We start from the raw sequence: 115,343 nt of genomic DNA, 5'->3' as shown, positions 1-115,343 counted from the left end.
GGGATGATCACAGATAGGTTTCCATGTAATACTCAGCGTTCTGGCGGATCTTCACCATCACGGGGTCAGCATGCCACTGCGTATCGCATTGCTGGCGGGTCTCGCGCTCGCGACCGTCGTGCAGGCTCTGCACCTCATCCTGCCGGAGACCGCCGGATACGCGCTCTCCGATGTGATCATCACGGTCCTCAGTGGCTATGCGGCGGTCAACTACCGGGCCCGGGCCCGGGACACCGTCAACCCGCCGCGGATCCAGCTGGCCTTCGGGTTCGGGGCGGCGGCCTGCGCGTCGTGGTCGGCGTCGAACTTCCTGTTCCTGGTGGATGTGCTCGGCGTCGAATGGGCCGCTGCTCCGGCCGTCGTGCTGTCGACGCTCGCGGCGGTCCTCGTACCCATCGCCATGGTTCTCGCAGGCCCGCGCCTGCGCGGCATCGCCGCGGCCCGGCAGATCATCGACGTGGCCGCGGTGTCCGGAGCGTTCCTCGCGCTGGTCCGCGAATTCCTGCCGCCGATGGAGGAGCAGCAGGTCGCGGGCGCCGAGACCGCCTTCTCCGGGTACGCCATGACGATCGTGGTGGTGCTCGGTTTCGGGGCGGCGGTCGCGCTGGTGACCCTGGCGGCCTCGGAGCGCGGCCGGCAGGCGAGCGCGCAGCAGCTCCTCGCGTTCGCGGCCCTGGTGCAGGCGATCACCCTGCTCGTCTCGATCCGCAACGGGGTGGCCGGCGAGCCGTGGTGGGCCAACGGGGTCGGCGCCGGGTACGTCCTCGGCGCGTGGGTGATGGCCGTGTCCAGCAGGCTCGCCGTCTCCCGGCCCGGCACCGACGGCGTGGAGCAGCTGGTGTTCAGCCCGTGGGCGCTGCTCCCGTACATCCCGGTCGCCACCGCGGTCGGGGTCGCGGCGGGCCGGCAGCTCACCGACGGCGAGCTCGGCGAGGTGCTGATCTGGCTGCTGCTCAGCAGCTTCTCCCTGGTGCTGCTGCGGCAGTTCCTCACCCTCGTCACGGTCGGCCGGCTCACCGTCACCCTGGAGCAGCAGCGGCAGGCCCTCGCCTATCAGGCCCACCACGATCCGCTGACCGGCCTGCTGAACCGGTCCGCGTTCGACAGCCGGGCGGCCGCGCGGCTCACCGCCGGATACCTCGAGGCCTGCGCCATCGTCATCGACCTGGACGGCTTCAAACCGGTGAACGACACGCTCGGGCACGCGGCCGGCGACGACGTGCTGGTCACCATCGCCCACCGGCTCCGGGGCGAGCTGCGCGGCACCGACCTGATCTGCCGGTGCGGCGGCGACGAGTTCGCGATCCTGCTGATCGACGCCGGTCCGCGGGCCGCCGTGCTCGCCGACCGGCTGCTGCGCCGGCTCGCCCAGCCGATGATCGTCCAGGGCCACCAGGTGAAGGTGGGCGGCAGCATCGGGGTGGCCACCACCCGGCGCGGCGAGCGGGTCGGGATCAGCGCGCTGCTGCGGCAGGCGGACACCGCCATGTACGCCGCGAAGGCCGCCGGCAAGGGCACGATCCACCGGCATTCGGCGACCCCGGCCTAACATCGAACCCATGGTGCACTGGTACGAGTCGTCGATCGACCGGCAGCTGCGCGAGGCCACCGAGCGGGGCGAGTTCGACAACCTGGCCGGGACCGGCAAGCCGCTCGCGGGTCACGGCGAGGACTACGACGAGGACTGGTGGGTGAAGGACTGGGTGCGCCGCGAGGGCGGTACCGCCGGGGTGATCCCGCCGAGCCTGGCCGTGCGGCGGGCCGCCGAGGATCTTCCGGAGACGGTCGCCAGGCTGGGCGCGGAGGCTTTCGTGCGGCAGCACGTGGCCGAGCTGAACGAGCGGATCGACAAGTGCCGCCGCGGGCTGATCGACGGGCCGCCCGTGGTGCTGCCGCTCTTCGACGCCGACGAGGTGGTCGCCGCGTGGAAGGCCGCTAGACCTCGTTGATGCTGATCGGCTTCGCGGTGAGCACGTCGCACTGGACGTAGGCGAGGTCGATCGTCACGTCGGTGAACCAGAGGACCGGCAGGGTCAGCGGCGGCGGCTGCTCCGGGGTGAAGGTCACCGGGATCAGCCCGAAGAGCTTGCCCTGGAACCGGGGGGAGTAGAACTCGACGTTCCCGTCGGTGGTCAGCTCGCCGCTCTCGATCAGCGTGGTCCTGCCGTTCGGCTCGGCGATCGCGAGGCTGAACGGCTTGTTCACGGCCTTGTCCATGCTGAAGAAAAGGCTCTTGACCGGCCCGTTCGCGGTCGGGACGTCGACCACGCCCTCGTACGTCGAGTCGTACATGGTTAGCGACTTCGTCTTCAGGACGCCGGGCTTCACGCCGGCGCGCGGGATGTCGCCGGGGTCGGCGACCAGGCCCTCCTGGCGGGCGCCGAGGCAGGGGATCTCCTCCGGCTTCGCCGACGGCGCTGGTTCCTTCGATGGCGCCGGTTTCTCCGATGGCGCCGGTTTCTCCGACGGCGCCGGTTTCTCCGACGGCGCTGGTTTCGCCGACGGCGCCACCGAGGAGGACGGTGACGGTGACGGCGGATCGTCCGGATCGAAGAGGTCGTTCAGGCCGTCGTTGATGCCCTCGATGACGTCGTTGATGCCGTCGAGGATCGGAGTGTCGCTCTTCTCCTCGGTCTCGGCGCTGGGGCTCGCTGCCGGCGACGACGAAGCGGACGGCGACGATGAAGCGGACGGCGGCGACGAAGCGGACGGGGAGGCGGACGCCTTCTTCTTCGCAGGAGCGGCGGTGGCGGCCTTCTTCTTGGAGGCGGCTGTCGACGGCGAGGGTGTGGCGGTCCGCGAGGGCAGGCCCTCCGGGCAGTCCGGCGCCGCGTCGGCGGGCATGTCCCCGCCGCCCACCACGGCCGCGGCGAGCAGCAGAGGCGCGATCAGGATCAGCGCCCTGCGCCGCATCGACCGATGCCGCGGCCCGTGATCCCCGCCCGCGGGCCCGGGGACGTCGTCGAGGCCGGGGACGATCGCCGGGTCGCTGACGACCGGCGGGAACTCGGTGGTCGGCTCGCCGCTGTCGTGCACCGGCGCCCCGGGATCGCCCTCCGGGGAGCCCGGCGTGACCGGCGGTGGCGTCCAGGCGATCACCAGCGCGCCGCCGACGATCCCGAGGATCATCCCGGCGATCCAGCCGCCGAGGTTGAGCCCGATGAACGAGTAGAGCGCCGTCAGCGTCCCGATCACCCCGTAGAACAGCCGCTGCGCCGGGCTGAACCAGGCCAGCGCCCCGCTGATCAGCAGCAGCGTCGGGATCAGATACGACAGGAAGCCCTGCGGCCCGATGTGGATCTCGATGTTGTCCAGGGCCATGTTGGCGCTGAGGAACATCTCCAGGCCGGACAGGATCAGGAACAACCCGCCCCAGAAGGGCCGTTCACGCCGCCACTTCCGGAAACTCGCCGCCGACACGCATCCTCCACTGATGGCAGGGGGAAGCCCGCGGGGCAGTGCCCCGCAGGCCCGGAGAACTCACTCGTAGTAGCACTCGTGCTTGCCGCCGACGTGGAGCTTGAGGCTCATGCCGTTCAACGTGAAGGTCGAGGCCGAGGTGTAGTACGCCTGCTGGCGCAGGTTGTTGATGGTGACCGTCTTCGCCTGCTGGCCGAACGCGCCGGACTCACCCTTGGCCTCGTCCTGCGCCCGGTCGAGGGTGCCGGCGTCCAGCCCGATCTGGATCTCCTCGAACGTGGCGTCGCCACCGAGCGAGGACATGCCGATCAGCAGGTTCTCGGCCTTGACCGGGTGCGCGGGGTCGTCGCCCGCCTCGATCCGCAGGGTGACCGGGCCGACCGCCACCGACTGGCAGAGGTCGTTCAGCGTGGCCCTCTCGATGCCGGACATCGCGGCCTGTACCGTGCCGTCCTTGGTCTCGAGCTCGCCGCTGTACTGGGTGAAGCCGTTGCCCACCAGCTTGCTGGCGGACAGCTTGAACTGCTCGCCGGCGATGGTGAAGTTCGCGGCGAGCGCGCCGTTGGCCAGCGCGAGGACCAGGCCACCGGCGACGACCGCCGGCACGCCCACCGCCACGGCGAACCGGCGCCAGTTGGTACGCCCGTACGCCGGAGCGCTTTGCGCATCCTTCACGGAACCTCCTCGAAAGGCTTCCGGCCAGTCAGCGACGTCGATGCTGCGGCCGTAATGTGCCGGAAATGTTGCCGCTGACGACCGGCCACGACAAGAGGTCCGGCTACCAGTCAGTAACCCAGATCACTTTGATCAACATGACGGAGGGTGATCTGCGCCACCCATCTGTCCGATATTTCCGACAAAACCTTTCGGGCGGCCGAGTTACCCGTTACCCCGGGTACGCAAGAGGTCGATTGTCACGACTTGATAACGAAGCTGAATACTTGCTGAGTGGCATTTGATCTGCCGCACCTACTTAGGAGACGGCACCTTCCTGCCGATCGGGGTTACATGAACGCTCGCGAGGAGCGCCGGCCATGAGCGTGCAGCGACGTCTCAATCTGGGCTTCGCTGCCCTGGTACTGCTCTTCGTGGCGTTCCTCGTGGTGCAGTTCGCGGTCGGCGGCCGGATCCACACCGACAACGAGCACCGGGTCGCCCGGATCACCGGCGCCTGGTTCGCGAACGAGCGCGTCCTGCAGCAGATGACCGACGCCGAGACCGGTATCCGGGGCTTCCAGCTCACCGGCGACCGGTCGTTCCTCGAGCCCTACGTGACCGGCCGCAACGCCGCGCTCGCCGCCCTCGACGAGGTGGCGGCCGGCACCCGCGACGACGCGGTGCGCACGATGCTGGAGCGGGAGCGCACCGTCGTCTACGGCTGGCTCAACGACTACGCCACGCCGATAGCGACGGCCGGCGACACCGGGGTCACCGACGAGACCGCGGCCCGCGGCAAGCAGATGTTCGACGAGCTCCGCCTGGTCAACGAGGCGGTCGGCGAGACGATCAACGCGGAGTTGCGGGCCGACAAGAAGGCCGGCGCCGGCGCCACCCGTACCGTGACCACCGTCTCGGTCCTGCTCCTTCTCGCCATCGTGGCCGTCGCCTACGCCGTGGTCCGGACCGCCCGCCGCCACGTGCTCGTCCCGCTCGCCCGGCTCGGCCGCACGATCCGGCATCTGGCCGAGGGCGACCGCTCGGCGCGCGCCGAGCCGGCCGGCGCCGAGGAGCTGCGGACCGTCGCCGAGGCCCTCAACGACCTGGCCGCCCAGACCGAGGAGCTGCTCGCCGCCGAGCAGGCCCGGTCGGCGCGGGCCGGCCTGCGCCAGGCGGTCGCGGCGGAGCTGCAGGATCTGCGCGAGCCGACCGTCTCGGTCCAGCGCATCGCCGAGCTGATCGGCGTGGCCGTCGGCTCCGGCACGGTGCACTGCGTGCTCGCCATCCCGGGGACCGGCCCGGTCCAGGTGCACTGGCCGGCCGGCGTGCCCGAGCTCCCCGAGGCGATGGTGTCCGACCTGCTCACCGGCGGCCCGGGACGGGTGAAGGACTTCGGCGACGGCGCGCTCGGCGTCACCATCGGCGGTGACGCCGACTGCGAGGCCGGATATCTGCGGGTCAGCCGGCCCGGCACGACCGAGTGGTCGGACGGCGAGCGCCGCCTGCTCACCGGCGTGGGCGGTGCGATCGAGCGGGTGCTGCGCCAGCTCACCCTGCAGTACCGCCAGGCCCGCCTGATCACCGAGCTGCGGATGCTCGACCACCGCAAGGACGTCTTCATCCAGACCGTCACGCACGAGCTGCGCACCCCGCTCACCAGCATCCTCGGCTACACCGAGATGCTCACCGAGGACGCCGACGACCTGAGCCCGATGCGGAAGCGCTCGCTCAGCGCGATCATGCGCAACGCCCACCGCCTGCACGACACGATCGCCGACCTGGTCCTGCTGGACCGGCCGGAGGCGGGCAGCGAGGTCTCCACCGAACCGCTCGACCTGGCCGAGATCGCCGGCACCGTGCACACCGAGCTGGAGAACGCGGCGCGGGCCAAGGAGCTGACGGTCAGCTTCGAGGCGGAGGAGTGCTGGGTCATGGGCGACCGCATCCAGCTCCAGCGGGCGCTGCGCAAGCTCATGGAGAACGCCATCAAGTTCACCCCGTCCGGCGGCAGTGTCCGCTGCTCCCTGAGCGCCGGCGAGCACAGCGTCTCGGTGGCCGTCACCGACACCGGCATCGGCATCCCGGCCGAGGACGTGCCGGGCCTTTTCACCCCGTTCCACCGGGCCGGCAACGCGGTCGACCAGGCGGTCCAGGGGCCGGGGCTGGGCCTCGCCATCGTCCGGGACATCGTGACCGACCACAACGGGACGATCGCCGTCCAGTCCGTGGTGGGCCGGGGCAGCACCTTCACCCTGACCCTGCCGGCCGTGACCGCCCCGGTGCCGGACGCCCTGCCGGACGCCCTGACCGTCGGCTGACCGCGTCCGCTCATCACGCCCTCATCGCGTGTTGAGTTCGGGTGCGGATCGCGCCGGAACTCAACACGCGAGGGCGGGTCGACTGTTGCGTGTTGGGTTGGGGTGCGGATTGTGCCGGAACTCAACACGCGATGGGGGGTCGAGTGTTGCGTGTTGGGTTGGGGTGCGGATTGCGCCGGAAGTCAACACGCTGGGAGGTGGTCAGGGGGCGGTGAGGGTGACCACCGCGTGGCCGGCCAGGTCGCCGGTGCGGTGGGTGATCAGCAGGACGGTACGGTCGCCTGCCGCCGCGAGCAGGTCCCGGGTCAGGGCGCCCGCCGTCTCGTCGTCGAGGTGCTCGGTGGGTTCGTCGAAGACGAGCACCTTCGCGTCGCTGAGCAGCATCCGGGCCAGGGCGAGCCGCCGCCGCTGACCGCCGGAGAGCGCCATCCCGTGCTCCCCGACGAGGGTGCCGAGGCCGTCCGGGAGGGTCTCCACCCAGTCGAGCAGCCGGGCGGCCCGCAGCGCGGCCCGGATCGCGTCGCCGGTGGCGTCCGGGCGGGCCACCCGGAGGTTGCCGCCGATCGTGGTGTCGAAGAGGTGGGCGTCCTCGGGCAGGTACCCGACCACCTCCCGGACCCGGTCGGCGGGGATGTCCCGCAGGTCGACGCCGTCCATCGTGACCCGGCCGGCGCGCGGGTCGAGGAACCGGACGAGCAGGGCCGCCACGGTGCTCTTGCCGGAGCCGCTCGGCCCGGTCAGGGCGACCCGGCCGCCGGCCGGCAGCACGAGGTCGACGTCCCGGACCGCGGTCCGCCCGGCCACCCACCCGGCGGTGACCCCTTCGAGGCGGATCTCGGGAACGGCCCGGAAGAGCGCGCTCCCGGGAACGCATCGGGCCGTGGACGTCAGCGGATCCGGCGCGGCACACACCTCGTTCAGCCGGCGCAGCGAGGCCCGCGCCGCCGCGTACGTCCGGGCCGCCACCGGCAGCGGCGCTGCCACCTCGAACACGGCGAGCGGTGTCAGCACGACGAGCGCCAGCAGTTCCCCGGGCATCGCGCCGGACCGCACCGCCACGGCGCCGGCCACCAGCCCGGCGATCACGCACAGGCCGCTGGTCAGCACCGTGACGGCGGACGACAGCCCGGCCGCGAAGGCGGATCGGCGGCCGGCGGCGGTGAGCCGGGCGTCGACCCCGGCGAGGCCGGCGAGGCGGGCGCGCGTGGCCCCGTACGCGGAAAGGTCCGCAAGCCCGTGCAGCAGATCGACCACCGCGGTGGTGAGCTCGCCGCGCAGCGGCGCGAGCCGCCCGTCGGCACGCCGCGCCGCCGCACGCTGCAGCAGCGGCACCCCGATCGCGACGACGGTCAGCCCGAGGGCGAGCGCCGCCCCTGCGGCCGGCACGAGAGCGCCCACCACCAGCACCGACGCGAGGCCGGTCACCGCCGCGACGGCGTAGGGGAGGACCACCCGGGTGACCAGGTCGAGGACCGCGTCGACGTCGGCGGCGAGCCGCTGTGCCAGGTCGGCGCGGCGGAAGTCGGCGAGTCCGGCCGGGGCGAGCCGTTCGAGCCGGGTGTAGAGCCGCACCCGCACGTCGCCGAGGATCCGGAACGCGGCGTCGTGCCCGATCAGCCGTTCCAGGTAGCGGAAGACGCCCCGGCTCAGCCCGCACGCCCGCACCGCCACGATCGCGACCATGAGGTGCAGCACCGGCGGATGCAGCGCGGCCCGCGAGATCAGCCAGGCCGAGCAGGCGGTCAGGGCGATCGCGGCGCCGGCGGCGCCGACTCCGGCGAGCAGGGCGAGACCCAGGCGGCCCGCCGCGGGCTTCATGATCGTGTACGGGGTGAAAGCACTGCCGCTCATGCCACACCTGCCGGGATCCGCGGGTGGGAGAGGTCGATCGCACGGTCGGCCAGGGCGATCAGTTCCGGACGGTGGGCGGCGATCAGCACGGTGCGGCCGGCGGCCAGGCGGCGGATCGCGTCCATGACGGAGGCGGCCGTGTCGGCGTCGAGGTTCGCGGTCGGCTCGTCGAGCAGCACGATCGGGGCGTCCCGCAGGAAGGCCCGGGCGAGCGCGATCCGCTGGCGCTGACCCGCGGAGAGGCCGGTCCCGGCGTCGCCGAGCACGGTGCCGAACCCGTCCGGCAGTTCCCGGATGAAGGCCGCGGCCCCGGCGCGCTCGGCGGCCGCCTCGACCAGGACGGGGTCCGATCCGGCGGTGAGGTCGATGTTCTCGTACACGGACGCAGCGAAAAGGTGCGGGCGCTGCGGGACCCACGCGATCCCGCGGCGCCAAGCCGCTGGATCGAAATCGGACAGCGGGATGCCATCGACGGTGACGCGACCCGTCGTCGGAGTGACGAAGCCGAGCAGGACGTTCAGCGCCGTCGACTTGCCGCAGCCGGACGTGCCGGTGAGCGCCACCACCTCGCCCGGAGCGATCGTCGCGGTGAGGCGCAGGGCCGGCTCGGCGCGGTCCGGGAAGCGCACCTCGACGTCCTCGAACGCGATCACGCCGGTCGCCGGAGCGCAGGAGCCCGTCGCGGGCAGGGGCGTCTCCAGGACCGCGAAGACCTCCTCGGCGGCGGCCAGGCCCTCGGCGCTCGCGTGGTAGTGCGCGCCGACCTCGCGCAGCGGGCGGTACGCCTCGGGGGCGAGGATCAGCACGAGCAGCGCGGTCGCGAGATCGAGGTCGCCGGTGACCAGGCGGAGGCCGATGCCGACCGCGACGAGCGCCACCGAGAGGGTGGCGAGCAGCTCCAGGACCAGCGAGGACAGGAAGGCCGTCCGGAGCGTGCGCATGGTCTGCCGGCGCTGGTCCTCGCTGATCCGCGCGATGATCGCGGCCTGCGCGCGGGCCCGGCCGAAGAGCTTGAGCGTGGGCAGGCCGGCCACCACGTCGAGGAAGTGGTGGGAGAGGCGGGCGAGCAGCCGGAACCGGCGGCGGTTCTGCGCCTCGGTGTGCATCCCGACCAGGGCCATGAAGAGCGGGATGAGCGGCAGCGTCACCGCGATCGTGACGGTCGCGACCAGATCGGCGGGGAGCAGGCGGAGCAGCAGCAGGCCCGGGACCAGCACGGCGAGCACCAGCTGCGGCAGGTAGCGGGCGAAGTAGTCGTCGAGCGCGTCCAGGCCGTGACCGGCGAGGGCGGCCATCTCGCCGGCTGGCCTGCGGTGGCCGGGGCCCAGCGCCGCGAGGTGAGTGAGCAGGCGGCGGCGCAGCTCGCTCTTGACGGCGGCCGCCGAGCGGGCCGACGCGACCTCCTGCAGCCAGGCGACCAGCGCGCGGGCCGCCACGACGGCGATCAAGGGCATGATCCGCACCTCGCCGGAGGACAGGAACACCGCCGTGATCGCGCCGGCGAGGAGGACGGCCTGCGCGATCAGCAGCGCGGCCTGGCAGGCGCCGAGGACGACGGTGGCCGCCAGGTACGCCCGGGTGGCCCGGGCGTACCGGAGCAGGCGGGGGTCGAGGGGCTTCACGCCGGGATGTCCTTCAGGGTGAGGCGCTTGCGGAACACCCAGTACGTCCAGCCCTGGTAGAGCAGCACGATCGGGGTGAAGCAGACGGCCACCCACGTCATGACCTTCAATGTGTACGGGGTGGAGGCCGCGTTCGTCACGGTGAGGCTGTTGGCGGCGTCGAGGGTGGACGGCATCACGTCCGGGAACAGCGTCACGAACAGCGCCGCCACGGCCAGCAGGATCGTCGCGCCGGTGGCCGTGAAGGCCCAGCCCTCCCGGCGTGCCCGGGTCGCCACCACGGCCCCTGCCAGGGCGAGCGCCGCCAGGACGGAGAGCGCGACACCCCCGCCGTCCCCGTGGGTGAGACCGGTCCAGATCAGGAACGCGGCGGCGATCGGCACTGCTGCGAGGGCGAGGCGGGCGGCGAGACGGCCGGCCTGGTCGCGCATCGGGCCGTCGGTCTTCAACGCCAGGAAGACCGCGCCGTGCAGGGTGAAGAGCGACAGCGTGGTCAGGCCGCCGAGCAAGGCGTACGGGTTGAGCAGGTTGACGAACCCGCCCGCGTACTCGTGGTTCGCGTCGATCGGAACGCCGCGCAGGATGTTGCCGAACGCGACGCCCCAGAGGAACGCCGGGATCAGGCTGCCCCAGAAGATCGCCAGGTCCCAGCGCCGCTTCCAGGAGGCCTCCGGGCGCTTGCCCCGGTATTCGAAGGCGAGACCGCGGACGATCAGCGCGACCAGGATGATCAGCAGGGGCAGGAAGAAGCCGGAGAAGAGGGTGGCGTACCACTCGGGGAAGGCCGCGAAGGTGGCGCCGCCGGCGACCAGGACCCAGACCTCGTTGGCGTCCCAGACCGGGCCGATCGTGTTGATGGCGAGGCGGCGGGAGCGGTCGTCCCGGCCGACCACCGGGAGCAGGATGCCGACGCCGAAGTCGAAGCCCTCGAGGAGGAAGTAGCCGGCCCAGAGGACGCCGATGAGGAGAAACCAGACGGTGGTGAGTTCCATTTCCAGCCCCGAGGTCAGTAGGCGAAGGCGAGCGGTTTGTCCTCTTCATGAGGCTCGGGCTCTATCGGCGGTGCGCCCGCTTTGGCGTACTTGACGAAGAGGCCGAACTCGATCACCGCGAGGATCCCGTAGAGGACCGTCAGCACGATCAGTCCGGTGGCGGCCTCCCCGGTCGAGACCGACGGCGACCCCGACTCGGCCGTCTTGAAGATCCCGAAGACGGTCCAGGGCTGCCGGCCCATCTCCGTGAAGATCCAGCCGAACGAGTTCGCGAGCAGCGGCATCGCGACCGTGCTGACCGCCGCGATCCACAACCACCGGCCGCGGGGCCGCCGGTCGCCCCGGTTGAGCCAGAGCGCGGCGGCCGCGATCAGCATCGCCAGCCCGCCGAACCCGATCATCAAGCGGAACGACCAGTAGGTGACGGGCACGATCGGCCGGTAGTCGCCCGGCCCGTACTTCTCCTCGTACGCTGCCTGAAGGTTGTCGATGCCCTCGACCTCGCCGTCCGGAGAGCCGGTCGCCATGAAGGAGAGCAGCGACGGGACGCGGACGCTGTAGAGCTCCTCGCCGCCGTCGAGGGAGCCGACCGTGAAGAGCGAGAACGAGGCGCTTCCGGTGGTCCCGTAGAGCGCCTCGGCCGCGGCCATCTTCATCGGCTGCTGCTCGGTCATGACCCGCGCCTGGATGTCACCGGTGATCATCACGCCGACGCCGGCGATCAGCACGACCCAGGCGCCGAGCCGCATCGTGGGCCGGAAGACCTCGGTCTGATCGCCCTTCCTGAGGTGCCAGGCGCTCACCGCGAGCAGCATCGCCCCGGCCGTCAGGAAGCAGGCGGTGATCGTGTGCGGGAACGTCACGAGCGTGGTCGGGTTCGTCAGCACCGCGCCGATGCTGGTGAGCTCGGCCCGGCCGTCGCCCATGGTCCAGCCGACCGGGTGCTGCATCCAGGAGTTGGCGGCCAGGATGAAGTAGGCCGACAGCAGGGTGCCGAGCGACGCGAGCCAGATGGTCGCGAGGTGCAGTTTCTTCGGGAGCCTGTCCCAGCCGAAGATCCAGAGGCCGAGGAACGTCGACTCCAGGAAGAACGCGAGCAGGCCCTCGATGGCGAGCGGGGCGCCGAAGATGTCGCCGACGAACCGCGAGTACGCCGACCAGTTCATCCCGAACTGGAACTCCTGCACGATGCCGGTGACCACCCCGATCGCGAAGTTGATCAGGAAGAGCTTGCCCCAGAACCTGGTGGCCCGCAGATAGTGCTCCTTGCCGGTGCGGACCCACGCCGTCTGCAGGCCGGCGACCAGGGCGGACAGCCCGATCGTGAGGGGTACGAAGAGATAGTGGTACACGGTGGTGATGCCGAACTGCCACCGCGAGAGATCGAGCGCGTCCACGGGCGTCCTTTCCGAAGTCCCCCTCACCCTCCTGCGGCGGCTTCCCGATGATCAGGGGCGAACGGCGCCCGCGGCCCGGGCCGAAAGTCCCGGGACTGTGTCCGGCAGGTAACCGGGGCGGGCTCGCGGATCGTCAAGATTCGAAACACGTGGCGCGTAGCGTACGAACGTGGATCTGAACACCGTCACCGAAGTGATCAGCCCGGCCGCTCCCGGCTGCTGGCGGCCCGGCGACGCCTGGCTGGGCGGCGGGACCGCGCTGTTCGGCGAGCCACGCCCGGACGTACGGCGTCTGCTCGACCTCACCGCCGCGGGCTGGCCACCGCTCACCGTCCACGACGACGGCTCGGTGGAGATCGCCGCCACCTGCACGGTCGCCGCCCTGTACGAGCGGCTCGGCCGGCACGCCATCGTGCGGCAGTGCTGCCACGCCTTCCTCGCCTCGTTCAAGATCTGGAACGTCGCCACGGTCGGCGGGAATCTCTGCGCCGCGCTGCCGGCCGGCCCGATGATCTCGCTGGCCGTCGCGCTCGACGCGTCGTTGCTGCTGATCGGCCCGGACGGGGCCGGCCGCCGGGTGCCGGCCGCGTCGTTCGTGACCGGCGAGGGGACGACGGTGCTGCGTGAGGGGGAGTTGTTGCGGTCGCTGCACATCCCGGCGTCGTCGTTCGCGGCGCGCTACGCCTGTCGCCGGGGCTCGCTGCATCGGCACGGGCGGTCGGCGGCACTGCTGATCGGGCGGGGTTCCTCTGCGGGGGTCATCTTGACCGTGACCGCGGCGACCCGGCGTCCCCATGTCCTGCGTCTTCCGGCGGACGACCTCGCGGCGATCCCGGCCGGCGACTACGTGGACGACGTGCACGGACGCCCGATCTGGCGGCAGCACCTCACCCGTCACTACGCGGCGCAGATCCTCGCGGAGCTCTCATGATCGAGATCAACGGGACGGCCCACGACCGCGCGCCGCGACCCGGCCAGTGCCTGCGCACCTACCTGCGCGAGGAGGGCCTGTTCGGCGTGAAGAAGGGCTGCGACGCGGGCGATTGCGGCGCCTGCACGGTCCACGTCGACGGCGAGCCGGTGCACTCCTGCGTCTATCCGGCATTCCGCGCCGACGGCCACCGCGTCACGACCATCGAGGGGCTCGGCACACCCGACGATCTCCATCCGGTCCAGCAGAGCTTCCTCGACGCGCAGGGATTCCAGTGCGGCTTCTGCACCGCCGGCATGATCATGACATCGGCCGCGCTCTCCGCCGATCAACGCGCCGACCTGCCGAGGGCCCTCAAGGGCAACCTCTGCAGATGTACGGGATACCGCGCCGTGGCGGACGCGATCGCAGGAGCGTGCGGGGTGCCCTCCTACGCCTCCTCGTTCTCGTCTTCCTGCGGCGCCGGGTCTTCGTCTGTGTCTTCGTGCGGCGGCGGGTCCAGTGTCGGCTCGAGTCTCGGTGCGCCGGCCGGGCCGCAGGTCGTCACGGGCGTGGCCCGCTACACGTTCGATCTCGACGTACCCGGGCTGTTGCATTTGAAGGTCCTGCGGTCTCCTCATGCGCACGCCCGGATCATCGGGGTGGACGCGGCGGCGGCGCTGGCGGTGCCCGGTGTCGAGGCGGTGATGACGCACAGAGACGCTCCGGATCGGCTCTTCTCGACGGCGCAGCACGAGAACGAGGCCGAGGACCCCTACGACACCCGCGTCCTGGACGAAATACTGCGATTTGTCGGGCAGCGGGTGGCCGCTGTCGTAGCGACTTCCGAGGCGGCCGCCGAGGAGGGTTGCCGCCGGCTGGTCGTGGAGTACGAGGTGCTGCCCCACGTCGTCGACCCGGTAGCGGCCCTCGCGGCGGGCGCGCCGGTCATCCACGCCGGCAAGGGAGTGCCCGAGGGGATCTCCCGCGCCGCCGACAACGTCGTGGGCGAGTTGCACGCCTCGCTCGGCGATGTCGCCGCCGGTTTCGCGGAGGCCGACTTCGTGTCGTCGGGCACGTTCCGGACGGCCCGCGTCCAGCACGCGAGCCTCGAGACGCACGGCGCGGTCGGCTGGCTCGACGACGACGGCCGGCTGGTGCTGCGCTCGAGCACGCAGACGCCGTTCCTGACCCGGCGGGCGGTGGCGCGCCTCTACGACCTGCCGCAGGACCGGGTCCGGGTGATCGCCGGCCGGGTGGGCGGCGGTTTCGGCGGCAAGCAGGAGATGCTCGTCGAGGACCTGGTGGCCCTGGCCGTGCTGCGAACCGGCCGCCCGGTGAAGTGGGAGTACACCCGCGCCGAACAGTTCACCGGCGCCACCACCCGGCACCCCTTCGTCGTCACCGTCAAGGCCGGCGCCCGCGCCACCGGCGAACTGACCGCCCTCCAACTCAACGTCCTCGTCGACACCGGCGCCTACGGCAACCACGGCACCTCGGTGATGCACCACGGCTGCCACGAGACGGTAGCCGTCTACAAATGCGCCAACATCCGCACCGACGCCGTGACGGTCTACACCAACACCGTGCCGGCCGGCGCCTTCCGAGGCTACGGCCTGGGCCAGGTCACCTTCGCCGTCGAGCAGGTCCTCGACGACCTGTCCCGCCAGACCGGCCTCGACCCGGTCACCTTCCGAGAGCTGAACGTCGTCCGCCAAGGCGACGACCTGACAGCCCCCGGCGACCACGTCGACGACCTGGGAATAGCGTCCTATGGCCTGGACCAGTGCCTGGCCCACATCAGAGCAGCCTCCCCGACCTATTCCGCCACCACTTCACCTCCCTCCTCACCCACCGTCCCGCCCACCGCGTCGCCACTGTCCGCACCCGCCGCTCCGCCCGCCGCGTCGCCGTTGCCCGCAACCACGGTCCCGGCCCCGCCCGCCGCGTCGCCGCTGCCCGCAACCGAACCCACGGCCGCCGCGTCGCCCCCGGCTTCGGCGTCGTCCCCGGCTTTGACCGGCGCTCCTGCCGGCACGTCGCTCTCGGCCTCAACCGGCGCTCCCGCCGGCGCTTCGCCCCCGGCCTCGATCGGCGCTCCTGCCGGCGCGTCGCCCTCGGCCTCGATCGGCGCTCCCGCCGGCGCTTCGCCCCCGGCCTCGATCGGCGGCCCGGTGCCGGCGATGCAGGACGGTGGCGAGGAGGCACCGGACGGCTGGCTCGTGGGCGAGGGCATGGCGATCGCCATGATCGCGTCCGGCCCGCCCGGCGGACACTTCGCCGACGCGACCGTCAAAGCGCTCGGCGGCGGCCGTTACGAGCTCGCGGTGGGCACCGCCGAGTTCGGCAACGGCAGCACCACGGTCTTCGCCCAGATCGTCGCCGACGAGCTCGCCACCACCCCGGACAAGGTGGTGATCCGCCAGTCCGACACCGACCTGGTAAGCCACGACACCGGCGCGTTCGCCTCCACCGGCGTGGTCGTGGCCGGCCGCGCCGTCCTGCGCGCCGCCCGCTCCCTGCGCACCGGCGGCGACGGTCACGGCTTCTTCGACGGCACGCCGCGTTCCGTGGCCTTCAACGCCCAGTGGTTCCGCGTAGCGATCGACCCCGACACCGGCGAACTGCGCATCCTCCGCAGCGTCCACAGCGCCGACGCCGGCACCGTCATGAACCCGGCCCAGCTCCGAGGCCAGATCGAAGGCGGCGTAGCCCAGGCGATCGGAGCCACCCTCTCCGAACACGTCGACATCTCCGACACCGGCGAAGTGACCACGACGGCCTTCCGCCAGTACCACCTCCCCACCTTCGCCGACATCCCCCGAACCGAAGTCCACTTCGCCGACACCACCGACGCGATCGGCCCGCTCGGCGCCAAGTCGATGAGCGAGAGCCCGTTCAATCCGGTGGCCCCGGCCCTCGCCAACGCGATCCGGGACGCCACGGGAATAAGAATGACCGATCTCCCCTACACGGCCGACCGCATATGGCTGGCCCTGCAGGAGAAGAAAGGCGCCATTTGACGGAGGACCGCGTTCGTGGTGGCGGTATCCCCGATCGTCGGAGCGCGCCTTTCCTGAGCAATTCCTCTCGGCCGGTGCCCGTCGACGACCGGTCATGGAATCGCCATTTCGAGGTCCGCCCGGTCTCTGCCGCAAAGGCGCCGGGCCAGCGCTTGGAGGCGCCGGGCCGTCGCTCGGAGGGGCCGGGCGGTCGCCGGGAGGTGCGGCTGTGCGCGCCCGCCGTGTCAGGTGGCTCCGCGGCCTCGGCTGCAGAGTCACCGGGCCGTCGCTGGGACCCGCCGGGCCAGTGCTTGAAGACGCCGGGCCATCGCTGGGACCCGCCGGGCCAGCGCTTGGAGGCACCGGGCCGTTGCTTGGAGGCGCCGGGCCGTCGCTCGGAGGGGCAAGGCCGTCGCTGGGGAGTGCGGAGGTGCGCGCTGGCCGCGTCGGGCGGCCGCCCGGTCTCGGCTGGGAAGTTGCCGACCCCCGGCCGGAAACCGATGGCGGCGCCGGACCGTCGTTGGGAGATGCGGGGCTCAGAGCTTGAGCTGTGCGGCGCTCGCTCAATTGGTGCAGGCGTCGCGCGTGACGCTGGGCCAGGCCCCATTCGCGGTGGCGGGTGTGTTCGCTCCTGAATCGGTCGGCTGCCGGTGAATGGTTGCGGCGCAGCGTCCTATCCCGGAGGTGTCTTGTAGGAAACAAGGAAAGCTGCGCCATGCGTCATTCTTGCTCGCCCCCGAGATCCTCGGCCAAGGCCACCACCGGTAATTCAGAATGCGGAAACCCGGGAGCCGGCGTAAACGGACCGGCGGATTCGGGGCGTCAGGGCAGTTCCAGGACCGGGCGTACCGGGGTCTCCTCGGTGAGGCCACCGTCGTAGACGGCTTCGGCCATGTTGTGGTCGCGGAAGGCGGTCGCCAGCGAGAGCCAGCTCAGGAACTCGCCGGAGCCGCCGCAGAGGGCCGCGCCTCCGTCGCCGCCGCAGAAGACGGCGGGGTCCGTGGTGAACTCGGACTGGTACGGGTCGTGCCCGATCACCAGTCCGAACCGGTTCGGTTCCTTGATCAGGGGCTGGCCCTCGGGATGGTCGTCGCCCCAGCGGAACAGCGTGGTGGCGCCGGCGCCGCACGCGTATTCCCACTCGTCCGGCGTCGGCGGTCGCAGGCCGCGCCGCCGCAGACCGGCCATCACCCAGTCATGGCCGTCGTCGCCGTCGTCCTCTTCGTCGTCGAGGATCAGCCACCCGCTCTCCTGGGCGTGCACCGCGACGAGCAGCGCGGGCAGCGTCACCTGCCGGGCCGGCGAGGTGGTCCCCGCGATGAACCGCTCGATCGGACCGGTCAGGCCGAACTCCGCCGCCGCCTCCGCGAAGCCGGCGACCTGTCGCTCGGACGGCGTGAAACGGGCCGGATCGAAGCCTAGACGCACCGTCCCGCCCGGCACCAACGCGTATCGGACACCTTCACGCTCGAAGAAGCCGGCCCGGCCGTCCGGCAGCGCCCGCACCTCATGCCGCGCACCGACGGCCTCGGCGATGCGGGCGGCGGTGCGCTCGGCCTCCGCGTCGGAGAGGGCGAGCCAGGCGTCGAGCGTCAGATCCCCGTACGTCATCGGTGGATCATGGCAGACGCGGCCGCGACCTGCGCACGGGTCCGTCCGCGGCTGAAGAGCCGCAGGCGAATTCAGCCTAGCCTCCTAGGACGCTCAGCGAAACCCAAACCGGAGATGAATCAACCTAGCTTCCTAGGATGCCGAACAGACCGAGCCGTGGGCCTCAGCGAAAACCGGGGACGAATTCTGTCGTACCCCTGCTTTAGCGTTCCGGGCGTCCATACGCGACGGTGAGGAGAGAGCGTGCTTGCAGACGAGGACGCCTGGGTCCTGCCCGAGGCGTGGCGCGCCGGCCTGCATCCTCGACGAGGTGGGGCCGGGGTCGCGGCTCCGGAGATTCCGGCCGAGGCCGTGGCCATGCTGTGCGCGATTCAGGAGGACGCGCGCACGGTCACGTCGCGGCAGCGGATCGCCGAGCGGGACGTGATCTTCGATCCGGGGCTGCTGAGTGAGGGGGAGCAGTGGCTGGCCGACCCTCAGGTGGGTGGCAGTGCCCGGGCCGCGGCGGTCGCGGCGCTGATCGGCGGGCGCGGTGAGGAGACCGCACATTTCTACGCGCGCGTGTGGGCCTCGGCCGGGGTCGTGTTCGCGGCGGCGGTGATCGGTGAGATGGCGGTTCTGATCGCCGGGCGGTCGCTGTGGACGGTCGATCCGGAGGCTGAGAAGACCTACCAGCGCTGGTGGCGCGGGGATGATCTGACGGCCTTCTACGCCATGGCCAGAGCGGTGCGGCCGCATCTTGCGGCGGCGGCTGATGATGCGTACGAGGGGGCCGGCCGCGTTCTCGCCGGATATCGGACGTCCCCGATCGGGAGGATCGTCGCGTCCTACCTGATGCCGACCAGGGCCGACTGGGTGGACGCGGACTGCGCGGCCGCCGCCGGCTGGCGGGACGACGACGGCGGCGGTCCCGATCTCGAATGGGGCGATCACCGGAGACTGTGCGGGATCCTGCTGCTCGCCGCGAGCTCGACCCGTCACCTGGACCGGCTGCGTGACGTGGCGAGTCCGGCGCTGTTCTCCCATCCACGGCTCGGCGAGGTCGCCACGGTCCTCGACGGAGTGGGGCCGGCCGCCGTACCCATGATCTTCGAGCCCTTCTATCGGGAGGCGCTCGGGCTGCACGACCATGGCGCCCGCCACGGCCTCGAGGGGCGGATCGGGCCGCTGGCGCTGAGCGTGCTGCCGGTGATCCCGACCGACGACGCGATGCTCGTGCTGTGCCAGGGGCTGATCACGGACGAGCGCTCGCGGCCCGGGGCGCTGTTCGCGTCCAAAGTGCTGAGCCGCTATCCGGTGCGGTCGCTGCGGGTTCTCGCCGAGCTGGCGGCGTGCGGGGAGTCGGACCTGTGGCAGGACCTTCTCGGGGGAGTGCTGCTCGGCGAGCCCCGGCTGCTGCCCGCCGTCGCCGACCGGCTGCCGCCCGCGGTCCGCGCCCGCTGTGCGGAGATCGTGGCGAGCGGCGGGGCCGGGATCGGCCGGGCGTGGGCCGCGATGCTGGACGCGCCCGCGAAGCGGAGGATCTTCGACAGCGCCGCCGACGAGAGACGGGCGGTGGCGGCGCTCGCCGCGATCCCGACCGAGGAGGCGCTGGGCCTGCTGGCCGACCGGATCGATCGTCGATATGTCCGGCCGGAACTGCTGAGGGCCGGCAAGCGTGACCCGGCGCTGCTGCTGAGGGTGCTGCTGGCCCGGGCCGGCGACGGCGAGACCGTGGATGCGCTGCTGCGGGAGCACGCACGGGCGTACCCCGAAGTGGTCTTCACGCTCGATCCCGGGACTCTCGGCGAGGCGCAGCGGGCGGCGCTCGTGGTGGTGAGGTCGCGGGCCGGCGGCCGTTCGGTGGAATCGGGGGAGGGCGTGACGCCGCCGTTCCTGGCCGGTGGGCAGCCGAGGGAACTGCCGGAGTGGCTGGTGGTGCCCGCCCTGCCGGCGATCCGGTTGCGGGATGCGGCGTCTTCGGATGAGCGACTTTCAGATGTGGCGCCGGGGAGGGAGCGGCTCTCGGATGCGGCGGTGTGGCGGCTCTGTGAGCTGCTGGCGGCGTCGGCCATCGGGGAGGCGCGGGCCGGGATCGCCGAGGTGCGGGAGATCGCGGAGGAGGGGGCGGCGGCCCGGTTCGCGTGGGCGATCTTCGAGCAGTGGAAGGCGGCCGGGTACCCGGCGCGCAGCAGCCTCGGGATGGTCGCGCTCGCGCTGCTCGGGGACGACGATGTCGTGGGCCGGCTGACCGCGCTGTTCCCGGAGTGGGCGACCAGCAGCATGCGGGTGCGCACCGGCATGGACGTGCTGGCCGCCATCGGCACCGGCGGGGCTCTCGCGAGTCTGGAGCGGCTGTCGCGTACGGCGCGGACCAAGGGTTTCCGGCGGCTCGCGGCGGAGCGGCTGGCCGGGGCGGCCGAGGCACGCGGCCTGCGTCCCGAGCAGCTGGCCGACCGGCTCGTGCCCACGCTCGGGCTTGACGAGTACGGGCGGCTCGAGCTCGGCGACGGCCCGCACCGATACTCCGTGACCGTCGACGACCAGCTCCGGCCGGTGATCACCGACGCGGCGGGCAAGCGGTTGTCACGCCTGCCCGGGACCGCCTCGTCGCGGTTCGCGGCGTTCCGGAAGGAGCTGAAGGCCGTCGCGGCCGAGCGCATCCGAGCCCTGGAGGAGGCGATGGCCACCGGCCGGCGGTGGCCGGCGGAGGAGTTCACGCCGTTGCTGGTGCGGCATCCGGTCACGGGGTCGCTGACCCGGCGTCTGCTGTGGGTCGCCTTCGGCGAGGACGGGAGCTCGGCGGTCTTCCGGGTCGCCCGGGATGGGAATCTCGCCGACCGGGACGGCAAGGAGTGGAGGCTGGACCCGGCGGCGACCGTGGGCGTGGCTCATCCGTGGCACTTCGCGGCCGACCGGGAGGCGTGGGCCGCGGTGCTGGCCGAGCACGCGGTGATCCAGCCGTTCGCCCAGGTGGGCCGGGAGCTGTTCACCGAGGGCGATCCACTGCCGCCGGCCGGGGCGGAGGTTCCGGGGAGCAGGCTGTTCGTGCTGGGTGCCCGGGGGTGGCGGGTCGGCGCCGGGCACGGCGAGCTGGTCCGGGACTGGCCGGGCGGCCGCCGCGTGACGATCGGGTTCGAGCCCGGCTACGACTGGCACGACCCCGATGCTCCCCGGCGGCTGGGGGAGGTCCGGATCGCGCCGGACGGGTCACTGGCCGCCCTGAGTCCGGTGGGGCTCTCGGAGGTGATCCGGGACGTGCGGTTCCTGGCCTCGTGACCTGCTTGATCGGTACGGCTCGGTGTTGCGCTTCACCCGGAGAGGACTAGATTGCCGCTTAGGAGATCGATAACTCTGGATGGTTCTCATGTTCGAACAGTTCAGGATCGTGACCGACCCGGTGGCCGACTCGGTCGCGCTCTCGGCGATATTCGCGTCGCTCTCGTTGCTCACGCTCTTCCTGCTGCTCGGCGTGCTCCGGATGCGGGCCTGGCTGGCCGGGCTGATCTCGCTGGCCGTGGCGCTGATCGTGGCGGTCGCGGTGTACTCGATGCCGGTCGGGCAGGCGCTCCTGTCGGCCACCGAGGGTGCGGCGTTCGGGTTCTTCCCGATCCTGTGGATCGTCATCAACGCCATCTGGGTCTACAACCTGACCGTGGTGAGCGGGCACTTCGACGTGCTGCGGCGCTCGATGGAACGGGTCAGCCCGGACATGCGGATCCAGGCGATCATCGTGGCGTTCTGCTTCGGGGCGCTGCTGGAGGCGCTCGCCGGGTTCGGCACGCCGGTCGCCGTCACCGTGGTCATGCTGATGGCGCTCGGGTTCCGCCCGATGCGCGCGGCGGCCGTGGCGCTGATCGCCAACACGGCGCCGGTCGCGTACGGCGCGCTCGCCACGCCGATCGTCACCCTCGGCACCGTCACGTCCGGGGCGGTCGCGGACCCGCGGCTCACCACGGACACGCTGGGCGCCATGGTGGGCCGGCAGACCCCGATCCTCGCGGTGATCGTCCCGCTCGTGCTGGTGGCGGTGGTCGACGGCCGGCGCGGGGTGCGGCAGACCTGGCCGGCCGCGGTGGTCGCGGGCCTGGTGTTCGGGCTGGGGCAGTTCGTGGCGTCCAACTACGTCTCGGTGCCGTTGACCGACATCATCGCCTCGCTGGCCTCGGCCGCCGCGGTGGTTCTGCTGCTGCGGATGTGGCGGCCCGCCGAGTCACCGGATCTGCACGCGTCCGTGGGCGAAGCGGAGGGTGGTGCCGCCGGTTCGCCCGATAGTTCCGTCTCGTCCGCCGGTGGGGCTCCGCCTGGTGGCGCGGCTCCGTCCGTTGGCGGCGCTTCGCCGGTCGGCGGTGCTTCGCCCGGTGGCGCGGCTTCGGACGGCCGGCAGGGGGTGCCCGCCCGCAGCGCCACGGCGGTTCAGCATGATCCGCCGGGGGAGGTGATCCGGGCCTACGCGCCCTATCTGATCATCATCGCCATCTTCTCGATCGCGAACCTCGGGCCGATCAAGGAGGCGCTCGCCGAGGAGCCGTGGACCGTGGTCTTCGCGTGGCCGGGGCTCGACGTGCTCGGGGCGAACGGGCAGCCGCTCGCGTCGACGAAGTTCACGTTCGGGTGGCTGCCGGCGGCCGGCACCCTGATGATCCTCGCCGGGATCCTGACGGCCGTGGTGCTGCGGATCGGGCCGCGGGCGGCGTTCCGGGCCTACGTGCGCACGTATGTCGAGCTGCGGCACGCGATCGTCACGGTCATGGCGGTGCTGGCGCTGGCGTACGTGCTGAACCAGTCCGGGCAGACCAACACGCTGGGTGAGCTGTTCGCGGCGGCGGGCGGGGTGTTCCTGTTCCTGTCGTCGATCCTCGGGTGGATCGGTGTGGCGGTGACCGGTTCGGATACGTCGTCCAACGCGCTGTTCGGGGCCCTCCAGGTGCAGACCGCGGTCAAGGCCGGGCTCGACCCGGTGCTGCTGGCCGCCGCGAACTCGTCGGGCGGCGTACTCGGCAAGATGATCAGCCCGCAGAACCTGGCGATCGCGGCGGCGGCCGTGGGCATGGCCGGCAAGGAGGGCGATCTCTTCCGGCGGGTGGTCGGCTGGAGCCTGGTGCTGCTGCTGTTCATGTGCGTGCTGGTCACGTTGCAGGGCACGCCGGTGCTCGACTGGATGGTGCCGTGATGGATGGTGCCGTGCCGGATCCGGTGGGCGGCTGCTCCGGCTAGGCGGGAGCCGCCACGAAGGCCGACGGGGGAGTCGCCGCGAAGGCGGGCGGGGGAGTCGCCGCGAAGGGTCGGTGGACGGTTTTGCGCGGGTGCCGGCGGTGACGGTGCTCGTCAGGGGCGGTGGAAGCGGCTCGGCGGGATGCCCAGGATCCGCTTGAAGTGGCGGGTCAGGTGGGGCTGGTCGTAGAAGCCGGCGTCGGTCGCCACGACCTGCAAGGGCTGGCCGGAAAGGATCAGGCGGCGGGCCAGGTCCACGCGGCGGGAGATCACGTACTGGTGCGGGGTCATGCCGAACTCGCGGCGGAACGAGCGGACCAGGTGGGCCGGGGCGAAGTGCAGCTCGGCGGCGGCGGTGCTCAGCGGCAGGCCGTCGACGATGTTCTGTTCGAGCAGGTCACGGAGGTCGCGCGCGGCGTCGCGGCCGGGCGGGCCGGGTGCGGCGGGATCGCCCAGGTGGGTGCGCAGGCTTTCCACGGCGAGGGCCAGGAGATCTTCGGCGGCGGCTTCGTCATGGGTACGAAGGAAGCGGTGCACCTCCGAAATCAGCCCGTGGAGGTGACGGTCGGTGATGGCCGGGGTGTCCACCGAGGCGCCGATCAGGCGTTCCGGCAGCAGGGCGGGCTCGAGGTAGAGGACGCGTTTGCGGAATCCGTGCGGGCCGGCCGCGACGCCGTTGTGCGGAACCTTCGGCGGGAGGATCGTGACCAGGTCGCCGTAGGCGCCGCGCTCGTGCCGGTCCAGGTCGTAGCGGACCGCGCCGTCGTCGACGAGCAGGACGGTCCAGGCGTCGTGGGCGTGCATCGGATAGCCGTGATCGCCGAAGCGGGCGTGCAGCACCTCGACGACGCCGGCGAGCGGCGGGCGCCAGGCCTCGATCCGATGGCCGGCCGGGAGGGGGTCGCCGGGCCGGGGCACGTCAAAATCGTACAAGACCTGGTGGCCGGGGGTGCCCGACGATCGGGGGCATGAATACTCCGCTGCGCTTCGCCACGAAGATCGCTGTTCTGCTCCGCGACGACCTGCCGGTGTGGCAGCGCCTCAACGTCACCGCCTTCCTGGTCAGCGGGCTCGGGACGGCCGAGCCCGAGGTGATCGGGGAGCCGTACGTGGACGGCGGTGACGTGACGTATCTGCCGATGTTCCGGCAGCCGGTGCTGGTGTTCGAGGGCGGCAAGGAGACGCTGACCGCGGCGCACGAGCGGGCGCTGGCCCGGGACGTCCGTCTCTCGATCTTCACGGCCGACCTGTTCGCGACCGGCAACGACGCCGACAACCGGGCCGCCGTCCGGGCCGTCGCCACGGCGCAACTCGACCTGGTGGGACTGGCCGTGCACGGCCCCCGCGTCGCGGTCGACAAGATCGTCAAGGGCGCCGCCCTGCATCGCTGACCGGAAAGCGCTGACTCGAAAGCGCTGACCGGGAAAGCGCTGCCAGGAGGGGTGCTGCCAGGAGGGGTGCTGCCAGGAGGGGCGCTGGCCGGAGGGACGCTGACCGGGTGGCGCGGGGGTGAGGCGCCGGCCCGGGACGGGGCACGGTTGCGGGGGCGGTGCGGCCACGGTGCTGACGGCGTACAGGGGAAGGGGAAGGACCCGGCAGGAAGCCGGCGGCAAGCCGGGGGGTTTTGGGCATAACCGAAATACTCGGATTTGCCGGATAGCTGCCGAATAGCATGCTGTGACGGTTGTCTCGGCATCGCGGATGTCCCGGCCCCAGGGTGGGCCGGGACATCGCTGTGAGCTGGGAAAACTGCTGGTGACGCGAGCCGGGTCAGAGGCGGGCGAGCCAGCGGGACGGGTCGTTGATGATGTCGCGGACCACGGAGCGTGCGGCTCCCAGCGCGGGGGCCTCGGCGCCGTAGGTGGAGGCGCGGACCTCGGGGCGTGCCCAGCGTGCGCCGACGAACTGGGCCCGGACCTCGCGCTGCACCTCGGGGCCGATCCACGGGGCGAGGTCGCGGTAGATGCCGCCGAGCACGATCGTGCCGACGTCGAGCAGGTTGAGGCAGCCGGCGAGGGCGAAACCAAGGGTTTGTCCCGCTTTGGCGAGTGCGGCGAGGGTGCAGGAGTCGCCGGATCGGGCGCGCTCGGCGATGAGGTCCGCGGTCGGGCTGACGCCCAGCGTGGTGCCGGCGCCGGACATGATGTTGGCGGCGCGCAGGATCGCCTCGTGCCCGGCGTAGCGCTCGAGGCAGCCCCGGCGGCCGCAGGGGCACTCCGGGCCGTCGCGGTCGATCGTGAGGTGGCCGATCTCGCCGCTCCAGCCGTGCGCGCCGCGGTAGAGCCTGCCGTCGAGCACGATGCCGGCGCCGACGCCGATCTGGCCGCTGACGTAGAGGTAGCTCGCGCCGGCGCGGATCAGCTCCTCCTCGGAGAGCGCCGCGAAGTTCGCCTCGTTGTCGAGGATGGCCCGCTCGCCGTGCACGTCGGCGGGCAGCACCTCGGCGACGTCGAGGTCGTGCCAGCCGAGGTTCGGCGCGAGGGTGACGCTGGCGCTGCGCCGGTCGACGATGCCGGGCACCGCGACCGCGCTGCCGCAGAGGACCAGGCCGTCGGCCTCCGCCGCGTTCTGCGCGCCGCGGGCCAGCCGGGCGATCCGGTCGAGCACCTCGCGGGTGCCCTGGCCGCGCTGGTCCTCGGCGACCACGTGCTTGTAGCGGACCGCGCCGGTCAGGTCGACCACGCAGACCGCGGTGTAGTCGACGTTCACGTCGATGCCGAGCCCGGCCGGGCCGTCGTCGCGCAGGCCGAGCGCCGTGCCGGGGCGGCCGGCCCGCTGGCTCCGTGTCGTCGCGCCGACCTCGCGGACCAGGCCGCCGGCCAGCAGCTCGTCGATCAGCGAGGAGGCGGTCGAGCGGTTCAGGCCGGTCGCCGCGGAGATGCCGGCGCGGGAGATCGCCCCGGCCTGCTCGGCGACGCACCGCATGGCCAGGCCGAGGTGCGCGGCTCGTGGATTGACGGCCTTCATCACCGCTCCTTGTGCGCTGTGTGCCGCCACGATAGCGGTCCGTACCCGACCACCCCTCGCCGCATTAGTCGGCATCGGCAACAAATACTATGGCCCGCACCCCGTGACGGGCCGTGCTGTCAAGGTGCTGAAGCCCTCATAAGTTGGTCCCCGTTTGCGCAGGTATTGAGCGTGATCGCGGATCTACATTTGGAGGCGTCGCTCACAGCGAGTGTTACGGAGCCGTTACGGTCACCCGCGCGCAACATGATCATTTGAGCGTATGTTGTTCGCACAAACAAAACAGACTCCGGCGGTCATCGGCCTGCCGGTATCACAGTCGGCCCGCATCGCTGCGGGCCCGATACGAAAGGAGACGTCGAGGTGTCCAAGAACTTCCGGGTCCTCGCGGCGGTCACCATGGCCGCGACTCTGGCCGCGGCGTCGGGTTGCAGCAGCACTCGCGACGAGGACAGCTCCAGCTCGGGCGGCGGCTCGAGCAACCTGATCGGCATCGCGATGCCGACCAAGAGCCTCGAGCGCTGGAACAACGACGGCACGTACCTTGACGGGCTGCTCAAGAAGGCCGGCTACGAGACCTCGCTGCAGTACGCGGACAATAAGGTCGACCAGCAGATCACGCAGATCCAGAACATGATCAACCAGAACCCGAAGGTTCTGGTGATCGCGTCGATCGACGGCACCGCGCTCGGCCCGGTCCTGGACAAGGCCGCGCAGCAGAACATCAAGGTCATCGCGTACGACCGCCTGATCAACTCGACGCAGAACGTCGACTACTACGCGACCTTCGACAACTACCAGGTCGGCAAGCTCCAGGGTGAGTTCATCGTGGACAAGCTGGGCCTCAAGGACGGCAAGGGCCCGTTCAACCTCGAGCCCTTCTCCGGCTCGTCGGACGACAACAACGCCAAGTTCTTCTTCTCCGGCGCGTGGGACGTCCTCAAGCCGTACGTCGACAGCAAGAAGCTGGTCATCCCGTCCGGCAAGAAGCTGGCGTCGAACGACGACTGGAAGAACGTGTCGATCGACGGCTGGACCTCGCAGAAGGCCCAGGCCGAGATGGACAACCGCCTGAACTCGTACTACACGGGCGGCAAGAAGGTCGACGTCGTTCTCTCCCCGAACGACTCGCTGGCGCTGGGCATCGAGCAGTCGCTCGAGTCGCAGGGCTACAAGCCGGGCACCGACTGGCCGATCATCACCGGTCAGGACGCCGACCTGGCGAACGTCAAGAACATCCTGGCCGACAAGCAGTCGATGACGGTCTGGAAGGACACCCGCACCCTGGGTGAGCAGGTCTCGAAGATGGTCGACCAGATCGTCAAGGGCGAGACCGTCGAGACGAACGACACCACCACCTACAACAACGGTGTCAAGGTCGTTCCCTCGTACCTCCTCCCGCCGGTCGTCGTCACCAAGGACGACGTGAAGACGAAGCTCGTCGAGTCCGGCTTCTACACCGCCGACAAGCTCGGCCTGTAAGCACGCCCCTCAGCTCTTGCTGGGACCGGCCGGGTCTGCCCCGCGAGGGGCAGGCCTGGCCAAGGCCCCGGTCCGACCCCCCTACAGCAAGCGAGTTGTGATGGCCAACGACGACAAGACCCCGATCCTGGAGATGAGGGGCATCACGAAGACCTTCCCGGGCGTCAAGGCGCTCTCGGATGTCACGCTGAGCGTGGCGCGCGGGGAGGTTCACGCCATTTGCGGCGAGAACGGCGCGGGCAAGTCGACGCTGATGAAGGTGCTCAGCGGCGTCTACCCCTTCGGCACCTACGAGGGCGACATCGTCTTCGAGGGCGAGGTCGGCCGTTTCAAGACGGTGCGCGACTCCGAGGACCTCGGCATCGTCATCATCCACCAGGAACTGGCGCTGAGCCCCTACCTTTCGATCGCCGAGAACATCTTCCTCGGCAACGAGCGGGCCAAGGGCGGCGTCATCAACTGGGCGCAGACCAACAAGCAGGCGGCCGAGCTGCTCGCCCGCGTCGGCCTGAACGAGGCGCCCGACACCAAGATCCTGGACATCGGCGTCGGCAAGCAGCAGCTCGTCGAGATCGCCAAGGCGCTCTCCAAGAAGGTGAAGCTGCTCATCCTCGACGAGCCCACCGCGGCGCTCAACGACGAGGACAGCGCGCACCTGCTCGACCTGCTCCGGCACCTGCGGGACCAGGGCATCACGTCGATCATCATCTCGCACAAGCTGAACGAGATCGCGGCGATCGCCGACAGCACGACGATCATCCGCGACGGTCAGAGCATCGAGACCCTCGACATGCACGGGGCGGAGCCGGTCACCGAGGACCGCATCATCCGCGGGATGGTCGGCCGCGACCTGGCCCACCGCTACCCCGAGCACACGCCGACGATCGGCGACGAGGTCCTGCGGGTCGAGAACTGGACCGTGCACCACCCGAACGACCCGTCCCGGGTCGTGGTGGACGCCGCCAACCTCGACGTCCGCGCCGGCGAGATCGTCGGCATCGCCGGCCTGATGGGCGCCGGCCGCACCGAGCTCGCGATGAGCATCTTCGGGCGCAGCTACGGCACGAACATCTCCGGCAAGGTCTTCCTGCACGGTAAGGAGATCTCGGTCAAGACGGTCGACGCCGCGATCGAGCACGGCCTCGCGTACGCGACCGAGGACCGCAAGCACTTCGGCCTCAACCTCATCGAGGACATCAAGCGCAACACCACCTCGGCCAACCTCAAGCGGATCTCCAAGCTGGGCGTCGTCGACGGCGCGCAGGAGATCACCTGGGCCGAGCGGTTCCGCAAGGACATGAAGACCAAGGCGAACAGCGTCGACGCCGTGGTCGGCAAGCTGTCCGGCGGCAACCAGCAGAAGGTCGTCCTCAGCAAGTGGCTCTTCACCGAGCCCGAGGTGCTGATTCTCGACGAGCCCACCCGGGGCATCGACGTCGGCGCCAAGTTCGAGATCTACGAGATCATCAACAAGCTTGCCGACTCCGGCAAGGCCGTCATCGTGATCTCCTCCGAGCTGCCCGAGCTGCTCGGCATCTGTGACCGGATCTACGCGATGAGCCAGGGTCGAGTCACCGGACAGATCCCCCGCGCAGAGGCCACCCAGGAGAGCCTCATGCGTTACATGACCCAGGAGAAGAGCGGAGCAACGCGGTGAGCGCTTCCACCACGCTGGCGCAGCCGACGGCACAGCCGGAGCCCAGCAAGAAGAACGACAGCGGATCGCTGAAGGCCTACCTCGGCCAGAACATCGGTCAGTACGGCATCCTGATCGCGCTCGTCGTGATCGTCGCGCTGTTCCAGATCCTGACCGACGGCAAGCTGCTGTACCCGAACAACGTCGCCGCGCTGATCCAGCAGAACGCGTACGTCTTCATCCTGACCATCGGCATGGTCATGATCATTGTGGCCGGCCACATCGACCTCTCGGTCGGTTCGGTGGTGGCCTTCATCGGCGGCATCAGCGCCCTGCTGATCACCGATCACAACGTGCCGTGGCTGCTCGCCGTGGTCCTCTCGGTCCTGGTCGGCGGCGTCGTCGGCATGTGGCAGGGCTTCTGGGTCGCCTACGTCGGCATCCCCGCGTTCATCGTGACGCTCGGCGGTCAGCTGATCTTCCGCGGTCTGGCGATCGTCCTGGTCGGCACCACGGTCTCCGGCCTGCCCAGCGGCTTCAACGACATCAGCAACGGCTCGCTGCCGAACGCGCTCGGCTTCCTCGCCGACCTCGACGGCCTCACCGTGCTGATCGGCATCGTCGCGATCGTCGGCCTGGCGGTCAGCCAGATCCGCACCCGCCACGAGCTTGTCAAGAACGATCTGCGTACGGAGCCTTTCGCCGCGTTCATCGGCAAGATCGTCCTCTCCGTCGCGGCGATCGGGTACATCACCTACCTGCTCGCCAAGAGCGCCGGCGGCACCCCGATCGTGCTGATCATCGTGGGCGCGCTGGTCCTGATCTACACGTTCGTCATGAACAACACGATCTTCGGCCGGCACATCTACGCGATGGGCGGCAACCTGCCCGCCGCGATGCTCAGCGGTGTGAAGACCAAGCGGGTCAACTTCATGCTCTTCGTGAACATGGGCCTGCTCGCCGGTATCGCCGCCGTGGTCACCACCTCCCGGGCCGGCGCCGCGGTCGCCGCCGCCGGCAGCAACTTCGAGCTCGACGCGATCGCGGCCGCCTTCATCGGTGGCACCGCCGTCAACGGCGGCGTCGGCAAGATCACGGGCGCCATCCTCGGCGCGCTCATCATGGGCGTGCTCAACATGGGCCTGTCGATCATGAACGTCGACCCGGCGTGGCAGCAGACGATCAAGGGTCTGGTGCTGATCGCCGCCGTCGCGTTCGACTTCCTGAACAAGCGGCGGACGAAGTAGGTCTGTTCTTCCCACGCGGCTTTCTCAGGCAGCGTTTCCAGCAGCTTCTTCAGCAGCGCCGATCGGCTTCTCGCCGGTCGGCGCTGCTGCTATCTGAACGTCCAGCGCTGGTTGTTGAGGCCGGTGCACCGCGCGACGACGACCCGATTGCCGGGCCGGCCGCCGAAGAACGGGTCGGTGAGGCACTGGCCGTTCGCCGCGTTGGTGACCTGGCCGTTCTCCCGGTTGATCGACCACTGCGCGGGGTTGCGGGTGTCGCAGCGGATCAGCTCGACGGTGCTGTCGCCGACCATGTAGGCGCACATGTCCAGAACCTCGAGGGTCCGGTCGCCGTTGAGCTGCCAGCGCTGCGGGCTCGTGCCGTTGCAGTCGTCGACGTGCACCTCCCGCCCGTCGCCGGCGTCGCCGCCCTGCAGGTCGAGGCAGAGCCCGTTGCCGCTGACCAGGGCGCCTTCGAGGCTCACCAGCGGCGAGGGCGGGACCAGGCCGGCCGGTGCCGTCGCGGTCTTCGTGGCCGGAACGGTCGTCGCCGTACCGGCCGCCGGCGGGGTGGCCGGCGTGGTCGTGGCCGCGGCGCGCTCCTCCCGGCCGGGGCTGCTCCCGGCGGACCCACTCGCGCCGGCGCTCGGCCCGTCGCCGGCGCCGTTCGTGTCCTGCGCGTCGCCGCCGTTCGCCGCCCCGCCGTTCGCTGCCCCGCCGTTCGCGTCGCCACCGCTGGCTGCGCCGCCGTTCGCCGTCCCGCCGGCTTGGTCGCCGGGGTCCGGGGTGCTCGACGGCAGGCCCGGGCCGGTGACCACCGGCAGCGACTGGTCGGGCAGCGAGGTCGACACCGCGGGCCGCAGCGCCGGGCGCACGATGGTGTAGCCCGCCACGGCCAGCACCGCGGCGACCCCCGCCCCGATCAGCAGCGCCGGGCGGTGCGGCCGGCGGCTCCGGCCCCGGGTCCGCGGTTGCGGCGGGGCGCTCGGAACGGCCGGCAGCACCTGTGTCGGCGCCTCGTGTTTCGGGCCCTCCGGCCAGGTGGCCGCGGACGGGGCATCCTCACGCGGTTCGTCGTCCTGCAGCACGAACGGACGAACCAGCAGCGGATCCCGCTCGTCGCCGCCGTTCCCGCCTACCGAACTCACTGACTACGCCACCCCCCGGTCAGGCACATCGGTGAACCAACTTACCCGCCCGGGCCGCGATGTGCGGGGGAGCATCCGTCCATTCCCGCCGATGCCTGGTGGGGCCGGGGCCGGCCGGAGCTGCTCTGGTCTCCGGCCCGGTCTCCTCGTCAGCGCTTCCAGAAAGGCTTGGCCTTCCGCGGCACCTCCTTCCGGTTGCCCTTCTCGCGGTTGTCCTCCTCGCCGCCGCCGCCGGCCTCGCCGCCGCCCGCCTCGGCGCGGCCTGGCTCGCCGCTGCCCGGCTTGGTGCCGCTCGGCTCGCTGTGGCCTGCCTCGCCGCTGCCCGGATTGGCGGCGCTCGCTCTTGCGGCAGCCGGCTTTGCTGCGAACTCGGTGAGCGCCCGCAACGCCGCCTCCCACTTCTCGTCGAGGGAGGCGCTGCCGCCGAGCAACTCCACCAGCTTGCGGAGACCGTCCACTTCGGGGGCGTGCACCGACGCGATCAGCACTTCCAGGCGGCTGGCCAGGTCGTCGAGCATGTCGCGGCGGTCGGCTACGGGCAGGGCGGCCGCCTGGCGCAGGCGGTCGGCCTCGACCATGGCCAGGTCGCGGAGCTCGGCCAGGGTCGTCCGGTTGTCTTCGAAGGACTGTGCTCCACCGGCTCGTGCGCCACCGGCCCGCCGGGAACGCGCGGCCATCGGCGACACGAAGCCGCGCGGTCCGCCGCCCGCAGCGGTGCCCATGACGCCGCCGGTGTTCGGGCCGCCGGCCCGCGGGCTGCTGGTGTTCGGGCCGCCGGCCCCCGGGCTGCCAGTGCTCGGGCCGCCAATGCTCGAGCCGCCAGCCCTCGGGCCGCCAGCCCTCGGGCCGCTGGCGTTCGGGTCGCCGGTTTTGGCGCGGACCGGGTTGAAGGCCGGGCCACCCGGCGGCGGGGCGGAGGGCAGCGGGCCGGGAGGCGCGGGCGGCATCGGGGGAGCGGATGCGGGCATCGCCATGGCGTCCGGCGCCGCGAACGGCGAGCCGGGCCCCGCACCGGCCAGGAACGCGGGTGACGCCGGGGCGGGGGCCGGCATCTCCCAGCCCGACGGCAGCTCCACCGGCTGGGTCACACGCTTCGTGGCGCCGGACTCGTTGACCACGCGCTGGTCGACCGCCACGAACGCGGTGAACCGGCACAGCACCCCGAACCGCAGCGACGTGCTGACGATCTCCTGCTCGACGTCGTGGTCGCCGGCCGCGTAGGCGTCCTCGAGATCACGCAGCCGGGCCCGTGCCCAGAGCGACGTGACGGCCGGCTCGGAGCGCTGGTGCACTGCGACGGCAGTGGTGAAGTCTTGGTCGTCGCGGGTGCGGCCGGTCACCGTGAGGGTGCCGCCCGGCGTGCCGGTGAAGCGGCCGGTGACGACGAGCGGGACGCCCGGGTAGAGGCCCGGCAGCCGGGCCGGGCTGCGGCTGCCCTCGGTGAGGGCGATGCCGTCGCCGGTGATCGTGAGCCCGGTGACGACCGGGGCGCCGATCCGCCGGTGGATGTGCTCCATCGCCTCGTCGAGCCGGTCCTCGCTCTCCACCAGCTCGGAGCGGCCGGCGCCGAGCGCGGCGAGCCGGCCGAGGAAGCCGGCGTTCACGGCGCGGTCGATGCCGACCGTGTGCACGCGTGTCGCCCCGATGAGCGGGCGGACCTCGCGCACGATCTGGTCCTCGTTGCCGACCTGGCCGTCGGTGACCAGCACCAGGACCCGGTCGCGCCCGGTGCTGTCGGAGAGCAGCGCCAGGCCGGTGGTCAGCGGCGAGAGCAGCTCGGTGCCGCCGCGGGCGTCGGCGCGGGTCAGGTGCTCGACCGCGCGGTACCGGTTGCGGTCGGACGCCTCGGACAGGCCGTCGGGGAGGCCCGCGGGGCGCTCGACGTGGTGGTCGAAGGTGAGCACGGCGAAGCGGTCGGCGCTGGTGAGCGTGTCGATGACGCGGGCCGCGGCGCGGCGGGCGGCCACCATCTTCCAGCCACCCATGCTGCCGGAGCGGTCGAGCAGCAGCACCACGTCCTTCGGCTTCGGCGGGGCCGCGGTCTCCGGCGGGAGGACCACGAGCTGGTACGTACCCTCGTCCCCCTCCTCGTCCGGGACCGCCACGGCCGACTCGGCCCCGGGCGCGTAGGCGAGCCGCAGCACGAAGTCGCGGTCGGCGCGCTCGCCCGGCTCGATCCGCAGCGTCCCGTCGTCGTGGGTGACGGTGTGCAGGCTGGAGCGCACCTCGCCGAGCTCGAGGCCGGCCGGGTCGACGCCGACGCCGATCGACAGCTTCAGCGGGTTGGGGAAGCCGGGCAGCAGCACCGGCGGGGAGATGCGCGACGCGTCCGGCACGGCGTCGGTGTCGGGGTGCTGGCCGTCGCCGGCGGCGGGGCCGGGGACCGGCGCGCCCGGGATGTAGCGCGGCGCCACCACGAGCGGGAACCGGAAGGTGGCCGCGCCGTCCTCGTAGGGCAGCGGGCCGGTCAGCCGCAGCCGGACCGTCACCCGCTCGCCCGGCATGATGTTGCCGACCCGCATGGTGAAGACGTCGGGCCGCTCCTCCTCGGCGATGGACGCGCGCTGCCCGGCGGCGATCGCCGTGTCGTATCGCTCGCGGGCCTCGCCGCGCTCCTGCAGCTCGGCCGTGACGGTGCGGTCGGCGGCGGTCATGGTCATGCCGGTGACGGCCGCGCGGTCGGGGAGCGGGAAGACGTAGGTCGCCTCGAGCGCGGTGTCGTGCGCGTTGACGAACTCGGTGGTCAGCTCGGTCCGCACGAGCAGGCCGCTGATCGAGGCGCGGACGTCGACGACGTCGAGCGGCAGGTTGCCGCGATCGGTGCGGAGCGTGCCGAGGCCGGCGCCGGGCTGCTCCCGGAGCCGCTCCCGCTCCGCCGTGCCCATCGGGTCGACTGAGATGATCATTCACTTCTCCCATCGGTCAGCCCACGGGACGCGAGCAGTTCGAGCAGGGGCCGGGCGGCCGCCGCGATCTCGTCGCGGCCGAGGCCGGCGGGTGGATCGGGCACCAGCAGGATCACGCCGTCACCGAGCGGGAAGCCGGTGAGCAGCGGCGGGGCGTGCGGGGCCGGGCCGGGGTCGTAGGTGGCGAGACCCGGCGGCGCCCGTCGCACCTCGACGGCCGGCGCCTGTTTCCAGAAGGGCTCCCGGGGTGTGGTGTCCGGGGTCTCCCCGTCGGCGGTCAGCAGGTCGGCGGGGACCCGGGACGCGGCCGCGAGGATCTCGTCGGAGGCGCCGGTCAGCTCCGCCTGGATCTCGGCGAGCGTCTTCCCGGCCGCCTGCCGCCGCTTGATCGCGACGAGTTGCAGCAGATGACGTGGCCCGTAGAGGGCGGTGCGCCCGCGGGTGCCGATCGGCCGGTCGACCAGGCCGATCGTCGCATACCACCGGATCGACCGGCGGTCGGGCAGGTCACGGACGCGTCCGTTGGGCGCGCCGGGGTATTCCGCGGCCAGCGCCGCGTGAGCCCGCTCGACCAGCTGATCCATCGTCCACATGCCGCAAGCTTGACACTGTCACGCTGACACTGTCAAGCTCGAAAGCCGAACGCCCGCCGCGGGCGACCCGCGACGGGCGATGGAGGAGAAGTGAAGAAGGAGAGGCGATGGAGGAGAAGAGAGAGGTGTCAGGAGTGGGTCCGGCCGTTCACCACCAGCTCGTAGGGCGCGTACTGCTCGACCGTCCCGGTCGGCTCGTCGTAGGCGACGATCGCCGCCACCTTCGGATAATTCCGGAGCCGGTCGAAATCCGACAGCGGCACGACCTTGGCCCGGGCCCGCCCGAGCCCGACCAGCGTGACGTGCCAGGCGTGCACCGGCGTCGGGCGAATCTGGGTCGGCGAGCGCCACCCCTCGAGTGATGCGGTGCCGATCTCCCGGTCGCCCACCGCGATGTCCGAGATGCGCCAGCCGCCCAGGTTGACGGCGTTGTCGCTGACGTAACGGAAGCCCAGGACGACCTGCTTGCCGGCATAGGCCGACAGGTCGAACCGCAGCGTCGCGCCGGACGCCTCGCCGGTGAGCGCGGCGCCGAGCGGCCCGGTCACCGTCGTGTCGCCGGCGAGCGGGCGATAGGTGCGGCCGCCGTCCGCCGACACTGTCACATAGCCGAAGTCGAAGTCCTTCTCCATCGTGTAGGAGGTGGTGAACCGCAGTTCCGGGTCCTTCGCCGGGACGTCGACCACCCGCGCCGCCACGGCGTCGGTGTCCGATTCGTTGCCCGAGAAGAGCCGGCCGGTCTCGGCGGTCCATTCCAGCGGGAGTGGCGGAAGCGTCGTCGCGCCCGTGAAGGCCACCGAGCGGAGCTCGGACGGTAGGCGTACGAAATCCGCTCCATTGGGCGGCGCGCCCGCCGCGCCCGCCGCACCCGGACTGCCGAGATTGATCGTCGAACGCAGGCTCGGCGCACTGACCTGCCCGCGGGTGGCGCCCTTCAGGACGCTGTCCGGCTGGTCGGTCGCCTTGTCCACCAGCGAAGACGTCTGGAAGTCGTGCAGCACGGCGTAAAGATCGGTGCCCTCGGGCAGCGCCGTGGCGACGGCGTCGAGGCCACGGTGCTTCGCGTCCCGGTGCAGAGCGGACAGGATCTTCGTGCCGAAGCGATCCCGGAGGTAGAGCATGAACTGGTAGGTGATGCCGTAGTCGGCGAGGACCGCGTCGGGGGTGCCTTCGTCCCAGAGGTTCAGCGAGTTCGAGGGGCCGTCACACGCCCGCGGATTCGGGTTGTATGCCGTCTTGACACTGCCGAACCCCTGGTAGCAGGCGAGGTGGAGATCGAAGCCGCGGTGGTGGACGCCGAGGTGCGAGTCGACGTACCCGGTCAGGGTCTGCGCGTAGTCGCTGAGCCCCTCGTCGACCCAGGTCTCCTCTTCCGGATCGGTGTAGTAGCTGAGCAGGTGCTGCCACTCGTGGGCGAACGTCGACTCGTACATCCAGGGCCGCGCCGGACGGCTGGTGCAGAGGTCGTCGGTGGGCACGTTCGCCGGATCCGCGCCCATCCGGTGCGCCCAGTCGAACGCGTCGATGGTCATCACGTTCCGGTCGAATAGCTCGTTGAGCTGCTCGGAGAAGAAACCCGAGATGTACGTCGGCCGCGCCGGGAAGTCGAAATAGTTGTCGTCGCGCACGTTGTCGACGAGGGTGACGGTCCGCTGTCCCGCGCCGGTGAAGTCGCCGTCGATCCCGGCCTTCTCCCCGGTGCGGTCCGGCGGCGTCGAGAAGACGGCCGTCTCCTTCGGGTAGATGGTCGTGTCGAACTCGTGCACCAGCGCGGCGACCTGCGCGTCGGTCACCTCGGTGGCGGCGGCGCCACGGCAGTCGCCGGCCGGGAACGCGAGATCCTTCGCCACCCACACCTCGATGTGCTCGCCGACCGCGCGCAGTTCGTAGTCCTTGCGGTAGACGTCGCTCTCCACCGCGTTCAGCCCGGCCCAGCTGCGCACGGTGCCCACCGGCGGCGTGTCGACCCGGGCCCGCCGGGGGGAGGGATCCCGCCGGCCCGACGGCGGGGGCTGGTAGGTGGCCGGCGGCAACGGTTCCCCGTCGAGCGTGAGGCGGGTCGGCGGCGGCATCTCCCGGGGGTCCGCGCCGATCATGGCCGCGGAGGGGGAGAGGAACGGCGAGGGCGGCGGCGAGGCGGACGCCGGAGACGGGAAGAATGGGATGGTAACGGCAATAGTCGCGAAGCTCGCAAATAGGGTACGCGTCACGTCTCGCGACGCTACCCGCGATCGCGAGATCGTGACGCCAACACCCACCGTTGTGGATCAGGAAACCTCCCGCCGGAGCACCCGCAGCGTGCCCAGGACCAGCGGAAGCACCACCCAGACCGCGACCGACACCCCGAACCGGGCCCACTCCCCGCCGGTCATGTCCGGCTCGGTCATGACCGCCGAGGTCACGTTGAGGTCGAGCCACTCCGAGGCGGTGCGCAGCCCGCTGATCATCTCGCCGAGGATGGTCCAGACCGTCGGCAGCGCGAAGTAGATGACGATGGCGAGGGGCGTGCTGAGCAGCAGCGCGCCGAACCCGATCCCCATCAGCACGAAGACCACCTGGAGCAGCAGGCCCTGCCAGACCAGGCTGCTGTCCAGCGACCAGGAGGCGTCGGCGCCGAGCAGCCCGGCGATCACATTCGCCACCGCGGCGAACAGGCCGGTCGCCATCGTGGCGGCGATCCCGACCAGCGTGCCGGCGGCGAGTTTCGCCAGCATCACCCGGCTGCGCGCCGGGACCAGGGTGAACGTGGACAGCGCGGTCCGCTGCGACCACTCGCTGGTGACCGAGAGGATGCCGAGCACCGGCAGCAGCACGGCCGACGGCAGCAACCCGAAGGTGAAGAAGGCCTCGAACGTCTGCTCGGCGTCCTCGGCCCAGCCCAGCAGGATCGCCGAGGTGCCGGCGGTGGCCACGCCGATGATGATCAGCAGCCAGAGGCCGGCCCGGGTGTCGGCGAGTTTGCGCAGCTCGACGAGGGTGAGACGGGTCAGGGGGATGCGCTGGTTCAGCACGGTGGTCATCGGCTGACCTCCTCGAGTCCGGTGGTGGTGGCGGTGAGCCGCAGGAACATCTCCTCGAGCCCGTTCGACCCGGCGGGCCGCAGCTCCAGCAGCACGACGCCGGCTCCGGCGGCGGCCTGGGCGATGGTCTGCGCGTCGGCGGGCACGAGCGTGGTGCCGTCGGCGGATTTCGTCGCGGTCAGGCCCATCCGGCCGAGCAGCGCGTCGAGCGCCGCCGGATCGGTCGCGCGCACCACCGTGCCGGCGGCGCTGAGCAGCTGATCCTTGTCACCCTGGGCCAGGATCTTCCCCTGTCCGATCACGACGAGCCGGTCGGCGACCGCCTCCACTTCACGCAGCAGATGGGAGGAGAGCAGGACCGTCCCGCCCCGATCCGCGAACTCCCGGAGCAGGCCGCGCATCCAGAAGATCCCCTCCGGGTCGAGACCGTTCGCGGGCTCGTCGAGGATGAGCACGGCAGGGTCGCCGATCATTGCGTACGCCAGACCGAGCCGCTGCCGCATGCCCAGCGAATAGGCGCGAACCCGCCGTTTGGCCGCGGTCCGGTCGAGCCCGACCCGGGCCAGGCGCTCCGGCACCCGGGCCGTGTCGAGGCCCATCGTGATGGCGGCCAGGGCGAGCGTCTCCCGGCCGGTCCGGCCGGCGTGCTGCGCGGACGCGTCGAGCAGCACCCCGACCTGCCGGCCCGGGTTGCCGAGCTGGCGGTAGGGCACGCCGCCGACGGTGGCGCGGCCGGCGGTGGGCGGGGTCAGGCCGCAGATCATCCGTAGCGTGGTGGACTTGCCGGCGCCGTTCGGCCCGAGGAAGCCGGTCACGGTGCCCGGCTCGCAGGTGAACGACACGTCGTCGACGGCGCGCTGGGCGCCGTACGTCCTGGTGAGGTTCTCGACCGTAATCATGCGACCAGCCTGCGGGCGGTGGGCCGGTGGCCGCGTCGGCCAAGAGTCGATGGCGCTGAATCGAAGTCGATACTTTGGTTACTACTTTGGTCGGTATCGGCGGCGTGCGGCGCGGCCGTATCGTCGAGCGCATGGGGGCATCGCAGGTCGAATACCGCTGGCTGTGGCCGTCCGCGCTCGCCGCGGATCCGGCCGGGCCGGTGCGGGCTCGGCGGTCCACCCGCGACTGGGTGGTCGACACGCTCTGCTTCCTCCTCGGCTTCGGCGCCACCGTCTGGCTCACCGTGGACCTGCTCGGCGCGCACCCCAGCCTGGCGCAGGAGGTGACCCGCGCGCCCACCTGGGTGGTGCTGGCCGACGGGGCGCTCAGCGCCGTCGCCGGGATCGCCCTGTGGTGGCGGCGGCGATTCCTGACGCCGCTGGCCCTCTACCTTCTCGTCCTCAGCTTCTTCTCGCTCGCGAGCGGCGTCACACTGGTGATCGTCGTGTTCACCGTCGCGGTGCACCGCCGGTTCACCGTGCTCGCCGCGTACGTCGTCGGGGTCTGGTGCGGCAACACGTCCTTCTCGTTCCTGCGCACCGAGATGGACGACGGTTTCTGGCCGACGTTCTGGTGGGGCAACGTGATGGTGATGATCGCGGCGCTGTGGGGCATGCTGGTCCGCTCCCGCCGCCAGCTGATCGTCAGCTGGCGCGACCGGGCCGAGCGCGCCGAGTCCGAGCAGCAGCTGCGGGTCGCGCAGGCCCGCGTGCTGGAACGCACCCGGATCGCCCGCGAGATGCACGACGTGCTCGCCCACCGGATCTCGCTGCTCAGCCTGCACGCGGGGGCGCTCGAGTTCCGGCCCGGCGCCCCGCCCGACGAGATCGCCGGTGCCGCCGCGGTGGTGCGGTCCAGCGCCAACCAGGCGCTGCACGACCTGCGGGCGGTGATCGGCGTGCTGCGCACCACGCACTCGGCGGACGACCCGGCGCCGGAGCGGCCGCAGCCCACGCTGAGCGCCCTGCCGGCGCTGGCCGACGAGTCCCGGTCCGCGGGCGTCAAGGTCCGGCTCAACGTCACGGCCGAGCCCGAGGCGGTGCCGCCGGTCACCGGGCGGGCGGCGTACCGGATCATCCAGGAGGGCCTGACGAACGCGCGCAAGCACGCGCGCGGGGTCGCCGTGTCGGTGGCCGTGCGCGGCGGGCCGGGCGACGGGCTGACCGTCGAGGTCCGCAATCCGCTGCCGGTCACCGTGCCGGACGCGCCGATCCCCGGCACCGGGATGGGTCTCATCGGTCTCGCCGAGCGGGCCACCCTGGCCGGCGGCCGGCTGGCGCACGGCCGGCACGGCAACGAGTTCGTCCTCTCCGCCTGGCTACCGTGGGAGGCGCCATGAGCCCGGAAACGCGGCTGAGTTGGGAGGCGCCATGAGCCCGCAAGCGCGGCTGCGCTGGGAGGCGCCATGAGCCCGGAACCGCGGCTGAGCTGGGGAGGCGTCATGAGGCAGAAAACCTGGCCGCCGGGGGAGGGGGCATGAGCGTGGAATCGCCGGTGCGGGTGCTGATCGTCGATGACGATCCGCTGGTCCGGGCCGGGCTGTCGATGATCCTTTCCGGCCACACCGACATGCGGGTCGTCGGGCAGGCCGGTGACGGTGGCGAGGTGCCGGCCGCGGTCGACGAGCACCGACCCGACGTGGTGCTCATGGACATCCGGATGCCCGGCGTCGACGGGCTGGTCGCGACCGAGCGGCTGCGGCGCCGGCCCGGGGCGCCGCAGGTGCTGGTGCTGACGACGTTCGACGCCGACGAGTTCGTGCTGCGGGCGTTGCGGGCCGGCGCGAGCGGTTTCCTGCTCAAGGACACCCCGCCCGTCCAGATCAAGGAGGCCGTGCTCCGGGTGGCGCAGGGCGAGGCCGCGCTCTCGCCGAGCGTGACCCGCCAGTTGATCGCCCACGTGGCGGCCGATCCGGTTCCGGCCCGTGACCGGGCCGGCGAACTGCTCGGGCGGCTCAGCGCCCGGGAGAAGGAGGTCGCCCTGCTCATCGCGCAGGGCAAATCGAATGCGGAGATCTCCGCCGACCTGCACATGTCGGTCGCGACGGTGAAGGCGCACGTGTCCCGGGTGCTCACGAAGCTCGACATGAACAACCGGGTCCAGGTGGCGCTGCTGGTCCACGACGCCGGTCTGGCCTGAGAAGCCCGGCCTATTCGAAGAGCGAGTGGTCCCGTCCGCCCTCGGCACGCTTGCGGGCCCGCCTGCGCATCTGCACCACCACGATGTCGATCGCGGCGGCCACGGCCCAGGCGGCGAGCAGCCAGCCCGGCACGGTCCAGCCGGCGCGGAAGAGCAGGACGGCGAGAACCGTGCAGACCACCAGGCCGAACGCGGCGAGGACGAGCCGCAGGTTCAGCGGGCTGTACGGCTCCTCGACGGTGCCGCGGCGTCCGTGTGGCTGCGGTCCGATGGGCATGCGGCGAGCCTACCCGCCGGTCGGGGTGCCGAAACCCGACCCTCCAAGATCGAGAACTTTCTATATCGTCAATCCGCTGTGGAGGCAATGATGGGAGACGGTCAACCCGTTCTTTAGGAGGCGCCAATGCCAGAGCAGGTCGCCGAGCGCCGCCTCGGCACGTGGCCGATCTTCGTGATCGCGGTCTCCGCGATGACGCCGCTCACCGTCGTGGCCGGGGCTCTGCCGCTCGGCTACGGGCAGGTGGAGGAGAAAGGTATCCCGGTCGCGTACATCCTGGTCGCGGCGGTGCTGGGGGTGTTCGCGGTCGGGCTGGCCGCGATGGCCCGGCATGTTCCGAACAGTGGCGCCTTCTATGCGTACGCGGCGTCGGGCATCTCCAAACCGGCCGGCGTCGGCACCGCGTTCGTGGCGCTGCTCGCCTACAACGCCATGCAGATCGGTCTCTACGGCGCGTTCGGCGTGGCCGCGCACAACGCCATGGCGATCTTCGGCATCCAGGTCTCGTGGGTGATCTGGGCCTTGCTCGGCTGGGCGCTGATCTCCGTGCTGGGCCGGCTGAACATCGATTTGAACGCTCGTATCCTGACCGTCCTGGTCTGCGCGGAAGTGCTGATCGTGCTGATCTTCGACTACGTGATGGTCACCCATCCGGCGGGCGGCGAGGTCTCGTTCGGGACGCTCAACCCGGGCCTCATCGCCAGCGCCGGCGGGGTGGCGCTGCTCGTCGCCGCGGTGGCCGGGATGGTCGGTTTCGAGGCGCCGCTCGTCTACGCGGCCGAGGCCAAGGACCCGCGGCGCACCGTGGCCCGGGCGATCGGGCTGACCCTGCTGGTGGCGGCCGTGCTCTACGGCGGCACCGCCTGGGTGATGTCGGTGGTGGCCGGGTACGACCAGATCGTCGCGATCGCCGGCGACCACCTCGACGACCTGTTCTTCTTCCTGCCCGACCCCTACCTGCCGGCAGTGATCATCGACCTCGGCCGGATCTTCTTCGCGACCAGCCTGTTCGCCGCGATGCTGGCCTTCCACCACACGGTCGCCCGCTACGCGCTCACCGTCGCCCGCGAAGGGGTGCTGCGCAAATCGCTGGCCGAGACCCGCGACGGGGTGCCGGTCACCGCCTCGTTCGCCCAGTCCAGCATCGCTCTCGCCGTACTCTTGCTCTTCGCCCTTTTCGGTTGGAACCCGACGACCGACCTGTTCTTCTTCGGCACGGTGTCGGGCGGCCTCGGCGTCCTGGTCCTCATGGTGATCGCGTCGGTGGCGGTGGTCCGCTACTTCCGCCGCGACGGCCACGGCGAGACCCGCTGGCGCCGCGCGATCGCCCCGTGGATCGCCGCCGTCTTCCTGGCGATCATCCTCCTGCTGACCGTCGCGTCCTTCGGCATCCTGCTCGACTCCTCCAACCCGCTCAAGGTCTGGGCGCCGCCGCTGGCCTTCCTGCTCCTCTTCATCGCGGGCCTGCGATGGGGCCGCAAGCTGCGGCGGTTCCGCCCCGATGTGTACGCCGTGATCGGCACCGGCCAGCCGCCCGCCGAGTGGTCCCCGGTCCCCGCGACAGACAAGTCCGACGACGATCCGGCCGCCACGGAGCCGCGGGACGCACAGCCGGCCGACAGCTCGCCAGAGTCGTCCACCGAGCCGTCCGGGAGCTCGCGGGAGTCGTCTGCCGAGCCGTCCGGGAGCTCGCGGCAGTCGTCTGCCGAGCCGTCCGGGAGCTCGCGGCAGTCGTCTGCCGAGCCAGCTGAGAGCTTGCGGGAGCCGTCTGCCGAGCGGGCCGATGCCTCCCCGGCATCGGCGACCGAGCCGGAGCGGCCGGTCGGTGAGGTGGGCGGTGAGGTGGGCGGTGAGGTGGGCGGTGATCCCGGGGGCGGGGCTGTCTCCGGTTCGGGCGTGCCCTCACCGCGGTCCGGGGCGGATGGGCCGGCGCCCGCCCGACAAGCGGCACCCCGGAAGCGCACGAGTCCGAGCCGGCGACCTGCCGAGCCCGCCGATGCCGCGGACGCCTCCCAGGTGATCGCCGAGAATGCCGCGGCGCCCTCGGAGAACGGATCGGCGCCGGGGCGGAGTGCGGCGCCAGGGCTCAATGCGGCGCCGGGTGGGAGTGCGTCGCCGGGGCGGGTACCGCGGGCCAGGCGCGCTCCGAGCGCGGAAGGCCTGGCCGGCGGGGAAAGTGATGAGGGCGGCTCGTCGGTCGGGGAGGGGCGCGACGTGAGCAGTGGGAATGAAGCGGGCGACGCGGCTGCGGGGAGTGGTGAGACCGGCGGTCCGCGGACTCCGCGACAGCGTTCGCCTCGTGGGCAGCGACCCGAGGGGCCGCGCACCACGGATACCGGAAACGCCGAGGAGTGACGGCCCGGCCCCGACGGCGGCAGCAAAGGCGGCGAAGGGTGGCGAAGAAAGCCGCGGCGAAGGAGGGCGGCTGCGAGGGAGAGCCGCGGCGAAGGAGGGCGGCGGCGGGGGAGAGCCGCAGCGAAGGAGGGCGGCGGCGAAGGAGAGCCGCAGCGAAAGGGAGAGGCGGCGGCGAAAGGGAGAAGGGCGGCGCAAGCGGGGTGGTTGTCAGGGGCGGGTCGGCCATAGGGGGTCACTCGCCTGCTCCTCGGCGTCTCTCATGGCCCGGAGGATGTTGCCCGAGGCCAGCTTGAGCAGATCAGGCTCGGACCAACCCCGCGCCGCTAATTCGCCCAAAAGGGCGGGATATCCGGACACGTCCGACAAGCCCGCCGGCACCTCCGGCGTCCCGTCGAAATCGCCTCCCAGGCCCACGTGGTCGACCCCTGCCACCTCCCGGGCGTGATCCACGTGGTCGGCCACCTGGGCGACCGTGGCCACCGGCTTCGGGTGGGCGGCCAGCCACGCGCGGAAGGCCGGCTCGGCGGCCGGGTCGGGGGAGGTGGCCACCGGGACCGACGACGACGGCTCGCCGGGGCGGGGGCAGCGCGGCCACGGCTCGGCGACGGGGGACAAGCCCAGGCGTTCCCACTCGGCGTCGGCGGCGGCTGCCCAATCGCGGGCTGCCGCGGACACGAAGGAGGAGACGAACGTCAGCTGGACCACGCCGCCGTTCGCGGGCAGGCGGGTCAGGACGTCGTCCGGGACGTTGCGGACGTGGTCGGTCACGGCGCGGGCGCCCGAGTGCGAGAAGATCACCGGGGCGTCGGCCTCGTCGAGGGCGGCGTGCATGGTCACCGGCGCCACGTGGGAGAGGTCGACGAGCACGCCGATGCGCTGCATCTCCCGTACGATCGCCCGCCCTTCGGCCGACAGGCCGCCCACCTGCGGAGGCGATGCTGCGGAGTCGGCCCAGGCGGTGTGATGGTTGTGCGTCAGGGTGACATACCGGACACCGAGGCGGGCCAGGGAGCGCAGCACGCCGGTGGACCCGGCCAGGCAGTGGCCGCCCTCGACGCCGATGAGGGAGGCGATCCGGCCGGCCGCCATGATCCGGGAGACGTCGGCGGCCGTGTAGGCGATCTCCAGTTCGCCGGGGTAGAGGGCGACCATCCGGTGCACGAGGTCGATCTGTTCGAGGGTGGCCGCGAGGGCCACGGGTTCGGGCAGGTCGGAGGGGACGTAGACGGACCAGAACTGGCCGCCGACCCCGCCCGCACGCAACCGGGGGAGGTCGGTGTGCAGGCCGGGCCGGGGCTGGTCGAGACCGGTGACGCTCGAACCGGACACGGCACGCAGCCGCATCGGCAGGTCGTTGTGCCCGTCAATGATCAGCGCCATCTCCCTTGCATAGCGGTCCGGGGAAACCACCGCAAGGGAGCGGCGACGCCCCGAACAGTCGGTGGACGACCCCCGGGACATGAGGATTCGCGAAAAAGTTTCTCTGCAACCCAGCGGCACCCGTTCGGGTCCTCGACCTGCAACCCAGGACCGGCAATCTCTTTTCCATGCCCGGCCGACAACGGCCGGACACACGGGGGAGGAATTCAGAATGCGACGTGCCAAGCTGCCGAAGCACCTGACAGCTCTGACCGCCGTTTTCGCGGGCGCGACCGCCGCGTTGGCGCCGGGTGCCGCCGCTCAGGCGGTCGCCATCAAGAAGACCAAGGGCACCAAGGAGATGTCGGTCCAGGCCGGTGACGACAGCTACACCTCGTCGTCCCGCGCGACCGCCGGTTTCGGCGCCGACGACAAGCTTGTCGCCGGCAGGTTGGGCAAGGACGTCAAGACCTCCTACATCAAGTTCACGATCCCGGCCGGCACCGATGTGTCGGACGCGAAGCTCTTCCTGCACCCGCTCGGCAAGCCGACCGGCACGATCACCATCGCCCGCGTCCTCGACAACTCGTGGACCGAGACCAAGCTGACCGCGGCCACCGCGCCGAAGACCGGCCTCGCGATCGCGAGCGTCACCCCGGGCGCCGGCGACACCCGCATCGGGTTCGACCTGGCCGCCGAGGTCTACGGCGCCGGCACGTACTCGTTCGCCGTCACCGGCACGTCGACCGTGAAGTTCCAGTCGTCGGAGAACTCGGCGAAGGGCGGCCCGGAGCTGACCTTCATGACGACGATCCCGGACACCGCGGCGAACACCGGGAACCAGGGCGCCGGCGCGCCGAAGGCCGGCACGAACTGCGTCACCGACGCGAAGCTCGTCCCCTCCTGCAACATCCTCTGGGGTGGCGCCGCGGGTGGCTTCACCGACGCGCCCCGCGACCTCGCGCTCAAGGACTGGGAGAAGCTGAGCGGCCGCACCGCGACGATCTTCCACCAGTACCACAAGGGCAACGAGCCGTTCCCGACCAAGGCCGAGATCGCCATGACCCAGGACCCGGCCAAGCCGCGGGTGCTGCTGGAGAACTGGAAGATCGCCTACGGCTCGAACTGGGCCAAGGTCGCGAAGGGGGAGCAGGACGCCCGCATCGACGCGTTCGCCAAGCGCGCGAAGGCGTACGGAAAGAAGTTCTTCCTGGTCCTGAACCACGAGCCGGAGAACGACGTCATCGCGAAGGCCGGTTCGGGCTGGGAGGCCAAGGACTTCGCGGCGATGTACCGCCACACCATCCTGCGTCTCCGCGCGCAGGGCGTCACCAACGTCGTCAACGTGATGGCCTACATGGGCAACGAGAAGTGGATGGCGCAGTCCTGGTGGAAGGACCTCTACCCGGGCAACGACGTCGTCGACTGGGTCGGCCTGGACTCCTACGTCTCGGTCGAGAAGGGCTACTACCACTTCGGCGACTTCGGTGACATCCTCGACCGCGCGCCGAAGGGTGGCACCGGGTTCTACGACTGGGCCGTCGCGAAGGCGCCGGGCAAGCCGTTCATGCTGGCCGAGTGGGGTGGCTACCACCGGGTCGGCAAGAAGACCGACAAGTCCGCCGTCTACAACGACGTCCTGCCCGAGCTCGCCAAGCGCCCCGCGATCAAGGCGATCGTCCACTTCGACACGAAGCACGACGACCAGGGCGACCGCGACATCAGCATCGACAGCACCACGGCGAGCCTCGCCGCCTTCAAGAAGCTGGCCGCCCACCCCGTCTTCAACGTGAAGATCGGCTGAACCACCCGACAGCGAGCGCCGCCCGGCATGTGCCGGGCGGCGCTTCTGCGTGCCCGGGAAAGTGCCTGAAAGATCAAGAGCCAGGCCCAAGGGTACGAGGGGAAGCACCGTTCTCGTTTTCGGAGGCGATGTCCGGGTCTGCCCGTGGATCACAGTAGACGCGCTCTCAGCCAGCGGAAATGACCCGTTGACACGATCGCAACGTGCTGCGAGCATTCCCGAAAAGGTTTTCGTGAATCTCTCGGGGCAGCCACCGCTCCGGGCGATTTTCCCTGCCCAGAAGAGGCGAAAGGCGTCCACTTGTGACAGCGCCCGCGATACCGAGATCCCATCGAGCAGCCCTGACCGCCGGCCTTCTCCTCGCCGGCCTCGCCGCCGTCCCGTCGCCGGCCGAGGCGGCCCCCAACAGCGGCACCCCGTACCCGGTCTTCACCGGCAGCGCCGACCCGATCCCCGACCAGCGCACCGGATACCACGCCCGCAACCAGCTCCAGGCCGTCTTCGACGCCGACGTCGCGGCCGGCGCCGGGAGCAGCACCGACAACGACTTCTGGATCGACCGGATGCTGGCCCGGACCGGCAACGCGCCGGGCGGCTCCAACGGTGACGCCAACCAGTACCTGTTCAGCCGCGGCCGCGCGGTCTTCATGAAGACCCACCAGCCGGGCGTGCTCGGGTTCGGCGGCGAGGTCGCCTACATCGAGTCGATCGCCGGCGGCCAGGGCGCGTACACGATCACCGCCTCGATCGGCGGCGCGGACGTGACGCTCACCGAGGACGCGGCGCAGCGCAAGCAGACGCCGAGCTACTGGCGGAGCGTCTTCGGCAACACCGCTTCCGGCCTGCGGGTCGTGCAGACGAAGTACATCACCGACCAGAACGTGGTGGTCACCGACCTCGAGGTGAGCAGCACCAACGGTGCGGCCAAGGACGTGCTGTTCACCGCGAGCTCGCCGTTCGCGCGGACCGTGGAGTCCGGCGACGGCGAGCTGACCGGCGCGGTCCGCTCGTTCAACAAGCTGACCGACCTGTTCCCGCGGTTCTCCGGCGACGGCTTCGCGCCGGTCGAGGGCACCCTGCGGCGGACCGTCGCGGTGCCGGCGAGCGGCACGGTCCGGACCAAGGTGCAGCTCGGCTTCACCGCCAAGGAGAATCCGGCCGCCACGACCGAGTACGTGAAGTTCCGCGACCTGGCGCCGGCCGCCGCCTACCAGGCGCACGTCACGGCGTACAACCGGTGGTGGGCCGAGAACGTGCCCTATCTCGACACCCCGGAGAACAACATCGACAAGACGTTGTTCTACCGCTGGTGGCTCATGCGCTTCAACTTCCTCGACGCGGACATCCCGGGCAACGACTACCAGTTCCCGACCGCGATGGAGGGTGTGCTCGGCTACAACAACGCGATCGTGCTGACCACCGGCATGTTCGTGGACGACCTCAAATACTTCCGGGACCCGGCCTACTCGTACGGATCATGGGTCTCCGCCGGTGAGGTCGCGAAGAGCTCGAAGTACGTCGACAACCCGGGCGACCCGGCCAACTGGTCGAACAGCTACACCGAGTACATCTCCGAGGCGGCCTGGCGCTCCTACCAGCTGCACGGCGGCCCGGCCGCGATCGCCGGGAACCTGGCCGAGTACGCCGAGAACGACGTGAAGGGCCTGCTCGAGGCGTACGACTTCGACGACAACGGGCTGATCGAGTACAGCTGGGGCGCGATGACCGGCAACGACGCCGACGCGGTGTCGTTCGACTGGCGGGCCGGCAACATGGACCGGACCGAGAGCGCCTACCTGTACTCGAACGCGAAGGCCTCGGCGGCCGCCTACCGGACCGCCGGGGACACGGCGAAGGCCGCCGAGATGGAGGCGTTCGCGACCCGGGTCAAGGACGCCGTGCTGGAGTACCTCTGGGAGCCGGCCCGCACGACGCCGGACGAGATGGGGCACCACGGCAACCTGCTCAAGCACCGGCACGTCGCCACGGACGCCCTGGTGCCGTGGAAAGAGATCAACAACTACTACCCGTTCTCGGTCGGGCTGATGCCGGACACGGCCGAGTACCGGGAGGCGCTGCGGCTGTTCGCCGACGACAGCCAGTACCCGATCTTCCCGTTCACCACGGCGAACCAGGCCGACAAGGCCGCCGCCGCGGCGCAGGGCGACCCGGGCAGCAACAACTTCTCGATCATCAACTCGACGGTGACGTTCCGGATGCTCTCGTCGGTGCTGCGCAACTACCCGACGCAGTACATCGACAAGGAGTGGTACAAGAAGCTGCTGTACTGGAACGCCTGGGCGCACTACCAGAACAACGGCGACAACCGGTACCCGGACCAGAACGAGTTCTGGGCGGACGGCTCGGCCGCGAACCAGAGCATCGGCTACCGCTCGTGGATCCACCACACGATCCTCGGCGCCACGAACTTCACCGTCATCGAGGACGCGATGGGCCTGCGCCCGCGCGACGACGCGAAGATCGAGCTGGACCCGATCGACATCGGCTGGGACCACTTCACCGCCAACAACATCAAGTACCGGGACCGGGACCTCACGGTCGTCTGGGACGCGCCGGGCGGCACCCGCCACTACGGCGACACCCCGGAGGGCTACTCGGTCTACCTCGACGGCGAGCTCGCGTTCACCGCGGACAAGCTCGGCAAGCTGATCTACGACCCGGCGACCGGTCAGGTCACCGCGGCGGCCGGGATCACCGTGACGAACGCGTCGCCGAAGAGCGTGAAGGCGCCGCAGGACGTCACCTTCGCGGCGGACGCGCGGGTCACCGACGTGATGGCCAAGGCCGGCATGAACGCCGCCGCGAACGTGGCGAAGGGCCGCCCGGTCACCGCCACCTTCTCCGCCTCCGGTCGCGCCCCGGCCGGCGCGGTCAACGGCACCACCGTGAACGAGCCGTTCTGGGGCACCGCCGGATCGCCGAACGCCACCGACGCGATCACCGTGGATCTGGAGGGCAAGCGGAAGGTCGACGACGTCCGGGTGCACTTCTACCGGACCTCCTCGTCCGCCACGGTCCAGGGCTACGCGCCGCCGGCGCAGTTCACCGTGGAGTACGACGACGGCGACGGCTGGAAGACCGTCCCCGCCCAGGCGCGGATCCCGGCATACCCGCGGGGCAACCTCAACCAGGTCCGCTTCCCCGAGGTCACCGCGGAGAAGCTGCGGATCACCGTGCACCACGCGGCCGGCGCGAAGACCGGCATCAAGGAGGTGCAGGCGTTCGACAGCGGGGTGGCCGCGCCGGACTCGCAGGACGCGAAGCCGCTCGCCGACGCGTGGGTGGACTCGACGTACCAGCAGGACGGCTCGGTCCGGCTGCTCGGCCTGGCGCAGGACGACGGCAAGCCGGGCACCGCGATCGCCTCGTCCTGGTCGGTCGTGGACGCGCCGGCCGGCGGCTCGGTGGCGTTCGAGCAGGCGAACGCGCCCACCACGATCGCCCGGTTCACCGAGTCCGGCCGGCACGTGCTGCGGCTGACCGTTCGCAGCGGTGACGAGACCTCGACCAAGGACGTCGTGGTGAACGCGTCGGCACTGGTCGAAGGCGAGATCAACATCGCCACCTCGGCTACCGCGTCGGCGTCGTTCACGGCCGGCTGGAACAACGTCAACGCCGTCAACGACGACAAGGCGCCGTTCTTCACCGGCGGGTCCAACCCGGACATCTGGGCCACCTGGACCGGGAACGAGCCGGCCACCCGCTGGCTGCAGTACGACTTCCCGACCTCGGTCCGGGTGAACCGCGCCTCGATCGACTTCTGGTCGGACAGCACCACCGGCGGCAGCGGCGTCTCCGTCCCGCAGAACTGGAAGATCCAGTACTGGGACGGCGCGGCCTGGCAGGACACCACCGGCGGCACCGGGTTCAACCCGGCCGTACGCGGGCGCACCAACGTGGTCACGTTCGACCCGGTCACCACGACGCGCCTGCGGGCCACCTTCAACGCCCTGCCGAACGCGGCCGGCAACCGCTGGTCGGCGGTCGGCGTCACCGAGTGGCGGGTCTTCGCGGCCCCGGCCAGCTCGATCAGGACCGTGGACGTGCGCACCCCGACCGGTGTGGTGCCGGCCCTGCCGGCGACCGTCGACGTGACCTACGCCGACGGCGCGGTGCTGCCGGTCGCGGTCTCCTGGAGCGCCGTCGAGCCGGAGCAGGTCGCCGAGATCGGCGACTTCACGGTCACCGGGTTCGTGGCCGGCACGTCGATCAGCGCCCGGGCCCACGTCTGGGTCCGCGGCAGCGCGCCGGTGCAGATCAACACGATCGACCCGGTCGCGGTCAGCACCCGGGTCGGGGTCGCTCCGGTCCTGCCCACCGGCGTCACGGTCGGCTACAACGACGGCTCGCGGCAGAGCGGCATCGGGGTGACCTGGCAGCAGATCGACCCGGCGTCCTACGCGAAGGAGGGCACGTTCGAGGTGACCGGGCAGGTGGCCGGCACCGACAAGACGGCGGTCGCCACGGTGACCGTCGGAGCGGGCGGACCGGAGGACACGACGCCGCCGGTCACGACGCTGACGGCTTCCCCCGACGCGCCCTGGACGAACACGAACGTGGCGGTGACGGCGTCCGCGACCGACAACAGCGACAAATCGCCCAAAATCGCTGTCAAGAGGGGTGACGCCGGATGGACCGACTACGCGGGTCCGATCACGGTCACCGACGAGGGCGAGCTGAAGATCCAAGCGAGGGCGACCGACGCCGCCGGCAACGTCTCGGCGGTGACCGAGCGGACCGTGGGCATCGACCGCACGATCCCCACGGTCAAGGCGGCCTTCGACGAGGACTCGCGGGAACTGACCATCACCGGAACCGACGCGCTCGCCGGCATCTCCACGGTGGAGTACCGCATCGGCACGGGCGCCTGGACCGCGGCGAGCGGCCCGGTGCAGGTCGGCTCGGCGGCGGCCACCGTCGAGTACCGCTCGGTGGACCGGGCCGGCAACACCTCGGCCGTCGGCACGCTGACGGTCGAAGCCGGTCAGGCGCCCGTGAACGTGGCCCGGACAGCCACCGCCTCGGCGTCCTACACGCCGGGCTGGGTCACCGCCGGCAACATCGCCGACGGGGTCACCCCGACCGGCCCGGTCGGCCCGAACACCGACGTCTGGAACACCTGGCCGCAGGTCGGCGAGCAGTGGATCCAGCTGGACTGGTCGTCCCCGGTCACGGTGGACCGTTCCCGGATCTGGTTCGCCGAGGACCTCGACGACACCGGCGCCGGGGTCGCGCCGCCGTCCGCCTGGAAGATCCAGCACTGGGACGGCGCGGCGTGGAAGGACGTGACCGGCGCGAGCGCCTACGGCACCTCCGCCACGGCGTGGAACACGGTGACCTTCGACGCGGTGACCACGACGAAGCTGCGGGCGCTGCTCACGGCGGCGGGCACCGAGGAGGGCAAGGGGTCGCCGGGGGTCCAGGAGTGGGAGGTCTACGACGTACCCTCGCCCGCTCTTGATCTTGAAGTGACGGCGAAGTCGCAGTGCCTCGGCAAGAACGCGTACGTGGCGGTCACCGCGAAGAACACCGGCGACGAGCCGGTCACCGTCGAGCTGGTCACGCCCTACGGATCCCGGACGGTCGCGAATGTGGCGCCCGGCAAGTCGGCATACCAGAGCTTCAACAGCCGGACCGGGTCGATCCCGGCCGGCGAGGCCGGTGCCGGCGGGATCGAAGCCTCCTACGACGCCATCAGCTGCGGATAGACGGAGAATCCCTTGAGACTGCTGCGCACAGCGGTCGCAGGGCTGGTCGCGGCGGGCCTGCTGGTGACAGCGCCCGCCGCCCCGGCCCGGGCAGCCGACTCCTACACCTTCACGAACACCGTCAATCCGATCCTGAAGGACGGCTCCTACTACTCGGCCGACCCGGCGCCGCTCGTCGCGGACGGCAAGCTGATGATCTATACCGGTCACGACGAGGCCGGTCCGGCGGTCAACGACTTCATCATGAACGAGTGGGGCGCGTTCACCACGAGCGATGTCGCCGGTGGACAGTGGACCCACTACCCGTCCCTCATGCGCCCGGAGGCGGTGTTCGGCTGGGCGACCCCCGGCCGCGCCTACGCCGGGCAGGTGGTGAAGGGCCCGGACGGCCGCTACTACTGGTACGTCCCGGTCAGCGAGCGTGACTCGACCGCGGCCAACAGGTTCGCGATCGGCGTGGCCGTCTCGGACACCCCGACCGGCCCGTGGACCGACCACGTCGGCGGCCCGCTGATCTCGCAGCGGACGCCGACCGCCAACACCATCGAGAACATCGACCCGACCATCCTGGTCGAGGGCGACCGGGTCTTCCTCTACTGGGGAACGTTCGGGCAGCTGCGGTTCCTGGAGCTGCGGGCGGACATGAAGACCCCGGTCGGGACGCAGGCGGCGGTCTCCGGGCTGACCGGCTTCTTCGAGGGCGCGTGGCTGTTCCAGCGCAACGGCACCTACTACCTGGCGTACGCCGGCAACAACGCCGGACCCACCTCGGCCTGCACGCCGGCGAACTACCACGCGTGCATCGCCTACGCCACGGCGACGTCGGCGAGTGGACCGTGGACCTACCGCGGCACGCTGCTCACCCCGGTCTCGTCGACGACGAGCCACCCGGGCATCGTCGAGTTCGACGGGCAGTGGTACCTCGCCTACCACACCGCGGACGCCGCCGGCGGTGGTCATTTCCGCAGGTCGGTCGCGATCGACAAGGTGGAGTGGGACGACACCCAGACGCCGCCGCGGATCAAGCAGGTCGTGCAGACCCCGGCGAAGCAGGCCGATCGCACGCCGCGCGCCAACATCGCCCAGGCCGCGAAGGTCACCGTCTCGAACGACCCGGTCCCGACGCAGTACTGGGTGAAGGCGCTCAACGACGAGATCGTGCGCCCCAACCCGCTGCCGCCGGACATGTGGGGCACCTGGACCGGCAGCAACCCGCCGCAGCAGTGGGTGCAGTACACCTGGGACCAGCCGATGCGGATCTCCGGTTCGCAGATCGAGTTCTGGAACGACCAGCCGCAGGGCACCGGGGTCGGGGTAGCGGCGCCGGCCAGGTGGAGGATCCAGTACTGGGACGGTTCCTGGCGCGACGTCCCGAACCCGAGCGGCTACGGCACCGGCACCCAGGGTTTTCAGGACACGACGTTCGACGCGGTGACGACCACGCAGGTCCGGGCCGTGCTCGACGCGTCGACGAACGGCAGCACCTACTCCGCGGTCGCCGTGGAGGAGTGGAAGGTGCTCGCCGAGCAGCCCGCCGCGGTGACCGCTCCGGCGATCACGGTCGAGGTGGGGGAGACCGATCTGCCCGGGACGGTTCCGGTCACGTTCGGCGCGTCGACGCTGCGGATCCCGGTCTTCTGGGACGGGCTCACGGCGGCCGACGTGGCGCAGCCCGGCTCCGTGACGGTCGCCGGCAGCGTCCTCGGCTACGCGGGCGGCCGCATCGACGCGACGGTCCAGGTGATCTCACCGGGCGACACCGAGGGCGACGAAACCCCGCCGTCCGTCGTGGTCACCCCGAGTGGGTCGGCGGGCGCCGCCGGGTGGTTCCGCTCCCCGATTTCGGTACGGGCGGCAGCCACCGATGATCGCGGCGGCCGGATGACTGTCGCGATCGCGATCGACGACGCGGAGCCGCTGGTCACGACCGACACGCGGTCCGCCACGGCCACGGTGGCGGGGGACGGCCGGCACACGGTCACCGCGACCGCCACCGACCGGGCCGGCAACAGGTCGTCGCCGGCCCGTGCCGACGTGAACATCGACGCCACGAACCCGGCCGCCACCGCCTCCCTGGCCGACCGGCGTGTCACGGTCACGGCCACCGACGCCACCTCCGGCGTCGACCGGATCGAGTACGCGATCGGAACCGGAGCGTGGACCGTCTACTCCGGGGCGATCGCCGCGCCGGACGCCGGGAAGCACACGGTCGGCTACCGGGCCGTGGACCGGGCCGGCAACACCTCGCCGGTCGCCACGATCGTCATCCCGGCCGACCTGTCCGCGCCGCTGACCGGCAACGTCGGGCCGATCGCGGTGCCGACCGCGTCGTACACGGCCGGCTGGAACGCGGTCACGGCGCTCAACGACGACAGCGACCCGGCGAACCCGTCGCAGGCACAGATCTGGGGCACCTGGTCCGGCACCCGGCCGGCCACCCAGTGGATCCAGTACGACTGGTCCCGTCCGATCCGGATCACCGGCGCCGAGCTGAAGTTCTGGCGCGACGCCAACCCGGGCACCGGTGACGGTGTCGCCGCGCCGGACGGCTGGAAGCTCCAATCCTGGGACGGCGCGGCCTGGCAGGACATCCCCGGCACGTACGGGACCAGCACGACCGCCTTCAACCGGGTCGAGTTCCCGGCCGTGACCACCTCACGGTTGCGGGCCGTGGTGTCCGCGAACGGCAACGGCAGCACCTATGCGGCCGTCGCCGTCACCGAGTGGCGGGTCTTCGCCGACGAGTCCGCGCCCCTCGCCGTCACGGCGCAGTCCCGGTGCATCGGTGGCAAGGCCTACGTCGCGGTGACCGCGCGCAACGCATCCGCCTCCTCTCTGGACGTCGGGCTCGTCACCCCGTACGGAAAGAAGGCCTTTGATCGGGTCCTCTCCGGCGCCAATGCCTATCAGTCCTTCCCCTCCCGGGCCGCGTCGATCCCGGCCGGAACCGCGTCGGCCAACGGCGTGACCGCGTCCTACCCCGCCATCACCTGCTCCTAGGAGATCTCCATGAAAGCAAGAGTTCCCGTCGCGCTGGCCTGCGTCCTGGCCGGCGCCACCGCCTTCCCGGCCGCGGCGCTCGCCGACCCTTCCCCCGGTGAGGCCCAGGTCGAGGTGACCGTCGACATCACCGAGATCGAGGAGCCGGGCGTGCTCGCCCTCACCGTCGCCGGCACCGCCGCCTCGCTGACCGAGAACGGCTCCGACCTCACGGTCCGGCGCTTCACCGGCACGCTGCCGACGGTCACCGTGACCGACACCCGCACCCTCGAGGAGATCCCGGCCGGCTCGGCGTGGGCCGTGCTCGGTTCGTCGAGCGACTTCACGGCGCCCGGCCTCGACCCGATCAGCGCCGAGCACCTCGGCTGGAAGCCGCGCCTGCTCGACGGCGGCGACACCGGCCTGGTGGCCGAGGGTGAGGAGGTCGTGCCGGTGCTCGACGAGGAGACGCAGCCCGGCAACAACGTCGGCCTCGTCGACCAGGAGCTGCTCGTCTCCACCTACGACTCGTCGGCGGTGACCGGCGGCTCCTACACGGTGAACGCCGACCTCAACCTGCACACGCCGGCGGACGTGGCGGCCGGCTCCTACAAGTCCACGCTGACCCTGTCCCTTTTCGAATGACGTTGTGGCGGGGGCCTTCCGCGGCCCCCGCCTTCCCTCGTTTGTGGAGTCGCCATGCGCCGTGTCGCCGCCCTGCTCATCGCCGCCGCTGCCGTCGTCGTGCCCGCGACTCCTGCCGTGGCCGCGTCCTCCTCTGCGGACACCACCTGGACGGTGCAACCCGCCACCGCCGCCGGGCCGGACGGCCGCCGCTGGGTGGAACGCACCCTCGACCCCGGCCAGACCGTCACCGAGCACCTGGCCGTCCGCAACTTCGGCGCGGCGCCCGCGTCGTTCCGGCTGACAGCGGCCGACGGCTACCTCACCGACAAGGGCCGCTTCAACATGCTGCCCTCGGACACGCCGTCGACCGACGGCGGAACCTGGATCACCGTGCAGTCCACCGTGGACGTCGGCGCCGGCGAGACCGAGGTCGTCCCCTTCACCATCACCGTCCCGTCCGGCGCCACCCCCGGCGATCACCCGGCCGGCATCGCCGCCTCGGTGGCCGGCCGGCAGGGGACCGTGCAGGTGGAGAGCCGGGTCGGTTTCCGGGTCCTGCTCCGGGCGTCCGGAACCGTCCAGCCCGCCGTCTCCGTCGATGACGTGTCGACCACGTATGCGCGCTCCTGGAACCCGTTGAGGCCGGGCGTTCTGACGGTCTCCTACCAGGTGGCCAATACCGGAAACATCCGTATGTCGGTGGCGGATGAGGTGCGATCCTCGGAGCTGTTCGGCCTCCTCTCCGCCTCGTCTCCCGGCTCGGTCGCCACCTCCGGCGCCGCGGCCGCTCCCGGCGACATCCTCCCCGGCGGCAGCCGCGCCGGAACCGCCCGGGTCGAGGGCGTCTGGGGCTTCGGCCGGGTATCGACCACCGTCGCCCTCACCGCCGAAGCCCCCACCTCGGTGACGGTGACGACCTGGGTGATGCCGTGGCCCCAGCTGTTCCTGGCCCTGGCCGTGGCCGCTCTGCTCCTCGCCGCGCGAGCCGTGAACCGCCTCCGCCGCCGTCGCCTGGAGGCGCTGCTGGCCCAGGCCCGCCTCGAGGGCGCCCGAACGGCCTCCTGACCGCGCCGCACCGTGGCTGTGACTCATCGTGTCGCGGCCGGTCTCAGCACCGTTCGTCGCCGGCTGTAGCCCATGGCTGTCCGCGCGTCGTCTTCGGTCAGCCATACGCCACAGCCGGCCGTGCCCCCGGCTCTGCCGTTCAGTCCGGCTGTACCACAGGGCGACATTTCGGGCGAGGCCGCGCCGTCGTCAGGCCTGGCTGTACCACAGAGCGACATTTCGGGCGCGAACTCAGCCCTGCCGTACAGCCGGACCGGCATCCGTGTCCCGGCTGCAGCCCATCGCTGCCGACACGCCGACGAGACAGCAACGTGCTGCAGCCCGCCCCACCCGGCTGCAGCACGTTGTCGTGATCGCATGCTTTCCGCAGCGCTGCGCTGCAGCCGACCCTTGTCGCGCCCGGCCGAACGCGCGCTATGGCATCAGGGTGGTCCGCTGGATGCGTACGGCCCGGGGCGCGCGAACGGCGAAAGCGGCGCTACGGCCCGGTGTGGCAGGACCTCGCCCGGCGTCCCCAACTCGACCCGGCAGACGCCGCCGGCGCGCAACGGCCCGGGATCGCGGCCGCAAGCAAGGGCCGCGCGGGCCGCAAGCATGAACCCCGTAGCCATGCGCTGCAGCCGACGTCTTATCCGGCCGCAGCGCATCTCCGTGTAGGCCTTGTGTCGCGGGCTGCAGCCCAGTGCTGCGCGGTCTTGTGCCTGGCTGCAGCCCGTCGCTGTCTCGCGATCGCCCGGTTGACCACAACGGGGCGTGCGCTGCCCCGACAGCGCACGCCCCGCCTCCTCCACCGGTCAAGCCGGTGCCTTCCGGTCCGGCCGGCCCCTTCCTTACATCAGGCCAGGGGCAGCCAGACCCGCATCGTGGACGGTCCCCGCGACGCCCAGTCGTGGTACGGCCGCAGCGTCACCGGCACCCCCTCGGCGGCGATCACGTCCGGGGACTCGGTGCCGTAGGGCCACGGCGACTCCGGCGGCTCGACGATGCGGCAGGTCACGCCCACCCCGCCGGCCACGTCACCGATCTCCGCCCTGGCGTCCAGCCGCAGCGCGTCGACGGCCACGCCCGGGGGCAGGTCGACCGACTCGGCGCAGTAGACCACCGGGCCTCGTTCGACGACGGCGCAGCCTCGTACGGAATCGATCCTGGAATCCGGGGCGGTGAGCCGCGGCCGGACCGCGAGATCGAGCACGACGGTGTCGCCCGGCGTGAAACGCCGGCGCAGATGCAGCAGGCCGGGGGAGACGGGGGCGCCGTCGAGCGTCGCCTCGGTCGCCCAGTGCGGAACGCGCAGCGTGAGCGTCCACGGCTCGGCCGGCGACTCGGTGATCGTGACGGCGACCCGCCCGCTCGCCGGATAGTCGGTGTCGACCTCCAGGGCGATCTCCCCGACCCGGATCGTCGAGGCGGCATATTGGTGGATCTGCACGCCCGAGTCGTCACATGTGGCGATGTAGGCGGCCAGGCCCGCGAAAGTTCTCGCCAGGTTCGTCGGACAGCACGAGACCGAGAACCACGGCGCCCGCAGCGTCGACGCGGCCCGTGGCACGAGCTGGTCGGCCGGCGGCTCGGTTCCGAGGACCCGCTGGTGCAGCGTGTTCGTGTAGAAGAACCGCGTCCCGTCGTCGGACGGCGAGGTCGCGATCACGTTGAACAGCGTCCGCTCGATCAGGTCGGCGTAGGCCGGGTCGCCCTGCGCGAGCAGCAGCCGCCAGGCGAGCATCACCGAGCCGACCCCCGCGCACGTCTCGGAGTACGCCCGGTCCGGCGGCAGCACGAAGTCCTCGCCGAACGCCTCGTCCTGATGCCGCGAGCCGATGCCGCCGGTGATGTAGATCCGCCGGGCCACGGTGTTCCGCCACTGCCGGGTGACCGCGTCGAGCAGGGCGTCGTCGCCGGTCTCGACCGCGACGTCGACGGCGCCGGACGCGAGGTACATGGCCCGGACGGCGTGCCCGCGGAAGACGGAGGCCGACTTGACCGGGACGTCGTCCTGGAAGTAGGACCGCCCGAACTCGATGTCGTCGAGAACCTGGTTGCCGCGCCGCTCGACGAAGAGCCTGGCCTGCTGCAGGTAGCGATCGTTTCCGGTCACCCGGTAGAGCTCGACCAGCGCCGGCTCGATCTCGGCGTGCCCGCAGACCGAGGCGATGCCGTCCGGGCCGAAGACGTCGCAGAGATGGTCGGCAGCGCGGATCGCCACCTCGACGAGCCGGTCCGTCCCGTACGTCCGGGCCCGTGCCACCGCCGCCTGGATCAGGTGGCCGTAGCAGTAGAGCTCGTGCCCCCACTCGAGATCGCTGTAGCGGGGCTGCTGGCCGGGCCGGCCGAAGTTGGTGTTGAGGTAGCCGTCGGGTTCCTGCGCGGCCGCGACCCGGGCGACGACCGCCTGGTAGCGGGCCTCCAGGGCCGGGTCCGGCCGGCGGCCCAGCTCCCAGGCCAGCGCCTCCAGGAACTTGTAGATCTCGCTGTCGGAGAACTCGCGGCCGCGGCGGGGCGCGCCGTCGAAGTTCGGCAGCCAGCCGGCCTTCTCCAGCCAGTGCTCGATGTGCGCGAGCGAGTTGGCGCGGTTGACGTCCTGGCGGCGCTGCCAGAACCCGGGCCGGAGGGTGACCTCGCGCAGCCCGAGTGGCCGGAGCTTGCCGTGGCTGGGAGCGACCGGAGCGCCGAGCCGCTGATCGATGACTTCGTTGATCGTCACTGGAGTGATCACCCTTTGAGAGCGCCGGACATGAACCCGCGGACGTAGTGCCGCTGGAGGGCGAGGAAGAGCAGCACGCAGGGCAGCGCCAGCACGACCACGCCGGCCTCCGTCGCGCCGTAGTCGACGATGCCCATGACCTGCTGGCGCATGTTGGCGACGGCGAGCGGGAGCGGCGCCTTGTCGGAGTCGCTGATCAGCACGAGCGGCGTGATGAAGTCGTTCCAGGCGGCCAGGAACGCGAACAGGCCGACCGTGATGAGGCCGGGTTTGACGGCCGGGACGAGGACGTGCAGCAGGGCCCGGAACGATCCGCAGCCGTCGATGAGGGCGGCCTCGCGCAGCTCGTTCGGGATCGACTCGAACGAGATCCGCATCATGAAGACGGCGAACGGCAGCTGGAACATGGTGAGCACGAGCGCGAGACCGACCAGCGAGCCCTGCAGCCCGAGGTCGTTGAGCAGGACGTAGAGCGGGATCAGCAGGGTCGCGTACGGCACCATCAGGATCGCGAGGGTCACCAGGAACAGCACGTTGCGCCCGGGGAACGTGAACATCGCGAACGCGTACCCGCCGAGCACGCTGACGATCAGCGTGAACAGGACCGTGAGCACCGAGACGACCGTCGAGTTGATCAGGTACTGCCCGATGCCGGCCTGGTAGTTCGCGAGGGTCTCGTAGTTGCCGAAGCCCCAGCCGTCGACCTGCGCGGTGCCGGCCTGCGGGCTGACGCTCGCCACGGCGGCCCAGGCCAGCGGGAAGAGGAAGATGATCGCGAGCGCGCCGGCCAGGACGTTCTGCGGGATTCTCACCCAGGACATCAGCTCTCCTTCTCCCGCAGCCCACGAAACTGGATCACGTTGACCACGAGCAGCGCGGCGAGCACGAGGATCGACAGCGCGGCGGCCTTGCCGAGGTTGTTCTGACCGAAGAAGGCCATGTTGTAGACGAGCTGCACGATGGTGACCGTGCTGTTGTCCGGCCCGCCCTTGGTCAGGATGTAGAACTGGTCGAAGGCGAGCATCGAGCCGGTGACGCAGAGGATCGTGCAGAGCGCCAGCGACGATTTGAGCAGCGGCAGTGTCACGTACCGGAACGTCTGCCAGCGGCCGGCGCCGTCGAGACGCGCCGCCTCGTACACATCACCGGAGATCCCCTGCAGCCCGACCAGCAACAACAGCATGTAGAAGCCGGCGAAGCGCCACACGATGAGCGCCACCGTCGACCAGAGTGCCGCGTTCGGCGTGCCGAGGAACGAGTCGATGCCGAGGAAGCCGAGCGGGGTGCTCTGCGGCGAGTAGAGCGCGTAGAAGAGCAGCGACGCCGAGGCCAGGCCGAGCGCGCTCGGGATCAGGAACGAGGTGCGCAGGAATCCGGTCCACCGGCTGGACTCCTGGACCAGCATCGCCAGCGCCAGTGCGAGTCCGATCAGGATCACGGTGGTGACGACCGTGTACTTCACCGTGAACCACACCGCCGGCCAGAACAGCCGGTCGTCGAGCACGTCGGTGAAGTTCTCCGGCGCGTTGATCCCGCGGTTGCCGGCGAACAGCCCCCAGTCGGAGATCGACATCTGCCCGACCAGCAGGATCGGCGCCACGAAGAAGATCAGGACGAAGAGGGCGGTGGGCGCGGCGTAGGCCCATCCGGCCATCTGGGGCTTGCGTCGTCGGGGTCGGGGCGCCGGTGGCGCTATCGCGCCTTCCGGCGGCTTGGTGAGGGTCGTTGCAGGTGCCATCGCTTGCGCTTCCTTCGATGTACGGGCGGAGCGGCGCCGGCTGCGTGCCGGCGCCGCACCAGCGCCTCTACTGGCCCAACACTCCGGTGATCGCGCTGTTGTCGTTCGCCAGTGCCCCGGCGTCGCCGTAGACCTGGTTGCGGAACAGGGTCACCCAGGGGCTGCCCGGGGCGTTGAACGCCTGCTGGAAGTTGACCGCGTACGGCGTCTTCGACTGCGGCTCGCCCGCCACCTTGTTGATCAGGGCGATCCGCGGGTCCTTGGCCGAGTACTGGTTGTCGGCCAGGTCGGTGCGGGCCACCGTGCTGTCGTTCGCGGCGAGCACGCCGACCTGCGCGTCCTCCGAGGTGAGCCAGGCCAGGAAGTTCCACGCCTGGTCGCTGAGCTTGGAGTCCTTGGAGATGCCGATGCCGTCGCCGCCGACGAAGGTGGACTGGCCGCCGCTGACGCCCGGGATGCCGGTCACGCCGACGTCGACGGTCTCGGCCGCCGTCTTCAGCAGGGTGGCCGGGTACGGCATCACGCCGATCTTGCCCTCCTGGAACGCGGCGACCCAGGTGGCGCCGGTCTCGTCCTTGGAGCCCGGGTCGACCGCGCCGGCGTCCTGCAGCTCCCGCCACGTCGAGTAGACCTTCTGCGCGGCCGCGCCGTCGAGCAGTGACTTCGTGCCCTCCGCGTCCATGACCTCCTCGCCGCTGGCCCAGACCATCGGGAACCAGGTGAAGACGTTGCAGCCGCCGCAGTTGCCGCCGAAGAACGTGCCGTAGGTGTCCGGCTTGTTCAGCTTCTGCACGGCCAGGGCCTGCGTCTTGAACTCGTCGAGGGTGGTCGGGCCCTTCTCCGGGTCGAGGCCCGCCTCCTTGTAGAGCTCCTTGTTCCAGAACATCACCGAGAGGTCGAGGACGAACGGCAGGACGTATTTCTTGTCCTCGTACGTGCCGGCGTCGATGTGCCCCTTGTTGATCTGGTCGGCGTACGGGAGCAGGCCGATCCGCTCGGTCATGTCGGCGAACAGGCCGGCCTTCGTCCAGTTCGGCACGTAGACGATGTCCGCCGCGAACAGGTCGGGCAGGTCGCCGGAGCCGGCCGCCGCGCCCACCTTCGCGACGTAGTCGTCGTTCGGCACGATGGTGAGCTTGACCTGGTTCTTGTGCGACTTGTTGTAAGCGTCGACGAGCGCCTTGGCCTGCAACTCCAGCGGCGCGCGGGTCCAGAGCGTCAGCTCCGAGCCGTCGTCGGTGCCGGTCGCCGTGACCGCTCCGGACGAGCCGCTGCCCTCATCGTCGTCGCTCGATCCGCAGGCCGCCATGGCAGCGATCAGGCCGAGTGCCGCGACGGAGGCGACCGCTCTGCGGTAGCCCCGGGTTATCCGTGTCCTCACTGTAGTCCTCCTCGAAACCGCGTTTCGGACTTATGTTTCGGAGTTGCCGCGATATGGGCTACGCTGGCTGCTGCCCGACGCGGTAGATCAGCAGGTAAAAGCGGTTGGGTCGGCAGGCTTTCAGGACTGCCGAAAAGGTTTTCAGAAACGTAATGCTGTGGAGATTTTCTTGTCAAGAGGTTCGACAGTGGGCGATGCACCGGCCGACAATCGTCCGGATCGGAGGCGAGGCTTGGACACCATGGGGGCGGCGGCCAACCGTGCCGTCACGCTGCGCGACGTCGCCCGGCTCGCCGGCGTCTCCGTGGCGACGGCGTCGAAGGCGCTCAACGGACAGCCCCAGGTGCGGGCCGAGACGCGGGCCCGGGTGGTCAAGGCCGCCGAGCAGCTGTCGTTCTCACCCAACACCCTCGCCCAGGGCCTGATCACGCAACGTAGCGGCACGGTCGGCCTGCTCACGTCCGACCTGGAGGGTCGCTTCTCGATACCGATCCTCATGGGAGCCGAGGACGCCTTCGGTTCCGACCAGACCTCGGTCTTCCTCTGCGACGCCCGCGGTGACGCGATCCGCGAAAAGCACCATCTCCGGGCCCTGCTGTCCCGCCGCGTCGACGGCCTCATCGTGGTGGGCGCCCGCCCCGACCAGCGCCCGTCCCTGGGCCGCGACCTGCCGGTACCGGTCATCTACGCCTACTCGCCCTCCGACGACCCCGCCGACCTCTCCCTCGTCACCGACAACATCGGCGGAGGCCGACTGGCCGTCGACCACCTGATCCGCTGCGGCCGCCGCCGGATCGCCCACATCACCGGCGACCCGGGCTACGGCGCCGCCCAGGACCGTGCCCGCGGCGCCCTCGACCGCCTCTCCGAGGAGGGACTCTCCCTGGCCGGCGGCGAGGTCTGGTTCGGCATGTGGTCCGAGGCCTGGGGCCGCGGCGCCACTCGCATGCTCCTCGACCGCTGCCCCGACGTCGACGCCATCTTCGCCGGCTCCGACGAGATCGCCCGGGGCGTCCTCGACGTCCTCCACGAGGAACGCATCGACGTCCCCTCCAAGGTCGCCGTCATCGGCTTCGACAACTGGAACGTCCTCGCCGCGAACGCCCGCCCACCCCTGACCACGGTGGACCTCAACCTCGAACAACTCGGCCGGATAGCAGCCCAGCGCCTCTCCGCGGCCATGGACGGCACCCTGACCTCAGGGGTCGAAACCCTCCCGGTACGCCTCGTCACCCGCGAATCCACAACCCCCCTCCGCTGACCGTGATCCGCGCCCTCTTCGCGGCTCTGGCCCGCCGTCGACGGCCGATCCTGATGGCCACGGCCGCTCTGGTGGCGGCCGCCGTCCTCGCCCCGGCACTCGGCGCCGACCCGGATCTGCCGGCGCCCTGGCTGGTCACCGCCGGGACCGCGGCCGGCCTCCTTTACGCGCTCGCTCCGCTGGCGCCGTCGATGCGCCGCAGCCCGGCCGCGTTCGAGCGGGACGGCCACTCCTTCCGCACCCCGCCCTCGGCCGGCCCGGTGATCGCCGGCGTGGCCCACCTGTCCTGGCTGGGCGTGGCAGCCCTCCACCCCGCCGAATCGGGCGTGCTGCTGGTGTTGTTGTCGGCCACCCTCCTCCTCTATCCGCGAGCTCTCTGGCACGGCGTGCGCCTGACCCTGACCCCGGACGGCCTGCACGACGAGAAGTTCGCGGGCACCGTGACCATCCCCTGGCGAGCCCTCTCCGCGGTCACCACCTTCGACCCGCCGCTGGACCCGGCGGCCGGCCTGGACCGGGCCACCACGCGGGTCCGGCTGTCCTTCACCCGCCCCGAGCTGGTGACGACCACCGGCTGGACGGTGAACCGCCGCACCCTCGAGTTCGCCGGCACCGATGTGGCGTTCGTCGCCGCGGCGATCCGGCACTACCTCGCCCACCCCGAGGACCGTCAGCTGATCGGCACCGCGGAGGGACACGCCCGCCTGCTCCCCGGAGCAGGCGCACGGGCCTCGTGACCGCTCGCCGGCCTCCGTACTTCTTCTCTGCCGCGACCCCGCTCATCCGGTCCTCCTCGTTGTGATCCGCCTGCGTTGCTTCGCTGGGGCCCATCTTGGCGGAGGCGGCATGACAGGGGCCTAACAGCCTTTGTTCGGCTGGTGTCATGTGCTTCCTGCTTTGCTTCGATCCGAGCGCGAATCCGCGGCAGGGGCGGGGCGCCATGCGGAGGGCGGGGAGGATCTGTCGTGGGGCGAGCATCGAGCAGGGCGGCGACGAGCCGGGACGCGCCCGGGGTGACCATGCACCGGACGCGAAAGGCGCGCAACGGCCTCGAGCAGGCAGGCGCCCGCGTCGTGGATGCGGGACGGGTGATCCTGCGGTCGGGGGCGGCGGGACCCCTCGTACCCATGATCGGAAATCCACCCGGGGAGCGGAGGAAAAATGTCATACCCCGTCCCTAGGTTCTCGGGCATGGTTTCCGCGGCGTACTCGTACCTCGGCTCGTCGACACTGGACGGCGGCCTCACCCTCCAGACCTCTGGTGGTCCGGCGGCGCACCCCCGTTTCTTCACCGGTTTCCTCACCGATCCGGGCGCCGCGGCGACCGGCCTGCTCGCCGTCGCCGAGGTCGCGCGGACCCGATATTTCCGGCCGGTGAGCCCGGCCAGCCTCGACCCGGTGGTGACCGCCGGGTCGGACAGGCTGCGCTTCGAGTCGTTCTCCGGATGCTGCGGTGTCTACGCGCGACTCGACGTGCTGCCGGGCGGGCTCGACGGCGAGATCCTCGCGCACGGCACCACCAACGTGGACGTCAATCCTCCTCTGCAGCGCGCGCTGACCAGGGTGGGGAAGACGGATCCGCTGCACGTCGCGGTCGGTCCCGACGATCTGACCGTCACGACGTTCGGCGGTGAGCTGGTCGAGCGCAGGGTGCCGCTGCCGTCGCGCTGGCTGCGCGGGTTCGCCGAGGCGCAGGTGATCACGTCCCGGTTCGACGCGCGCGCCGAGCTGAGCATCGCCGACGCGCGCACGCTGCTGCAACGCCTCTCGGCCACGGACAGGTCGGTGCTCTGGGCGGTTCCGGCCGGGCGCTCGCTGCGGCTCACCTCCCGGCCTCTGCCGGGCGCCATCTGCCTGCCGGGCGCCGGGCGCCTCGTCGCTTTGAGACCCTTCCTCCGGTACGCGGGGAGGCTCACCGTCCATGGACCCGCCGTCGCCGCGGGGAGCGGTCCGGTCGCCAGCACGTGGGAGCTGAGCACGCCGACGCTGCGGTTGTCGCTGACGCTGTCCCCGGAGCCCTACCGCGGGTTCTCCGGCGAGGGGGCCGTCCTGGAGTCCCTGGCCGGCGACGAGGCGGCGGACGACGCCGAGCTGATCAGCGCGCTGCTGTCGTGGGACCCGGCCATCGACGTCGCGGTGCTGGTGTCGGAGTCCGGGCTCGATGCGGCCCGGGTGCGCGACGCGCTGACCCAGCTCGGGACGGCCGGCCGGGTGGGATACGACGTGGCCGAGGCCGGCTACTTCCACCGCACCCTGCCCTATGCGGCCGACGTCGTGGCGAAGATGAACCCGAGGCTCGCCGCAGCGCAGGCGCTGGTCGAGGCGGGCGCGGTCACCACCGGCGCGGACGTGTCGGCGGTGCGCAGCGGCGACGAGGTCTACCACGTGCGGCACGAGGCGTTCTCCTGCACGTGCGCCTGGTGGGCGAAGCATCGCGGCGAGCGCGGGCCGTGCAAGCACGCGCTCGCCGTCCGGATGGTCGTGACCAGGTCCGGGGTTCCGGCATGAGCCTGACCTGGCAGGAGATCCACGCGTTGGCGCGCCGCAACGACCGGCCCGGCATGGTCCGGCTGCTCCGGTCGGCGACCCCGGCCGAGCGCGCCGCGGCGTTCCCCGTGGTCGCGGCCGCGGTGAAGGCGATGACCCGCGAACCCGAGATGGGCGCGCGGACGATCTACGCGATGGCCGTGGTCGGCACCGCGCCGACGGCGGCGAAGGCCGTCCCGGTCCTGCGCCGGCCGTCGCTCGCGGCGTGGAACTGGCAGGCCGGCGACGTGTTCCTGGCCCTGGCCGCGGCGCTGGAGCTGGCGTGGATCGGCGAGCTGGGATACCGGCTGGCCGAGCGGCTCCCGGCCCGCGATCCGTGGCCGGACGACTGGTTCTTCGCGGCCGCGCTGATGCGGGGCGGCGGCGTGACACCGCCGATCGCCGAGGGAGTGGTCCGCGGCTGGGTGCGCTCGCTGGTCCGGCCGTGGCGGCCGGGCCGACCGGTTCCGCCACTGGTGCAGCGGTTGCGCGACGACCCGTGGCGCGACGTGCTGCTGCCGGCCGTCTTCGAGATCGACGCCATCGGCGCGGAATTCGGCGCGGCCGACGGCCTCGGCGGGCGGCCGCGGCTCCCGGAGGCGGTCGCGGCGCTGGTCGGCGAGGGAATCCTGGAACGCAAGACGATCCTGGCCGCCGTCGTGGACCGGCTCCTGCGGGGTGGGCGGCCCCACGCGCTGCGCGGCTTCGTCCTGCTCCACGACGCGCTCGCGCCCACCGTCGACGAGCTGTCGACCCACGCGCTCGACTACGCACGATTGCTGGCGACCGGGTCCGGCCCGGTCGCGGCGCTCGCCCAGCGCGGTCTCCGGGCCGTCGACGACGCCGGCCGGCTCGAGCGCGACACCCTGCTGCGGGCCGCCGCCGAGACGCTGCTCCGGACCGAGAAGACGCTCGTCAGAGCGCAGCTCACCTGGCTCGACCGGGTCGTCCGCCGCGATCCGTCCCGGGGTGCCGAGGTGCTGGTGGCGGTCGCGGGGGCGTTCGGGCACGGGGCGCTCGACGTGCAGGAGAGGGCGCTCGACCTGGTGTCGAAACACCGATCACTGCTCGACGCGTCCGCGGCGGAGGCGGTCGCCGCGGCGGCGTCCTCGCTCGGCGACGATCTGCCCGGGCGGGCGGCGCGGCTCTTCGGCGGCGGTCCGGTTGCCGATTCCCCAGCCGATTCCGCAGCCGATTCGCCTGCCGATTCCCTAGCCGATTCGCCTGTCGCTTCGCCTGCTGATTTTTCCGCCGCCGCGCCGGGACGCGAGGGCGGCGTGGGGATGCCTGCGCCTGTCGCGGAGATGCCGGGGCCGATCGCTGATGCCGCCGAGCTGGCCGGGGAGGTGGCGGGGCTGATTCACGAGCAGTCCGCGGTCGGGTGGGAGCGGGTGCTGGCCGGGCTGGTGGCGCTCTACGCCGCCGGTGAACGGGAGGCTCTGGCGGCGATGCTGCTGCCGGTTGTCGACCGCCATGCGGGCTGGTTCGAGCCGAACCGGTGGAACGCCGGCTCGCCGTTCGTGGGCCTCGGTCTCGCCATCCGGGTCGCGACCGAACCGGGCGGTGGTGCCGAGCGGGCGCTCCAGGATCTGGCGATCGCGGTGCGGATCGCGTGGCAGGAGGGCAGGCGAGGGCTGCCCGGTTCGTCGTTCTCGACGCGGCCCGACGGGGTGCTCGCGCTGCGGGCCGCCGAGGTGGCGGTTCACCTGGTCGGGACGATGGTGCCGATGACGGTCGCGACGCCGACCCACGTGAACGGCAGCATCGACGCCGAAGTCCTGCTCGCCCGGCTGTCCCGTGCCGAGGCGGAGGGGTGGCAGCCGTGGCCGTTCGACTTCGAGCAGGCGCTGCTGCGGATCCCCCGCGACGCCGGCGATCTCGTGACGGCCCGGGCGGCGAAACTCACGTCGCCGGCGGGACGGCAGTTCGCGCAGTGGCTCGCCGGTGGCGGGTTGCCCGATCCGATCAGCGAGCCGGTGGTGCAGCCGGGGGAGCGCGGGCGGGACGGCGGCCGGACCCGGGACGCGCCGGTGCCGCGGCGGGTCGTGGCCTCGCTGCGCCCGGCCCGCGACGGTGGGCTGCGCCTCGAACGGCAACTGCTCACGCTCACCCCGGCGAAGCACGCGGTCTCCACGCCCGGCGACTTCGACGGTATCGAGGACATCCTCGCCATGGTGCTTCCTCATCACCGTGAGGTGGCGGCGGCGTGGGCCCTGGGCGACATCGCCTCGCTGGCCGATCAGAACCGGCGGGGCGCCGGCCGGCTGCTCCCGCTGCTGGCCGACTGCACCGGTCCGGTGGGGCCCGCGATGGCGTATGCGCTGGCCTACGCGTTCGCAGCGAAGCACGAGCCGGACCGGGCCGCCGCGGCCGACGCGTTCCTGACGCTGGCCGCGGGGAGGGGTGCGGGCTCCGGTTCGGCGGCGGGCCTCGACGCGGGCTCCGGTTCGGTGGCGGGCTTCGACCCGGGCTCCGGTTCGGCGGGAGGCCTCGACGCGGGCTCCGGTTCGGCAGCGGGTCTCGACGCGGGCGCCGGCTTCGGGCCGCCGGCGAGATCCGGCGAGGGCGCGGGCTTCGCCTCCCTGGTGGGTGCCGCACTGGCCGACCTGGCGAGCGACGGAACGATCAAGATGACGCGAGTCCTGCCGGCGCTCGCCGACATGCACCGCGCGGGTGCGTCGGTGGCGGTCTGGGAACTGCTGACGGCCGCTCTGCCCCCGCTGCTCCCGACGACCGCCCGGACGGTTCCCGATCTGCTCGAGCTCGCCGGCCAGGTGGCGGTCGGGCTCCGGCTCAAGGGCGACCTCGTTCCCGGGCTGGCCGAGATCGCCGGGCGTGGCGGCACGACACGGGTGGTCAAGGAGGCGAAGCGTCTGCTGTCGATACTCAGCGCCTGACTGCGGGAGCGCCCGGCCCTCGGGGGCCGGGACACCGGGCCGGCCACGGCCCGGGCCATGGGGCCGGGTCACGGGGCCGCCGGGTCACGGGGCCGCCGGGTCACGGGGCCGCCGGCTCACGGGGCCGCCGGGTCACGGGGCCGCCGGGTCACGGGGCCGCCGGGTCACGGGGCCGTCGGGTCACCGGGCCGGGCCATGGGCCGGGTCACGGGGCCGCCGGGTCACCGGGCCGGGCCATGGGGCCGGGTCACCGGGTCCCGTGGCGGCATACGGGCGAACGCCGCCATACGTTCGCCGGCCGCTATGTGATCAAGATGTGGGTCCGCCATGAGCGCGGATCGTCTGCATGAGCTTGAACTCCGTGCCACGATGGGCGAGTTGTGCTAATAAACGGTCCGGAGTGGGAGAGATGAGCGAACACGTTTCCGACAGCACCGAGTGGCAGAGCCTCCAGGGGCTCGCGGAGAAGTTCTCGGCGGTGCACCTTCGCGACCTGTTCGGCAGCGACCCGCAGCGTGGTACGCGCTACGCCGCCGAGGTGGCCGACCTGTACGTCGACTACAGCAAGAACCTGGTCACCGACGAGGTGCTGAGCGCCCTGTTCGCGCTGGCCCAGCGTGCCAAGCTGAGCGAGAAGATCACGGCGATGTTCGCCGGCGAGCACATCAACGTGACCGAGGACCGGGCGGTGCTGCACACGGCGCTGCGCCTGCCGCGTACCGCGCAGCTGACCGTCGACGGCCAGGACGTCGTCGCGGACGTGCACGAGGTGCTCGACCGGATGGGCGCGTTCGCCGACAAGATCCGGTCGGGGGAGTGGACCGGCCACACCGGCCAGCGGATCAAGACGATCGTGAACATCGGCATCGGCGGGTCCGACCTCGGACCGGTGATGGCCTACGAGGCGCTGAAGGACTTCTCCCAGCGCGACCTCGAGTGCCGGTTCGTCTCCAACATCGACCCGACCGACCTGTACGAGAAGACGCGCGACCTCGACCCGGCGTCGACGCTGTTCATCATCTGCTCGAAGACGTTCACGACGCAGGAGACGCTCACCAACGCGCGTGAGGCCCGGAAGTGGCTCCTCGCGGCACTGAACGACGACACCGCCGTGGCCAAGCACTTCGTGGCCGTCAGCACCAACGCCGCGAAGGTCGCCGAGTTCGGCATCGACACCGACAACATGTTCGGCTTCTGGGACTGGGTGGGCGGCCGGTACTCGCTCCCGTCCTCCGTCGGCCTGAGCGTGCTCATCGCGATCGGCAAGGAGAACTTCGCCGAGATGCTCGGCGGCTACCACGCCGTCGACGAGCACTTCCGCACCACGCCGATCGAGCGCAACGTCCCGGCGCTGCTGGGCCTGCTCAACGTCTGGTACGACACGTTCCTCGGCGCCCAGTCGCACGCGGTCCTGCCTTATGCGCAATATCTGCACCGCTTCGCCGCGTACCTCCAGCAATTGACCATGGAGAGCAACGGCAAGTCGGTGCGCCTCAACGGCGACCCGGTGACGTTCCAGACCGGCGAGGTCTTCTGGGGCGAGCCCGGCACGAACGGCCAGCACGCCTTCTACCAGCTCATCCACCAGGGCACGAAGCTGATCCCGGCCGACTTCATCGGGTTCAGCGTGCCGAACCACGACATCGGCGAGATGCACGACCTGTTCATGTCGAACTTCCTGGCGCAGACCGGCGCGCTCGCGTTCGGCAAGACGCTGGAGCAGGTCAAGGCCGAGGGCTCGAACGAGAAGGTCGCGCCGCACCGGGTCATGCAGGGCAACCACCCGACCACCACGATCCTCGCCGAGCGCCTCACGCCGGCGACGTTCGGGCAGCTCGTGGCCCTCTACGAGCACATCACCTTCACCCAGGGCATCGTCTGGGAGATCAACTCCTTCGATCAGTGGGGTGTCGAGCTCGGCAAGGTCATGGCGAACCAGCTCGCCCCGAAGCTGACAGCGGCGGACGCGCCGGCCGACGACGCCGACTCGTCGACGAACGCCCTGATCAAGAGGTACCGCGCGGCCCGCGGCCGCTGAAAAATGTCGTAGGTGGCCTCTAGGCTCAGTGCCGTGGAATCGAACACGGCACTGAGCCTTCGCCTTCGCAGCCTCCTGCTGACCGGTCCGGTGGACAGGACGGTCACCGAGGTCGTCGAATGGTTCGGCGCCATGCAGGCTCAAGACCTGAACAGCGTGCTGTGGTCGCTGGGCCTGCGCACCGGCGCGCCGCTCGACGAGATCGTCGCGGCCACCGAGGAGCGCCACGTCGTCCGCACCTGGCCGATGCGCGGCACGGTCCACCTCATCCCCTCCGCCGACGCCCACTGGATGCTCGATCTCACCGGCGTCCGCCAGCTCACCGGCGTGGCGAGACGCTGGGAATACCTCGGCCTCGACGAGAAGATCGCCAACCGGTCGATGGAGCTCCTCGCCGCCGCGCTGGCGAGCGCCGGCGGCCGCCTCACGCGATCCGCCTGCATGGCCGCGCTGAGCGAGGGCGGCATCGACGTCGGTGGGCAGAGGGGCTACCACCTTCTCTGGTACGCCTCACAGCGCTCACTCACCGCGATCGCGCCGAACGACGGGGCGGAGCAGACGTTCGTCCTCCTCGACGACTGGGTTCCGTCGCGGTTCACGCCGTCGTCGCGGGAGGAGGGCCTGGCGATCTTCGCGAAGCGCTACTTCCGATCGCACGGGCCGGCCACGGTCAAGGACTTCGCCGGGTGGACCGCTCTCGGCGTGCGCGACGCCCGGCTCGGGATCGCCGCGGCGGGCCTGGTCGCGGTCGACGTCGACGGCGTGGAGATGTGGGCCGACCCGGAGACCCTCGACGCCGCCCCAGGAAATCCCGACGCCGCCCGGGAAACCCGCGGCGCCGCCGCGGACAGGCCAGGCGCCGGCGCGGACAAACGCGGCGCCGCCGGGGACAAACGCGGTGCCGGCGCGGACAGGCGAGGTGCCGGCGCACGAGGGGATCACCGCGGGCGCTGGGCTCTGCCCGGGTTCGACGAGTACATGCTGGGCTACAAGGATCGTTCGCTGATGGCCTCCGCCGACCAGCTGGCGAAAATCATTCCGGGCGGGAACGGCGTCTTTCAATCGACGCTGGTCGAGGACGGGAAGGTGGTGGCCACCTGGAAACGGACGGTGGGGAAGAGGGCGGTCACCGTCACGGTGCTGCCCCACGTACCCATGGATCTTGTGAATTTCGAGGAAGCGCTGGGGGACTATGCCGCATATCTGGGGCTGCCGTTAATAGTTAAGAACCCTTGATATTTACGGATGTGAACGCCACTATGTGTGGCACACGTCCGCATGTGTCAGGGAGCCGTCATGGGTGTTCGTCGCGGTCTTGTCGCGCTGGTAGCCGGGGTGGGGGTGGCTCTCGGGGCGACGATGATCTATTCGCCGGCGGGTCAGGCCGCCGTGGCCTGCTCCTCGACGGTGTGGGCCGAGGGGGTGAGCTATACCGCGGGCCAGCAGGTCACCTATCAGGCCAAGCTCTACCAGGCCCTGGTGACGCACACGGCCTGGGCGGGCACCGGCTGGAACCCGGCCGCGACGCCGACGCTCTGGAAGGACCTCGGCGCCTGCTCCGGAACGACGTCGCCGTCCCCGTCGACCCCCGCGTCCCCGTCGTCATCGCCGTCGAAGTCACCGTCGGCCTCACCGTCCACATCGCCGTCGAAGTCACCGTCGGCCTCGCCGTCGGTGTCGCCGTCGAAATCACCGTCCGCGAGTCCGTCCACGAGCCAGCCCTCCTGCGCGATCAAGGGACGCCCGGCCGGCAAGGTCCTCCAGGGCTACTGGGAGAACTGGGACGGCGCGTCGAACGGCGTGCACCCCGGCATGGGCTGGATCCCGATCAACGACAGCCGGATCACGCAGCACGGCTACAACGTGCTGATGGCCGCGTTCCCGGTGATCCGCTCGGACGGCACGGTGCTGTGGGAGAACGGCATGGACGCGGGCGTGAAGGTCCCGACGCCGGCCGAGATCTGCGCGGCCAAGGCCCAGGGCGCCACGGTCCTCATGTCGATCGGTGGCGCGGCCGCCGGCATCGACCTGAGCTCGAGCGCGGTGGCCGACCGTTTCGTGGCGACGATCGTGCCGATCCTGAAGGCCGGCAACTTCGACGGCATCGACATCGACATCGAGACCGGCCTCTCCGGCAGCGGCAACATCGGCACGCTGTCGACGTCGCAGGCCAACCTGATCCGGATCATCGACGGGGTGCTCGCCGCGATGCCGTCGAACTTCGGCCTGACCATGGCGCCGGAGACCGCGTACGTGACCGGCGGCAGCGTCACCTACGGCTCGATCTGGGGCTCGTACCTGCCGATCATCAAGAAGTACCTGGACAACGGCCGTCTCTGGTGGCTGAACATGCAGTATTACAACGGCTCGATGTACGGCTGCTCGGGTGACTCCTACGCGGCCGGCACCGTCCAGGGCTTCACCGTGCAGACGCAGTGCCTCAACAACGGCCTGACGATCCAGGGCACGACGATCAGGATTCCGTACGACAAGCAGGTCCCGGGCCTGCCGGCGCAGCCCGGCGCGGGCGGCGGCTACATGACCCCGTCGCTGGTGACGCAGGCGTGGAACAGCGTCCCCGGCATCAAGGGCCTGATGACCTGGTCGATCAACTGGGACGGCTCGAAGTCCTGGACCTTCGGCGACACCGTGAAGGCCCTGCAGGGCCGCTGACGTCCTCTCCTCCGCAGCGCCGGCCCGGCCGTCCCGGGCCGGCGCTGCGATCATTGTGGACGCGGTCGCTATCGTGGAGATCGATGCAAGAGCTGATCGAGAGTGCCTCGTCCGGGCCGTGGGGCATCCTCGTCGGCGCCGCTTTCGGCGTCGTGGCCTCGGTGCTGTTCGAGGAACGCCTGCTGACGATCCGCAGGGGCACCGCCCGCCGGGCCCGGATGCTGCGGTCGAAGCTGCGGCGCGGCGAGCCGGACCGCTCCGACCTGTTCGCGCTCGGGCCGATCACCACCTCGATGCGCCTGGTCGAGGGCGACGGCACCCAGGTCATCGACGAGCAGCGGATCCGGATCATGGTGACGCCGCGGGCCGTCGAGGTGCCCGAGGAGATCCGGCCGTGGATCGACGAGGTGGCCGCCGAGCAGGAGGCCCGCCGGCAGCGCGGCGAGCCCGCGTTCTGGAACGGCCCCCGCTACGCCGTCGAGGGCCTCTCCATCGGCCGGTCGCCGATCGCCGAGCACCCGGAGATCTGCCTGCGCCTGCTCGAGTCCGACTACTACACCTTCCTGGCGACGCAGCAGCTCGACCGGCCGCTGCCCGGCGGCGGCACGCTGCGCGAGCGCTACCTCGACGGCGCCGACCCGGCCACCGCGCCGGCGTTCCTGTGCAGCAGCTTCGGGGCGAACGTCGCCCTGATCACCGCGGACGAGCAGCTGATCTTCGCGCGCCGCGGCTCCGGCGTCGCGACCCGGCCGGGCCTGTGGGGACCGTCGGCGAACGAGGCGCTGTCCCGGCATCTCGACTCGGACGGCCGGTCCGCGCCGGAGCTGTACCGGCTGATGCGGCGGGGGATCTGCGAGGAGCTGGCGATCGAGCCGGACGAATACCTGCTGGAGCTGCTGGCGTTCTTCGTCGACACCGAGCAGCAGCAGTGGGGCAGCGCCTTCGTCGGCTCGCTGCGCTCGGTCACGGCCGCCGAGGTGCTGGCCCGGCGATCGCGCGGCGTGCCGGACAAGTGGGAGAGCGAGGAGCTGAGGATGGTGCCGTTCCAGATCGGCCCGGTCCTCGAGTTCCTCGCCGCGGAGCACCGCGCCGGCACGCTCACGTCGTACCTGCCGGCCGTCGTGCACCTGGCGCTGGTGCACCGGTTCGGGCGGCGCGCCGTCGAACGGGCCGCCGCGAAGATGCCCCGCAGTGGTTGACTCGGGGGCATGTTCGAACTCGCCGGAACACTGCATCGCGGGACCATCGACTCGGTTCTGCTGAAGGACAACCCGCTCGGCGACCCGCACGTCCGGCCACTCTGGGTCTACACCCCGCCCGGGTACGCCGAGGGCACCGGGCGCTACCCCACCATCTACGTGATCCAGGGCTACTCCGGCCAGGTCGAGATGTGGGGCAACCGCCAGGCGTTCCGGCGGCCGTTCATCGAGACGGCCGATCGGGTGTTCGCCGAGAACCGGGCGCCCGGATGCATCCTCGTGTTCGTCGACGCGTGGACCGCGTACGGCGGCTCGCAGTTCGTCGACTCGCCCGGGACCGGGAAGTACCACTCGTACCTCTGCGACGAGGTGGTGCCCTACGTCGATGCTCAGTATCGGACACTCGCGCATCGCGACTCGCGGGCCATCGCCGGCAAGTCCTCGGGCGGGTTCGGCGCGATGATCACCCCGATGCTGCGGCCGGACCTCTTCGGCGCCCTGGCCACCCACGCCGGCGACGCGCTCTACGAATACTGCTACCTCAACGAGTTCGCCAAGTCGGCCCGAGCGTTGCGCGACTATGACCACGACATCCTCACCTGGTGGGACGACTTCAACTCCCGGGTCTCCATGACCAAGGAGCACGACATGTCCCTCACGCTGCTGCTCGGCTGCACGGCCGCGTTCTCCGCCGACGAGGACGGCACGCCGCGGCTGCCGTTCGACCCACGATCCGGGCAGCTGATTCCCGAACTCTGGGAGCGCTGGCTCGACTGGGACCCGATCCGGATGATCGACCGCTACGCCGACGAGCTGCGCGGCCTGCGCGCGGTCTGGATCGACGCCGGCACGCGCGACGAGTGGTTCCTCGACCTGGGCGCCGAGGCGTTCAAGGACGGCCTGACCAGAATCGGTCTCCCGGAGGACCGCATCAACTTCGAGCTCTTCCCGGCCGGGCACGGCGGCATCGACTACCGCTACCCCCTCGCCGTCGAATGGCTGGCGAACCGCCTCGAAAGAAATCCAGCATGATCGATGTCAGCGGCTAGCCTGGTCCGAGGGGACGAGGCGAGGTGGTCGTGCACATCATCTTCACGCCGGGCGAATCGGGCCTTTCCGGCCCGCCGGGGGTCGAGGTCGCGGTCCGGCCACGCAGCCGGGACGCCACGATCAAAGACCTTTTCCGTACGCTCGGAGCACCCGATCCCGGGGTCGCCACGATCGACGGCCGCCCCGTGGAGACGGCCACCAGGATCGCCGACTCCGGTCTGCACGAGGGCGCTGTGCTGGCCCCCGCGACCGGAGCCGCCGCGCCGCCTGGCGCCGCCGGACCGGCCGGGAATGCGCGGGTGGAAGTGGTGACGGTCGCCGGGCTGCGGGCCGGGCTGGTGTTCCCGCTGCCGCCCGGCCGGTGGCTGGTCGGGCGCGGCCCGCAGGCGGCGGTGCGGCTCGAGCACGACACGGTCTCCCGTGAGCATTGCGTGCTGGAGGTCGGAAACCAGGGGGTGTCGGTCGCCGACCTCGGGGCCGCCAACGGCGTACAGATCAATGGTGTGACCGAAAGGGAACGCACCTGGATCTCGCCGGGAGACGTGATCGGGGTCGGCGCGGCGGGGCTCGCGGTGCGGCTCGTGAGCGACGCGGACCGACCGGCCGGGCTGGATCTGCGGCGGCATCTCGGGCGGGGCGGCACCGTGTCGTTCAACCGGCCGCCGCGATCGGCGCCCCCGGCCGGACCGATCGAGATCACCGCGCCCGCCGAACCGAAGGAACCGGCGAAGGCGCACTTCAGCGTGGCCTCGACGCTCGGGCCGCTGGTGATCGCGGTGCTCATGGTGGCGATCACCAGGGATCTGCGGTTCGGGCTGTTCGCGCTGCTGTCGCCGCTGATCGGGATCGGCACCTATGTGGAGTCGCGGCGGCGCAACCGGAAGGAGGCGGCCGAGGGGGAGAGGAAGTTCGCGGACGGCCTGACCGAACTCGATCAGCGCATGGCGGAGGCCGGCGCGGCCGAGCGGAACCGGCTGCGGCACATCCTCGCCGACCCGGCCGAGACGCTGCGCCGCGCCGCCCTGCCGAGCACCCGGCTCTGGGAGCGCCGCCCGCACCACGACGACCACCTGCTGCTCACCGCCGGGATCGCGGACCTGCCGTGGCGGCCGCCGGTGCGCGCCGAGACCGGGAGACTGCCGGACACCGTCGCCGAGCGGGTCGGCGCCGTCCGCCTCCCGGCCGCCCCCATCGCCGTCGACCTGGACCGGGGCGGCGTCGTCGGGATCGCCGGCGACCGGCCGGCCGCGCTCGCGGTGGCCCGCAGCCTGCTCTGCCAGGCCGCCGTCCACCACGGTCCGGCCGACCTGACCGTCGGCGTCTTCGTCGACGACGGCCGCGAGCCGGAGTGGGAGTGGGCGAAGTGGCTGCCGCACACCCGGCTCGGCGACGACAGCGGCCGGTGGCTGTCCCATCGCCGCGACCGCAGCGACGCCATGCTCCGGCAGCTGGCCGCCGGCGGAGCGACCGGGGGAGCCGCCGGGGGAGCCGCCGGCGGGGCGGCCGGGACCGCGCTGGTCGTGCTCGACTCGGATGTGCTGACCGAAGGTGTTCACTCCCCGGCGCGCGACCTGCTGAACGCCGCCCGGGTCGTCACCTCCGGAGGATTCGGTCATACCGGTCCGGCGGTCCGGGTCGCCGGGATCGTGCTCGCGGCCACCGCCGACCGGCTGCCCGCCGCCTGCGACACGGTCATCGAGATCGCCGGGCCGGACGGCGACGCCACGGTACGCCGGCCCGCCGAGGGCACCGAGGTGCCGAACGTGCTGCTCGCCGGCCTGGCCGTCGCCGAGGCCCGCACGTGCGCGCGGCACCTGGCCCGCTTCGACGACCCGGAGCTGCGGCGCACCGGCGCGGGACTGCCGGACGGCGTACGCCTGCTGCCCATGCTCGGCCTGGCCCGGATCGACGCCGAGGCGATCCGGGAACGGTGGCGCCGGGCCGACCCGGTCGCCCTTTCCGCGCCCCTCGGCATGACCGATAACGGCGTCTTCACCCTCGACCTGATCCGGGACGGGCCGCACGGCCTGGTCGGCGGCACCACCGGCTCCGGCAAGAGCGAGCTGCTGCGCAGCCTGGTCGCCGCGCTCGCGGCCGGAGCCGACCCGCAGCACCTCACGTTCGTGCTGATGGACTACAAGGGCGGCGCCGCGTTCGACGAGTGCGCGCGCCTGCCGCACACCGTCGGCCTCGTCACCGACCTCGACGAACAGCTCGGTGAGCGGGCGCTGCGCGCCCTCGAGGCGGAACTGCGGCGGCGCGAGCGGCGGCTGCGGGAGGTGCGGGCCGACAACCTCATCGAGTACGTGCGGAGCGGCGCCGCCGGCGCCGAGCCGATGCCGCGCCTGGTCGTGGTGATCGACGAGTTCGCGACCATGGCGAAGGAGCTGCCGGACTTCCTGACCGCGCTGGTCGGCATCGCGCAGCGCGGACGGACCCTCGGCGTGCACCTCATCCTCGCCACGCAGCGGCCGTCCGGCGCGGTGAACGACAACATCCGCACCAACACGAACCTGCGGGTGGCGCTGCGCGTGCAGGACACCGCCGACTCGATCGACGTGATCGGGGTACGGGACGCGGCCGAGCTCAGCCGCCTGCTGCCGGGCCGGGCCTACGTGCGGCTCGGGCCGGGCGAGGTCGTGCCGATCCAGACGGCGCTGGTCACGACGGCGTCCGGGGGAGGGGACGACGCCCCGGTGTCGGTGGAGCCGTTCGTTTTCGGCGCTGCTTCCCCCCGTACCCATGAGGGGGTGCGAAGCCCGGGGCGCACGGACCTGGCGCGGCTCGTCGACGCGGTCGCCGAAGCGGCTGCCGGCATGCCGGCGCCGCATCGACCGTGGCCGGAACCGATCAGTGGAGACATCGACCTCGCCACCCTGCCGCCGTCGGAGGCGCAGGCCGTCGTGGCGCTCGCCGACGACCCGGACAACCAGCGGCAGCTCCCGATCGGCTGGGACCCCTCCGACGGGAATCTGCTGCTCTTCGGCATCACCGGCAGCGGAACCACGACGACGCTGATCTCCCTGGCGCTCAGTCTCGCGGTGGCGCGGGCGCCGGATCAGCTGGAGATCTACGCGATCGACTACGGAACCGGGGATCTGTCGGTGCTCGAAGCGCTGCCGCACACCGGCTCGGTGATCGCCGCGGATGACCGGGAACGACAGGTGCGCCTGATCCGTCATCTGCGCGCCGAACTCGACCGGCGCCGGACCGCCCCGTCGCGTCCGCTGCTCGTGCTGATCGACAACCTGTCCGCGCTGCGCGCCGCCTTCGACGATGTGGAGGGGCTCTCGGTCGTCGACGTGCTCACCCGGCTCTATGCGGACGGCACCGCGGCGGGCATCTGGTTCGCCGTCACGGCTGACCGGTTCAGCACAGTGCCGGCGGCGTGGACGTCGGTGACGACGCAGCGGTGGCTGTTCCGGCTGCCGGATCCCTACGACTATGTGCAGGCCGGGCTGTCGCGGAAGGACGTGCCCGCTCGGGTGCCGGGGCGGTTCGTCGCGCTGCCCGGCGGTCTGCAGGCGCAGGTGGGGAAGCCGTCGGTGGCGCTGGTGGCGGCGGTGGCACGAAAAAATCCGGATTTATCCGGATTTGCTGTGCGGATCGGGGTGTTGCCGTCGGCTGTGACCGTTTCGGATCTGCCGCCGCCGGAGCTGGCCGGGGAACCGTGGCGGCTGCCGGTCGGGATTCAGGAGTCCGATCTGGGTGCGGCGGCGCTCGTGCTCTACGAGGGCGACCACGCGCTGATCGCCGGCCCGGCCCGCTGCGGCAAGAGCACGACGCTGCTGACGCTGGCGGCCGTGCTGAAGGGCGCCGGCTCGGCGGCCGGCCCGCCTGCTGGCTCGGCGGCCGGTCCGGCTGCTGGCCCGACGGCTGGTCCGGGATCGGGTCGCGCGCTGGTGGCGGCGGTGGGTTCCTGGCGATCCCCCCTGCGAACCTGCGGCGAGGTGGACCGGTTCGCCCAGTCCGGCGGCGCCGCGGCCGCCCTCCTGGCCGACCTCCGCACGGCCGGGGGCCCGGTGGTCCTGCTGATCGACGACGCCGAGTCCCTGGACGACGCGGACGGAGCGATAGCCGGCCTGCTGACGATGAACCGCCCCGATCTGCACGTCATAGCGGCGGGCCGATCCGACGCGCTGCGCACCCTGTACGGCCACTGGACCCAGACGGTGCGCCGCTCCAAGGCGGGTCTGCTGCTACGCCCCAATGTCGACCTGGACGGCGACCTGCTGGGCGTGACATTGCCCAGACGTTCGCCGGTGAAGCTGGGGGTGGGCCGGGGTTATCTGGTCCACAACGGAGAGTGGGACATAGCGCAGGTGGCCCAGCCCTGATCAGCGGGCCGGCTTCCGTCACCCGGGCTTCGCGCCATCTCGGCCGGCCCGGTCAACCGAGCGCGGCAGCCAGCACCGCGAGCGCCCCTCCACAAACAGCCAGCAGAACGACCACCGAAACGACGACAGCAACGACGGGCCGCCGATCCGTCCCCGCCGCCACGCCGTCACCCGAGAACAAGTCCTCGGGCGCCCTTTCGCCGCCCGGACGAACCCCGGCCGGAAGCAGAACCGTAGGCCGCCCCACCCCCACCGGAACCGTCATCCGAGCCGGCCGCCCCCGCGGCACCGCCACCAGATGCCGCCGCTGAGATTCCGGAGCGACCCCGCCCCCGGGCCGCCCCCGAGGAAGCGCAACCAGGTGCCGCCGCCCATCGGAACCTCCGGGCAGGCCCCCGACCCGCCCGAACTCCGACACCGGCACACTCACTCGTCAACCCTGACACGGAGAGTGCTCGCAGGAGAGCGTTCGGTATGTCAGATCCCGCCCCCACCCGGCCATCCCTCCCCACCGGTTCGGCCGACCCCCGTCTCACTTCCTAGCCTCCTAGGACGCCATGGGCGACCCGAACACCCGGCTCAAGACCGCAGCGCTCCACCCAGACAGTGCAGAACCAGCCGCAAGGCCTCATGCCGCGACACCCGCTGCTCCGCCATGTAACTCCACCCGGCATACAGCTGAGCCCACAACAGACTCTGCACCCAATCCGCCGGCAGCGACGGATCGATCGTCCCGTCGGCATGTCCCCGCGCCACCATCGCCGAGAACTCCGGATCACACCCCTCCGGCGAATCGAACGAGACCTGCTCGTTGAAGAGCAGCGACAACACATCCCCGAGGTCGAAGTACTCCTGGCCGAGCCGCCGCACCGCATCGCCGGCCGTGTCGTCCCCGATCCGGGCGCGTTCGCGGGCCGCCGAGAGCCGGGACAGCGCCTCGGACCGCAGGGCGACGATCAGTTCGGCGCGATCGGCGTAGTACCGGTGCAGCGTCGTGCGTCCCACTCCGGCCGCGACCGCCACGTCGCCGAGCGGGGCGGCGGGGTTGCGCGCGAAGACCGTGATGGCCGCGTCGAGGATGGCCTGCCGCGTGCGGCCGCGCGGTCCCGGTGAAATCACGTGGCACAGATTATCACTTGCCCATAGTGGAACACCGATGTTCCACTATGGGCATGCCGGAAACCACGAGAACGCTGCTCGCCTTCCTGCGACCGCACCGCCGCACCATGCTGCTCGGCCTGATCCTCGGCCTGCTCGGCAACGCCGCCGCCCTCGCCACCCCGATGGTCACCAAGTGGGTGCTCGACTCCTTCGGCGGCGGCGTCGAACTGAAGCGGCCGGTGCTGATCCTGATCGGACTCCTGTTCGCCGGGGCCGCGATCAGCCTCTGGCAGTGGATCGTGATGGGCCGGCTCGCCCAGCGCATCGTGCTCGACGCCCGCACCTCGGTGATCACCAGATATTTCCAGGCGCGCGTCTACGATCTGCAGAAACGTTCGACCGGGGAGCTCGTCACCCGGGTCACGTCGGACACCGGCCTGCTGCACGAGGCGTCCGGCAGCGTCGTCGGCCTGATCAACGCGGGGGTCGGGTTGATCGGCACGATCGTACTGATGGGTGTGCTCGATCTGACCCTGCTCGGCTGCACGATGATCGCGGTGGTGCTGGTCGCCGTGATCATGGCGATGCTGCTGCCGAAGATCGGGACGGCGCAGACGGCCGCGCAGGAGTCGGTCGGCAGGCTCGGCGCGAACCTCGAGGGCGCGCTCCGGGCGATACGCACCGTGAAGGCGAGCCGCGCCGAGCAGCGGCAGAGCGAGCGGATCATCGGCAACGCGCAGGATGCCGCCACGCACGGATTCCGTGCCGCGAAGATCAGCGCCGTGGTGTGGACGATCTCCTGGTCCGGCATCAACCTCGCCGTGATCCTGATCCTCGCGGTCGGTTCGTGGCGCGCGAGCGAGGGCCTGTTGCAGGTGTCCGCCCTGGTCGCGTTCCTGCTCTACGTGTTCCAGCTGATGGGGCCGATCTCCGAGCTGACGCAGAACCTCACGGCGCTCCAGGCGGGCATCGCCGCCGCGGGCCGCATCAACCAGTTGAAGGACATCGAGGGAGAGCTTTCCGCCTTGCCGGCGGCTTCCTTTTCGGTACGAGGGGACAACCCCGTGCTGGAGCTGAGATCCGTGACTGCCCGTTACGGGCCGGACGCCCCGCAGGCGGTCCGCGGCGTCGACCTCGTGGTGCCTCGGCGCGGTCACCTCGCGATCATCGGCCCGTCCGGCGCCGGCAAGACGACCCTGTTCTCGCTGCTGCTGCGCTTCCTCGAGCCGGAGCACGGCGAGATCCTGCTCGACGGCCGTCCCTACACCGGCTACTCGCACGATCAGGTTCGGTCACGGCTCGCGTACGTGGAGCAGGAGACCCCGATCGTCCCCGGCACGATCGCGGAGAACCTGCGCTACACCCACCCGGACGCCACCGACGACGAGCTGCACGCCGTGCTCCGCGCGGTCCGCCTCGCCGACAAGATCGCCGAACTGCCGGACGGCCTGGCGACCTCGCTCTCCTCGACGGATCTCTCCGGGGGCCAGCGTCAGCGGATCGCCCTGGCCCGGGCGCTGCTGCGCACCCCCGACGTGCTGCTCCTCGACGAGGCGACCGCCCAGGTGGACGGCCTCACCGAGGCGGCCGTGCAGGAATGCGTCCGCGACCGCGCCGCCGCGGGAGCGGTCGTCACGATCGCGCACCGCCTCTCCACGGTCCTCGACGCCGACACCATCGTGGTGATGGAGAACGGCCTGGTCCGGGCCCAGGGCACCCATACCGAGCTCTACGGATCCGACGACCTCTACCGACGCCTTGTCGAGGCCCTCCGCATCGCGGCCGCCCAGCCGCAGCCGGCCACGGCGTGACCGTCATTCGACGGTGAGGGCCGCGTTCAGGTCGATCGACTGCAGGTAGACCCGCTTCTCGTAGTGGCGGTAGACGCCGAGGCCCAGGATGAGCAGCGACAGGGACGATGCCGCGAAGACGCTCACGACCAGCGGCGCGTTCGTCATGTGGAACCCGGCCCCTTGAGCGAGGAAGGCGCTGACGACCAGGCCCGCGACGTTGAGCACGTAGAGGACACCGAAACTCATCCGGTCACGGACGAACATGCGCACCTCGGGGTGTCTGCGCAGCCAGCTCTCCCACTCCAGCGCCGGTACGTCGCCGCCGAGAACCCGGTTGATCTTCTGCTCCAGGCACGACAGGAAAGCGCCGGCCCGGATGGATCGGAAGATCTCGACGAACCACACGCTCACTATGAAGATGCTGAGCAGGGGTACGACGAAGAGCAGGGCCAGGATGGCGATCAGCCTCTCCTCGACCTGCAGGGCGAGGCCGATGAGAACGGCTATGCCCGTGATGCCGAACTGCATGATCGTCTGCTGGGCGTGCTGCGCCTGCAGCGACTCGGCACGCAGGCTCTGGTATTCCGCGAGGGCCACGGTGATCCACCGGGAGGCATCGTGATCCTCGGTCCGGAAGGAGACCGGCATCTCGAACTCACGATGATCCAGGATCTGCCGGCGCAGGTGCTGTCCGACGCGGGGGACTGGCATGGTCGGCCTCCGTTCCGGTCTGGAAGGGCCGCCTCTTGTTACGTGTCTAGTGGGAGACCGGCCGGCAGACAATCCCCTCAATCGAGGGAAGGCGCAGGCGGTGAGGACTTGCCGTCCCAGTCGCTCGTGAGCGCCCACACGGCCCCGGCCGTCCAGGCCTGGAGCCTCGTGGCCCGCCGGGGCACGAAGGGCGGGCCCCCGTCGAGCGGGGCGGCGTAGCACTCCGGCATGCACCCGAGAACCTCGACGGCGTCGAGCACCCCTTCCGCGACGCGCCGGGCCAGGCCGGACGCCCCGTATCGGCGCAAGGCGCCCCAGGTGAACCAGCATTCGAAGGGCCAGACGGATCCGAGGTGGTACGCGTCGGGTGCGAAGCTCGGATGTTCCGATGAGATCGTCCGCGGGCCCCACGGCGTCATCAGGGATTCCAATGCCGTCACCGCCGGCGCTATCCGCGCGGGCTTCAGCAGGCCGGACCAGAGAAGGATGCCGATCTCACTGGCCTTTGTCGGCACCGCCCGCCCGTGGCCGTCGACGGCGAGTGCCGGCCAGGGCTCGCCGTGCCCGAAGAACGTCTCCTCGACCGCGTCGGCCAACCGGTCCGCGTCCGCGTCGAAGCCGTGACAGCGCAGGGCCTCGTAGGCGAACGCCTGGGCGGAGGCCACCGCGACGGGGCCTTCCACCTGGTCGCCGCTGGGCCATCGGATGCCGGAACCCTCCTTGTCCCACAGGCCGTCCCGCCAGCCCTGGTGGTAGAGGCCGCCTTCGCGATGCCCGTCATAGGTGATCAAACCGTTGGCGGTGAGGCCGGAGCGCAACCACTCCAGGGCGGCGGCGACCGTCCCGTCGCTGATGCCCAGCCGGGCCGCGACGATCAGATAGAGGGAGGTGGAGTCGACCGATCCGAAATAGCGGAGGCTTCCGTCCGGCGCGACGGGCCAGGCGTGCTCGCGATGCCACTGCGGGGCGACCTCCCAGTCCTCGTGGGGGATCTTTCCGGGCTCCTCGGAGGTCTGCGGGACGTGCCTCCGGCCCTGCCGCGAGCCGAGCGAGGCCACCGTGGCCGCGGCGATCGCCGGCCGGACCGGCAGGACCTGGAGCGCCGCGATCAGCGCGTCCCGGCCGAACAGCGTGGCGTACCGCCCGACGGGCTCGTCGGCGGCGGGTGCGGCCGACGCCGTCAGGAAACCTTCACCGGTCACCAGTCGATCGATGACGGAGAGAGCGCACTCCGCTGAGGCATACACGAATCTGGATTCCCCTCGCCGCCTCCGGTGATCGTAATACCCCCGGCGCTATAAGCCGGAGGAAGGCGCCGGCGGGGTGTGACCCCCGCCGCAGCACAAGTTCTTTGAATCTGAAATAGTTTCTCCGTCAAGGAAGTTGTGCAGGGCAGTCCGGGACGACGGAAGCCCCGGCCGGAAGCACCAGGAGCGGTCATGCAGTTCGGAATCTTCAGCGTCAGCGACATCACGACCGACCCGACCACCGGCCGGACCCCGACCGAGGCGGAGCGGATCAAGAACATCGTCACGATCGCGAAGCATGCGGAGGAGGTCGGCCTCGACGTCTTCGCGCTCGGCGAGCACCACAACGAGCCGTTCTTCTCGTCCTCGCCGACGACCACGCTCGCCTACATCGCGGCGCAGACGACGACGCTGCAGCTCAGCACCGCCACCACGCTGATCACCACGAACGACCCGGTGAAGATCGCCGAGGACTTCGCGATGCTGCAGCACCTCGCGGACGGCCGCGTCGACCTGACGCTGGGCCGCGGCAACACCGGGCCGGTCTACCCCTGGTTCGGCAAGGACATCCGGGCCGGCATCCCGCTGGCGATCGAGAACTACGCGCTGCTGCACCAGCTGTGGCGCGAGCACGTCGTCAACTGGCAGGGCAAGTTCCGCACCCCGCTGCAGAGCTTCACCTCGACGCCGCGCCCGCTCGACGAGGTGCCGCCGTTCGTCTGGCACGGCTCGATCCGCAGCCCGGAGATCGCCGAGCAGGCCGCCTACTACGGTGACGGCTTCTTCGCGAACCACATCTTCTGGCCGAAGGAGCACACGCAGCGCATGGTCGGCCTGTACCGCCAGCGCTTCGAGCACTACGGCCACGGCAAGGCGGACCAGGCCATCGTCGGCCTCGGCGGCCAGGTGTTCCTGCACCGGAACAGCCAGGAGGCGGTCAAGCAGTTCCGGCCGTACTTCGACAACGCGCCGGTCTACGGCCACGGTCCGTCGCTCGAGGACTTCACCCGGGAGACGCCGCTGACCGTCGGCAGCCCGCAGCAGGTGATCGACCGCACGCTCGGCTTCCGCGAGTACGTCGGCGACTACCAGCGCCAGCTGTTCCTGATGGACCACGCCGGCCTGCCGGTGAAGACCGTGCTCGAGCAGCTGGACCTGCTCGGCTCCGAGGTCGTGCCGGTGCTCCGCAAGGAGTTCGCCGCCCTCAAGCCGGCCCACGTGCCGGACGCTCCCACGCACGCGTCCCTGGTGGCCGCGCGCGACGCCAAGAAGGACGAGGTCTCGGCATGAAGCAGCGCAAGCTCGTCGTCATCAGCGCCGGCCTGAGCCAGCCGTCGTCGACCCGCCTGCTCGCGGACCAGCTGTCCGCGGCGGCGGTCGGCGCCGCCGCCCGGCTCGGCGTCACCCTCGACACCCAGGTCGTCGAGCTCCGCGACCTGGCCCACGAGATCACCGACAACATGCTGACCGGGTTCGCTCCGGTGAACCTGAAGCAGGCCCAGGAGGCGGCGACCGCCGCCGACGCCCTGATCGTGGTGACCCCGGTGTTCAGCGCGTCCTACAGCGGCCTGTTCAAGTCGTTCTTCGACGTGATCGACAAGGACGCCCTGGTCGACAAGCCGGTGCTGCTCGCCGCGACGGCCGGGACCGCGCGTCACTCGCTCGTCATCGAGCACGCACTACGACCGTTGTTCGCCTACCTGCGCGCCACGATCCTGCCGACCGGCGTGTTCGCGGCGAGCGACGACTGGGGCGCCAACTCGGTCGAGGGTCCGCTCCGGGGCCGCATCGAGCGGGCCGCGGGTGAGCTGGCCCGCGAGGTCGAGCGCCGCGAGCCGGCGGTGGTGGCCGATCCCTTCGCCCTGACCGGCGACTTCGAGGACATGCTCAAGAGCCTTTAAGACCCTGATTCCGTACGTCGGCAGCGCGCCTGGGGTACCCGCCCCGGGCGCGCATCGCCGTTCCCCGCCGGTCCGTCCGGGGCTTCCGTGCTCGGGGTCAGCCGATGCCGACCGTGGTGAAGAACCAGAGGGACGAGGTCAGCCAGAGACCCGCGATCGCGGTGAGGACCAGACCTCCGGCGAGCGGGAGGACCCAGGCGCGCCCTTCGCCGGGGCGGCTTTCGTCTGGGCGGCTTTCGTCTGGGCGGCTCAGGAGGAGCATCTTCGTGACGAAGGCGCCGTAGAAGAGGCAGCCCAGGATCGAGTGGGCCAGCGTTCGCAGGCTCGCCGAGCTGAAGCCGAGGGCGTAGAGGCAGTGCACGGCGATCGGCAGGGAGAGCAGCAGGGCGATCCGGCCGCTCCATCGGTGGAGGGCGGGGATTCCCGGCCGGGACGGCAGTTTGCCGTACACGGAAAGGCTTGTGATCAATTGGACCACCGCGAGAAGCATGACGGCTGTGGCCAGCCACACCTTGCCGGTCTGCAGGCGGAGCGCGTCGCCGATGCCGGAGGTGCCGGACGGATCGTGCAGGCGACCGTAGACGCCGAGTCCGACCGCGACGCCGACACCCGCCACCACCGGAAGCCATACGCGTGGCCGGCGCAGGGTGCCGGCGTCCACGGTCAGAATCCCTCCCCGCTGTCGACGTCGATCGTGATGGTGCCGAGGGTGGAGCCGTCGACGCTGACCCGGCCGTTCGTGACGTCGAGTGAGGGCGCGGGGGAGGGCACGCCGTCCCGGGTCACCACGCCGACCTGGCGGCCGTTGTCGAGCACGATCCAGGAACCGCTGAGCTGGGCGCCGCGCACGCGGGCCGCGGTGCGGTAGAGCCCGGACGGCTTCTTCACCTTACGCAGCGTGAACGCGTGCGTGTCGCCCTCGACGGTGACCTCGCCCTCGGCCGAGGCGGCGTCGAACGTGCCGGTGATCCGGCTGCCGTCCTTCCCCTCGAGGGCGAGCTTGCCGGCCTTCGCGGTGCCCCGCAGCCAGGACTCGACACGTTCGCCGTCGCAGATGTACGCGATCGCCGTCCCGTCCCGGATCGAGATGGCGAGGGTGCCGGCGTCGTCCTCCACACGGCCCGCGAGCGTGACCCGCAGCCGCTCGGCGACGGGTGTCGTGGTGATGCCGGCGGTGGGCTCGGTGGTCGGGTCCGCGGTCTGCGGGGTGACCTTCGGCGGAATGCTGATCTGCTGGATGGCCTGCCCGTTCTGCTCGCCGGCGGCGGCCGCGTTGATCCCGGCCAGGGTGGCGGCGACGAGGGCCGCGGCGCCGAGCGTGATGAGGGGTCCCCGGCGCCAGCGGGAGGGCGGCGTCGTCTCCGCCGGGGTGGACGGTGACGGGGGAGGAGGAGTGACGCCGGGCCGCAGCCGGGTGTCGTTGAGGGCCGGCGGAGGAGGCGGGCCGGGCCAGGGCGTGGCCGGTGGCGGCGGGCCGGGCCAGGGCGTGGCCGGTGGCGGCGGCGATTCGGCCCAGGGGCCGGCCTGCGGCGGCGGGGTGGCAGCCCACGGACCCGCCTCGGACGATGAAGCCGGAGCCGGAGCCGGAGCCGGAGCCGGAGCCGGTCCTGTTGCTTCGGCGCTGCGCAGGTAGGCGGCCACCCTCCGCGCCGGCGGCCTCTGCCGCGGGTCGGCCGCCAGGCAGTCGCGGGCCACCGGGGCGAGGGAGGGCGGCAGCGCCCCCGGATCCAGGCCCGCGATCCCGGTCGTGAGCTCCACGATCAGCACCCCGAGCGACCACACGTCGGCTGCCGCCGTGGCCGCGCCGCCGCCGAAGACCTCCGGCGCGGTGTAGCCGGGCGTTCCGCCGGGCGCGCCCCGCTCGGCGTCGTGGAGGAGGACCGCCACCCCGAAGTCGGTGATCCGCGCCCGCGGCGGCCCGTCGCCCGGCACGACCAGGATGTTCTCCGGTTTGAGGTCGAGGTGCACGACGCCCTGCGCGTGGGCCGCGGCGAGGGCGGCGGCGACCTGACCGGCGATGGCCGCGACCTCGGCGGCCGGCAGGCGCCCACCGCGGAACTCCAGGTAGCGGCGGAGGTCGGGACCGTCCACGTAGTCCATGACCAGGGCCAGGGTCTCACCCTCGACGACGAGGTCGCGCAGCCCGACGATGTTCGGATGATCGAGGTCGCGGAGCGCCGCCTCCTCGCGGAGGAACAGTTCCCGGACGCGACGGTCCGACGCGTACTCGGGGCGCAGCAGTTTCGCGGCGAGCGGAGGGCCGCCGGATCGGCTGGTGGCGCGGCGCACCACCGCGACGGCACCCCGGCCGATCTCCTCGTGCAGGAGGTATTCCCGGCCGAGCGGTTCTTGATCGGCCATTCCCCGTGCCCCCTAAAAGATCATCGAAAAAGGATCACCGGAATGATCTAGAACTATTTCAGGACTCCCCATTGTCCTCACTCCGCACCTATCCTTGCAATCACTTGCCAATTGCAGGGGATGGCGATGGTCGATCTGCGGGGGATTTCCGAGGACGTGCCGTTCGACTGGGACGCGGCCACCCGGCTCGCATCCCAGCTGCGCTCGAGCGCCGACGAGTGCGAGGGGGTGATCCCCCGGCGCACCTCGGTGGCGACGCTCGCGACCGAGGAGTGGCGCGGCGTCTACGCGCGTCAGTTCGCCACCCGGATGGGCCTCTGCGTCACCGACGCGCAACGCCTCGCGACCGCGATGCGCCAGGCCGCGAACCAGGTGGACGAGCTGGCCCGGCTCGCGCGCGAGGAGCAGGACCGGCGGGAGAAGGCGCGCGAGTGGCAGCGCCGGCAGGAGGACGAGGGCGTTCTCGACAAGATCGGCGACTTCGTCTTCGGCGAGGACGATCTGCCGCCGGTGCCGGATCCGATCACGCCACCGGTCTACACCGCCCCGCCACCCGCCGTCGGCGCCCGGGAGTGACATGGCGACGAGTTCGGCGCGGCCGGATGATCTGGACGCCTTCGTCCGGGGCAGCCGCGCGGCCGACGACGAGCTGCGGGGGCGGCTCGGCCGGTTGCGCGCGGCCTACGGCGAGTTCCAGGACGGCAATCGGTGGGGCCACCTCGACGCGACGTCGCTGATCAGCGCTTTCGGGCAATATCTCGATCTGAACGAGGCCGACGCTCGCTGGGTCGCGCAGATCGCGCAGGCTTTCCGGGCGGCCGGCGGCGACGGCGATCTCGCGAATCTGCCGGATGCGGCGATCGCCGCGTCGCTGCGCGCCGCCGGCTTGGGTGGTGGTCGGGCTGCGGTGACTTTCGACGATCCCATTGCGTACGGATTTCCGCCCACCAGCGGTTTCGCGGATGACCCGGTTAACACCGCCACTGGCAATTTTCTCGTGGCGGTGACCGATTCTCATCAGTGGCGCCGGGTTTATAACAGCCGGTCGTCGGCGGTCGGGGCGTTCGGGCTGGGGTGGTCGTCGTGGGCTGATTGCCGGTTGATCGCTGACGCCGAAGGTGCGGCTTATGCGGGTCCGGATGGTCAGCGGGCGGTGTTTCCTCGTCAGGGCGCCGGCTATGGCCGGGTCGTCGGAGTGGGCGCCGAGGTGGTGCCGGTCGGTGATGGCCTGGAGTTGCGCTGGTTCGACGGCCGGGTGTGGGTGTTCGACGGTTCGGGGCGGGTGACGCGGGCGGACAGGGTGACGTTCGGTTATGCCGACGGGCGGTTGATCAGTCTTACGCGGCGTGGTGGGCGGGCGGTCACGGTCGGGTGGTCGGGGGATCGGATCACGGCGGTCGGTGACGTCTCCTATGACTACGCGAACGGTGTTCTGGTCGAGGCGAACGGCGATCGGTACGAGCATGACGACCGCGGCCGGGTGACGGCTGTCGTCGACGGTGACGGGGTTGCCGAGACGCGCAACGGCTACGACGACGACGGCCGGGTGGTCGAGCAGGTGTCGCGGTTCGGGCGGCGGACCCGGTATGCGTATCTGCCGGGCCGGGTCACCGTGGTCGGCGCCGACGTGTCCAACGTCTATGTCCACGACCATCACGGGCGGCTGTTGTCGGTGACGGACGGTCATGGGGCGCGGCTGAGTCGTACCTATGACGAGTGGGGGAATCCGGTCACGGTCACCGATCGTAAGGGTGCGGTGACGACGTTGCGGTGGGATGACCGGGGTCGTCTGCTGCGGCGGGCGGAGCCGGGTGGTGGGGTCTTCGAGTACCGCTACGACGACGAGGGCCGGGTCGTCGAGGTCGTGGCCGGCGAGGTCGCTGTCCGATACCGATACTCGGGCGAGGACAGGACGCCTAGCGAGATCGTCGATGGTGAGGGTGGGGTCACGCGGTTTGTCGTACGCGATGGGCTTGTTTCTGAAGTGACCGATCCTGATGGGGTTCGGTTGTCGTTCGGGTTCGATGATGCCGGTGATTTGGTCTCGGTCACGGATGCGCTCGGCAACACCGCTCGTCTGCGGCGTGATGGTGAGGGCAGGCTGGTCGGGACGGTCATGCCGCTGGGGCGGGAGACCTTCTTCCGGTACGACGATCGCGGCCGACTCGTTGAGCGGGTGGATCCGGGCGGTGGTGTGTGGCGGTATGGCTACTCGCCCGGCGGCCGGATCGTGTCCGTTACCGATCCGACCGGCGCGCGCCGCGAGACCGCCTACGGGACCCACGGCGGGGCCGAGACGATCACCGATCCGCTCGGCAACGTCACCGGCCTGAGCTGGGACGATCTCGGCAACCTGGCGCGGATGACCGCTTCGGACGGCGCCAAGTGGGACTTCGCCTACGACGCGCTGAACCGGCTCACCGCGACGACGGATCCGGCCGGCGCCACCTGGCTGCGCGAATACGACCCGGAGGGCAACGTCGTCGCCGCGATCGACCCGGTCGGCACCCGGCACAGCGCCACCGTCGACGACAACGGGCGGATCACCGGGCTCGGCGACGGGCTGACCGGCAGCGCCTTCGAATACGACACGCTCGGCCGCACCGTCGCCCACCTGCGGCCGGACGGCACCGCGGCGCGCGCCGGATACGACCGCTGCGGCCGGCGCACGCTGATCGAGAACCCGGAGGGCGGGCAGACCCGCGTCGAGTACACCCCGGCCGGCCGGCTCCACCGGCTGATCTCCCCGGGCGGGCGCGTCACGGTCTTCGAGCACGACGCGGCCGGCCGGGTCAGCGCCCGCGTCGACGGCGCCGGGCGCCGCACCGAGTTCGCCTACGACGCCGACGGCGCGATGATCGCTTCCGGTCCGGTGCGCCTGCGGTACGACGAGGCCGGCCGTCTCACCGACCGTGACGGCGTCCGCTACACCTACGACGCCGCCGGCCGCGTCGTCGCGATCACCGATCAGGAGGGCGGCACCCGCCGCCTGCACCGCGATCCGGCCGGCCGGGTCGTCGCCGCCACCGACCCTCTGGGCCACCGAACGACCTACGAGCACGACTCCCGGGGCCGGGTCGTCCGGGTCACCGACCCGCTCGGCGGGTCGTCCGCCTACCGTCACGACGAGGCCGGCCGCGTCGTAGCGGTGACCGATCCGCTCGGTCGCCGCACGACGTTCGCCTACGACCAGGCCGGCCGGATGACCCGCCGCACCGACGGCGCGGGCCGGACGGTGACCTGGTCCTACGACACCTCGGGCCGGGTCACCACGATCGAGGCCGCCGACGGCTCCCGGATCACCTTCCGCCGCGACGTGCTGGGCCGCCCGGTGGCCGTCCGCGAGGGCGACCTGGAAGTGAACCTCACCTGGGACCGCAACGGCCGCCTCCTCGAACGCCGCCGCAGCCCCGTGCCGGCGAGCCCACCCCCTTCTGCTGACGCCACCCCGACGGTCGACGCCGGCCCGCCTGCTGACGCCCGGTCGTCTGCTGACTCCCGCTCGTCTGCTGACTCCCGCCCGCCGGTCGACGCCCGCCCGCCGGTCGACGCGCGCGCACCGGCCCACGACCGCCTGCCCACCTTGGATGGCTCGCCCGGCCGCGACGGCGGTCTCTCGACGGTCCGCACCTACGGACCGGACGGCGAGCGCACCTCGCTCACCCTGCCGGACGGCTCGACGACCACCTACCGCTACGACCGCGGCGGGCTTTTGACCGATATGACAGGCCCGCTGACCGGTCACCTCGCTGTCACAAGGGACGCCCTGGGACGAATCACCGCGATCGAAGGGGCGGGCCGGCGCGCGACCTGGGAGCACACGGCCGACGGCCGGCTCGCCGCCTACGTGTTCGGCGACCGGGCGGCCCGGCTCACCCGCGACGCAGCCGGGCGGATCATCGCGGACGGCGAGCACCTCTACGGGTACGACGCGGCCGGCCAGCTCGTCGCCGCCGACGGACGGACCCTCGACTACGACGCCGCGGGCCGCCTGACCCGCGACGGCGGGCAGCGGTACACCTACGACGCCGCCGGCCAGCTGACCGATTCCGGTTATGAGTACGACGGTTCGGGGCGTCGACTGCGGGACCCGCTCCGATCGTACGAATGGGATGGTTTCGGAAGGCTGAAGTCGGTCTCGGCCGGCGGCCGCACGATCAGCGTGCGTACCGACCCGCTCGGCGAACTGGCCGAGGTGGACGGCCAGGCGATCCTCTGGGACGGCCGGCCGTGTCTGATCGGGACCACGCCGATCGCCGCTCGCGGACTACCCTGGCAGGCCGGATCCGAGCAGCTCACCCCGGACTGGCAGGGAACCGTAGGCGAGGAACGCGACGAGTGGGGCGCCCCCGCCCTGACCGATCCGGGTCTCGGATTCCACGGCGAGCTCGAGTTCGCCGGCCTCACCTGGCTGCGCAACCGCGTCTACGACCCGACCTCACGAGCGTTCCTCAGCCCCGACCCGATGCCGCCCATCCCCGGAACCGCGGTAGGCGGCAACCCCTACCACTACGCCGCGAACGACCCCGTAGGCCACGCAGATCCCCTAGGCCTGAGACCGATTTCGGACAGCGAACTGGCCGCCTACCGCGACGATCTGAGCAGCGGCTTCTTCGAGGACGCCGCCGACTGGACCGCCGAGAACTGGGAGTACCTCGCAGCGGGCGCCATGGTCGTCGGCGGCGTGGCCCTGATGTTCACCGGCGTCGGAGGCCCGGCCGGCGTCGCGCTGATGGCGGCATCGGGTGGCCTGATCGCGGGTGGCGCGAGCGCGGGCATCCAGAAGTTCACGACGGGCGAGGTCGACTGGGGGCAGGTCGGCAAGGACGCCCTGGTGGGTGCCGTGACCGGAGCGGCGGGCGCGGGCACGGTGGCGGCTCTCGGCAGCAGCGCCAGGCTGGCCGCGACCAACCCGCTCGTCCGCGAGCTGGCCCTCAGCGGCGCAGAATCGCTGGTCAGCGGTGGTATCGAACGAGGCCTGACCGGAGGCGGCGTCTTCAACCCGAAGGCCGCGGCTGCCGACCTCTTCACCGCGGGAGTGGCCCCGGCGCCCGGCGCTCATCTCGGCGCGGACCTGCCGGTGCGGCTTCCGGACCCGCCGCCGCGCCCGCCCGAGGTCGGCGTGGACGCGAATCCGATCATCGGCGCGCTCGACCACGGTCAGATGCCGCGCCTCGACGCCGCCCTGGCGGGGCGTGCCCCGGTAGTCTCACCGCAGGCGGCATCCGAATACCTGGCGGGAGGGTCGCAGGAGCGTTTCGACCAGTTCCTGGAGCAACGAGGCGGCCGGATCGGCGCGGAGGCGCCCGAGTCCGAAGCGGAGGCGCTGCGAGAGCGTGCCCGGGAGATGACGGATCCGTTCGGCAACACACGGCGGCTGAAGGAGAAGGATTCACGCGTGGCGGCTTCGGTGATGCGTGACGACATTCCGCTGATAACGGCGGACAAGAGCTTCTTCGGTTTCCTGACGGACTACCCCTACCCGGTGGAGCGCTTCTGATGGCCTTCAACGTCGTGACCATCGACGAGACCTGCCCGGTGTGCGCCAACCCGATCCGGCGGCGGGTGCAGTTCAAGTACGGGGAGTTGCGGGCACACGAGTACGAACTCGGCGACGTCCTGCGGTGGGGCGTCAACGAGGAGGGCGTTCCCGCGAAGCTGGTGCTGGTCGAGGGCGTACCGGAGGAGTGCCCGGCCTGCGGCGACGATCCCGAGTGGGTCTACGAGATCGTCATCCGGGACAACGTGATCGAGTCCGCGACGCGCGGCACCACCGATCCGTTCGCCGAGGCGGACAACAACTACATCATCGTGGAGCCGTGAGCTTCATCGTCGCGGAGCCGTGAGCGGGGCGGAGGGCCGGTGGGCAGCCCGCCGGCCCCGGTGACCGGATCGGTCAGTAGCCGCCGCCGGCGGTCATGATGTTCTGGGCGATCTTCTGCAACTGGTCGCGCAATTGATCCAATTCCTGCTTGGCCTTGTCGAGCGCGGATTTGGTCTCCGGCCACGTCTGGTCGCGGAATTGCTGGGCGAGCGGACCGTCCCAGATGTCGGGGTTGGAGAGCATCTTTCCCTGCGCGTCGAGCTGGGCGATCTGGTCGGTGAGCCCGCCGTTGATGATCGCCTGGATCTGCTGGATGGACGTCTTCGCCTGGTCCGTCGAGAGTACCCGTGCCGCCATCGTGACCATTCCCCCGCATTCGTTGATCGAAATTGACGGAGCTTCTTCCGGACTGACATTGTCCGCGCAACAGGCCTATCATCGCAATCACCTGTCGGATTCGGGGGATGGCGTTGATCGATATGATGGGCGCGTAGTGGCCGTCAGTTCGGCACGCCCCGACGATCTGGACGCTTTCGTCCGTGGGAGCCGTGCGGCCGACGACGATCTCCGTGGGCAGGCGGCTCGGTTGCGCGCCGCCTACGCCGAGTTTCAGGACGGCAATCGCTGGGGTGCGCTCGACGCGACGTCGCTGATCAGCGCTTTCGGCCGCTATCTGGACCTCAACGAGATCGACGCGCAGTGGGTGGCGCAGATCGCCGAGGCGTTCCGGGCGGCCGGCGGCGACGGTTCTCTCGCCACGCTCCCGGATGCGGCGATCGCCGCGTCGCTGCGCGCCGCCGGCTTGGGTGGTGGTCGGGCTGCGGTGACTTTCGACGATCCCATTGCGTACGGATTTCCGCCCAGCAGCGGTTTCGCGGATGATCCGGTGAATACGGCGACGGGTAATTTCTTGATCGCGGTGACTGATTCTCATCAGTGGCGCCGTGTTTATAACAGCCGGTCGTCGGTGGTCGGGGCGTTCGGTGCGGGGTGGTCGTCGTGGGCTGATTGCCGGTTGATCGCTGACGTCGAAGGTGCGGCTTATGCGGGTCCGGATGGTCAGCGGGCGGTGTTTCCTCGTCAGGGTGCCGGTTATGGGCGTGTGGTGGGCGTCGCGGCCGAGGTGGTGCCGGTCGGTGATGGCCTGGAGTTGCGGTGGTTCGACGGCCGGGTGTGGGTGTTCGACGGTTCCGGGCGGGTGGCGCGGGCGGACAGGGTGACGTTCGGTTATGCCGACGGGCGATTGATCAGTCTTACGCGGCGTGGTGGGCGGGCGGTCACGGTCGGGTGGTCGGGGGATCGGATCACGGCGGTCGGTGACGTCTCCTATGACTACGCGAACGGTGTTCTGGTCGAGGCGAACGGCGATCGCTATGAATACGACGATCAGGGCCGGGTGGTCGCCGTCGTCGACGGCGATGGAGTCGCCGAGGCACGGAACAGCTATGACGCGGACGGGCGGGTGGTCGAGCAGGTCTCCCGGTTCGGAGGGCGCACGCGATACGCCTACCTGCCGGGGCGGGTCACCGTCGTGGGTGTCGGCAACGTGTATGTCCATGACGATCGTGGGCGGTTGTTGTCGGTGACGGACGGTCATGGGGCGCGGCTGAGTCGTACCTATGACGAGTGGGGGAATCCGGTCACGGTCACCGATCGCAAGGGCGCGGTGACGACGTTGCGGTGGGATGACCGGGGTCGTCTGTTGCGGCGGGCGGAGCCGGGTGGTGCGCTCTTCGAGTACCGCTACGACGACGAGGGGCGCCTGGAGGAGGTGTCGGCCGGGGACTCTGCTGTCCGATATCGATACTCGGGCGGGGATCGTGTCCCTAGCGAGATCGTCGATGGCGAGGGTGGGGTCACGCGGTTTGTCGTACGCGATGGGCTTGTTTCTGAAGTGACCGATCCTGATGGGGTTCGGTTGTCGTTCGGGTTCGATGATGCCGGTGATCTGGTCTCGGTGACCGATGCGCTCGGCAACACTGCTCGTCTGCGGCGTGATGGTGAGGGCAGGCTGGTCGGGGCGGTCACGCCGCTGGGGCGGGAGACCTTTTTCCGGTACGACGATCGCGGCCGGCTCGTTGAGCGGGTGGATCCGGGCGGTGGCGTGTGGCGGTATGGCTACTCGCCCGGCGGCCGGATCGTGTCCGTTACCGATCCGACCGGCGCGCGCCGCGAGACCGCCTATGGAGTGCACGGCGCGGTCGAGGCGACCACCGATCCGCTCGGGCATGTGACCGGTCGCCGCTACGACGACGACGGCAATCTGGTGCGGCTCGTCGCCGCTGACGGCGCCAAGTGGGACTTCGCCTACGACGCGCTGGCCCGCCTCACCGCGACGACCGATCCGGCCGGCGCCACCTGGCTGCGCGAATACGACGCCGAGGGGAATCCGATCGGCGCCGTCGACCCGGCCGGCGTACACCGCACCGTGACCGTCGACGACAACGGGCGGATCACCGGGCTCGGTGACGGCCTCACCGGCAGCGCCTTCGAATACGACACGCTCGGCCGGGCCGTCGCCCACCTACGGCCGGACGGCACCGCGGCGCTGGCCGGATACGATCAGTGCGGCCGGCGGACCACGATCACCGATCCGGTCGGCGGCGTGAAGCGGATCGAATACACGCCGGCCGGCCGCATCCGCCGCCTGATCTCGCCGGGCGGCCGCGAGACCGTTTTCGAATACGACGCGGCCGGTCGCCGCACCGCCGCGACGGACGGCGCGGGCCGCCGCACCGAGTTCGCGTACGACGCCGACGGCGCCCTGGTCGCCGCCGGATCGACGGTTTTCCGCTACGACGAGGGCGGGCGGATGATCGCCCGTGCTCGCGCTCTCCGGAATCCGCACTCAGAGGATGCGACGCCGGACGAGGGCCGGACGACGCCCGGCGCGGTCCGGGCGACGGCCGGCGAGACGCGCTTCCTCCGTGACCTGCTCGGACGCGTCGTGGCGATCACCGATCCGGCCGGTGGGACGCGCCGTTTCGAGCGCGACGCGGCCGGTCGGGTCGTGACTGCCGTCGATGCGCTCGGCGGACGGACCACCTATGCCTACCACCCGCGCGGCTGGCTCACGGCGATCACCGATCCGCTCGGCGGGACCGTCACCCGCCGTCACGACGAGCGTGGCCGGGTTGTCGCCGAGACCGATCCTCTCGGGCGGACGACCACGTTCACCTGGGATCCTTCGGGACGGCTGCGCAGCCGGACGGACGGCGCCGGACGTACCGTCACCTGGCGTCACGACGTCTCCGGCCGGGTCGTCTCGATGACCGCCGCCGACGGTTCGGCCGTGACGTTCCGGCGCGACGTGCTCGGCCGGCCGGTCGCGATCGACGACGGGCCGTATCGGCAGCGCCTCGTCTGGGACCGGGCCGGGCGGCTGATCTCCCGGGACCGGGACGGGTTGGCGCTGAGCCGCCGGTACGGGCCGGACGGCGAGCAGACCGCCCTCATCCTGCCGGACGGTTCCACGACCACGTTCGCCTACGACGGCGGCGGGCTGATGTCCGAAACGGCCCATCCGCTGACCGGTCGTCTCGCGATCAGCCGGGACGCGCTGGGCCGGATCGTCGCCGTGACCGGAACCGATGGCAGGCGCGCCACCTGGAAATATGACGCCGAGGGTCGGCTCGCCGCGTATGTGTTCGGCTCCTCGGTGACCCGCTTCGAGCGCGATGCGGGCGGCCGGATCACGCGCTCCTTCGATTCCGATGCGAGCGGCCACATTGCGAGCTCCCACGGTTCCGACGCGGGCGGCCGGACCGCGGGTTCCTTCGGCTACGACGCGGCCGGGCAGCTCGTCGCGGCGGGCGACCGGGCCCTGGAGTACGACGCCGCGGGCCGCCTCGTCCGCGACGGCGATCGAACGTTCTCCTACGACGCCGCCGGCCAGCCCGCCGGGTTCTCCCACGACGGGTCGGGGCGTAGGCTGCGTGACCGGCTTCGATCGTACGAATGGGATGGTTTCGGTCGTCTCCAAGCGGTCGTCGTGGAAGGCCGCCGCATCCCGGTGCGCGTGGATATAACGGGCGAACTGGCCGAAGTCGAGGGGCAGGCGGTGCTGTGGGACCGCGCCCCGTGCTGGCTGGGCGGCAAGCCGATCGTGGGGCCCGGCGTGCCCTGGCAACTGGGCGAGACCGAATTGGATCCCGACTGGCAGGGAACACCCTCATCGGTACGGGACGAGTGGGGCGCGCCGGGGCTCGTGGCGCCGGGCATCGGCTTCCGCGGCGAGCTGGAGTTCGCCGGCCTCACCTGGCTGCGCCACCGCGTCTACGATCCGTCCACGCGCGGATTCCTGAGCCCCGACCTGCTGCCCGCCGTGCCCGGCACCGCCTGGTCGGCGAACCCCTACCACTACGCCGGCAACGACCCGGTCAACCACGCCGACCCCCTGGGCCTGCGACCGATTTCGGACAGCGAGCTGGCCGCCTACCGCGACGGCCTGGGCAGCGGCTTCTTCGAGGACGCCGCCGACTGGACCGCCGACAACTGGGAGTATCTGGCAGCGGGCGCCATGGTCGCGGGCGGCGTGGCCCTGATGTTCACCGGCGTGGGCGGCCCGGCCGGGATCGCGCTGATGGCGGCATCCGGTGGCTTGATCGCGGGCGGTGCGAGCGCGGGCATTCAGAAGTTCACGACAGGTGACGTCGACTGGAGCCGGGTGGGCCGCGACGCCCTCATCGGCGCGGCGGCGGGCGGCGTCGGCGCGGGCACGGTGGCGGCGCTCAGCAGTTCCACCCGGCTGGCAGCCACCAATCCGCTCACCCGCGAACTGATCATCAACGGCGCCGAGAACGTCGTCACCGGCGGCCTGGACCGGGGCCTCACCGGCGGCGACATCTTCAACCCGAGGGCCCTGACATCCGACCTCCTCGCCGGCGGCGTGCTCCGCGCTCCGGGCGCCCGAGTAGGAGCAAGCCCTCCGGTCGACGACGGACTCGTGGAGGTGTGGCGATTCCATACCGCTGCCGATCCGGAGAGCCTGAGATCCAACCTGTCCAGGGAATCCCCGGTGGTCCAGTCGGTCATGGAACGGAAGCTCGACGAGGACCCGGCCTTCTTCCGCGGGATGATCGAGAATCATGCGAGAGGAATCAAGGAGAACAGCCCCTTCGTCAGCGTGACCCTCGACCCGGCCGCCGCCGCGAAGACGACCGACTTCGACCTTCGAGGGATCATCCATGGCGACGACTACGGATCCCCGCGCCGGGCACCCGATCTGAGCCGGTTCCTGGTGCCGGCGGACCGCCTGCACAAGCCCGACTTCGACCTATCCCACCATGAGGGCGAACGACTGTTCTACAAAGATGATCTCGCAGACTTCCTTCAGGAGACGAAGCCGAATCCCTATGGGAATCCCCCGATCGGAGGGCCATGATCGAGCGTTCGGAGTTCGACGACGTGCTGGTCACGGTCAGTCATCCGTGGGCCGACATCGAGATGCCACTGGCGGAATGGGCTCAGCGCGGTCCGAGCCCCGAGCGTCCGCTGATGCGGATCATCTCCGCCAAGCGGAAGTCCACCGGGGAGCCCATCCCTCGTGAGGAACTTCCGCAGGAGTACCTCAACACCCTCCGCACCCGGCGGTTGCAGAGGGAAGGGCTGCTACCTGCGCCGTGGGGGATGCCGGAGGAAGACAGGCCGTTGCCGAATCTGGACGGCTTGCCGCCCGAGATCCAGGAGAAACTCATCCGGGACTGGGAAGGCTGAGCTAGGCCGACTGCAAGCTCGTCAGCAGCTCGAACGCCGGCCCGTCCACCGACCTCTGGGTGTCCGAGAGGGCCACCACGCCGACTCTTCTCTGCGGGTCGAAGGCGGCGAACGAGACAAAGCCGCCGGTTCCGCCGTTGTGGAAGAACTGCTGGTGGCCGCCCTGTTTCGGGTGGAGGCGGCGGGACATCCAGCCCAGGTGGGCGGTCAGGAACGGGTTGACGCGGTGCTCGATGCTCAGGGCCAGGTCGACTGCGGGCGCCAGCTCACTGGTGGGACGCCAGTGGGCCTGCACGAACGACGCCATGTCGGCGGCCGTGGAGCGCAGGCCTCCGGCGCCGGCGAGGGCGGCGAGGTTCCACGGCGCCGCGGGACGGCCGTTCCTCTTGTGGCCCGGGGTAGCCACGCCCGCGGTCGACGTACACAACAAGCCCGGGATCTCGCGCCTGACCAGGTCGTCGTAGGGGAGCCCGGCGCGATGGGCGAGCGCGAGACCGAGCAGGCCGGCGCCGAAGTTCGAATAGTGGAAGCGGCGGCCCGGGGCGCTGCGCAGGCGGGCACGGCCCAGTGCGGCGAGCAGGTAACGCTCGGTGCAGTGGGCGTACGGATCGGGTTGGAAGGGGTTGAGGAGGGCGCCGCGCAGCATGCCCGGTGGCAGGCGGGGGAGGCCGGAGGTGTGCGTGGCCAGGTGCCGCAGGGTGATCGAAGGCGGACAGGAGGTGCCGGCCGGAAGGAGGTCGCGCAGCGGCTCGTCGAGGGCGGCCCGGCCGGTGAGAGCGAGGCGGGCCAGGGCGAGCGCGGTGAAGACCTTGGTGATCGAGCCGATCTCGAAGCGGGTGGTGGCGCCGAGGCCGGCCGTGCCGCGGACGGTGACGTCGTCGCCGGTGATGGTCGCGACCACGACGCCGTGCCGGTTCGCGGCGAGCCGGGAGACCGTCTGATCGAGATCGGGCATGGCCTCGATGATGGTCCGGCCGTGCAAGCGCGCGTTCGGACGAATGGGTGGTAACGGTGGAACCGGGGTGCCACGATGGCGTTGGCGGCAAAGGAGGCGTCATGACCACGATCGGCACACGTGCGCCGGAAGCAGTCCTGACCGGCCCGGTGGCGTGGCAGCGCACCGGCGTGATCGGGACCGAACTGGTCGTTCCCGGTCCCGATCATGTGAGCGGGACGGTCGTGGTCGCCGGTCGCGAGCCCTACGCGCTCGACTGGCGGGCCGGCCTCGACGACGACGCGGGAGTGGTGGACCTCGTGGTCGGATGCAAGGGCGCCGGCTGGACCCGTACCCTCGAGATGCGCCGCACCGGCGGCAGTTGGGTGACCCATCCCGATCTCGACGCGGAAGCGTCGGTGCTGGTCGACGGCTCGCCGATCTTTCTGAGCTGGGCGATGCGCGGGCTCGGGACCGAACCCGTGCGGAGGCCGGTGATCCGGGTCGCGGTGCCCTCGCTGGAGATCTCCACGACGATGGTCACCTTCCACCGGATCAGCGAGAGCCGGCTGCGCGTGACGGGCGGCGGGCCGGCCGTGACCTATGAGCTGGATCGGTCAGGGATGGTGAGCGCGCGCGCCGGGCAATTCCGCCGCGCCCTGTGAACGACGGTGCGGACACCGGACGCCTAGGATGGCCGGGTGCCCCGCGTCTCCGATGCCCACCTCGCCGCCCGCCGCCGGCAGATCGTCGACGCGGCCGTGCGCTGCTTCCTCCGCAAGGGCTTCCACCAGTCGTCGATGCAGGACGTGATCAAGGAGGCGGACCTCTCGGTCGGCGCCTTCTACCGCTACTTCAAGAGCAAGAACGAGCTGATCACGGCGATCGCCGGCGAGAAGATCGGCGAGGTCACGTCGGTGCTCGACGACGTGCTGGCCGCCGATCCGATGCCGCCGGTCACGGAGATCATCGACCGGGTCCTGGAGCTCGTGGACCACTCGATCGATCATGACGGGCCGGTGCGGATCGCCGTGCAGGTCTGGGGCGAGGCGGTGCACGATCCGGAGGTGGCGGCGATCGTGTCCGGCATCTACGGCCGGGTCCGCTCCCGGGCGATCGGGATCGCGGAGCGGGCGCAGGCCGGTGGGCAGCTGAGCGCGGACGCCGATCCGGTCGGGGTCGGGGTGGCCCTTTTCGGACTCATCCAGGGCTACATCCTGCAGCGGATCCTGGTCGGGAACGTTGATCGTCAGCAGTATGTCAGCGGGGTTCGGGCGCTGGTGCTGCCAGCTTCCTGATCGCCGCCGTCAAGCCCGGCTCATCCAGATCGGTTTCGGTCGTCAGCGCCAGCAGGATGATCCCGTCGATCAGCGCGCCGATGTCCCTGCCCGCCGCCGCGCCGACATGGGGTTCGAGGATCGCCGGCAGGCCGCGCATCCACACGTCGGCGAGCGGTCGCAGCGCCGCATCCCGGGCCGCTGCCAGGCACAATTCGTACTCGAGCCGCACCTGGCGGCGATCGGCGAGATACTCCTTGCACAGCCGGGTGAGCGCCACCGCCATGTCCGGCGCGTCCCGGAGACGCTCCTCCCACTGATTCAAATCGGACTGGAGCGTGGCGACCGCGTGGTGGAGACCGGCGGCGATCAGATCGTCCAATGTCGGGAAATAGTAGGTTGTAGCGCCCAGCGGGAGGCCGGCCTTGGCCGCGACGGCGCGATGCGTGGTCCGCCCGACACCCGCCTCGGCGATCACTTCCATGGTGGCGGCGGCGAGCGCGGCCTTGCGCGCCTCCGGATCCCGCGTGCGGCGGCCGGTCAATGCGCCGTCCCGTTGACGTTCAGCATCACGACTCCGGCAATGATCAGCGAAATTCCGGCCACTTTAACCGTGGTGACCGGTTCGCCGAGGAACACCGCGCCGATCGCCACGATCGCCGCCGTGCCGACCCCCGACCAGATCGCGTAGGCGACGCCGACCGGGATGCCCTTGACCGCCTGTGCGAGCAGCACGAATGACGCTCCGTAGGCGGTCAGGCACGCCAGGGTGGGCCACAGGCGCGTGAAGCCCTCGGTCGCCTTCATGAGGCTCGTGCCGATGAGTTCTGCGGAGATCGCCACGAACAGGAACACGTAGGCCATGGTGGCGCCCTCTCTTGTACTTCTGTACTTGTACGATCGTACAAAAGCGGGGGAGGGTCAAGCCAGGCGTTTCGCTTCCAGCTCCTTCTTGGGTACGGCCGGAGCACCGTGGCTCCGGGCCGGCTTTGATGGGGGACTTTTCGGGCAATCGGCTCCGGTGGTCGTGATCGCGTTTCTTCAGGGGGTCGTGATCGCGTTTCTTCAGGTGGTCGTGATCCCGAGGTAGGTCAGTGGACCCGGGTCGGGCACCGGCAGCTCGACGAAGCCGAGGCGGTCGTAGAACGCTCTCGCCTTGACGTTTTCGGTCACCATGCCGACGTGGACGCCGGGTGCCGGCACCGCGGACAGGAACCGCGCGACGAGTTGCCGGCCGTAGCCCCGGCGCTGGTAGGGCGGCAGCAGATCGATGTGCAGGTGGGCGGGGTAGCCGTCGAGTCCCGGCACGAGCATCCGCTCCGGGTTGTGGTGGAGCGCGTGCATGTCCTGCTCCGCCGTCCGCGGTGGCGCCGGCGGAACCGGGTACCTGTCGCCGACCCGGGGGATCCACTCGGCCCGGTATCGCTGAACGAAACCGGTCGTGTCCGCAGTCCCGACGACGTAGCCGACAGCCTCGCCCTCGTCGTCGACGACGAACGCCAGTTCCGGTTCGAGATGCGCGTACGGCGCCGCGAAGAGATCGCCCATCAGGTCGTCGGTCGAGTACAGCCCGCGAGCATCACCTCCCGCCGCCGCCGTGCGGACGCAGATGTCATAGAGAGCGGGCAGGTCACTGCCCCGATAGGCGCGGATCTCAGGCACGGCCGCACCCTATTTCGTGGAACCGCTTCCACCGCAACGCTCATCTCGCACTTCCCGAGTCTCCTTCGCCTGCTTCACCGCTTCCGCTTCTGCTCGCGCCTCCGCCTCCGCTTACGCCTCCGCCTCCGCTCGCGCCTCCGCCTCCGCTTACGTCGAGGCGCCCTTCGTCCTTAGCGACCCATCTCGTCGCCATGTCCTGATGGGCACTCGTCGTCCCGTGCCGGATGCACTCGACGCCCTGCCTCCGATGTACCTTGGCGGTTTTCCTAGCCTCCTAGGACGCCGGCCAGGACGTTCGCCATGCCACTCCACGCGCACGAGAGCCGGGATTTCCCAGCCGCTCGGGCGTTCGAGTTCGCCGGCAGTCAGCGGTCGGCCATCCACCGACCGTCATCTTCCGCTGAGCTCGACCTTTCGATACGCGCCTCCTAAGCTGCCGCCGCCGGTCCACCGCACGAACCGCGGAACACCGGATGGCTGGGGAACAGGCGGCCCGCGGACGGCTCACCCAGGGCGGCCCGGACGGCTGACACCGCGATCAGCTCGACCGGGTGGGTGGCGGTCGACAGGCCCGGATGCACCGCCTCGGCCAGGGGACTGTCGTCGAAACCGGTCACCGCCACGTCGTCGGGCACGCGGATGCCTGCCGCCGACAGCGCCTGCAGGACGCCGACCGCCGTGGCGTCGCTGACTGTCGCTATCGCGTCGGTGCCGGGCCAGCGGCGGAGGATTTCGCGGGCCGCCGCGCGGCCACGGGCGATGGTGAAGTCGCCGTGCACGATGCGGGTGGGCGAACCCGTCTCGCGCACGAGATTGGCATAGGCGGCCAGCGGCGCCCGCGAAGCCGCCAGCCAGCGCGGGCCGGCGATCAGGGCGATCTGGCGGCGGCCCGTCCGGTGCAGGTGGTGGAGCAGGGCGCCGATCCCGGCAGCGCTGTCGACGTCGCTGCCGCCGGCGCCGATCGTTGCCGTCCGGGAGCGCAGGGCCGCGGGCAAGCGGTCGATCAGCGCACGGTCGTGGCCGGCCAGGACCAGGGCGGCGACGCTGCGGTCGGCTGCCAGGCGGTCGAGCTCGGCGGCCGCGTGGAGGGGAAGACGGAGGAGCGCGGTGCCCAGGCCCTCGGCCTCGGTGGTGGCTGCCATCGCGGCGGCCGCCCTGGTGACGAACGGGTCGCGCAGGATGTCGGGCCGCTCGTCGCGGACCGCGAAGACGATCCGGGTGCCGGACCGGTGGGCGAGCCGGCGGGCGACCGGGTGGGGCACGTAACCCAGCTCGGCCGCGGCCCGGCGGACGGCGTCGCGGCTGGCGGGGGAGGAGGGGCCCCGGCCGGAGAGCACGCGCGAGGCCGTCGCGGTGGAGACGCCGGCGCGGCGGGCCACGTCGATGAGGCCGGGGTTCGCTGTCATGCCTTGCATCATGCCTCCGGCGTACGACAGTTTTTCGCCGCCCCGTTTTTGTCGGGGGGCCGGTCTACTGTGCGGGGCATGACGACATTGACCGATCGACCGAACACCGCACTGCTGATCATCGACGTGCAGAAAGGAGTGGTCGCCGGCGCCCCGCGGCGCGACGAGGTGATCGCGAATATCAATACGCTGCTGGAGAAGGCCCGCGTCGAGGACGTGCCGGTGATCTGGGTGCAGCATTCCGACAGCGACGGGCTGGCGCAGGGCAGCGAAGACTGGGAATACGTTCCCGAGCTCCAGCGCAACGACGCCGAGCCGCTCGTTCACAAGAACTATGGCGACTCGTTCGAGGCCACCGAGCTGGAGGAGCTGCTGGCCGCGCGCAAGGTCGGCCGCCTCGTCGTCACCGGCGCGCAGAGTGACGCGTGCATCCGGTCGACGATCCACGGCGGCTTCGTCCGGGGCTACGACGTCACCCTGGTCTCCGACGCGCACACGACGGAAGACCTGTCGAAGTGGGGTGCGCCCGCACCGGAGCAGGTCATCGCGCACACCAACCTCTACTGGCAGTGGCAGAGCGCGCCGGGCCGCACCGGCGGGACGGAGGAGACGGCGAAGGTCACGTTCGGCGGATGATCACAGGTTCCTAAGCTGGACCTATGAGCACCGACAACCTGTGGCTGCAGAAGATCGCCGAAGACCCGGGACACTCGCAGTGGTACATCGATCGCTTCCGGGCTATGGCGGCCCGCGGCGACGATCTCGGCGGCGAGGCTCGCATGATCGACGCCATGGGGCCCCGGGGCGCCCGGATCCTCGACGCCGGGTGCGGGACGGGACGCGTGGGCGGGCGGCTCGCGCTGAACGGGCACGACGTCGTCGGTGTCGACCTCGATCCGGCGCTGATCGAGGAGGCGAAACGGGACTATCCGGGTGCGCGCTGGCAGGTGGGCGACCTGTCGGAGCTGGCGCTGGGGGAGAGCTTCGACGTGGTGGTGTGCCCCGGGAACGTGATGACGTTCGCGGGCCCGAGCAGTCGCGGGACGATCCTGCGGCGGTTCCGGGAGCACCTCGCGGACGGCGGCCGCGTGGTCGTCGGTTTCGGTGCGGGACGGGGGTATGAGTTCGACGAGTTCCTCAAGGACGCGGAGAGCGCAGGCCTCGATCAGGACCTGCTGCTGAGCACCTGGGACCTGCGGCCGTTCGTGCCGGGCGCCGACTTCCTGGTCGCGATCCTCCGGGCGGGCGCGGCGGCCTGACCGCGCGGTCGGTGTCCGCTTCGCCGGTGACGGCGTCGGCGGTGTCAGGCTGCGATCTCGCGGTCTGGTCGGTGGGCCGGCCAGGCTGGGGCTGAGTGCGCACGAGACCGACAGCCGAGCGGCGGTGCGGGGTGAGGCTCGGGCGGGCTGGGGCTCGTGTGGGCTTCGGCTCGGGCGGGCTCGGGCGGGCTGAGGCTCGGGCGGGCTTCGGCTCGGGCGGGCGGGCTTCGGCTCGGGCGGGCGGGCTTCGGCTCGGGCGGGCGGGCTTCGGCTCCGGCGGGCTTGGGCGGGCTCAGGCTCCGGCGGGCTGAGGCTTGGGCGGGTTTGGGCGGGCGAGCGGGACCTTGCAAGCCGCAGCAATGCTCGGCCCTTCGGGCAAGAGTCTGGCCGGTGGGCCGCAGGGAACCGTCGGAACCCTGCTAGCCCCGGCCGGGCTGGTGAGACCCGGCCGGGGCTGATCGAATCCGGCCGGGTTGGTGAGACCCGGCCGGGGCGGTGGGCTAGGTGAGCAGGCGGAAGAGGGTGAGCCACTGTTCGGGCCAGATGGTGCCCACGGGTAGGTCCTGGTTCAGGCGGCAGGCGCGGAACGCCGCTGACGTCCGGCGCTGGCCGTAATGGCGCGTGAGAGTGGCGAACAGGGAGCCGCCCACGCCGGTGAAGCCTCGCTCCACCAGGGTCTGATAGCCGGGCCGGCGCTCCGGTGGGATCAGCGGGGTCGGGCGGCGGTCCAAGACCAGGACGCCGCCGTCTACGCGCGGGACCGGGCGGAAGGCGGATGCGGGTACTCGGGCGGCGAGGCTCCAGGTGAAGTCGGGCCAGGTCAGGATCGTGAGGCGGCTCCAGCGGCCGTAGTCGCCGGTGCGTTTGCGGGCGTACTCCCACTGCGTCAGCAGGGTCGCCCGGCGGAGAGCGGCCGCGTTCAGGCACCAGGTGATCACCGGTGAGGTGAGACCGTACGGGATGTTGCCCGCCACCGCGAAGGTCTCCTCCGGCGGCATGGCCGCCAGGAAATCGTCGGTGCGCACGCTGAGGCGTGCATGGTGCGGCAGGGTGGCGGCCAGGGCCGGATCGATTTCGTACGCGGCTACGCGCGCGCGGCGGCGCAACAGCTCGGTGGTGAGACGGCCACGGCCGGCGCCCACCTCGTAGACGAGCATGCCCGGATCGGCGACGGCGATGTCGGCGATCAGGCGGGCGGCCGAGGAATCGGCCAGGAAGTTCTGTCCGTACGCGCGGCGGGCACGGGCGTGCTCACGCCGGAAAGAAGAGTGTGGCGCCATGGCTTCGTCCTGTCTGCCGCTGGGATGCGGCGACTGCGGACAGGCGTCATCGAGGCCCGTCCGAATCGGAAGAGGACTCCGGGCCCTGGCTGATCAGCGGATGATCGGTCGGCGTCAGGCCAGGGCGGGACGCCCGGCGCGCAGACGGATCGCGTGCAGCGGTCCCCGCGCGGGCGTCAGCGCCACGGCGAGGAGAGCGTGCGTCGTGTTCATGGCCGGAACCGTAGTCCCGCCCGCCGCGAAGGGCACCCGATTTTCGGCAGTCCGAGCAGCAGACAGAGAAGCAGACAGAGAAGCAGACAGAGAAGCAGCCCGCACGAGGACGGGCGGCGGAGACGGAGGCAGGGAGGCAGGGAGACGGGACGAAGGCAGAGAGGCGGGGACGGGCGGCAGGGACGAAGGCGGAGAGGCGGGGACAGGAAGGCGGGGGCGGAAACAGCCCGGCCGGAGGGGGTTCCGGCCGGGCTGAGGGTGGGGCGGGTCTGTTCAGATCAGCCAGCGGTTCCGCTGGACCAGGGGCAGCTTCGCCCACAGGCGACCCAGGCCCCAGGTGTGGCCGGCGTACGTGAGGGCCAGGACGGCCGCCGCCAGCGCGTAGATCACGTGGTAGTCGACGATCGGGTTGCTCGAGCCGGCGGCGAGGGGCCACTCGGCGACCCACATGAAGGCCATCATCAGGCCGGTGGCGACGGCGCCGACGCGGAGGCCGATACCGGCGATGAGGGCGACGCCGATGCCGAGCAGGCCGAGCATGAAGAGCCAGTCGACGACCGGGTTGCCGGCCATGCCGTGGAAGGCGTCGACGAACGGGCCGGTCTCGAGCGAGCCGAGGAAGCCCTTGGCCGGCGAGCCGCCGTTGATCCAGGCACGGGCGGAGGGGGTGGCGTAGCCGAAGCCGAACGTCTTGTCCAGGAACGCCCAGAGGAAGACGAACCCGGTGGCGATCCGGAGCACGGCCAGTGCACGAGCGGCGGTGTGGGTCAACATGGAGCCCGGCGCCTCGACGCTCTCGAGGTGGGCGACGTTCTCGCGGCCGATGGTGGCCATCTGGTCCTCCCTAAGACGTTGTCCTCACCTCTGACTATTCGCCCGCGGGCGGCCGCGCACCGGTGCCGGAGGGACCCGGTTCCCGGGACCAAAGTCCCGTCACGCATCGACGGTCATGGAGCGGTCGTCGACGTTGCCCGGGTGATCTCGCGCCATCTGAATCGGGTCGGATGGCTGACAGAACGTCAATAGCCTGGTCACGCGGTGTTCGACGACGAAACTTCACCCGCTCGTCTCGTGATCAGCCGTAGTTGTGGCGAAGATGTCACCCAGGGGGTGGTTGTGATGATGGTTCTCTTCGTGGCTGTGGTGGGCTTGATCCTCGCAGCGGTGCTCGCCCTCTGGCCGCTCTCCAAAGGCCCGGCGCCCGAGAAGCCACGCTGGGACGGCGCGGATAAGCCACGCTGGGACGGCTCGGATGAGCCACGCTGGAACGGCTCCGAAAAACCGCGGTGGACCGGCCCGGAGACGCCGCGGTGGTCACCGCAGGAGCCGGACGGCGAACGGCCGCGCCGCTTCCGCGGTTCCGCCCGGGTGAACCCCGGCAGCCAGGGGCACGCCGAGCCGGGCGCCGCACCGACCACCCTGGAGGGAATCCTCACCGGCCAGCTGCTGAGCGGCGAGATCTCGCAGCGGCAATACCTGCGAGCGCTGGAGAGCCTGGCGGCCCGGGACGAGGAGCGCCACCCGCTGACGCTGCGCTGGGACGACCGGCCGGGAGCCTGGTCATAGAGATCACCCTTGCAAGTCGATCATCGGCGGGTAGAAACAGGTGACGACTTCAAGGAGGGCCGATGGCGGAGATCGTGCTGGTCCGGCACGGGCAGACCGAGTGGAGCGCGAACGGGCGCCACACCTCGTACACGGATCTGGAATTGACCGCGGAGGGTGAGCGGCAGGCGCAAGCCCTCGCCGCACGCCTGGCCGGCCGCACCTTCGCCGCGGTGCTGGCGAGCCCGCGCCGGCGGGCGTTGCGGACCGCCGAGCTCGCCGGGCTCACCGTGACCGAGGTGACCGAGGACCTCGCCGAATGGAACTACGGCGAGTACGAGGGGATCACCACGAAGCAGATCCACGAGACCCGGCCGGACTGGTCGCTCTGGACCCACGGCGGGCCGGGCGGCGAATCCCCGGAGCAGGTCGGCGCCCGGCTGGACCGGGTGCTGGCCAAGGCGCGCGCCGTCGGCCAGGACGTGGCACTGGTGGCGCACGGGCACGCCCTGCGGGTCGCGGGCGCCCGCTGGGTCGGGCTTCCGGCGAGCGCCGGCGGGCTGCTGAAGCTGGACACCGGGACGCTCTGCACGCTGGGCTACGAGCACGGCGTCGACCCGGTCATCGCCAGTTGGAACGCCTGACATCCAACGCACAGGTACGGCACATGGTGGCCCACAGGCACGGGGCGAATCGTGGACTCACACGAGGGACCCAATGAGGGGATGACCACCATGCTCACGCAGCTCAACCCAGACTCCGCGCCGGCACCGGCGCCGCACCCGGTCGTCGCCGTGCTCGGGCAGCGGAGCCGGGTGGCGAGCCTTCCGCAGCACCTTCCGCAGGGCTGGTCGATGCGCCACGCGACCGGCCTCGAGGACGTCCGGCCGGGTGAGATGGTGGTGCTCAGCGGCGCCACCGTGCACGACGTCCAGGTGGCGCGGCACGTGCTGCCGGCGGAGACCCGGATCGTCGCGCTGATCGACGACTGGGCCGCGGTGGAGCTGGTCTCCGGGGTGCTCACGGCCGGGGCCGACGTGTGCGTGCGCGGCGGCCACCCGGCGATCCTGGCCGGCCACCTGGTCGCGGTCCGGAGGCGGCAGCTGGCCGAGCGCTGGGACAGCATCGAAGCATCACTGTGAGGGCGGGACTCACGAACCCGCGTTGAGCATCCGGGCCATCTCCGTCCGCGACCTCACCCCCAGCCGGGCGAAGACGTTGCGCAGGTGGTGGTCCACGGTCCGCGGGCTCAGGTGCAGCTCCTGCGCCACCTCCCGGTTGGTGGCGCCGCCGGCCACGAGCACCGCGATCCGCTCCTGCTGCGCGGTCAGCTCCAGGCCGTCCAGGGCCGGGCCGGGCCTGTCGACGCGTTCGCCGGCGGCCCGCAGTTCGCGCGTGCTCTGCGCCGCCCACGGCTCGGCGTCCATGACCCGGAACGTCTCGGCGGCCCGCCGCAGGTGGGTGCGCGCCTCGACGTGGCGCCGGCGGCGGCGCAGGAAACGGCCGTAGAGCAGCTCGGTGTGCGCGCGGGGGAAACCGGCCTCCCCGGTGTGCCGCAGCGCCTCGCCGAAGCAGGCCGCGGCCTCCTCGGCGTCGGCGGCCCGCAGCGCCCGGCACCGGTCCCGCAGCGCCAGCCAGGCGGGCTGCCCGGTGCGGCCGGCCCAGCGGTCGAAACCGGCGGCGATCGATTCCACACCCAGGAAGAACGCCGAGGCGTCGCGGGAGTGCGGCGCGGTCTCGAGGACGGACGGGGAGGACGCCTCCAACAGGTGCGGGACGACGGCCACCTGCAGCATCGCCGACCCGTACCCCGGCGGCGCGGTCACCACCCGGGCGAGCCGCTCGGCGGCGGGCAGGGCGCGGCCGTCGACGAGGTCGAGCAGGGCCAGGGACCATTCGCAGAGCGCGCGGGACGGTCCGGATCCGGCCGCCGCGATCCGGGCCAGGGCGGTCTCCCGGTCGCCGACCAGCGCGGCGAGCACGGCCAGGATGGCGGTGTGCACGGCGGCCAGGATCGGCTGGCCGGTGGCCCGGGCCAGGGCGGCGCCGTCGAGGGCGGCGACGGTCGCGGCCGCGTACTCGCCGGTGGCCAGCCCGGCGGTGGCGGCCATCTCCAGCGCCTGCGGCACCAGGACGGCCGCGCCCTGCTCGCGGGCGAGCACGGCGGAGCGCCCGGCGATGGCGGCGGCCCGCCGGGAGTCGCCGACCAGCACCCCGGCCGTGGCGGCCTGCAGGAGACGGCGTGGCTCGGTGACCCGGTCGGCCAGGTCGACGGCCCGGCGGAACCGGGCGAACGCCGCGGGCTCGTCGCCGTCGGCCATCCCCGCGAGCCCGGCGACGTGGTGGTACGCGAGGGTCACCGCCGGCGGCTCGTCGCCCCGCTGACGGGTGAGGATCCGGTGCGCGAGACCGGCGTACCGGCCCTGCTCACCGGGCCGGGCCGCGGCCTCGCCGGCCAGCGCCAGCGCGTCCAGGGCGGTGCCGGTGTCCGAGTCGGCGAGCTCGGTGGCGACGTCGAGCAGCAGTTCGCGGGCGCCGGGCCGGCCGTCCGGCAGCCACATCTCGGCGGTCAGGCCGCGGGCGCGCACCCGGGCGTTCCCGGCGGTGGCCGGGATCCGGCGCAGCAGCAGCCCGGCGTCGTGCGGGCGGCCGGCCAGCCACGCCGAGGTCGCCGCGTCGACGAGCACCGCGCCGCGGCCGGCCGGGTCCGGGCAGAGGTCGGCGGCGCAGCGGCGGACCACGGCGGCGGCGACCGGTTCGGCGGTGCGGGCCACCTCGATCAGCTCCTGCGCGAGCGCGGCGTCGGTCCCGGTGGCCGCGGCGGCGCGATGCAGCAGCGACGCCGGCCTCTCGCCGCGGGCGGCGAGGACCTCCGCGAGCGCGAGGTGGGCGGTCCTCCGCCGGCTTCGGGGCATTTCCGTGTACGCGGCGCCGCGCACGAGCGGCGACACGAAGCGGACCTCGTCCCCCTCGACGGCGACCAGCCCCGCGCGTTCGGCGGGAGCGAGCGCTTCCAGCCCTCCCTCCGGCTCGGGAGAGGAGGCGGCCAGGACGTCGGGGAGGGAGGCCGCGGGCGGGGCCGCCGCCAGCAGGAGCAGGCCACGGGTGGCCGTGGGGAGGGCGTCGAGCTCGGCCCGGAAGCGGCGGCGCAGCGGACTCGACGGCGGCAGGCACGCCGGGAGCGGGGCGTAGCCGCGGCGCTGTTCCGGGGTGAGCGAGCCGGCCAGGTCGATGAGGGCCGCCGGATTGCCGCCGACCAGGTCGATGACCGCTTCCGACACTTCGCGGGCCAGGTCGGGGGCATGTCCGGCCAGCACGGCACGGGCCTCCTCCGCCGACAGCGGCTGCAATCGATGCACCGGCAGCCCGCCGGCATGGCAGCCGGAGGGCATGGTGGCGAGGAGTGCCAGGCCGTCCACGCGGCGGGCGGCGAACAGGACCGCCTGCCAGGAGGGCTCGTCGAACAGGTGGCAGTCGTCGATCACGCAGATCACCGGGCGGGCGGAGCCGGCGGCGCGCGCTCCCGCCGTACCCAGCAGGGTCTGCAGGGAAAGACCGAGCGCAAGCCGCTCCACCTGCGGCGACGCACCACTCAGGCCGCGCATGAGCGCGGCACGCTGCGCGGGCTCGAGCTGGGTGATCAGGTCGCGCACGGGGGTGATGAGGCGTTGCAGGCCCGCGTACGGGAGACCGGATTCGTCCATGTGGCCCGGGGCGGAGAGGACCGTCCAGGACGGCAGCGCGGCACCCACCGCGCGGGTGAGGGTGGTGCGTCCCGCGCCGGGCGGGCCGGTCACGACCAGCGCGCCGCTCCGGCCCTGCTCGGCCTCGGCGAGGAGGCGGCGGACCGGCGCCGGAAGTTTCTGCACTGACGGTGCATCAAACATGCGGCGAGTGTTCCGCGCCGGGGCCGTCGGCGAAAGGGGCGTTTCGGTTGATGAAATTTCCGGGAGATTGCGAACCGATGACAACGCCGGTGATTTCGCCGATGCCTGACCGCCCCGGACCCGCTGAGACTGACGTTCGTCGATCCCAACCCCCCTCGAAGGAGAGTCGACGTGAAGTCAACCGTTCTCCGCCGGACCGCCC

Annotated in this window: 79 protein-coding genes; 44 read left to right on the top strand and 35 right to left on the bottom strand. The window is 71.3% G+C overall.

The window, feature by feature from the left end; genetic code table 11:
* The first annotated feature begins 70 nt into the window (after nt 1–70).
* Together AB0G10_RS38685 and AB0G10_RS38680 are read left to right on the top strand one after the other, a co-directional pair.
* Nucleotides 71–1,549, top strand: coding sequence for a GGDEF domain-containing protein (locus AB0G10_RS38685; protein ID WP_360933851.1), 1,479 nt, complete (start codon nt 71–73; stop codon nt 1,547–1,549).
* 10 nt (nt 1,550–1,559) lie between these two features.
* Nucleotides 1,560–1,949 (top strand): DUF1992 domain-containing protein, encoded by a 390-nt coding sequence (locus AB0G10_RS38680; protein WP_360933848.1) that lies wholly within the window; start codon nt 1,560–1,562, stop codon nt 1,947–1,949.
* Here AB0G10_RS38680 and AB0G10_RS38675 read toward each other — a convergent pair.
* Nucleotides 1,936–3,420 (bottom strand): DUF6114 domain-containing protein, encoded by a 1,485-nt coding sequence (locus tag AB0G10_RS38675; protein WP_360933845.1) that lies wholly within the window; start codon nt 3,418–3,420, stop codon nt 1,936–1,938. The genes AB0G10_RS38680 and AB0G10_RS38675 overlap by 14 nt on opposite strands.
* A 60-nt stretch (nt 3,421–3,480) precedes the next feature.
* On the bottom strand, nt 3,481–4,095 hold the full coding sequence (locus AB0G10_RS38670; protein ID WP_360933842.1) for a DUF6230 family protein: 615 nt from the start codon (nt 4,093–4,095) through the stop codon (nt 3,481–3,483).
* A 359-nt stretch (nt 4,096–4,454) separates the two neighbouring features.
* On the opposite strand from AB0G10_RS38670, the gene AB0G10_RS38665 reads away from it, so the two are divergent.
* Nucleotides 4,455–6,395 (top strand): ATP-binding protein, encoded by a 1,941-nt coding sequence (locus AB0G10_RS38665; RefSeq protein WP_360933839.1) that lies wholly within the window; start codon nt 4,455–4,457, stop codon nt 6,393–6,395.
* A gap of 201 nt (nt 6,396–6,596) precedes the next feature.
* Here the strand turns inward: AB0G10_RS38665 and cydC are convergent, their stop codons facing one another.
* The 4 genes from cydC to AB0G10_RS38645 are packed head-to-tail and all read right to left on the bottom strand — an operon-like array spanning nt 6,597 to nt 12,257.
* A complete protein-coding gene (gene cydC, locus AB0G10_RS38660; RefSeq protein ID WP_360933836.1) occupies nt 6,597–8,246 on the bottom strand; it encodes a thiol reductant ABC exporter subunit CydC in 1,650 nt (549 codons plus the stop codon).
* The gene (cydD, locus tag AB0G10_RS38655) at nt 8,243–9,868 is read right to left on the bottom strand and encodes a thiol reductant ABC exporter subunit CydD (protein WP_360933833.1); all 1,626 of its coding nucleotides are present in this window, start codon (nt 9,866–9,868) and stop codon (nt 8,243–8,245) included. Before cydD ends, cydC begins: the two co-directional genes overlap by 4 nt.
* Nucleotides 9,865–10,860, bottom strand: coding sequence for a cytochrome d ubiquinol oxidase subunit II (cydB, locus tag AB0G10_RS38650; protein ID WP_360933830.1), 996 nt, complete (start codon nt 10,858–10,860; stop codon nt 9,865–9,867). The genes cydD and cydB overlap by 4 nt, the downstream gene beginning before the upstream one ends.
* A 14-nt stretch (nt 10,861–10,874) precedes the next feature.
* Complete coding sequence (locus tag AB0G10_RS38645) at nt 10,875–12,257, bottom strand: cytochrome ubiquinol oxidase subunit I (RefSeq protein WP_360933827.1); 1,383 nt, start codon at nt 12,255–12,257, stop codon at nt 10,875–10,877.
* A gap of 169 nt (nt 12,258–12,426) precedes the next feature.
* On the opposite strand from AB0G10_RS38645, the gene AB0G10_RS38640 reads away from it, so the two are divergent.
* Together AB0G10_RS38640 and AB0G10_RS38635 are read left to right on the top strand one after the other, a co-directional pair.
* Nucleotides 12,427–13,188: an FAD binding domain-containing protein gene (locus tag AB0G10_RS38640; RefSeq protein ID WP_360933824.1), complete on the top strand. Its 762-nt coding sequence runs from the start codon at nt 12,427–12,429 to the stop codon at nt 13,186–13,188.
* Nucleotides 13,185–16,190, top strand: a complete 3,006-nt coding sequence (locus AB0G10_RS38635) for a molybdopterin cofactor-binding domain-containing protein (RefSeq protein WP_360933821.1) — start codon at nt 13,185–13,187, stop codon at nt 16,188–16,190. The genes AB0G10_RS38640 and AB0G10_RS38635 overlap by 4 nt, the downstream gene beginning before the upstream one ends.
* Nucleotides 16,191–16,991: 801 nt before the next feature.
* Here AB0G10_RS38635 and AB0G10_RS38630 read toward each other — a convergent pair.
* Complete coding sequence (locus tag AB0G10_RS38630; RefSeq protein ID WP_360933818.1) at nt 16,992–17,780, bottom strand: hypothetical protein; 789 nt, start codon at nt 17,778–17,780, stop codon at nt 16,992–16,994.
* Nucleotides 17,781–18,023: 243 nt separating this feature from the next.
* Between AB0G10_RS38630 and AB0G10_RS38625 the strand changes: the two genes are divergently transcribed.
* Nucleotides 18,024–21,038: a DUF4132 domain-containing protein gene (locus AB0G10_RS38625; protein ID WP_360933815.1), complete on the top strand. Its 3,015-nt coding sequence runs from the start codon at nt 18,024–18,026 to the stop codon at nt 21,036–21,038.
* An 88-nt stretch (nt 21,039–21,126) separates the two neighbouring features.
* Complete coding sequence (locus tag AB0G10_RS38620; RefSeq protein WP_360933812.1) at nt 21,127–22,932, top strand: L-lactate permease; 1,806 nt, start codon at nt 21,127–21,129, stop codon at nt 22,930–22,932.
* Between the two features lie 155 nt (nt 22,933–23,087).
* Here AB0G10_RS38620 and AB0G10_RS38615 read toward each other — a convergent pair whose 3' ends face one another.
* The gene (locus AB0G10_RS38615; RefSeq protein WP_360933809.1) at nt 23,088–23,891 is read right to left on the bottom strand and encodes an AraC family transcriptional regulator; all 804 of its coding nucleotides are present in this window, start codon (nt 23,889–23,891) and stop codon (nt 23,088–23,090) included.
* 50 nt (nt 23,892–23,941) lie between these two features.
* Between AB0G10_RS38615 and AB0G10_RS38610 the strand changes: the two genes are divergently transcribed.
* A complete protein-coding gene (locus AB0G10_RS38610) occupies nt 23,942–24,364 on the top strand; it encodes a DUF2000 domain-containing protein (RefSeq protein ID WP_360933806.1) in 423 nt (140 codons plus the stop codon).
* Between the two features lie 379 nt (nt 24,365–24,743).
* Here AB0G10_RS38610 and AB0G10_RS38605 read toward each other — a convergent pair whose 3' ends face one another.
* Entirely contained in the window at nt 24,744–25,940 is a 1,197-nt protein-coding gene (locus AB0G10_RS38605; protein ID WP_360933803.1) for an ROK family protein, read from the bottom strand.
* Nucleotides 25,941–26,303: 363 nt separating this feature from the next.
* Here AB0G10_RS38605 and chvE point away from each other — a divergent pair, with 363 nt between their 5' ends.
* The 3 genes from chvE to mmsB all read left to right on the top strand — a co-directional run bounded on the left by chvE (nt 26,304) and on the right by mmsB (nt 30,305).
* Complete coding sequence (chvE, locus tag AB0G10_RS38600; protein WP_360933800.1) at nt 26,304–27,422, top strand: multiple monosaccharide ABC transporter substrate-binding protein; 1,119 nt, start codon at nt 26,304–26,306, stop codon at nt 27,420–27,422.
* A gap of 100 nt (nt 27,423–27,522) precedes the next feature.
* Nucleotides 27,523–29,079, top strand: a complete 1,557-nt coding sequence (mmsA, locus tag AB0G10_RS38595) for a multiple monosaccharide ABC transporter ATP-binding protein (protein ID WP_360933797.1) — start codon at nt 27,523–27,525, stop codon at nt 29,077–29,079.
* Entirely contained in the window at nt 29,076–30,305 is a 1,230-nt protein-coding gene (gene mmsB, locus AB0G10_RS38590) for a multiple monosaccharide ABC transporter permease (protein ID WP_360933794.1), read from the top strand. Before mmsA ends, mmsB begins: the two co-directional genes overlap by 4 nt.
* A gap of 89 nt (nt 30,306–30,394) precedes the next feature.
* Here mmsB and AB0G10_RS38585 read toward each other — a convergent pair whose 3' ends face one another.
* The 6 genes from AB0G10_RS38585 to AB0G10_RS38560 all read right to left on the bottom strand — a co-directional run bounded on the left by AB0G10_RS38585 (nt 30,395) and on the right by AB0G10_RS38560 (nt 38,850).
* A complete protein-coding gene (locus AB0G10_RS38585) occupies nt 30,395–31,432 on the bottom strand; it encodes an RICIN domain-containing protein (RefSeq protein WP_360933791.1) in 1,038 nt (345 codons plus the stop codon).
* Nucleotides 31,433–31,581: 149 nt separating this feature from the next.
* Nucleotides 31,582–34,338 (bottom strand): VIT domain-containing protein, encoded by a 2,757-nt coding sequence (locus tag AB0G10_RS38580; RefSeq protein ID WP_360933788.1) that lies wholly within the window; start codon nt 34,336–34,338, stop codon nt 31,582–31,584.
* Complete coding sequence (locus AB0G10_RS38575; protein ID WP_360933785.1) at nt 34,335–34,931, bottom strand: MerR family transcriptional regulator; 597 nt, start codon at nt 34,929–34,931, stop codon at nt 34,335–34,337. Before AB0G10_RS38575 ends, AB0G10_RS38580 begins: the two co-directional genes overlap by 4 nt.
* Before the next feature lie 128 nt (nt 34,932–35,059).
* Nucleotides 35,060–37,027, bottom strand: coding sequence for a peptidase M6 immune inhibitor A (locus AB0G10_RS38570; RefSeq protein ID WP_360933782.1), 1,968 nt, complete (start codon nt 37,025–37,027; stop codon nt 35,060–35,062).
* A gap of 171 nt (nt 37,028–37,198) precedes the next feature.
* Nucleotides 37,199–37,951 (bottom strand): ABC transporter permease, encoded by a 753-nt coding sequence (locus AB0G10_RS38565; protein WP_360933779.1) that lies wholly within the window; start codon nt 37,949–37,951, stop codon nt 37,199–37,201.
* Complete coding sequence (locus AB0G10_RS38560; RefSeq protein WP_360933776.1) at nt 37,948–38,850, bottom strand: ATP-binding cassette domain-containing protein; 903 nt, start codon at nt 38,848–38,850, stop codon at nt 37,948–37,950. The genes AB0G10_RS38565 and AB0G10_RS38560 overlap by 4 nt, the downstream gene beginning before the upstream one ends.
* Nucleotides 38,851–38,981: 131 nt before the next feature.
* Between AB0G10_RS38560 and AB0G10_RS38555 the strand changes: the two genes are divergently transcribed.
* On the top strand, nt 38,982–40,229 hold the full coding sequence (locus tag AB0G10_RS38555) for a histidine kinase (protein ID WP_360933773.1): 1,248 nt from the start codon (nt 38,982–38,984) through the stop codon (nt 40,227–40,229).
* Between the two features lie 137 nt (nt 40,230–40,366).
* Entirely contained in the window at nt 40,367–41,029 is a 663-nt protein-coding gene (locus tag AB0G10_RS38550) for a response regulator transcription factor (protein WP_360933770.1), read from the top strand.
* Between the two features lie 10 nt (nt 41,030–41,039).
* Here the strand turns inward: AB0G10_RS38550 and AB0G10_RS38545 are convergent, their stop codons facing one another.
* A complete protein-coding gene (locus AB0G10_RS38545; RefSeq protein WP_360933768.1) occupies nt 41,040–41,306 on the bottom strand; it encodes a hypothetical protein in 267 nt (88 codons plus the stop codon).
* Between the two features lie 126 nt (nt 41,307–41,432).
* Here AB0G10_RS38545 and AB0G10_RS38540 point away from each other — a divergent pair, with 126 nt between their 5' ends.
* Nucleotides 41,433–43,661 carry an amino acid permease gene (locus AB0G10_RS38540; RefSeq protein ID WP_360933765.1) on the top strand — a complete coding sequence of 743 codons (2,229 nt, stop codon included), beginning with the start codon at nt 41,433–41,435 and terminating at the stop codon, nt 43,659–43,661.
* 207 nt (nt 43,662–43,868) lie between these two features.
* Here the strand turns inward: AB0G10_RS38540 and AB0G10_RS38535 are convergent, their stop codons facing one another.
* A complete protein-coding gene (locus AB0G10_RS38535; protein ID WP_360933762.1) occupies nt 43,869–45,041 on the bottom strand; it encodes a dipeptidase in 1,173 nt (390 codons plus the stop codon).
* Nucleotides 45,042–45,252: 211 nt separating this feature from the next.
* Here AB0G10_RS38535 and AB0G10_RS38530 point away from each other — a divergent pair, with 211 nt between their 5' ends.
* The 5 genes from AB0G10_RS38530 (at nt 45,253) to AB0G10_RS38510 (ending at nt 57,224) form a co-directional block, all read left to right on the top strand.
* Nucleotides 45,253–46,824 carry a DNRLRE domain-containing protein gene (locus tag AB0G10_RS38530; RefSeq protein WP_360933759.1) on the top strand — a complete coding sequence of 524 codons (1,572 nt, stop codon included), beginning with the start codon at nt 45,253–45,255 and terminating at the stop codon, nt 46,822–46,824.
* 302 nt (nt 46,825–47,126) lie between these two features.
* Nucleotides 47,127–52,553 carry an Ig-like domain-containing protein gene (locus AB0G10_RS38525; protein ID WP_360933757.1) on the top strand — a complete coding sequence of 1,809 codons (5,427 nt, stop codon included), beginning with the start codon at nt 47,127–47,129 and terminating at the stop codon, nt 52,551–52,553.
* Nucleotides 52,554–52,565: 12 nt separating this feature from the next.
* Nucleotides 52,566–55,553 (top strand): family 43 glycosylhydrolase, encoded by a 2,988-nt coding sequence (locus AB0G10_RS38520; protein WP_360933754.1) that lies wholly within the window; start codon nt 52,566–52,568, stop codon nt 55,551–55,553.
* A gap of 9 nt (nt 55,554–55,562) precedes the next feature.
* Nucleotides 55,563–56,177 carry a hypothetical protein gene (locus AB0G10_RS38515; protein WP_360933752.1) on the top strand — a complete coding sequence of 205 codons (615 nt, stop codon included), beginning with the start codon at nt 55,563–55,565 and terminating at the stop codon, nt 56,175–56,177.
* Between the two features lie 54 nt (nt 56,178–56,231).
* Nucleotides 56,232–57,224, top strand: coding sequence for a hypothetical protein (locus AB0G10_RS38510; RefSeq protein WP_360933750.1), 993 nt, complete (start codon nt 56,232–56,234; stop codon nt 57,222–57,224).
* Nucleotides 57,225–58,059: 835 nt separating this feature from the next.
* On the opposite strand, the gene AB0G10_RS38505 is transcribed toward AB0G10_RS38510, so the two are convergent.
* The 4 genes from AB0G10_RS38505 to AB0G10_RS38490 all read right to left on the bottom strand — a co-directional run bounded on the left by AB0G10_RS38505 (nt 58,060) and on the right by AB0G10_RS38490 (nt 63,044).
* Nucleotides 58,060–59,925 carry a beta-L-arabinofuranosidase domain-containing protein gene (locus tag AB0G10_RS38505; RefSeq protein ID WP_360933747.1) on the bottom strand — a complete coding sequence of 622 codons (1,866 nt, stop codon included), beginning with the start codon at nt 59,923–59,925 and terminating at the stop codon, nt 58,060–58,062.
* An 8-nt stretch (nt 59,926–59,933) separates the two neighbouring features.
* Nucleotides 59,934–60,746, bottom strand: a complete 813-nt coding sequence (locus AB0G10_RS38500; protein ID WP_360933745.1) for a carbohydrate ABC transporter permease — start codon at nt 60,744–60,746, stop codon at nt 59,934–59,936.
* Nucleotides 60,746–61,579 (bottom strand): sugar ABC transporter permease, encoded by an 834-nt coding sequence (locus AB0G10_RS38495; RefSeq protein WP_360933742.1) that lies wholly within the window; start codon nt 61,577–61,579, stop codon nt 60,746–60,748. The genes AB0G10_RS38500 and AB0G10_RS38495 overlap by 1 nt, the downstream gene beginning before the upstream one ends.
* Nucleotides 61,580–61,730: 151 nt before the next feature.
* Nucleotides 61,731–63,044, bottom strand: coding sequence for a sugar ABC transporter substrate-binding protein (locus AB0G10_RS38490; RefSeq protein ID WP_360933739.1), 1,314 nt, complete (start codon nt 63,042–63,044; stop codon nt 61,731–61,733).
* A 241-nt stretch (nt 63,045–63,285) separates the two neighbouring features.
* On the opposite strand from AB0G10_RS38490, the gene AB0G10_RS38485 reads away from it, so the two are divergent.
* From AB0G10_RS38485 to AB0G10_RS38440, 10 genes are all read left to right on the top strand, one after another.
* A complete protein-coding gene (locus AB0G10_RS38485; protein ID WP_360934084.1) occupies nt 63,286–64,305 on the top strand; it encodes a LacI family DNA-binding transcriptional regulator in 1,020 nt (339 codons plus the stop codon).
* A 53-nt stretch (nt 64,306–64,358) separates the two neighbouring features.
* On the top strand, nt 64,359–65,042 hold the full coding sequence (locus tag AB0G10_RS38480; protein WP_360933736.1) for a hypothetical protein: 684 nt from the start codon (nt 64,359–64,361) through the stop codon (nt 65,040–65,042).
* A 454-nt stretch (nt 65,043–65,496) separates the two neighbouring features.
* Nucleotides 65,497–66,813, top strand: coding sequence for an SWIM zinc finger family protein (locus AB0G10_RS38475; RefSeq protein WP_360933733.1), 1,317 nt, complete (start codon nt 65,497–65,499; stop codon nt 66,811–66,813).
* Nucleotides 66,810–69,728, top strand: coding sequence for a DUF6493 family protein (locus AB0G10_RS38470; RefSeq protein ID WP_360933730.1), 2,919 nt, complete (start codon nt 66,810–66,812; stop codon nt 69,726–69,728). The genes AB0G10_RS38475 and AB0G10_RS38470 overlap by 4 nt, the downstream gene beginning before the upstream one ends.
* A gap of 409 nt (nt 69,729–70,137) precedes the next feature.
* Entirely contained in the window at nt 70,138–71,766 is a 1,629-nt protein-coding gene (gene pgi, locus AB0G10_RS38465; RefSeq protein WP_360933727.1) for a glucose-6-phosphate isomerase, read from the top strand.
* A gap of 33 nt (nt 71,767–71,799) precedes the next feature.
* Entirely contained in the window at nt 71,800–73,002 is a 1,203-nt protein-coding gene (locus AB0G10_RS38460; protein WP_360933724.1) for a winged helix DNA-binding domain-containing protein, read from the top strand.
* Between the two features lie 60 nt (nt 73,003–73,062).
* Nucleotides 73,063–74,439 (top strand): glycosyl hydrolase family 18 protein, encoded by a 1,377-nt coding sequence (locus AB0G10_RS38455; protein WP_360933722.1) that lies wholly within the window; start codon nt 73,063–73,065, stop codon nt 74,437–74,439.
* 83 nt (nt 74,440–74,522) lie between these two features.
* A complete protein-coding gene (locus AB0G10_RS38450; RefSeq protein WP_360933719.1) occupies nt 74,523–75,638 on the top strand; it encodes a hypothetical protein in 1,116 nt (371 codons plus the stop codon).
* Nucleotides 75,639–75,647: 9 nt separating this feature from the next.
* Nucleotides 75,648–76,670, top strand: a complete 1,023-nt coding sequence (locus AB0G10_RS38445; protein ID WP_360933716.1) for an alpha/beta hydrolase-fold protein — start codon at nt 75,648–75,650, stop codon at nt 76,668–76,670.
* A 41-nt stretch (nt 76,671–76,711) separates the two neighbouring features.
* Nucleotides 76,712–81,025, top strand: coding sequence for an FtsK/SpoIIIE domain-containing protein (locus AB0G10_RS38440; protein WP_360933713.1), 4,314 nt, complete (start codon nt 76,712–76,714; stop codon nt 81,023–81,025).
* A 579-nt stretch (nt 81,026–81,604) separates the two neighbouring features.
* Here the strand turns inward: AB0G10_RS38440 and AB0G10_RS38435 are convergent.
* Nucleotides 81,605–82,144 (bottom strand): TetR/AcrR family transcriptional regulator, encoded by a 540-nt coding sequence (locus AB0G10_RS38435; RefSeq protein WP_360933711.1) that lies wholly within the window; start codon nt 82,142–82,144, stop codon nt 81,605–81,607.
* A gap of 53 nt (nt 82,145–82,197) precedes the next feature.
* Between AB0G10_RS38435 and AB0G10_RS38430 the strand changes: the two genes are divergently transcribed.
* Nucleotides 82,198–83,937: an ABC transporter ATP-binding protein gene (locus AB0G10_RS38430; RefSeq protein WP_360933708.1), complete on the top strand. Its 1,740-nt coding sequence runs from the start codon at nt 82,198–82,200 to the stop codon at nt 83,935–83,937.
* A gap of 3 nt (nt 83,938–83,940) precedes the next feature.
* On the opposite strand, the gene AB0G10_RS38425 is transcribed toward AB0G10_RS38430, so the two are convergent.
* Both AB0G10_RS38425 and AB0G10_RS38420 read right to left on the bottom strand, forming a co-directional pair.
* Nucleotides 83,941–84,630 carry a hypothetical protein gene (locus AB0G10_RS38425; protein WP_360933705.1) on the bottom strand — a complete coding sequence of 230 codons (690 nt, stop codon included), beginning with the start codon at nt 84,628–84,630 and terminating at the stop codon, nt 83,941–83,943.
* A 77-nt stretch (nt 84,631–84,707) separates the two neighbouring features.
* Nucleotides 84,708–85,832 (bottom strand): hypothetical protein, encoded by a 1,125-nt coding sequence (locus tag AB0G10_RS38420; protein WP_360933702.1) that lies wholly within the window; start codon nt 85,830–85,832, stop codon nt 84,708–84,710.
* A 237-nt stretch (nt 85,833–86,069) separates the two neighbouring features.
* On the opposite strand from AB0G10_RS38420, the gene AB0G10_RS38415 reads away from it, so the two are divergent.
* Together AB0G10_RS38415 and AB0G10_RS38410 are read left to right on the top strand one after the other, a co-directional pair.
* Nucleotides 86,070–87,167 carry an LLM class flavin-dependent oxidoreductase gene (locus AB0G10_RS38415; RefSeq protein ID WP_360933700.1) on the top strand — a complete coding sequence of 366 codons (1,098 nt, stop codon included), beginning with the start codon at nt 86,070–86,072 and terminating at the stop codon, nt 87,165–87,167.
* Nucleotides 87,164–87,778 carry an FMN reductase gene (locus AB0G10_RS38410; RefSeq protein ID WP_360933697.1) on the top strand — a complete coding sequence of 205 codons (615 nt, stop codon included), beginning with the start codon at nt 87,164–87,166 and terminating at the stop codon, nt 87,776–87,778. The genes AB0G10_RS38415 and AB0G10_RS38410 overlap by 4 nt, the downstream gene beginning before the upstream one ends.
* Nucleotides 87,779–87,875: 97 nt before the next feature.
* On the opposite strand, the gene AB0G10_RS38405 is transcribed toward AB0G10_RS38410, so the two are convergent.
* The gene (locus AB0G10_RS38405; protein WP_360933694.1) at nt 87,876–88,439 is read right to left on the bottom strand and encodes a DUF6529 family protein; all 564 of its coding nucleotides are present in this window, start codon (nt 88,437–88,439) and stop codon (nt 87,876–87,878) included.
* 2 nt (nt 88,440–88,441) lie between these two features.
* Nucleotides 88,442–90,139: a serine/threonine-protein kinase gene (locus tag AB0G10_RS38400; RefSeq protein WP_360933691.1), complete on the bottom strand. Its 1,698-nt coding sequence runs from the start codon at nt 90,137–90,139 to the stop codon at nt 88,442–88,444.
* A 120-nt stretch (nt 90,140–90,259) separates the two neighbouring features.
* On the opposite strand from AB0G10_RS38400, the gene AB0G10_RS38395 reads away from it, so the two are divergent.
* Genes AB0G10_RS38395 through AB0G10_RS38385 form a run of 3 tightly spaced genes read left to right on the top strand, consistent with a single transcriptional unit; the run spans nt 90,260 to nt 95,962 of the window.
* Nucleotides 90,260–90,715 carry a hypothetical protein gene (locus tag AB0G10_RS38395; protein ID WP_360933688.1) on the top strand — a complete coding sequence of 152 codons (456 nt, stop codon included), beginning with the start codon at nt 90,260–90,262 and terminating at the stop codon, nt 90,713–90,715.
* Nucleotide 90,716: 1 nt separating this feature from the next.
* Nucleotides 90,717–95,639, top strand: coding sequence for a DUF6531 domain-containing protein (locus AB0G10_RS38390; protein WP_360933685.1), 4,923 nt, complete (start codon nt 90,717–90,719; stop codon nt 95,637–95,639).
* Nucleotides 95,639–95,962: a hypothetical protein gene (locus tag AB0G10_RS38385; protein ID WP_360933682.1), complete on the top strand. Its 324-nt coding sequence runs from the start codon at nt 95,639–95,641 to the stop codon at nt 95,960–95,962. The genes AB0G10_RS38390 and AB0G10_RS38385 overlap by 1 nt, the downstream gene beginning before the upstream one ends.
* A gap of 73 nt (nt 95,963–96,035) precedes the next feature.
* Here AB0G10_RS38385 and AB0G10_RS38380 read toward each other — a convergent pair whose 3' ends face one another.
* Entirely contained in the window at nt 96,036–96,320 is a 285-nt protein-coding gene (locus AB0G10_RS38380; RefSeq protein ID WP_360933679.1) for a pyrophosphorylase, read from the bottom strand.
* A 136-nt stretch (nt 96,321–96,456) separates the two neighbouring features.
* Between AB0G10_RS38380 and AB0G10_RS38375 the strand changes: the two genes are divergently transcribed.
* The gene (locus AB0G10_RS38375) at nt 96,457–101,346 is read left to right on the top strand and encodes a DUF6531 domain-containing protein (RefSeq protein ID WP_360933677.1); all 4,890 of its coding nucleotides are present in this window, start codon (nt 96,457–96,459) and stop codon (nt 101,344–101,346) included.
* Nucleotides 101,343–101,678, top strand: a complete 336-nt coding sequence (locus AB0G10_RS38370) for a hypothetical protein (protein WP_360933674.1) — start codon at nt 101,343–101,345, stop codon at nt 101,676–101,678. Before AB0G10_RS38375 ends, AB0G10_RS38370 begins: the two co-directional genes overlap by 4 nt.
* A gap of 1 nt (nt 101,679) precedes the next feature.
* On the opposite strand, the gene AB0G10_RS38365 is transcribed toward AB0G10_RS38370, so the two are convergent.
* On the bottom strand, nt 101,680–102,633 hold the full coding sequence (locus tag AB0G10_RS38365) for a serine hydrolase domain-containing protein (RefSeq protein ID WP_360933672.1): 954 nt from the start codon (nt 102,631–102,633) through the stop codon (nt 101,680–101,682).
* Between the two features lie 101 nt (nt 102,634–102,734).
* Between AB0G10_RS38365 and AB0G10_RS38360 the strand changes: the two genes are divergently transcribed.
* Together AB0G10_RS38360 and AB0G10_RS38355 are read left to right on the top strand one after the other, a co-directional pair.
* Complete coding sequence (locus tag AB0G10_RS38360; protein WP_360933669.1) at nt 102,735–103,277, top strand: putative glycolipid-binding domain-containing protein; 543 nt, start codon at nt 102,735–102,737, stop codon at nt 103,275–103,277.
* 36 nt (nt 103,278–103,313) lie between these two features.
* Nucleotides 103,314–103,910 (top strand): TetR/AcrR family transcriptional regulator, encoded by a 597-nt coding sequence (locus AB0G10_RS38355; RefSeq protein WP_360933667.1) that lies wholly within the window; start codon nt 103,314–103,316, stop codon nt 103,908–103,910.
* Here AB0G10_RS38355 and AB0G10_RS38350 read toward each other — a convergent pair.
* The 4 genes from AB0G10_RS38350 to AB0G10_RS38335 form a co-directional block, all read right to left on the bottom strand.
* Nucleotides 103,873–104,433: a TetR family transcriptional regulator gene (locus AB0G10_RS38350; RefSeq protein WP_360933664.1), complete on the bottom strand. Its 561-nt coding sequence runs from the start codon at nt 104,431–104,433 to the stop codon at nt 103,873–103,875. The genes AB0G10_RS38355 and AB0G10_RS38350 overlap by 38 nt on opposite strands.
* Nucleotides 104,430–104,753 (bottom strand): multidrug efflux SMR transporter, encoded by a 324-nt coding sequence (locus AB0G10_RS38345; protein ID WP_360933661.1) that lies wholly within the window; start codon nt 104,751–104,753, stop codon nt 104,430–104,432. The genes AB0G10_RS38350 and AB0G10_RS38345 overlap by 4 nt, the downstream gene beginning before the upstream one ends.
* A gap of 201 nt (nt 104,754–104,954) precedes the next feature.
* A complete protein-coding gene (locus AB0G10_RS38340) occupies nt 104,955–105,551 on the bottom strand; it encodes a GNAT family N-acetyltransferase (RefSeq protein WP_360933658.1) in 597 nt (198 codons plus the stop codon).
* Nucleotides 105,552–105,979: 428 nt separating this feature from the next.
* Entirely contained in the window at nt 105,980–106,957 is a 978-nt protein-coding gene (locus tag AB0G10_RS38335; protein ID WP_360933655.1) for a LacI family DNA-binding transcriptional regulator, read from the bottom strand.
* Nucleotides 106,958–107,035: 78 nt separating this feature from the next.
* Between AB0G10_RS38335 and AB0G10_RS38330 the strand changes: the two genes are divergently transcribed.
* Complete coding sequence (locus AB0G10_RS38330) at nt 107,036–107,593, top strand: cysteine hydrolase family protein (protein WP_360933652.1); 558 nt, start codon at nt 107,036–107,038, stop codon at nt 107,591–107,593.
* Nucleotides 107,594–107,616: 23 nt separating this feature from the next.
* The gene (locus AB0G10_RS38325; protein ID WP_360933649.1) at nt 107,617–108,216 is read left to right on the top strand and encodes a class I SAM-dependent methyltransferase; all 600 of its coding nucleotides are present in this window, start codon (nt 107,617–107,619) and stop codon (nt 108,214–108,216) included.
* Nucleotides 108,217–108,716: 500 nt separating this feature from the next.
* On the opposite strand, the gene erm is transcribed toward AB0G10_RS38325, so the two are convergent.
* A complete protein-coding gene (erm, locus tag AB0G10_RS38320; protein ID WP_360933647.1) occupies nt 108,717–109,496 on the bottom strand; it encodes a 23S ribosomal RNA methyltransferase Erm in 780 nt (259 codons plus the stop codon).
* A 486-nt stretch (nt 109,497–109,982) separates the two neighbouring features.
* Nucleotides 109,983–110,543, bottom strand: coding sequence for a hypothetical protein (locus tag AB0G10_RS38315; protein WP_360933644.1), 561 nt, complete (start codon nt 110,541–110,543; stop codon nt 109,983–109,985).
* Nucleotides 110,544–110,828: 285 nt separating this feature from the next.
* On the opposite strand from AB0G10_RS38315, the gene AB0G10_RS38310 reads away from it, so the two are divergent.
* The 3 genes from AB0G10_RS38310 (at nt 110,829) to AB0G10_RS38300 (ending at nt 112,396) form a co-directional block, all read left to right on the top strand.
* Nucleotides 110,829–111,275 (top strand): hypothetical protein, encoded by a 447-nt coding sequence (locus tag AB0G10_RS38310; protein ID WP_360933641.1) that lies wholly within the window; start codon nt 110,829–110,831, stop codon nt 111,273–111,275.
* A gap of 62 nt (nt 111,276–111,337) precedes the next feature.
* Nucleotides 111,338–111,898 (top strand): histidine phosphatase family protein, encoded by a 561-nt coding sequence (locus AB0G10_RS38305; protein WP_360933638.1) that lies wholly within the window; start codon nt 111,338–111,340, stop codon nt 111,896–111,898.
* Nucleotides 111,899–111,979: 81 nt separating this feature from the next.
* Nucleotides 111,980–112,396: a hypothetical protein gene (locus tag AB0G10_RS38300; RefSeq protein ID WP_360933635.1), complete on the top strand. Its 417-nt coding sequence runs from the start codon at nt 111,980–111,982 to the stop codon at nt 112,394–112,396.
* A 9-nt stretch (nt 112,397–112,405) separates the two neighbouring features.
* Here the strand turns inward: AB0G10_RS38300 and AB0G10_RS38295 are convergent, their stop codons facing one another.
* Nucleotides 112,406–115,123 carry an AAA family ATPase gene (locus AB0G10_RS38295; RefSeq protein WP_360933632.1) on the bottom strand — a complete coding sequence of 906 codons (2,718 nt, stop codon included), beginning with the start codon at nt 115,121–115,123 and terminating at the stop codon, nt 112,406–112,408.
* Nucleotides 115,124–115,343 lie beyond the last annotated feature (220 nt).

It is taken from the genome of Actinoplanes sp. NPDC023714 (genome assembly GCF_040639855.1).
GTDB lineage: Bacteria > Actinomycetota > Actinomycetes > Mycobacteriales > Micromonosporaceae > Actinoplanes.
This window is presented reverse-complemented; position numbering and strand designations above follow the sequence as displayed.

Coding starts and splice junctions, on each gene's coding strand:
- AB0G10_RS38685 (WP_360933851.1), top strand. CDS start 71: ATGCCACTGCGTATCGCATTGCTGGCGGGTCTCGCGCTCGCGACCGTC.
- AB0G10_RS38680 (WP_360933848.1), top strand. CDS start 1,560: ATGGTGCACTGGTACGAGTCGTCGATCGACCGGCAGCTGCGCGAGGCC.
- AB0G10_RS38665 (WP_360933839.1), top strand. CDS start 4,455: ATGAGCGTGCAGCGACGTCTCAATCTGGGCTTCGCTGCCCTGGTACTG.
- cydC (WP_360933836.1), bottom strand. CDS start 8,246: ATGAGCGGCAGTGCTTTCACCCCGTACACGATCATGAAGCCCGCGGCG.
- cydB (WP_360933830.1), bottom strand. CDS start 10,860: ATGGAACTCACCACCGTCTGGTTTCTCCTCATCGGCGTCCTCTGGGCC.
- AB0G10_RS38635 (WP_360933821.1), top strand. CDS start 13,185: ATGATCGAGATCAACGGGACGGCCCACGACCGCGCGCCGCGACCCGGC.
- AB0G10_RS38630 (WP_360933818.1), bottom strand. CDS start 17,780: ATGACGTACGGGGATCTGACGCTCGACGCCTGGCTCGCCCTCTCCGAC.
- AB0G10_RS38620 (WP_360933812.1), top strand. CDS start 21,127: ATGTTCGAACAGTTCAGGATCGTGACCGACCCGGTGGCCGACTCGGTC.
- AB0G10_RS38610 (WP_360933806.1), top strand. CDS start 23,942: ATGAATACTCCGCTGCGCTTCGCCACGAAGATCGCTGTTCTGCTCCGC.
- AB0G10_RS38605 (WP_360933803.1), bottom strand. CDS start 25,940: ATGAAGGCCGTCAATCCACGAGCCGCGCACCTCGGCCTGGCCATGCGG.
- mmsA (WP_360933797.1), top strand. CDS start 27,523: ATGGCCAACGACGACAAGACCCCGATCCTGGAGATGAGGGGCATCACG.
- AB0G10_RS38580 (WP_360933788.1), bottom strand. CDS start 34,338: ATGATCATCTCAGTCGACCCGATGGGCACGGCGGAGCGGGAGCGGCTC.
- AB0G10_RS38575 (WP_360933785.1), bottom strand. CDS start 34,931: ATGTGGACGATGGATCAGCTGGTCGAGCGGGCTCACGCGGCGCTGGCC.
- AB0G10_RS38570 (WP_360933782.1), bottom strand. CDS start 37,027: ATGATCGGCGCGGACCCCCGGGAGATGCCGCCGCCGACCCGCCTCACG.
- AB0G10_RS38565 (WP_360933779.1), bottom strand. CDS start 37,951: ATGACCACCGTGCTGAACCAGCGCATCCCCCTGACCCGTCTCACCCTC.
- AB0G10_RS38560 (WP_360933776.1), bottom strand. CDS start 38,850: ATGATTACGGTCGAGAACCTCACCAGGACGTACGGCGCCCAGCGCGCC.
- AB0G10_RS38555 (WP_360933773.1), top strand. CDS start 38,982: ATGGGGGCATCGCAGGTCGAATACCGCTGGCTGTGGCCGTCCGCGCTC.
- AB0G10_RS38550 (WP_360933770.1), top strand. CDS start 40,367: ATGAGCGTGGAATCGCCGGTGCGGGTGCTGATCGTCGATGACGATCCG.
- AB0G10_RS38545 (WP_360933768.1), bottom strand. CDS start 41,306: ATGCCCATCGGACCGCAGCCACACGGACGCCGCGGCACCGTCGAGGAG.
- AB0G10_RS38540 (WP_360933765.1), top strand. CDS start 41,433: ATGCCAGAGCAGGTCGCCGAGCGCCGCCTCGGCACGTGGCCGATCTTC.
- AB0G10_RS38535 (WP_360933762.1), bottom strand. CDS start 45,041: ATGGCGCTGATCATTGACGGGCACAACGACCTGCCGATGCGGCTGCGT.
- AB0G10_RS38530 (WP_360933759.1), top strand. CDS start 45,253: ATGCGACGTGCCAAGCTGCCGAAGCACCTGACAGCTCTGACCGCCGTT.
- AB0G10_RS38515 (WP_360933752.1), top strand. CDS start 55,563: ATGAAAGCAAGAGTTCCCGTCGCGCTGGCCTGCGTCCTGGCCGGCGCC.
- AB0G10_RS38510 (WP_360933750.1), top strand. CDS start 56,232: ATGCGCCGTGTCGCCGCCCTGCTCATCGCCGCCGCTGCCGTCGTCGTG.
- AB0G10_RS38500 (WP_360933745.1), bottom strand. CDS start 60,746: ATGTCCTGGGTGAGAATCCCGCAGAACGTCCTGGCCGGCGCGCTCGCG.
- AB0G10_RS38495 (WP_360933742.1), bottom strand. CDS start 61,579: ATGGCCGGATGGGCCTACGCCGCGCCCACCGCCCTCTTCGTCCTGATC.
- AB0G10_RS38485 (WP_360934084.1), top strand. CDS start 63,286: ATGGGGGCGGCGGCCAACCGTGCCGTCACGCTGCGCGACGTCGCCCGG.
- AB0G10_RS38480 (WP_360933736.1), top strand. CDS start 64,359: ATGGCCACGGCCGCTCTGGTGGCGGCCGCCGTCCTCGCCCCGGCACTC.
- AB0G10_RS38475 (WP_360933733.1), top strand. CDS start 65,497: ATGGTTTCCGCGGCGTACTCGTACCTCGGCTCGTCGACACTGGACGGC.
- AB0G10_RS38470 (WP_360933730.1), top strand. CDS start 66,810: ATGAGCCTGACCTGGCAGGAGATCCACGCGTTGGCGCGCCGCAACGAC.
- pgi (WP_360933727.1), top strand. CDS start 70,138: ATGAGCGAACACGTTTCCGACAGCACCGAGTGGCAGAGCCTCCAGGGG.
- AB0G10_RS38455 (WP_360933722.1), top strand. CDS start 73,063: ATGGGTGTTCGTCGCGGTCTTGTCGCGCTGGTAGCCGGGGTGGGGGTG.
- AB0G10_RS38450 (WP_360933719.1), top strand. CDS start 74,523: ATGCAAGAGCTGATCGAGAGTGCCTCGTCCGGGCCGTGGGGCATCCTC.
- AB0G10_RS38445 (WP_360933716.1), top strand. CDS start 75,648: ATGTTCGAACTCGCCGGAACACTGCATCGCGGGACCATCGACTCGGTT.
- AB0G10_RS38430 (WP_360933708.1), top strand. CDS start 82,198: ATGCCGGAAACCACGAGAACGCTGCTCGCCTTCCTGCGACCGCACCGC.
- AB0G10_RS38425 (WP_360933705.1), bottom strand. CDS start 84,630: ATGCCAGTCCCCCGCGTCGGACAGCACCTGCGCCGGCAGATCCTGGAT.
- AB0G10_RS38415 (WP_360933700.1), top strand. CDS start 86,070: ATGCAGTTCGGAATCTTCAGCGTCAGCGACATCACGACCGACCCGACC.
- AB0G10_RS38410 (WP_360933697.1), top strand. CDS start 87,164: ATGAAGCAGCGCAAGCTCGTCGTCATCAGCGCCGGCCTGAGCCAGCCG.
- AB0G10_RS38400 (WP_360933691.1), bottom strand. CDS start 90,139: ATGGCCGATCAAGAACCGCTCGGCCGGGAATACCTCCTGCACGAGGAG.
- AB0G10_RS38395 (WP_360933688.1), top strand. CDS start 90,260: ATGGCGATGGTCGATCTGCGGGGGATTTCCGAGGACGTGCCGTTCGAC.
- AB0G10_RS38390 (WP_360933685.1), top strand. CDS start 90,717: ATGGCGACGAGTTCGGCGCGGCCGGATGATCTGGACGCCTTCGTCCGG.
- AB0G10_RS38385 (WP_360933682.1), top strand. CDS start 95,639: ATGGCCTTCAACGTCGTGACCATCGACGAGACCTGCCCGGTGTGCGCC.
- AB0G10_RS38380 (WP_360933679.1), bottom strand. CDS start 96,320: ATGGCGGCACGGGTACTCTCGACGGACCAGGCGAAGACGTCCATCCAG.
- AB0G10_RS38370 (WP_360933674.1), top strand. CDS start 101,343: ATGATCGAGCGTTCGGAGTTCGACGACGTGCTGGTCACGGTCAGTCAT.
- AB0G10_RS38365 (WP_360933672.1), bottom strand. CDS start 102,633: ATGCCCGATCTCGATCAGACGGTCTCCCGGCTCGCCGCGAACCGGCAC.
- AB0G10_RS38360 (WP_360933669.1), top strand. CDS start 102,735: ATGACCACGATCGGCACACGTGCGCCGGAAGCAGTCCTGACCGGCCCG.
- AB0G10_RS38345 (WP_360933661.1), bottom strand. CDS start 104,753: ATGGCCTACGTGTTCCTGTTCGTGGCGATCTCCGCAGAACTCATCGGC.
- AB0G10_RS38335 (WP_360933655.1), bottom strand. CDS start 106,957: ATGACAGCGAACCCCGGCCTCATCGACGTGGCCCGCCGCGCCGGCGTC.
- AB0G10_RS38330 (WP_360933652.1), top strand. CDS start 107,036: ATGACGACATTGACCGATCGACCGAACACCGCACTGCTGATCATCGAC.
- AB0G10_RS38325 (WP_360933649.1), top strand. CDS start 107,617: ATGAGCACCGACAACCTGTGGCTGCAGAAGATCGCCGAAGACCCGGGA.
- erm (WP_360933647.1), bottom strand. CDS start 109,496: ATGGCGCCACACTCTTCTTTCCGGCGTGAGCACGCCCGTGCCCGCCGC.
- AB0G10_RS38315 (WP_360933644.1), bottom strand. CDS start 110,543: ATGGCCACCATCGGCCGCGAGAACGTCGCCCACCTCGAGAGCGTCGAG.
- AB0G10_RS38310 (WP_360933641.1), top strand. CDS start 110,829: ATGATGGTTCTCTTCGTGGCTGTGGTGGGCTTGATCCTCGCAGCGGTG.
- AB0G10_RS38305 (WP_360933638.1), top strand. CDS start 111,338: ATGGCGGAGATCGTGCTGGTCCGGCACGGGCAGACCGAGTGGAGCGCG.
- AB0G10_RS38300 (WP_360933635.1), top strand. CDS start 111,980: ATGACCACCATGCTCACGCAGCTCAACCCAGACTCCGCGCCGGCACCG.